Source organism: Flavobacterium sp. ACN6, assembly GCF_002304005.1.
Lineage (GTDB): Bacteria > Bacteroidota > Bacteroidia > Flavobacteriales > Flavobacteriaceae > Flavobacterium.
The window spans coordinates 57,672-165,653 of record NZ_MRCQ01000013.1; the positions used below are offsets into that span (position 1 = coordinate 57,672).

Below are 107,982 nucleotides of genomic sequence, written 5' to 3' on the forward strand. Positions count from 1 at the left end.
ATCAAAATCTTAACCTGAAAAATGCCATTGAGAATATTGTGCAGGCACGAGCTTCTTTACGTCAAAGTAAGTTAGCTTATTATCCAACATTACAATTGGATGCAAATGCAACACATACGAAGCAATCTGAAGCTGGACTTAACTTTCCTCCGGGAATTAATATCAATACTTTAACGACAACGTATAAGTTAGGTTTAAGTACTTCTTGGGAAGCTGATATTTGGGGAAAACTAAGCAGTTCTAAAAGAGCGGCTTTGGCATCTTATTTAGCAACAGATGCAGCAAAACAGGCAGTTCAAACACAATTAATTTCAGATATTGCTAACAATTATTTTTTATTGTTGTCATACGATGAATCATTAAAAATCACGAAAGAAACATTAGAAAGCCGTATCAAAAACGTGGAAACAATTAAAGCTTTAAAAGAAGGTGCAATTGTTACAGGTGCTGCGGTTGTTCAAAGTGAAGCAAACCAACATGCAGCTGAAGTTTTAATTCCAGATTTGAAGCAAAGCATTCGTGAAACGGAAAATGCCCTAAATATTTTATTAGGACAAGCTCCAGGACCAATTGACAGAGGTGAAATTGGAACACAGGTTATTCCAGAAACTCTTGCTGTTGGAGTACCTTCTCAACTGTTGGAAAATCGTCCAGATGTCCGTCAAGCGGAATTTAATTTCAGAGTGGCTTTTGAATCAACAAATTTGGCTAAAACTTATTTTTACCCAAGTTTAACTCTTACTGCAAGCAGCGGATTCTCGAATTTAGAGTTGAAAGACTTTTTTACCAATTCGATTTTTTACTCTATAATTGGAGGTTTAACGCAGCCCATTTTTAATCAGGGATTGAATAAAATGAGATTGACAACGGCACAGTCACAACAATTACAGGCTTACAATAATTTTCAGCAAAGTCTTTTAATCGCTGGTCAGGAAGTTTCAAACGCCTTGTATTCGTATCAAATGGCAGTTGAAAAAGAAGATTCAAGACAAAAACAAATTGATGCTTTAGAAAAAGCGGTTGATTTTACACAACAGCTTTTGGAATATAGCTCGGCTACGAATTATACAGATGTATTGACTTCAGAGCAAAATCTTTTGACAGCACAATTAAATGGAATCAATGATAATCTTCAAAAACTGCAAGCTTTAGTTAATTTATACAGAGCTTTAGGTGGAGGATGGAAATAAAATGATCTGATTTTTTGAAAAAAATGGCCGTTTGTCGTTATAATTCTGTCTTTGGTCTAAATAATATTTAGTATCCATAAATTATATATAATTTTGGACAATAAGATAAATAATTGAATTCACATTTATAGGCGATAAAGTTCCACAACATCATAATTAGATGATCGCTTGATTTTTAATAAAAACATGACTAAAAAAGCCTCAGAAATGAGGCTTTTTTTTATAGAATGTATATCGGTTGAAAAGTACTATTCGTCGATTAGTTTTACCGTTCTGTATAATGAATGCGCTAACCTTAAATATTGGCATTACTTTAGATTCATATCTACTAAATTAATATTTAAAATCTAAAAACATGAAAAAGTTAGTATTTGCCTCAGTGCTCTTTATGAGTGTATTTTTCGCCCATGCGCAAGTGTCCGTTAATGTAAATATTGGAACTCCGCCAAATTGGGGACCACAAGGTTACGATGACAGCAGATATTATTACCTGCCAGATATCGATGTTTATTATGACGTAAATCAAAGTTCCTTTATCTACGATAATGGAGGAAAATGGATCAGAGAAAAAAGACTTCCTTCAAAATACAGACAATATGATTTGTATTCAGGTTACAAAGTTGTTTTGACTGATTATAGAGGAGATTCTCCGTACTCATATCATACCAAACACAGAGCAAGTTATCCAAAAGGTTATCATGGAAAACCTCAAAAAAACAGAGGAGAAAAACCAGTAAAATATGCTAAACCAAAAGGACAGCAAAAGCAGGATAATAAAAATAATAACAAAGGAAATAAAAACTCCAAACAACAGTCAGACAAAAACCACGATCATTCTAATGGCAAACACCGTTAGTCCTTAAACATGACTAAAAAGAAACGCCTCCAATTTTTGGAGGCGTTTTTGATTTTATAAAGAAGTCCCAGAGGGACGTTATATTTATAGAAGCGCATTTTCTCACAACATAAAAGCCTGTGGAAGGCGAAATATATTAAGTGTATACAAATAATATATTCAAATATAGCCTGCGGTTTCAACCGCGGGAATCGTGTGGGGATAATGATTCATCTTATAAGAGTATTATATCGCTCCTCTGAAGCTTTATTTCGTAGTGTGTATATTGTTGGCTTTAAATATCACGCTCCTATGGAGCTTTATTTCATTGTGTCCTATTTTTAGCTATAAACATTACGCTCTGCTGGAGCTTTAAAATAAAGTCCCAGCGGGACGTTATATTTATAGAAGCGCATTTCTCGCAACATAAAAGCCTCAGAGAGGCGAAATATATTATGTGTATTTTGTTGGCTGCAAATATCACGCTCCTCTGGAGCTTTATTTCATTGTGTTCTATTTTTTTGGCTACAAACATTACGCTCTGCTGGAGCTTTAAAATAAAGTCCCAGCAGGACGTTATATTTATAGAAGCGCATTTTCTCACAACATAAAAGCCTCAGAGAGGCGAAATATATCAAGTGTATACAAAATAATATATTCAAATATAGCCCACGGTTTTAACCGTGGGAACGTAGCGAAATATTGATACAAACGCATTTTCTCCAACATAAAAGCCTGTGAAAGGCAAAATATATTAAGTGTATACAAAATAATATATTCAAATATAGCCCGTGGTTTCAACCGTAGGAAACGTAGCGAAATATTGACACAATCGCATTTTCTCCAAGATAAAAGCCTCAGCGAGGCGAAATATATCAAGTGTATACAAAATAATATATTCAAATATAGCCCGCGTTTTCAACCGTGGAAAACGTTTAGCGATACTATTTTTATGACATCAAATCCCAATAAAAAAAGGAGGTAATCTCATTTTGAGAAACCTCCTTTTAATTATAAAATTGAATTTCTTATTCAGACACTGCTTTTACTTTGTGACCAAAAGCCCCGAAAGAAAGAATAATCAAAAAGCAAACGAGCGGAATAATATATCCTGATTGAATATCATCATGATTCATATCGATTAAAGTTCCCATTCCATAAGGAATAATTGCTCCTCCAACAATCGACATTACCAGCCAAGAAGATCCTGTTTCCGTATTCGATTTTAAGCCTTTAATACCCAATGAAAAAATAGTTGGAAACATAATAGACATAAAAAATCCGATTCCTCCAAGCGCATAAATAACAACGATTCCAGAGCCATAAATAGCAACTAAACAAAGTGTAGCACTCATTACGCAATAGATAGAAAGCAATACATAATCTTTTACAAAACGTAAAAAGAATGTACCAATAAAACGTCCTGCCATAAAAAGGAAACCATAGATTCCTAAGTAGTATCCAGCCGTTTTTTCGTCTAATCCGGCACCTTGCTGTGCTATACGAATAAAGAAACTAGTAATACAAACCTGTGCACCAACATAGAAAAATTGAGCCACAACGCCCCAGCTTAAATGTCTGAATTTTAAAACAGAGAAAAAACCAGGTTTAATTTCGGCCTCAGTATGGGTTGTTTTCATGGAAGGCAATTGCACAAAGTAGAAAACAATAGCAACAAGAACCAATATACTACCTAATACGATGTAAGGCATTTTTACAGATGCTGCCTCACCTAATAAATAAGCTGCTTTTTCTGCCTCAGGCATTGCTGCCATTTGCTCTGGTGTATGATTTGTTCCAGAAAGAATAAAAAGCGAACCAACAATAGGAGCAACCATTGCAGCTAATCCGTTGAAAGATGCTGCTAAATTCAGTCGTTTTGAAGAAGATTCAGCTGGACCTAATATCGCTGCGTACGGATTCGCACTGGTTTCTAAAATAGTCAAACCACATCCAATTACAAAAAGTGCAAATAGAAATAATTCGTAAGTTCTGGTATTAGCCGCAGGCACAAATAAAAAGGCTCCAACAGCAAATACTAAAAGTCCCGTAATAATACTGTTTTTATAGCCAAATCTTTTAATCAGCATCCCCGCAGGAATTGCCATTATAAAATAAGCAAAGAAAACAGAGGTATCAATTAAAGTAGATTGGCGATTGTTTAATTCGCAAGCTTTTTTTAAGTGCGGAATCAACACAGAATCTAAATTGTGGGCCATTCCCCAAAGAAAAAATAGGCAGGTAACGAGAATAAAAGGCAAAAGATATTGATTTCCCTTTCCGCCTTCTGTCGGCACTTCGTGTTGATCACCGGCTTGGTTTGTAATTTGCATTGTTTAGATAGTTTTTTGTTAATTTTTTAGGTTCAGAGGTACAAAGGGACAAAGGCTCAAAGTGAAGAAACCTCTGTCCCTCTGCACCTTTGAACCTTTGTCCCTTGAAGAAAAATCATTTTTTCTTTACCAAAAGTAAATGGTCACAAACCAAAACGACTTCACCGCGTTGGTTAATGATTTCTACATGTTCAGTTACGGTTCCCATTTCAGGGTTTTTAGCTTCTCCTTTTTCGGAGATAGTTACTTCAGAGTGAATAGTATCGCCAATATGAACTGGTTTTACAAAACGCATTTTGTCGTATCCTCTAGAAAAAGCTTCAGGATTTATTTCTGATGCTGTCAAGCCGATTCCGATACTGAAAACCATAGTTCCGTGTGCAATTCTTTGTCCAAATGGCTGTGTTTTACACCATTCTTCATCCATGTGGTGCGGGAAGAAATCGCCAGTATGTCCTGCATGAACCACAAAATCAGTTTCAGTTATGGTTCTGCCTAATGTTACTCGTTTGTCGTCGATTTTATAATCTTCGAAAAAAGTCGATTTAAAATACATATTCTTGATATTTTTTTACCGGCCTTACTCTTAAATAAATGTCAAAATTACGTTTGTTTGAAGAAGGCTTAAATTTGTTTTTTTTGGTTTTGAAATATAGTGTTTTAATTACACTTCATCAAAAGAAATACCGCCATTTTTACTGCTGATGTAGCAGGCCTCTACAACTTTCATTGTTCCTAGAACATCTTGGACGCTGGCAGATAATGTTGAGTCAGAACCTTCCTTGTAGCGCATCAGATTTGACATTGCCCCAATAAATGCTTCTGGAAACCAAGAACCTTCCAGTTTAACTTCGGTCCATTCGTATTCCTTTTCGTTATCTTTTTTCGCCAAAGCATATTCAAAAATGTCCGGAAGACCGTCAGGATAGTTCATTAATAAGCCCATTTTTGCTCGAATTGCGCCTTTTGTTCCTTCCCATTTAATATAACTTTCTTCATGTTTTGGTCCAAAATGATGATCGTGATTCGTATTGATGACAACATGCAGATCTTCGGCATAATCTAGTATAATTGTCGATCTGCTTGAAGATAATTTTTTAAGCGGATGTTTAGCCGTCTTTGCCATTACACCTTTCGGATTCCCTAAGAAAGAACGAATACAATCGATATAATGTACACTATGAAAAAGAATTTCCAATCTTGGATGTTCTTTAATTAAAGGAAATAATTCCCAAGGTGTATTTACGGTAACTTTGAATTCTAAATCATATAGCTGACCAATAATTCCTTCGTTAATTAAATAACGGGCAGCACTTACAAATGAAGCAAATCGCAGTTGAAAGTTGATTGCAGCAACCAGATTTTTTCTTTCGCAAACTTCTACAATTTCTCGTGCCTGAGTCAAATCATTTCCCATTGGTTTCTGAATCAAAACCGCGGCACCGTCAGGCAATTGTTCTAAAATTTCAATGTATTGATCAGGTAAAACGGTAATATCGTAAACTGCATTCGAAGGAGCATTTTTAACGGCATCTGCAACACTTTCAAAAACATGATCAATTTTGAATTGTTTCTGTAAATCGTATGCTTTTGAGATCGTTCTGTTGGTAATACCAAAAACTTTAAAACCAGCCATTTCATAAGCAGGAAGGTGCGCATCTTTTACAATACCACTTGCTCCAATAATTACAATTGGCTGTTCTGTTTGGGGAAGTAAAGGTTTATATTGAATATTCATTTGTTCTATATTTATAAATTAAGCCTGCCAAGTTTAATTTTTGACAGAGCCATGTAATGTTGTTCCTTGACTTAATTTTCTTATTTTTTTCTGAGTTTCTTCTAAAAGTATTTCAGACGAAATATCAGTTTCAATGGCTTTTAAAACTACGCCGTCAATAAGTTCAGCTACTTTTGGCCAGATTGGGGTTTGGGGTAATGTGAATGCATTTTCATGAAGCATTTCCAGTTTATGATAAAATGGAATTAAAGTATTGATTTCTTCGTCTTTCCAAGTTGATTTCCTGCATCCAATACCGCCTTCCTTGGTTAATAATTTATCACTTTCGGGAGTAGTTGCAAAACGTAAAAAATCATAAGCCAGTTTTTTGTGTTTACTTCCTGAACCAATAGTATACAGCCAATATACATTCAAAGAAGCTGTTTTATGACCAGGATCAGATGGGAGGGAAGTGATGTCAATTTTTCCTTTTACTTTCGATTCTTCAATTACTTCTGCCATCGAAGCAAATCCAAACCAATTTATGGCCATTGCCGCTTGTCCTTCGGCGAAAGCCAGACCCGCTTCAACGGAACCAAATTCTCTCGATTTTGGATGAACAGCAGTTGCATCATTGACCATTTTTCTGTAAAAATCCAATGCTTTTATTGCTGCTTCATTATGAATGTCAATCTGATTTTTTTTGTTTAACAAAGAACCGCCTCTTGTCCATAATTGCAGACAAAAGTCAAAAACCATATTATGTCCGTCTGGATAATTGGCAAACACAGAACCGTATAAATTTTGTTCGGGACGATTAAAAAATGTGGCAATTTCTGCGAATTCCTGCCACGTTTTTGGTGTAGAAAGTTCGTAACCAAACTGTTTTTTAAAATTCTCTTTTTCCGTTTCGTTTTCGAATAAATCTTTTCGGTAGATCAGACATTCTGGGCCGTCATGAAAAGGAAGTCCGAAAATGCCATTACTTAGTTTTTGTAAATGCAAAAGCGATTTATGCCATCCAAAAGGATAATTTTCGGGTGGATTTTCTCCAATTAAGGAAAATAAATTAAGAACCGCATTTTCGTTTACAGCATCAAAAATCCAATCGGTGTTGATATGGGCAATGTCCCATTTTCCGTCTTTTAAACCTTTTTCGGAAATTGTAGTTTCGTATAAATCATGAAGTTCCAACGGAATCATTTCTGCTTCAATTTTTATATTGTTTTGAAGAGAAAATGCATCCCACAATTTTTGAAGTGTACTTTCGAACGGATCGAATTTTCGAACGGCGATTCTAATTTTTTCCATCAGTAGTTAATAAATTCTTTAATAATTTTTTCGTTGTCCTGACCTAATTTTGGCGAGCCTTTTTCAGAAGTCAGATATTCACCGTCAATTTTTATCGGACAGCGTGTTGTTTTATAGGTGTAACCGTCAAGCATTTCAACTTGCTGCGTAAAATTCAAAACCTTAAAACCATCTTCTTCAAATAATTGCTGATAGTTTAAAACTCCCGCACACCAAATATCTGCTGGTTCTAAAATATCCAGCCAGAATTGGGTTTCCTGCGTTTGTAAATGATCGGCAAGAATATTTTTTATTTCGTCTCTAAGTGTAAAATTATTTTCAGGAAATTGTAATAAAGCATCACATTTTAGTAGAGAAGCCAAAACAGGAATTGATCCCATTGCCAATGCTAAATAACCGTTTTTGGTTTTGTAAATTCCGTATGGTGCGCCCAGATAAGCGTGTGCATTATTGGTTTTGGTTCGAACAGGAAGTTCTCCGCCGTCATTAAAATAGGTTGTAATAGTCTCAAATTGAAAATCAAAAGCCGATTCGAGCATACTAACCTGAATTTGTGCGCCAATATTATGAGTTGCTTTTCTGTACAATGCAGCCAAAATTCCTTGCGCTAAATGTGCTCCGGCAAGCATGTCTACAATCGATAGTCCCATTGGTACGGGACCGTCTTCCTGATTACCGCTTAACCAAGTTAGTGCTGTTAAAGACTGCAAAAGCAAATCCTGCCCCGGCAAATCTTTTAAATCTGGATGTTCTCCAAAACCTGAAATAGAAGCGTAAATCACATTTGGATTTATACTTTTAACTTCATCATAACTCAAACCGATGCGTTCCATCACGCCGGGTCTGAAATTGTGCATGACAACATCAGCTTTGGCTAATAATTTTTTTAGTTTTTGAAGTTCTTCTGGCTGTTTAAAATCAATTGCAAAAGATTCTTTGTTTCTGTTGATGGTATGAAAAACTGACGATTCGCCGTTCATAATCAAATCAGAAGTATATAAAGTACGGCAGATATCTCCCGTTCCCGGTTTTTCAATTTTTATCACGCGAGCGCCCAGATCGGCCAGACGCAAACTCGCCGACGGACCCGAAAGAAACTGACTGAAATCTACAATTAAATAATCTTCTAATGGTTTCATGTTGTGTTTAACCGTTTTATCGTTTATTTGTTTAACCGTTAATTCGTCGATTTGTTTAATACGATTAAACGATTAAACAAATAAACGATTCAACAATCTAGCTAATAAACTCTTTATGTATATTCAAATTGTCTTGTCCAACTTTTGGCGCTGCTTTTTCACTTAACAGAATTTCTCCATCCAATTGAATCGGACTTCTTGTGGTAACCAAAGTTTCGCCTTCGCTATTTTTTACGGTTTGTTTCAGCTGTAATTCATTTACAAAAGGCTGATTATCTAAATCTTCGTAATTAAAAACTTTACCGCACCAAATGCTTTCTTTTTGCAATACTTCAATCCAATAATCAGAAGATTGTGTTTTTATTCTTTCGCTTAAAATCGTTCTGATTTCATCTCGTTTTTCAAACCAAAGATGTTTATCTGCATATTGATTTAAGTTTAAACCTAATGCTTTTCCGATAAAAATCAAATCGCCCATAGCAAGCGACAAATAGCCGTCTTGTGTTTGGTAAACGCCATAAGGAGCACTCAAAAAAGCATGTGCACTTCCTTTAATATCACCTCTTTCAGGAAGCTGTCCTCCGTCATTTAGGAAAGAAGTAATCGCTTCAAATTGTACATCTAAAATAGATTCCAGCAAGCTGACTTCTACCACAACTCCTTTTTTAGTTTTAGCTCTTTTTAAAAGTGCCGCTAAAATTCCCTGTACAAAATGATTCCCGCACATTAAATCGGCAACTGCTAAACCAAAAGGAACTGGACCTTGACTTTTGCGTCCGCTCAGCCAGCTTAATCCAGAAAGCGATTGTAATAATAAATCTTGTCCCGGTTTTTTGGCCCACGGACCTTTATTTCCGTAACCTGTTATGGTTCCGTATATAATTTTCGGATTAATAGAAAGTGAATTTTCAAAATCTAATCCGATTTTTTCCATCACTCCAGGTCTGAAATTATGGGTCATAATATCAGCCTTTTCGATTAGTTTTTTAATCAAAACTAAATCGTCAGGATTTTTTAAATCGGCTGCAAAAGATTCTTTATTTCGGTTTATCGTATGAAAAAGTAAACTGCTGTCATCGACAAATAAATCTTTAATACTCAATTGTCTGCAGGCTTCACCTTTAACTGGACGTTCGATTTTGATAACGCGCGCTCCCAAATCGGCTAGTTTTAAGCCAGCCGAAGGTCCTGCTAAAAACTGGCAGAATTCCAGAACTATTAGTCCTTCTAAAGGTCTCATATCGTTTGAATTTTTAGAGATTCCGCATAAAGCGAATTCATTTCTTCCAATACTTTTAATTCGTCTCCGCCTTTCATCAAATAATTACGAACCACATCACCTGCGTGATCTTGGAAATACATGTGACCGTAATATCTCGGACGAAGGAAAGCGCGTTCTAGAGCTGGCAAAGTATTTTTGAAATAATCGTGCGTCACGCCATTAATTCTTTCACTTTTCCAAGCTTGTAAATGTCCAGGCTGACCGCCATTATCGGTATAAATATTTTGCTGTGCTTGAGACGAACCTGTAAATTCGGCATATTTTATCGCTTCTTCAATATGTTCGCTGAATGAAGAAACAGCTAATCCAGTTCCTCCCAAAGAAGAAATCATTGGTTTATTATTCAATTTTACTAAATCATAAAAATGTAAAAGGTTCTGGCTGTAGCCAATGCGAGAATAATTAGAATAACCATAAGCAAAAGGGCAATAGGCAATTTCGTCTGAATTGACCATTGCTTCATAAACCTGAATAGGATTTCTGTTAAAGTTTGCAGGATCAATCAACTGCGCTAATTCTCTAAACATTTGAAGTGCTTTGATTCCTGTCGTTTCAGAAATCACTTTTTCTTCAGAAAGAAAAGGAGCTTCGCCTAAACTACAGCAAAACATATAAAAACTCATCAAAACATCCACCGGAATTCCAGCAAAAGCTACTAAGCCTTTTTTCGCTAAAGCCAATAAATCATCGTAAGTTTTAGGGACTTCTAAATTGTTTTTTTCTAAAAGATCCAAGCGTGCAGACGCAACCGGAGTTGCAGCATCGATAGGAAGCGCCCATAATTTGTCGTGAAAAACATAACTTCCGTACGATTTTCCAACAGTATTTATTTCTTGATCTTTAATATATTCGTTTGATAAATAATCAGATAACGGAAGAATCGCTTTAGTCTGCGCTCCAAATCCTGTCCAAGGATGATCAATTACTAACAAATCAAATCTTTTGGCTAAGTCTTCGATAGAAGCATCTGCAAATTCTTGTAAACTTCTTTTCTCCCAAGAAATTTCAACATCAGGATGTAATTCAGTAAAACGCTGCGATGTAGCAACCATAGGAAGCAAACCTCTTGTGTGGTTCCAAGTTATGCCTTTTAATTTTATCATTTTGTATAGGAATTTTGGGTAGTGAAATCGTTTGAAATAATAAATGTAAAATTTACAATTACAAAAGTAGAAATAAGATTTAAATGCACAAGAAATCCTTTCTTTTTAAGAAATCTTTTTTACATAAATCGATAATTAGTGATATAATTTTTACAAACCGTCTAAAAAATGTTATAAAAATTTAAAGTTTAGTCATTTTAAGAACCGGAAAACGAAATATATCTCGAATATTAATTTTTAAAAAGTATTTTTGTAATTGTGTTTTTTACATTTATTAATTTTGCTTTGGTTTTTTGATGAATTTCGAAATTAAAAAAAGCAGAATTGCAGCAATGATATACAGTTGATGAACTGATTTCATTATAAAAAATAAACTAACAACTAAAAATATACGATATGAAATTAATACGTTTTGGAGAAATCGGAAAAGAAAAACCTGGAGTTTTAATTGGAGAAAAGAGATTTGACGTTTCTTCGATTGTAACCGATTTTAACGAAAGTTTTTTTGAAGAAAACGGATTAGGGAAATTACAAAAAGCATTGGAAAGCAATCCAGTTTTACCAGAAGTAGATGCTTCTGTACGTTTAGGATCTCCAGTGGCAAGACCTTCAAAAATAATCTGCATTGGTTTAAATTACGTTGATCACTGTAAAGAAACAAATGCTCCGATTCCGACGGAACCTATAATTTTCTTTAAATCGACAACTTCTTTATGCGGGCCAGATGATGATTTGATTATTCCAAAAAATAGTGAAAAGACAGACTGGGAAGTGGAGTTGGCTTTTGTGGTTGGAAAAAAAGCAAGTTATGTAGAAGAAGCTGAAGCTTTGGATTATGTGGCGGGTTACGCTTTATTGAACGATTACAGCGAAAGAGCTTTTCAATTAGAGCGCGGCGGGCAATGGGCAAAAGGAAAAGGAAGTGATACGTTTGCACCTCTTGGACCATTTTTGGCTACAAAAGACGAAATAGAAGATGTTGATAATTTAAAGATGTGGCTGACTGTAAATGGTAAAAAATACCAAGACAGTAATACTTTAAATTTAGTTTTTAAAATTCCTTATTTGGTGCATTATTTAAGTCAGTTTATGACTTTGCTTCCTGGCGATATTATCAGTACGGGAACGCCTCCGGGAGTTGGATTAGGCATAAAACCAGATCCTATTTATATTAAAGCCGGCGATGTTGTGGAACTTGGAATCGAAGGTTTGGGAACAAGTAAACAAAAGGCTGTAACATATCAAAAAGTAATATAACGATCTGTTATTGTACTAACGAATGGTGTCGCGGATAAAACGGATTACTTCGTAAAAACGCGGATTAGAACAGATTTTATATTTAAGAAAATTAATGAAAAATCCGTTTAATCCGAGTCTTCGCGATAGCCAATCTTTATCATCCGCGTCTAATTAGAAATTTAAACGAAACGAAAAATGAAATATATTGTTTGCGAAAAGCCTCAGGAATTTCTATTGAAAGAAACTAGTATTCCAGAACCAAAAGAAGGCGAAGTTTTATTGAAAATTAAAAGAATCGGAATCTGCGGAACTGATATTCACGCTTTTGGCGGTACTCAGCCGTATTTTGAATATCCAAGAGTTTTGGGTCACGAATTGGCTGCCGAATATGTAAAAGGAAATGCTGCAGGTTTCAATCCGGGAGATAAAGTAACTTTTATTCCGTATTTTAACTGCGGAAAATGTGTTGCCTGCAGAAACGGATTGACAAACTGCTGTGTAAATATTAAAGTTTTTGGGGTGCATATTGATGGCGGAATGGCTGAATATGTTTCGATTCCAGAACAATATTTACTGCACGGTCAAGGTTTAGATTATGATGAATTGGCTTTGGTAGAGCCTTTGGCAATTGCAGCGCACGGAGTAAGAAGAGCAGCTGTAAAACCAACTGATACCGTTTTGGTAATGGGAGCGGGCCCAATCGGAATTGGTCTGATTCAGTTTGCTAAAATTGCTGGAGCAAAAGTAATTGTGATGGATATTAACGATTACAGATTGAATTTCTGTAAAACAGAATTAAAGGCGGACGAAACAATTAATCCGTTAAACGATGATGTTGCTCAAAAATTAGCCGAACTGACAAATGGCGATATGGCAAACGTGGTAATTGATGCGACTGGAAATCAGAAAGTAATGAACAGTGCTTTTAATTATATTTCGCATGGCGGAAGATTTGTTTTGGTTGGACTTCAAAAAGGGGAATTGAGTTTTAGTCATCCTGATTTCCATAAAAGAGAATCGACTTTAATGAGCAGCCGAAATGCGACAATAGAAGATTTCGAATATGTTATGAAATGTTTGAAAGAAGGTAAAATCGATCCGAAGAAGTATATCACACACAGAACAAGTTTTTCTGAAATGATAACTGATTTTGGAAAACTAATTGATCCTAAAAACAATGTGATTAAAGCGTTAATTGAAATAGACTAAAAGTATTATAATAAAGTTTGTCATCCTTGACAAAAATGCTGAATAAATATTAAACACATAGAAACATAGATTTTTATTATTTGTAAAAGAGAATAAAAAAGAAACTAGTTTCTTAACACATAGCTATGTGTGTTAATGCAAGTGAAACGCCTTTGAGCGGTTTTAAAAACTATGTTTCTATGTGTTTAAAATAAATCTTAATACCCACAAAAATGGATTTAAACTTAAAAAATAAAATAGTTGTTGTTTCTGGTTCGGCTGGAAAAGAAGGCAGTATTGGAGAAACAATCGTTAACAGATTGGCAGATGAAGGTGCCATTCCGGTTTTAGTTGACAGAAATGCAAGAGGTTTCGAATATGTGGAAAGACTTCAAAAAAGAGGCGTTAATTCCTTATTTGTACAGTCTGATGTAACCGATCCTACTGCAATAGAAAACGCTGTAAAAGTAATCGCAGCTAAATACGGAAGAATCGACGCTATAATTAATAATGTTGGCGTAAATGACGGCGCAGGTTTAGAATCAAGCTACGATGATTTTATGAATTCTTTGAAATTGAATGTAGTAAGTTACTTTTTAATGGCTAAGTATACACTGCCATATTTGAAAGAATCAAAAGGAAATATTTTAAATATCGGTTCGAAAGTGGCGTTAACAGGGCAGGGCGGAACTTCAGGTTACGCTGCTGCGAAAGGCGGCGTTTTGGGTTTAACTAGAGAATGGGCAGTAGATTTGATTCAGTACGGAATTCGTTCGAATGCGATTATTATTGCCGAAAGTTATACTCCCGCATACGAGGATTGGATTAAAACACTGCCAGACGGCGAAACAGTTTTACAGAAAATCAACAAAAGTATTCCGCTGGAAAGCCGAATGACTAAAACAGAAGAAATTGCAGATACAGCACTTTTTATTATTTCCGAAAAATCATCGCATACTACAGGACAATTTGTTTTTGTGGATGGAGGTTACGTACATTTAGACCGCGCTTTAATCAGCGATGTTAATTAAAAAGATATGAGTAAAAGAATTGATTCCCATCAGCATTTTTGGAAGTTTGATCCCATTCGAGACAGCTGGATTGACGAAACGATGCAGAGTATCCAAAGAGATTTTCTTCCAGAAGATTTACAACCTTTATTAAATGTCAATGGATTTGACGGATGTGTGGCAGTGCAGGCAAGCCAGACTGAAGAAGAAACGCATTTTTTATTGGATTTAGCTTCAAAAAATGATTTTATCAAAGGCGTTGTAGGCTGGGTAGATTTGAGAAGTGAAAATATTGAAGAACGTTTAAACTTCTTTTCAAATCAGAAAAAATTGAAAGGTTTTAGACATGTTGTTCAAGGTGAGCCAGATGATTTTATGTATGGTGAAGCATTCCGAAGAGGAATTAAAGCTTTAAAAGCATTTGATTATACTTATGATATATTGATTTTTGAACGTCAATTACCAGCAGCAATAAGTTTAGTTCAAGATTTTCCAGACCAAAAATTTGTGATTGATCATATCGCAAAACCAGACATCAAATCAGAAACTATTTTTTCTTGGAAAAGCGGCATTGAAGAAATTGCAAAATACGACAATGTTTGGTGTAAAATCTCAGGAATGGTTACAGAAGCCGATTGGAAAAACTGGAAGCCAGAAGATTTAAAACCGTACTTAGATGTCATTTTTGAAAATTTCTCTGTTGATAAATTAATGTACGGTTCAGATTGGCCAGTTCTTAATGTTGCTTCTGATTATGACGAGGTTGTAAAAACTTTAGAAGATTATATTTCGAAGTATTCTGTTGAAGATCAGAATAAAATTTGGTTTGAGAATGCGAATGCTTTCTATAAACTAAACAGTTAGTTTTTTTTCTTAACCATATAAGTTATATAAGTTTAATTTAGTTGGTTCTTAAATAGTTCTCGCAAAGACGCCAAGTCGCAAAGTTTTATTTTCTTAGCGACTTGGCGTCTTTGCGAGATTTTTTTATTCGCATTTTTTAAATGAACTTATATCACTTATACAGTTCAAAAAAAATTAAAATTTCACTGCTTTTTTAGGAACGTTTTTATCAATAGTAGTAGTCTTAGAAAAATTAGTAGAAGAACCACTTAAATCAATATTCTTACTTGCTTCACCATTAATAGTAATAGTATTTGAAGAAGCAGGATTAAACTCGATATTTTTCAGCGAGATGTTTTTAGTATTGTAAATTTCGAAGGCACTTTTTGATTCAATATCCAATTGAGCATTGCTGATTTTAATTCCGTTCGCATCAATTATAGAAAAACCTTTTTGAGCTTTAGCAATCAGGTTTGTGATTTCAATATTCTCTAAATTCATTTCAGGTAGACCTTGTAAGAACACTGCCTGTTGTGCGCCTTTAATCGTAATGTTTTTGATTGAAATGTTTTTAAATTGAGGTGTTTCTTCATTCACAGGAACCAATTTTGTGGTTACTGTATTACCGCCTTCAGCAAGAGTTTCAGCAATAGATTTTCCGCCATAATACAAATCAAAAGAAATAGCTTGCGACGGAATATCAGTCATAAAAATATCCGAGATAAAAATATTTTCTACAACACCACCGCGTCCGCGCGTGCTTTTAAAACGAAGTCCAACATCAGTTCCCATAAAAGTACAGTTGGAAACATGCAGGTTTTTTACACCGCCAGACATTTCGCTTCCCACCGTTACGCCACCATGACCGTGATACACGATATTGTTTTTTACAATGATATTTTCGCAGGGAACACCTCTGTCGCGACCGTCTTTGTCTTTTCCGGATTTAATACAAATTGCATCGTCACCCACATCAAAACTAGAATTTTCGATAATCACATTTTTACAGGATTCCACATCAAGACCATCGCCGTTTTGAGAAAACCACGGATTGCGAACCGTTATATTTCGAACAATTAAATCCTCAATCAGCAATGGATGAATATTCCAAGCAGGTGAATTTTGAAAAACAGGTCCGTCAAATAAAACCCTTTTACTATTTTGAATGCTCACCAAAACCGGACGAAGGAAATCATGAATAGCTTCAAAATCTTCTTTCGTTTTTAAATCAGGACGAACGTTTTGATCTGCACCTTTAGAGCCTTTTAAATATTGTTCAGAAGGATACCAACTGTCTTTTTTCTCATTTAAAACTCCACCAGAAGCTACAAATTTCTTCCATTGTTCATCGGTCAGTTTACTTTTTTTAACCTGTCTCCAAGCTTCACCTGAACCATCCCAAACACCATTTCCGGTAAAAGCTACATTCTCCAAATTTTTACCATAAATAGGAGAGATACAGCGCCAAGTATTCAAACCTTCAAAACTGGTTTCAATAATTGGGTATAAAGTTTTATCTGTAGAAAACTTAATTAACGCTCCAGTTTGAGCATGAAGTTCAATATTACTTTTTAGAATGATTGGTCCTGTTAACCATATTCCAGGAGGAATAATTAATTTTCCGCCTCCTTTTTTAGAAAGAGCATCTAGGGCATCTGCAAAAGCTTTTGTATTCAGAACATAACCGCCATTTACAGCGCCAAAGTCTTTTAAATTTACGCTGTTCTGTGGAATAGCAGGTTCTTTGACTTCAGCCATTTTAAATTCAATATTCTTGTACGTATCATTAGATTTTTGAGCAGAAGTTGTATGGGAAAAGCTAAACGCGAGACACGTAAGAGCAATACATAAAAGGTTAATTCGGTTAGTTTTCATTCTAATTGTATTATAGTTAAGTAATTTTTGGAATTCGCGTTTTGAATGCTAAGTCGATTTTTTAAATGTTAATTTTTTATTTGATGAGTAAAAAATATTCCTATTAAATTTTAATTTAATAATGTAATCGATTACACAAATCTATTAAAAAAATATTACTGAACATCAATTTTAATTGGTTTATCACAGATTTTTTATGAATTTAACTTTTTCAGCTTTTCAAAAAACACATTGTTATCAGGGAATTTTCGTTGCAAAAGGAATCTTTAGTAGCGATAGCAGGAGGGTACAGGATGCCTGAGATTTTATATTCTTTTAAATTGTCCCAATTATTTGGTAAAAGTGTTAAAAATACATTTATTTGTAAATTTAATACTGTTTTAAATTAATGCCTCGTAATTTTATCCTAAGAAAAAAATCAATACTATAAATAATGCGTTTAATTCCTTTCAACAAATTACTAGTTGTTTTTCTAATGGCATTCACAGTATTTTCAGCAGATGCTGCTGAAATTTGGGTGTCGCCGTCTGGAAACGATTCCAACCTCGGAACAAAAACAAATCCGCTGGCAACGGTTCAAATGGCAATGCGAAAAGCCAGAGAACTTCGCCGATTAAAAGATGCATCTATAAAAGACGGAATCCGAATTATGGTAATGAACGGAACGTATTATTTAAACGAACCTTTATTTGTTAGGCCAGAGGATTCTGGAACTGCCGACAGCCCGACAACAATTGAAGCCGATGTAAATGCAAAACCAATTATAAGCGGTGGAATTGAAATCAAAAACTGGAAAAAAGTTGGTGTTTTAAATGGCAAAAAAGGAACTTTCTGGGTTGCAGATGCTCCTCAAAAAGCAGGTTCGCTGATCAATTACAGACAATTGTGGGTAAACGGAAAGAAAGCCGTGAGAGCTAAAAATACAGCAGGAAATACAATGGACAGGATTCTGTCATGGGATCATCAATCGCAGACCTGCTGGATTCCGTTTAAAGATAAATCGGTTAAGTTTGAGCCTGGAATGGAAATGTTTATTGTACAATGGTGGTCGATTGCCAATCTTCGAATTAAAAATATTGAGGTACAAAAAGACAGCGCCCGACTTTCGTTTGAAGAACCAGAAAGCCGTATTCAAAGTGAACACCCGTGGCCTGCTCCGTGGATTTCTAAAAACAACGGAAATTCTGCTTTTCATTTAAACAATGCCATTTCATTATTGAACGAACCTGGAGAATGGTTTTTGGATAAAAAAAATGCTAAAATCTATTATATCCCAAGAGCTGGAGAAGATATTAATTCGGTAAAAATTACTGCTCCCGTTTTAGAAAATTTAGTTGAAGTAAAGGGAACGATTGATTCGCCTGTAAGTTATTTTAGATTTAAAGGAATTTCGTTTCAGTACAGCAACTGGCTTCGTCCGTCAGAGCAAGGGCATGTGCCTTTACAGTCAGGAATGTATTTGCTGGATGCTTATAAATTGAAAGTTCCCGGAACGCCAAATCAGGCGAGTTTAGAAAATCAGGCTTGGGTAGGAAGACCTCGTGCTGCGGTCGAAGTAAATTATTCTAATAATATTCAGTTTGAATCGTGTCGTTTTGAGCATTTGTCTTCGACAGGTTTAGATTTAAATAAAGGAACCAATCACAATACCATAAAAGGAAATTTATTTAAAGACATAGGCGGAAGTGCCATCAATGTCGGCATTTTCTCTGAAGAAGCTTTTGAAGCGCATTTGCCTTTGGTTATAAAAGACGAAAGAGAAATGTGCTCCGATGAAGTAATTGCGGATAATTTAATTACCAATGTAACCAATGAAGATTGGGGAACGCTTGGAATCAGTGCAGGCTTTGTTCGAAATATTACTATTGAACACAACGAAATTTCGGATGTATCGTATTCTGGAATGGCAATGGGATGGGGATGGACGCACACGCCAAACGTGATGCAGAACAATAAAATTCTAGCGAATAAAATTCATCATTATGCGAAACATTTACATGATGTTGCCGGAATTTATACACTTTCGGCACAACCCAACAGCCGAATCGAAGAAAATTACATTGACAAAGTTTACAATAGTCCGTATGCACATGATCCGTTTTTATGGTTGTATTTGTATACCGATGAAGGAAGTGAAGGTTTTACGATTAAAAACAACTGGATTGCAGAGAAGAAAATCTTAAAAAACCATAATGGTCCAAAAGGAAATATTTGGGAACACAACGATCCGTATGTAAGTACTAAAATTAAAGATGCTTCCGGAATCAGAGCACCTTATGCAGCTTTAGAAAAAGAAGTCGTAATTGATGAAGCTTGGGGATTGCAAGAAATGCCAAAACCGTATGCAATTGAATTAATAGGTTCTGATTTTGATCTCGAAAAAATCAAATCGACATTAGTTGGTTTTAGAATTGTAGGTCAGGAATTATACCAATGGAAAAATCATTTGGTGATTTACGGAAAAATGAATCAGCCGGAAAGAACAAAGCGAAAACTGGCTTTGGCTTTTCCTTCTTTAGAAATAAAAATTTACGATAATCTGGTTTACGATTTCCAAAACTTCGAAAGATGTAAAGATTCTAAACCAGCCTCAGATTGGGAAAATGTAGTTTTGACTGCCAATTTACCTGCTGATGAAAAACTGCAAAAAGAATATGTAGATTATCATACGACACAATTTGAAAAATGGCCTGAAGTAGCAAAAGGTTTCTGTAATGCCGATTTTCAACAATTGCAGGTTTTCAAAAAAGACAGACAATTAATCTTGGTTATCAGTATTCCGAAAGGAGAAAATCTGGATAAGCTAAATCCGAAAACAACACAAAACAATCCGCGTGTAGACGAATGGAACGCTTTAATGAAAAAATACCAAACCGGAATTGAAGGCGCAAAACCAGATGAAACCTGGATTTTCTTGAATAAAGTGAGTGTAGAGGAGAAAAAATAGAACAAAGAAAAAAGAGCAAAGAAAAAATCTAAATCTGCTCAATCTGCCTAATCTGCGTGAGAAAAAACAAAACTAATCTCAAAGAAGATTTCGGAATAATCTAAAATCTAAAATCAACAATCTAAAATAACCACACCAATGTTAAAAATAGCCATTCTAGGACTTGGAGAAGGACGAAGCACGATGTCGGCCGCTATAGAAAGTTCAAAATTAGAGCTTGTAAAAATATGCGACAGAAACGAAGATTTGTGTAAGCAAAGAGCAAAAGAGTTCGATTTTCATTCGTATACAACCAATTACGACGATATCTTAAAAGATGATTCAATTGATATCATTGCAATTTATACACCAGATCACCTGCACGCGCAGCATGTTAAACAAGCTTTACTGCACGGAAAACACGTTGTTTGTACAAAACCTTTTATAGACGATCTTTCTGATGTCAAAGAGCTGTTAGAATTGAGCAAAACATCTGGAAAGAAAGTTTTCATTGGTCAAAGTTCTCGTTTCTTCGAACCTGCAAAAAGACAAAGAGCTGATTTTGAAGCCGGTTTAATTGGAGATTTAATTACAATTGAAGCGCAATATCATGCCGATCACAGATGGTTTTTAAAGAAAGAATGGTCGCTTTTGCAATCATTTAAATGGCTGTACGGAGGTTTGAGTCATCCTGTGGATTTCATTAGATGGTATCTTCCAAATATTCAGGAAGTAATGGGGTACGGAATGATCAGCAGTAACGGACAAAATGCGGGCTTAAAGAATGAAGATACTATGCACTTTATCTTTAAAGCAACTGATGGAAGAATTGCCAGAGTAAGCGGTGTGTATACCTCGCCGACTCAGCCAGCCCAAAGAGACAGTGGCATGAGCACGATTTTAAGAGCAACAGAAGGGGCAAGTCAGGCAGATTATCACGAATTGCGTTACGCCGTTACAGATAAAACGGGTGAAGAAAAAGTGATTACTTGGGGCGATAGTACTTTAAAATATTATTTCCGTTTTGAAGGGCAAAGTCATCATGGCGGTGAATATCAGAATTACTTAGAATATTTTGCACATAGTATCGAGCAGAATTTTGAGGCTTATCCAAACATGGAAGAAGGAATTGGAACCGTGGCATTGCTTCAGGCAATGGATAAATCTTTGCAAACAGGAATGCCGGTTAAAATTGCCGATATTCTTAATGAATACGGACTATGAACAGTATCTACGATAAATTAACAACGCTAGATTTTATAATCGTTGCCGTGTATCTGGTGACTTTATTGGTCATTGGTTATGTGGTAAGCGTAAAACAGAGCAAGAAAAACGAAACATTATTTTTAGCTTCTAACTCCTTGAGCTGGTACAGTATCGGATTTAATATGTGGGGAACCAATGTTGGTCCTTCATCATTATTGGCCTTTGCAAGTATTGGTTATGCTACGGGAATTGTAGCCGGAAATTTTGAGTGGTATGCGTTTGTATTTTTACTGCTTTTGGCGATGGTTTTTGCACCCAAATATATTGCAAGTAAAGTAAGTACAATGCCCGAATATATGGGGAAACGCTACGGCGACAGTACGCAGAATATTTTGGCGTGGTATGCTATGGTAAAAATATTGGTAAGCTGGTTGTCTTTGGGATTATTCAGTGGGGGCGTTTTAGTGCGTCAGATTTTGGGAATTCCGATGTGGCAGAGCGTTACGGTTTTAGTAATTTTTTCAGGAATATTTACCTTTGCCGGAGGATTAAAAGCAATTGCAAAAGTCAATGTTTTTCAGATGATTCTGCTGATTGTAGTTTCGCTGACGCTTTCTTATTTAGGTTTGCAAAAACTGGGCGGAATAGATGTTTTAATTGCGAAAACACCTTCTAATTTTTGGAATTTAGTACGACCTTCAGATGATGCCCATTATCCTTGGCCTGCTATTTTATTAGGATATCCGGTTGCTGCAGTTGCATTTTTCTGTACCGATCAATCGATGGTGCAGAGTGTTTTAGGAGCAAAGAACTTAGAGCAGGGACAATTGGGTGTAAACTTTATTGGCTGGTTAAAAGTAATGGCTCTGCCGTTGTTTATTCTTCCTGGAATTTTATGTTATGCATTATATCCAGAATTAGGAAGCAACTCAGACTTAGCTTATATGACAATGGTTACCAACTTATTTCCAAGTGGAATGAATGGTTTGGTAATCTGTGTGATGATTGCAGTTTTGGTAGGTACAATTGGTTCTTCTTTAAACGCTTTAAGTACCGTTTTTACAAATGATATCTATGTAAAGAAAATCAACCCAAATGCGACTATTAAAGATCAAATTAAAATTGGGCGTTTAACAATTGCTGCTGGATGTGTTTTTGCGATTCTGATTGCTGTTGCAATTGACAATATTAAAGGGCAGAATCTGTTTAATATTTTTCAGGCGGTTTTAGGATTCTTAGCGCCGTCTTTATCGGTTGTGTTTTTGCTGAGTGTTTTTTGGAAACGCACTACAAAAAAAGCAGTAAATGCTACACTTTCTTGGGGTTCTGCTTTTAGTTTATTCGTTGGAGTTCTGTATTTATGGATTTTTCCTGCCGATAAATATCCGGTTTGGCCTCACTTTTTGTTAATCTCATTTTACATTTTTGCTGTGCTTTTAATTGCAGCAGTTATTATTTCTTTAACGGATAAAAATCCTGAGGTTAACTTTTCAGATGAAACGGATATTCCTAAAACTAGTAAAAAGGTAAAGCTTTTGTTTGGGTTACTGGGGTTGGTGATTTTGGTTTTGTATTTGGTTTTTAATGGGAATTAATAAATACTTATTTTTATATTGCATGTTTATTTTATAAAATGACGTAAGTGTAATAATAGGTATATTTATGGAAGTACTTTTGACTAATGAAGAGTTGTTTTTGATTGAAAAAGAGGCAAATGTTAATTTAGAATATTATTTTGATACTCATGTTATTGATGGATATGCTATGCATATTTCTATAAAAACTATTTCAAAAAATAATAAACTTATCTTTATTGTAGGGAATGATTTTACAGGTTTTAAACATTTAAATGAAAGACATAGTTTTCTATCATTTAAAAACTATTGGATGTCTTTTGAGGAACGCTTAAAATTAGATGATCCAAGTAAATTTAATCCAAAAATGATACCTATTGTAGATTATGTAAAAATTGCAGATCTCATATTTTGTGAAGAAAATAAGAATGTTTCAAAAAATAATAGACCAGAGACATTTGATAAATTTACTGGATTTTTAGATAATGAAAATAAAGAAAAGTATCATCTACTAACTTACAAGGACACTAAAATTGTTCATACCCTTTTTCCTGATAAAAAAAAATATAATAGTAAAAGAAAATGTAAATTTGGAAAAGGCACAGCTAAAATCTCGACAAAATTTCCCGAAGGATATAATGATTTATTGATGCCCTATGAAAATAGTGATGGTAAAATGGCATACTCAATTTTATTTAGAAAATACTATTTAGAAAAAATTGAAAAATTGTTTATTCAAAAGCATGATGAAGAAGAGAATGTAGTTGGACAATTTTTACTTGATTATCGGAGTTTTGAAGACTTTGAAAAATTTCAACATTCTGATATGTATGAACTCCAGAATTCTAATTTATTTGAATTTGAGAAATTAATTAATGAAATTGACTATAGATTAACTGAAAAAGTTATTTAGAATTAAAATATAGATAAAGGCGCTTTCCGAATAAGAAAGCGTTTTTTTATTATTTCTCAGAAGTTGAAACCAACAACTCCCGAATATCAACCTTCAAATATTTAGAAACCTCATAAAGCGTTTCAATAGAAGGCTGAGCTTCATTTGTACACCAACGCGAAACAGTCGATACAGTTTTACCTAAATGATTGGCTAATTCTTTACTGGTTCGATTGTTTTCAACCAAAACAACTTTTATTCTATTTAATTTAAGTTTCGACACAATGTTGATTTATTGACATTTCATGCAAATATCTTATAATTTAAATATAATAAAAAGAATACTTCAAATACTTAAAATTGCCCTAAAACCATAATTTATTGTCTTAAAAATATTATTTGTAGTATAATTTTTACTATTTTTGTTTCAATGAAATAAAAATATAATGAAACAATCAGCGAAAAGACGATTAAAAATCCAGCCAAAACATATTGCAAGATCATATCATCGATACGTTATATTTCCAGAAATACGTCTTTGCGGAAAATGGCTTCAGAAAATCGGTTTTAATTACGGGAATTTTGTAACGATTGAACATCAGCAAAATAAAATTATTATTACAACCAATAATGAAATTAAAACCCCATAAAAAGCATCTATCTCAAAAAGACCCCTTTTCAATTACGCAAAATCAGTTAGGTATAAATAGTTAAATATAATATTTTTCGTATATTTTAAATTTATTTGTAGTTTTTATATTACATTTGCATCGCTTTTTAAATAATGTTTAATGATAAAAATGTAATTATGTCAAAGAGTATATTAGCAGTTTTAATTTTGTCTCTTATTTCTATTAATAATATTTCTTCTCAAAATCAGAAGATTTTCATTACTAGTGTCAAAAAAGGAGATAATAGTGTAGAATACAATTATACAAAATCGGTATCTGGTAATTATTTTGTGGAATTTGAATTAGAAAGTGCGTCGAATGTTGAAGATATTTCGGCATTTAGAAAAACTTATAATTTAAATTTAAAAGACAATTCAGGAACGCTTTTTAAATTAGTTCCGATTGACAAAGAAAAACCAATTTATTGTTCTTATACATATAGTTATAAAAAAGGTTCTATAAAGCCTATATTAGATAACAGCGTTGTATACTTTCTTCCATTTAAAGAGAAAAAGGAAGTTACAATATATGAATCCTTTAAATATAATGTAAAACCTGAGATTTGGAAAAACTATACGGTATACTCTAAAAACAAGGACACTATATGTGCAATGAGAAAAGGTATAGTAAGTGAAATAAGAAAATTTACAGTCTCAGATAAAGGAAATACAGTCTTTAGAACAGAAATTATAATTGATCATGCTGATGGAACAAATGCATCTTATACAGGTGTTGATGACAATTTATTGGTTGTAAGGCTTAATGATCAAGTTTATCCTGGTTCGGTCCTTGGTGTGGTGGATGATATAGTTGATAGTGATAATTACCATGTTTTTAAATTTAATGTGTATTATTTTTCTAGTGAAGAAGTAGAAAGTATAGATGGTAAAAAGCTTAAAATAGTTGAAAAATCGGTTTTACCAATTTTTTATACTGCAGATGGATATCAGAACATATCTGGCGATAAAAAGTACATTGTAAAATATAACGATGAAGTTTTTTCTAAAGAAATGACTTCCAAAGAAAAAGAAAAGTACACTTTAAACAAGAAGTTAATATAAAAACAAAATGCTCTAAAAATATTTTAGAGCATTTTGTTTTTATACATCTTTATAGTTTAGTTTTTATTCTTTTTTTCAAGATTAGGTAAAAATCCGGTAATAATACCAATTAAAGGCAGGAACGCACAAATTCTAAATACATATTCTATACTTGTACTATCAGCAATTTTCCCTAAAATAGCAGAACCTAAACCACCCATTCCGAAAGCAAATCCGAAGAAAAGACCAGCAACAAGTCCAACTTTCCCAGGCATTAATTCAGTTGCGTAAACTAAAATTGCTGAGAATGCCGAAGAAAGAATCAACCCGATGATTACAGATAAAGTTCCAACCCAAAATAAAGAAACATAAGGAAGAAGCATAGTGAAAGGAGCAACCCCAAGAATCGAAACCCAGATTACATATTTTCTTCCGTATCGGTCTCCAATTGGTCCACCAATTAAAGTTCCTGCAGCAACAGCACCAGAGAATAAAAATAAATATACTTGTGATTGTTGAATCGTAATATGAAATTTATCAATCAAAAAGAAAGTATAATAACTGGTAATGCTACTCATATAGAAATACTTAGAGAAAATCAAAACTAATAAAATGATCAACGAAGCAATTACCCTGTTTTTAGATAGATGATGTGTCTCAACCTGATGAGAAACTTTATTGGCATTTCTTTCGGATAAATGTGCAGTGTACCAAATTGCAATTTTATACAAAGTAAAAACGCCAACTAATGCAATAATACAAAACCAAGCGATATAAGATTGTCCGTGCGGAATAACGATAAATGCCGCCAATAACGGACCAATAGCACTTCCTGCATTTCCTCCTAATTGGAAGATAGACTGCGCCAAACCTTTTTTTCCACCTGAGGCTAAATGTGCTACTCTAGATGATTCTGGATGAAAAATAGAAGATCCAATTCCGATTAAACTTACTGATAATAATAGATAAGTAAAGGTTGAAGCAATCGAAACCAAGAAAAGTCCAGTCATTGTAAAACACATACCGACAATCAGCGAATATGGTTTGGAATTTTTATCGGTATACATTCCCACAAACGGCTGTAAAATTGAAGCTACGATTTGGTACGTAAAAGTGATGATTCCGATTTGAGAAAAACTCAAGTTAAAATTTTCTTTTAACAGCGGATAAATTGATGGTACAACAGCTTGTAAAAGATCATTAATTAAATGAGAAAAACTTATGATAAATAAGATCGAATAAGTGGTTTTTTTAAGTATGTCAGGATTTGCTTTAATAGTGTCCATGAGATATTTTTTGATTTTAAAATTAGGTTTAAAAACAACAGCTGTATTATTTTTTGCAAAGATTAAAAGAATAGTAATGTCAGAATTGCTATATTTGGACAATGAATAACCAGATTCGGACATATCGAATAGCACAGGAGCATGGATACAAAATAGATCCATCAATACCTATTATTGGATATACCGAAATGGTAACCAACGAAATGTGCATCTCGCACTCGCATCCCAGAGGTCAGCTTATTTATGCTACGCGTGGTGTAATGAATGTCGTAGTAGGGAATCATATTTGGGTGGTAAATCCGTTACAGGGTTTGTGGCTTCCGGGCGGAGTAGAGCATCAGGTCACTTTTCAAAAAGACGTTAATTATTACAGCGTGTTTATCGATCCCTCTGCAATGGAAGGATTGCCGACAAACAGTTTTTCATTTGATATTCCGATGTTTTTAAAGCAGTTGGTTTTCAAAATCATTTCTTTTGGAATAGAAGGAAATCTCACTCCGCCACAAAAAAGAATCATTTCTGTTTTTTTGGATGAATTAGCTTTAATTGAGCCAAGTGCAACCTTTCTGCCAACAACCAATCACGAAAGATTACAAAAAGTAGTTGAACTTTTAATGGATGACGTTTCAAGCAAAAACACTATAGAATATTACGCCGAACTTTCTTTTATGAGCACCAGAACATTATCCCGATTGTTTATCAAAGAATTGGGAATGAATTTCAGCGATTGGCGCACCCGAATGAAATTACTGGAAGCTATTAAAAGATTAGGCGAAAAACAATCCATAAAAGAAATCGCTTTAGATTTAGGTTACGAAACAGCGAGTGCTTTTATTTATATGTTTAAAAAGCATTTGGGCAAAACACCTTCTAACTATATTTTAGAAGATGAAAATGAGGATAAAATTTCTGCTTAGAGTTAAAAATGGATGTTTATATTTTTGTTAAGTAATATGATCAAAAAAGTAATAAATTTTGGTTTTTAATCAAATCTATTTAATTTTAGTTTTTTTTACGTATTTAAGTTAAATTTATATTATTTTATATATTAAATGGAAGCAAAAGAGCAAGAGTCTTATTTAGAAAAACAAGTTGAAATTAGAATTTTACAAAAAGAGATTCAAGAGATAGAGGCTTCACATAAGAAAATTTTTAATATTAAAATTATAATAGTATTAGGATTAATAGGTATGCTTTTTGGCGGTGGCATATCATATTATACAAATTATACAAATTATGGGTTTGAAAGAGATATTAAAATAAGTTCTTTTTTAGACAAAAGTGAATATTCGAAATATATAATAAAAAAGTATAAAAAAGATCATGAAATTTTGGAATATTCCTATGATAGTTTTGGAGAAAAAACTTCAGAAAAAATTTCTCAAAAAGAAGTAAAAAATGCTTTTAACGAAATTGATAAAAAAGTTTCTTCAATTGAGGAAAGTATGAAAAATAAGAATATTAAAGATGTAATTATTGGCGCTTTAATTGGAGGTGCTGTACTACTCATTTATTATTTTTTATTTTATGGCTTGTCATTATTTATTGGTAAGGCTAAAATTTCAAAAAACAAGTTAAAACTTATTGAAATCGGTGCAACTGAGTTAAAACAAAATCTTAACTCTGAAGATGAGAAAGATTTTTTTACGCAATTGGTTCAAATAAATTTTAAATATTTAGATCAGTACTATCTTCAAACACAAGAGCAGGCTGATAAAAGTTTTTGGATATCTGCTATTGCTTCAATTGTTGGATTTTTAGTTATAATAACAGGTATTATTTTAATGTATAATAGAGAAAATAATGATTCAGGCTATGTTGCAACTGCTGCCGGTGTATTAAGTCAATTTATTGCAGCAATTTTTTTCTACTTATATAATAAAACAATACTTAAAATGTCACAGTATCATCAAAAGCTAGTAATTACTCAAAACATTAGCTTAGCTTTAAAGACTGCAGATTTATTAAAAGATTCAAAAGAAAAGGTATTAGAAACTTTAATAGATAGATTAACTATGGATGTTAACAAATATTTGTCAAATTCAATTGAAGACTAAAAGCTTTATTTTTTATTAATTTTATAGTTTTATATTCTATATTCTACATAGGATATTAAATTATTTACTATAAATTGGAATATTAAAATAAAATTTAGGCTAACATAATTTAGAGAATTCTATATTAAAAATCTAATTTGAAACTTATATGTTTTTTTTAAACATCACTTTTTTTTAATACTAAAAAAGTGATAAGCCATAATTTTTCCCTTAAAAAATTATCAAAAAGTATTATTTTTTATGAAATAGCAGGATAGTGCAGGTTGTGAAATGTAAAGATAACACTTATCTTTAGTCCCAAAATAAACTTACTATGCAAAACCGCTTTTCCATTTTTAAGACTTTACTTCTTTTTGTTGCCTTTTTTTATTGTTCGTTGTTATCAGCACAAGAAAAACCAAAAGAAGCGACATGGATCTGGTATCCAGGAGATTTTGAAGTTTGTTTAAGCAATAAAATGCAGGTAAGACGCACAGAACGCGAAGCAGTATTTCCACCGCTTTGGCAATATTACAGTCCGTATGCCTTGGTAACTTTTCAAACAGAAGTAGATATTCCGGAACCAGACGACGTAAAAATCTACTCAGAAGGACCTTTTCAATTACTTTTAGATGGTGTTCAAATTTACGGACAGCCTAAATCAATAAAAATTCCTTCTGGAAAACACAAAATTTCATTTAAAGTATACAATCAAGAAGTACTGCCTGCGATTTATATTAATGGAAAATATGTAAAATCTGATGCATACTGGAAAGTAACCAATGAAGATAAACTTTGGATCGATGAAACTGGAAAAGCACAACAATCTGGTACACCTTGGGTTCCCGTGGGTTCTTGGAATTTTAATTCACCAGAAAATAAACCTTCTGAGTTTAAACTGACAACCAAACCTTTGAGTGCCAAAAAAACAGAAAAAATAGGAAATGGAGAGCTGGTAGATTTTGGTAAAGAAACTTTTGGTTATATTAAAATTCACGGTTTAAAAGGAAAAGGTAAAGTAGCACTTTATTATGGCGAATCTCGTGAAGAAGCTTTGGATTCTGCCAGATGCGAAACTTTAGATCATTTATCTTTTGATGGAAACCAGTCTCAAACCTATACACACGACGGATCGAAAGCATTTCGCTATGTTCAGGTACAAACTGATGCAACAGTAAAATACGATTCGATTTCGATGCTTTATGAATATTTACCATTAGATTATCGTGGAGCTTTCAAATCTTCGGATGAACAATTGAATAAAATTTGGGATGTGTCGGCATATACGATGCATTTAACAACTCGCGAATTTTTTATAGACGGAATAAAACGCGACCGTTGGGTTTGGTCTGGCGATGCTTATCAAAGTTATTTAATGAATTATTATTTATTCTTTGATTCGGCTTCTGTAGAACGAACGCTTTTAGCGCTTCGCGGAAAAAATCCTGTAACGGCTCACGTAAATATTATAATGGATTATTCGCTCTATTGGTTTGTAGGAGTTTACGATTACTACTTACATACAGGCGATACCAAATTCATCAAAACTTTTTATCCAAGAATGAAATCACTTATGGATTTCTGTTTAGAAAGAAGAAATAAAAACGGATTCCTTGAACCATTAGAAGGCGATTGGGTTTTTATTGATTGGGCAGACGGATTACCAAAAACCGGCGAGGTTAGTTTTGAGCAAATGCTTTTAGCGAGAAGTTTAGAAGCTATGGCGGTTAGTGCTAAAATTGCAGGTGAAAGTGAAGATCAAAAACAATATCAAAAATTAGGGGATGATTTAAAAACGAAATTATTTGATGTGTTTTGGGATAAAAAAGAAAACGTCATGAAGCACCAGCGTATCGACGGTAAAATGCAAAATATTGTAACCAGATATGCTAATATGTTCGGTATTTTTTTCAATTATTTTACTGAAGAACAAAAACAAAGTGTAAAAAATAAAGTGTTACTGAATAAAGATGTTCTTCAAATCACAACACCTTACATGCGTTTTTACGAGTTGGAAGCCTTGTGTGCTATGGGCGAACAGAATTATGTTTTAAAAGAAATGAAAGATTATTGGGGCGGAATGCTGAATGAGGGCGCTACATCTTTCTGGGAAGAATACAATCCGAACAAAAAAGAAACAGAGCATTTAACTATGTACGGACGTCCTTACGGGAAAAGTCTCTGTCATGCTTGGGGAGCCAGTCCGATTTATTTATTAGGAAAATATTATTTGGGTGTAAAACCAACCGCACCAGGATATACTGAATATGAAATCAAACCGAATCTTGGAGGTTTAAAATGGATGGAAGGAAAAGTACCAACTCCAAACGGTGAAGTTTCATTGTATTGCAGTAGCAAAGAAATTAAGGTAAAAGCAAGTGAGGGACAAGGAAAATTAATTTTTGAAAGTGCAAGCAAACCAAAAACAAACTCAGGAATAATTACAGAATTATCGAAAAATAAATATCAGTTAACGGTTAAACCGAATGTGGAATATAAAGTGAGTTATAGGGCTTTTTAGTAATTAGTTCATAGTGATTAGTAATTAGTTCTTAGTGATTAGTGATTAGTCCTTAGTGATTAGTGATTAGTCCTTAGTGATTAGTTTAGTTCTTAGTGATTAGCAGTTAGTTTATAAACGTCTAGTTTGTCATTCCGAGTGAAAGGAGGAATCACACTCGTAACCACAAAGATTGTCACGTGAGTTTTGTCATTTCGACGAAGGAGAAATCTCCACAAGTAGCTCCACACAGAATGTCGCCAATCTTTGTAGAGTTTCTAATGAAGATTTCTCCTTCGTAGAAATGACAAGATTGAAGAAATTCTGAAGTCAATAAAAAATAAAAAAACAATGTTATCAAAAAATAAAAAATACAATTTTAAATTAAAAACTGCTTTCGTAATGCTGTTGATTTTCTGCATTCAAGTATCAGCACAAACTACCGCTTGGAAACCAGCATCTTTTGAAGTTGTAAAATCAAATTACAAAACATTCAAAACCACGCAATACGCTCATGTTTTTTCAGGAAGCAAACATAATATTGTTCGGTTAGCTCCCGAATTAGAAGGTTTACAAGGAATCGAACTTCCTTTGGATAAATATAAAAACGGAACAAATTCACCTTTACAGTTAAAGTTTAAAGATAATGTTCAGGTATTAATTGGCGTTTTTCAGGAAAAAGGAAATCCCGAATATCTTCAATTTAATAATTCGGCGAAAGCCAAATTAATATTAGAAAATGGAATAACAATTACAGGTTTGCCTCCCGTAAATGTGTATGCAATTTCCTATTCAAAAGGAACTCAAACTATAAATCCTGGAAAAGGTTTATTTACAGTTTTAGGAGTTGTAAAAGCTTCTCAGAAATTAGAAAAAAGAAACGCAGAACTTCCGGACGGAAAACTATGGAACCCAACTTTTATTGTTGAAGGATTTTCAGATGAAAAACCTCTTTTTGAAATTATTGGCGGCGAAAATAGACCGGTTATTGATGAAGGAATGTCTGGAACAGAAGGAATTCAGGGAGGATTTGAGGGTGGACGCGTGGTAAAAGTAGGTGATACGTATCATATGTTTCCAACGGAAAGAGCGGGCGAAATTGGTGTAGATTATTATTACGATCGTGTGAAGACAAAAATTGGACACTGGACAAGTAAAGATGCCATCACTTGGAAAAGAGAATCAACAATCTATCAGGCTAGTGGAACTTATGCCGTTACCGAAGATGATAACCCAATGAATGATCGCCGTGCCGCAATTTGGTCGTATATGCCGGTTTTTAACGAAAAGGCAAACAAATGGTACGGCTATTATTTGGCTTATACGGTGAGTAAAGAAATAGAACCAAATCATTCTTTTGGAAGAATCTGGAGATGTGAATCTACCGTAGAAGGAATTAACGGAATTGGTGGCCCTTATAAAGATATGGGAATCATTATGGAACCAGGATTGGATTCTCAGCCTTGGGAAGGGCGTCAGGGTGTAGCTTCATTTTTTCCATATAAAGTCGGCGATAAATATTTCGGATTCTACAGCGGAGCATATCCGTTTAATTCCTGGGCAGATTATCCGAAGAAATCAGGGAAAGGCTGGTTTGTGGCTTTGGCCGAATCAAAAAGTTTAGAAGGCCCTTGGCAGAGAATGAACAAAGGATTGGAACCCATTAAAACAATGCATCCGCAGTTTGTAGAAAATCCAATTGTAAGCCAATTGCCAAACGGTCTGTACATCGCTATTTTTGATGGAGGCCCAGATGGCTGGGGACATCATTTACCCAATATGATTGCGTATTCCTTATCTGCAGACGGTATTAAATGGTCAGAAGCAAGATATTTACCAATAGAAACCAAAGTTAATAAATGGTGGGATATTATGAGAACGCCATTGTGCTTAATCCCAGAAGGAAATGATGTTTACACAATTGTGTATAACGCAATCGACTTAAAAAGAAGATTTCATCCTACAGGAATGGTAAAAGTTAAATTGAACAAAGATGTAATGGAAACAAGATTATCAGAATTGAAAAAATAAATTAAAGTTTCCCGCAGATTTTGCAGATCAAGCAGATAAAGAAATCAGCAAAATCTGCGAGAGAAACAAAATAAAATAAAAATCCGTTTTTATCCGCGTCTTTACGAAGTAAATCCGCGTCATCAGCGTTCAAAACCACATTTTGTATAACAACACAAAAATGAAAAATAAAATTAAATACGTATTAATCGCCATTACAGTACTTGCCCTAACAAGCTGTGCAACCAAATATAAAAAACGAGACATTACCGAAAACGTAATGAAGGAGATCTACAACGAAATTAAAACACCTTATAAATACGGTTTAGTAATGGTTCCGACAGACAACTCCTATAAAATGGATTGTCCGAGTGTATTTAGAAAAGATGGTAAATGGTTTATGACCTATTTAATTTATGATGGAAGAGGTTATGAAACTTGGTTAGCAGAAAGTGACAACCTTTTAGATTGGAAATATTTAGGAAAAGTAATGTCTTTCTCAGAAAACGAAAAACATTGGGATGTTAATCAAAAAGCGGGATACATGTCGTTACAAGATCCAGCTTGGGGCGGAAGCTACGAATGGGAAAAATACGAAGGTAAATATTGGATGAGTTATTTTGGAGGAGACAGCAAAGGTTACGAAGCAGGCGTTTTATCAATAGGAATGGCTTATACCAAAGAAGCACCAACAAAACCACACGAATTTCAAAGATTAGAAAATCCGGTTTTAACGCCAAAAGACAAAGACGCCAGATGGTGGGATAATAGTACGATGTACAAAAACAGTGTGATTCGCGATAAGGACAAAGTTACAGGACACAATTTTATCATGTATTACAATGCGCGAGGTGATAGTTTAAATCCTGCTAAAGGTGCAGAGCGTATTGCTATGGCGGTATCGAATGATATGAAAAAATGGGAGCGTTATGGCGATAAACCTTTAATCAATCATCATAAAGGAATTTCTGGAGATGCCTATATTCAGCGTATAAATGATACCTGGGTGATGTTCTATTTTGGAGCTTTTTGGACAGGTTGGAATCAAGGTGCGTTTAACCGTTTTGCAGTTTCGAATGATTTAGTAAACTGGACAGATTGGAAAGGCGACGATTTGATTAAATCATCTGAACCTTATGATGATATGTTTGCTCATAAATCATTTGTTGTAAAACATGATGGCGTTGTCTATCATTTTTACTGCGCCGTAAACAAAGCAGAACAAAGAGGAATTGCCGTTGCAACTTCGAAAGACATAGGAACAAGTAAATTGAATTTTGTGGCACCGCCGGAGAAGGTTAAGAAGTAGTTATGAGTTATGAGATACACTTAAGACTCTTTATAAAAATGATAATATTTGACAAAAGAGACTCCGTTAGGAGGCACTGGTCGGTAGAAGAAGCGAAATTAATACGCATTTATGTTCCGTAGGAACATCTGAAACAACAACAATGAAATACAATATAAAATCAATGTTTAAGTCAAATCACATTCAGCAATTTTTCAACTTTCGACTTTCGACTTTCGACTTTTTGACTGTAATTTTACTATTTACAACTTACACGAACGCCCAATCCGTAACAGGAGAACCAGCTGGTATTCCAGAATTACACAAAAAATACCAATTTGCACCATGGGAAGACCCAACGGTTACAAGCATCAACAGACAGTCTTCAAGAGCGACCGCATATTCATATACAAGTATTGAAGACGCTTTAAAAGGCGACAGAACCAAAAGCCGAATCCAAATGCTCAACGGCGATTGGGATTTTAAATATGCCGTAAATCTAAAAGAAGCATCAAAAGATTTCTACAAAAACACAGTTTCAGGTTGGGATAAAATAGAAGTTCCGTCAAACTGGGAAATGAAAGGTTATGACAATCCAATTTACAAAAGTGCCGTTTATCCGTTTAGACCAATAAATCCGCCTTATATCCCAAAAGATTACAACGGAGTAGGTTCTTATCAGCGTAGTTTTACCGTTCCTGCAAACTGGAAAGATATGACCGTTACGCTTCATTTTGGAGCCGTAAGCTCAGGATTTCAGGTTTGGTTAAACGGAGAATTTTTAGGTTATGGCGAAGACAGTTTTCTGCCGTCAGAATTTGATATTACACCCTATTTAAAAGAAGGCGAAAATGTAGTTTCGGTTCAGGTAATCCGCTGGGCAGATGGCTCTTATTTAGAAGATCAGGATCACTGGCGTGTAAGCGGAATCCAACGTGAAGTTTTTATTATGGCAGAGCCAAAATTACGCATTCAGGATTTCTTTGTTCAAACCAAATTAGACAAACAATACACAGATGCGATTTTTAAACTACGTCCGAAAGTGGAGAATTTGACTGGAGAAAAAATCAAAGATTATACAATGAATGTTCAGTTGTACGATGCCAATAATACGGCAATGTTCAAAGAACCGCTTCAGAGACCAGTAATCGATTTAATCAACGAAAGTTATCCTCGTTTGGATAATGTACGTTTTGGGTTTTTTCAGGAAACTATTAAAAATCCGAAGAAATGGAGTTCAGAAGAGCCGAATTTATATACAATGGTTCTTTCCATAAAAGATAAAAATGGCAACGTTACCGATGCAAAAAGCTGTAAAGTAGGTTTCCGTTCAATTGAATTCTCAAAAGAAAACGGAAAAATGCTCATCAACGGAAAAGAAACTTATGTATATGGAGTCAATCGTCACGATCATCATCCAACTCGTGGAAAAGCCGTTACGAGAGAAGACATCAAACAAGATATAACAACGATTAAGAAGTTCAATTTCAACTTTATACGTACAAGCCACTATCCAAACGATCCTTACTTCTATGAATTATGCGATCAATACGGAATCATGGTTATGGACGAAGCCAATCAGGAAACACACGGAATTGGCGGTAAATTAAGCAACGATCCGCTTTGGACAAATGCTTACATGGAGCGCATGACCCGAATGGTCGAAAGAGATAAAAACCATCCGTCGGTCGTGATGTGGAGTTTAGGTAATGAAGGCGGCAAAGGACCAAATCACGCAGCAATGTCGGGCTGGGTTCACGATTTCGATATCACGCGTCCTGTGCATTATGAGCCCGCGCAAGGAAATGCAAAATTAGACGGCTATATCGATCCGCTTGATCCGGGATATCCAAAAACAATCGATCACGCTTATCGATTCGAAAATCCGCAGGATGATTCTTATGTTGATATGGTCAGCCGTTTTTATCCGGGCGTTTTTACACCTAAATTTTTAGTTGATCAAAAGAAAGATACACGACCAATTATTTTTGTGGAATATTCTCATGCGATGGGAAATTCAGTTGGAAATTTAAAAGAATTATGGGATGAATTCCGTTCGCTTCCAAGAGTTATCGGAGGCTGTATTTGGGAATTTAAAGATCAGGGATTAGTTAAATTTGACTCAAGATCAGGTCAGGAATATTTCGCACACGGAGGAGATTTTGGCGAAAAATACCATGATGGAAACTTCAATACAAAAGGAATTGTAGATTCTAACGGAAAACCAAAAGGATCAATTTTTGAGAATAAATGGGTGTATCAGCCCGCGATTTCGACTTTAAATGGAAATCAGTTAGAAATTAAAAATCGACAGTCGGTTAAATCATTAGAAGATTATATTCCAGTTTTAAAAGTTTTGGAAAACGGAAACGTGATTAAAACTCAGTTTTTAAAACCCTTAAAAGTAGAAGCGGGAGAATCTACAACATTGAATATAAGCCAGTATCTTCCAAAAATGAAAGCCGATGCTGAATATATTTTAAATATAGAATTCCAGCTTTCAAAAGAGGAACTTTGGGCTTCAAAAGGTTACGCTGTCGCGGAAGATCAATTTGTGCTGAAAAAGAAAGAAACGGTTTCTCCTGAATCCAAAAAAGAAATTTTAAACGTTTCAGAATCAGATTCAGATTTTAAAATCAAAGGAAAAACTTTCGATGTTACTATCAGCAAAACAAACGGAGCTTTGAGTTCTTATATTTTTAACGGAGAAGAACAAGTTTTTGCTCCGTTGCTTCCAAACTTCGTAAGACCGCTTACGGATAACGATAAAAGAGGTTGGAAATCACAAAAAGTGCTGAAACAATGGTACAAAGCAAAACCAAAATTGGTCAACATTAAAATAGACAAATCAGCTCCGGAAATTAAAATTACAAGCGATTACGAAATTATAAAAGACAGCGCGAGCGTAAATGTAGTGTACAACATTTTACCAAACGGATTGATAAAAGTAGATTATAGTTTAAAAGCTTCAAACAAACTGCCAAACATTCCAAAAATCGGAATGCAGATGGGCGTTCAAAGAAAATTCGACCAGATTTCGTGGTACGGAAAAGGAGAATTAGAAAATTACAGCGACAGAAGTTTCGGTTCGTTTGTGGGGAAATATTCGCTTCCAATTAATGATTTTATCGAGCATTATGTAAAACCGCAGGAAAATGGAAACCGCTGTGATGTAAGATGGATGGCACTAACAACGCCACAAAAAAATAAAGGATTCTTGGTGGTAAACGATTCAAAAGTTCTAAGCATGAGCGCATGGCCATACACACAGGAAAACCTAAGCGCAGCAACACATACCTACGAATTAAAAGATCCTGGATTTTTAACCGTAAATATTGATTTAGTTCAAATGGGAGTGGGAGGAAACGACAGTTGGACATCAGTCGCACAGCCATTAGAGCAATATCAAATTAAATCGGGAGATTATGAATATAGTTTTTATTTAGTGCCTTTCAGCGGTTCAAAAAATGAATTAGAAAATAACTTGAAGAAATTCAAATATTAAGTTACGATCTATCCTAACAGGTTTACAAAACCTGTTAGGTATTTTCGTTTAAGAGAATCAAAAATCAAAAATTAGAAATTAAAAATAAAAGAAACTCGACAAAATTAAGGATTCAATATCAAACATAGCCCGAGGTTTCAACCTCGGGAAACGTTTCGAATAATCACGTTACGTCCCAATGGTTTCAACCATTGGTTATGTTTTGGAATGAAAAATTAAACCCAACAGTCTCGAAGACTCGGGATTAAAACGTATTAGGTTTTTGTATTAAAAATAGAGTATAAGTATAGTTTGTCAATTTCGACAAAGGAAGAATCACCCACAAAACTCCGCACAGAGAATCGCCAATCTTTGTCGAGTTGCTAGTGTGATCCTTCCTTCGTCAGGATGACAGAAAGAAGAAAACAAACAAAAATAAAATGTTTAACAAACAACACCTTTTCCTTTTTAAAATGGACTTTCGACTTTTGTCTTTAAGACTTTCGACTGTCTTGTTTTTCCTCCTTGCAGGCATTGTCTCCGCACAGGAAATCCATAAAAATGAAAATACCTTTTTTCAGCCAACCAAAGAATCCTCAAAACCGTGGACATATTGGTATTGGATGAAAAGTGCCTATTCTAAAGAAGGCATTACCGCTGATTTAGAAGCGATGAAAAGAGTTGGGATTGAAGGTGCCTATTTAATGACGATAAAAGGACCGGAAAATCCGCCATTGATAAATCCGCCGGTTTTGCAGTTGAGCAAAGAATTTTGGGATTTGGTGCGTTGGGCTTTAATTGAAGCAGATCGTGTAGGTGTAAAAATTGGTTTTCATCCAGCCGATGGTTTTGCCGTTGCCGGAGGACCTTGGATTACCCCTGAAATGTCAATGCAAAAAGTAGTTTGGAAAGATACAATCGTAAGCGGAAATAGTTTTAAAAACTTAAAATTAGCCGTTCCAAATCATTATAAAGATTATTATAGAGACATTGCGACGTTTGCTGTTCCAGTAAAAGAAAGTTTTATAACTTCGGATAAAAAACGTCCAAAAATTACATCCACCAATCTGGAATCTGATGCGGCTATTTTAAGTTCATCAGAGAAAGATGGACAATTTAGAATGCCGAAAAAAGGCTGGATTCAATATGAATTTGATGAACCATTTTTGTGTAAATCTATTCAAATAGAAACCAAAGGAAATAACTATCAGGCGCATCGTTTACTAATTGAAGTGAGTGACGATGGAAAAAATTTCAAAAGTTTAGGACGATTAACAACGCCACGTCACGGCTGGCAGGATGTCGATGCTTTTTATACCCATAGCATTGTTCCCACAAAAGCGAAATATTTCAGGTTTGTTTACGATCCCGAAGGAACAGAACCAGGCGCAGAAGATCTTGATCCTGCAAAATGGAATCAGGGCTTAAAAGTAGCCAAAATCTATTTGTCAAACGAACCTTTGATCGACAATTATCAGGGGAAATCAGGAGCGATATGGCGTTTAAGTCCGCAAGTAACCGAAAAGGAAATCAGTTCTGCAGATTGTATCGATCCTTCAAAAATGGTTAATGTTTCAAAGTTTGTTGATGCAGACGGCGTTTTAAACTGGAAAGCCTCCGCGAAAGCGAATTGGAGAATTATCCGTTTCGGTCATACTTCTACAGGTCACGAAAATGCTACAGCAGGTGCGGGAAGAGGATTAGAAGTAGACAAATTTAATAAAGAGGCGATTCGTTTTCAACTCGATCATTGGTTTGGCGAAATGCTTCGTGCTGCTGGTCCGGAATTGGCTTCAAAAGTGGTTAAAATACTACATATGGACAGTTGGGAATGCGGAAGCCAAAACTGGTCGCCTGTTTTTAGAAATGAGTTTAAAACGAGAAGAGGTTATGATATTGTAGATTATCTGCCTGTTATGGCAGGAATTCCTGTAAAAGATATTCAGACTTCTGAGAAAGTTTTATACGATGTTAGAAAGACGATTTCAGAATTGGTGGCCGATAATTTCTTCGGAACGCTGAGACAAATTGCGGATGATGCAAATGTAAAATTCAGTTCAGAAAATGTGGCTCCAACGATGATGAGCGACGGACTTTTGCATTTTAAATATATTGATTATCCAAGCGGTGAATTTTGGCTGAAAAGCCCAACACACGACAAACCTAACGATATGTTAGACGCCATTTCGGGCGGACATATTTATGGAAAAGATATTATTCAGGCAGAAGCTTTTACGGCTTTAAAAATGGATTGGGACGAACATCCGGGAAATCTAAAAGTGATTGCCGATAGAAATTATGCTCTTGGAATTAACCGTTTTTTCTATCACGTTTTTGTACATAATCCGTGGCTGGACAGAAAACCCGGAATGACTTTAGACGGAATTGGAACGTATTTTCAAAGGGACCAGACTTGGTGGGATCCTGGAAAAGCGTGGTTTGAATATTGTCAAAGAGTGCAGTTTCAGTTACAAAAAGGGAAACCGGTTATAGATTTGGCGGTTTTTATTGGCGAAGATTTGCCTTCTCGCTCTGTACTGCCGGATCGTTTGGTGCCTTTTATTCCGAATATTTTTGGGGAAGCAAGAATTGAAAGCGAAGCGATTCGTTTAAAAAATGAAGGACAGCCAAGTGCTAAAATGCCAAAAGAAGTATCGTATTCTAAAAACTTAACTGATTTATCGGAATGGATTAATGCGATGAATGGTTATCAGTACGATTCCTTTAATTCAGATGTTTTGATTAACCGTGCGAAAATCGAAAACGGAAAAATATCTTTTGGAGGCGGAATCGAATACGGCGCTTTATTTTTTCCTGACAGTCATAAAATGGCACCAAATAAGTTGCTTTCTTTGGCTTCCGCCGAAAAAATACTGCAGCTAGTAAAAGACGGCGCAACCATTTTTGTAGATGAAAAGCCAAATTTACAGCCCGGTTTACAATCAAATGAAGATTTCAAAAAATGGCAGCATGTTGTCGATGAAATTTGGAACAATTCAAATGCATCAACTTGGAAAATAGGAAAAGGAACGGTTATTAAATTACCGTATTTAGAGAATGATTTTGCTTCAATTGGAATCACGCAGGATGTTTATTTTCCAAATCTAAACAGAGCAGATTCTGAAACAATTGCATGGACACACCGCAAATCGGAAACAGAAGATATTTACTTAATTTCGAATCAAAAAGGAGAAAAAAGATCGTTTGAAGCTTCGTTTAGAATTACTGGAAAAATTCCCGTTTGGTATAATCCCGTAACTGATAAAACTTCAGATTTGTCCAATTGGAAAATGCAAAATGGCAGGACAATTGTTTCGATTAATTTAGAGGAAAACGAATCTGGTTTTGTAATTTTTAAGGATAAAACTGAAATGATTACTGTGGAAGTAAATCTCAATAAAACGAAATTTGAAACCGTGCAGACTTTAGATGAAAATTGGGAAGTGCAATTTAATCCTGAATATAAAGGTCCAAAAGAAGTGGTGAAAATCAATAAATTGTTTGATTGGAGTACTTCTGAAAATGAACAAATTAAATACTATTCGGGAACTGCAGTTTATAAAAAAGAGTTTGTGTGGAAAGGAAAAAATAGCGATAAAATCTGGCTTGATTTAGGTGAAATCGCCAATATTGCAGAAATCAAAATCAACGGAAAAGATTGCGGTTCGCTCTGGACTTTCCCTTATAAAAGCGATATTTCTCAAGCCTTGAAAAAAGGAAAAAATATAATAGAAATCAAGATCACCAATACATGGAGAAACCGATTAACAGGCGATCAAAAACTGCCAAAAGAAGAAAGGTCAACCTGGACAAATGCGAGCTATAGATTAGAAGGAGAACCGTTGTTGACAGCGGGATTATTGGGGCCGGTTGTACTAGTGAAAGAAAAGAATAAATAATTTTTTGCCACAGATTATAGGATTACGAAGATTATTAATGATGTGACAAAATAAAGAAAACAATTGCCTCCACCTTCCGCTGGAGATTTCAAAAGAGAACAAGATATGGGCTTAAGTCTAAAAGTTAGTTTGGCTAAAGCCTAAGAGATTGAAGAATTATAACCTTCGGCTAAAGCTGGAGGCAATTAAAATAAAAATTGCCACAGATTAAAGGATTCTTGTGACAAAGTAGACAAATCAATTGCCTCCAGCTTTAGCTGGAGGTTTAGAAAGTAGATAAGTATTGGGCTTTAGCCAAACTATTTTTTTTTGCTAAAGTATTATGAGTTGAAAAATTTTATGAACTCCAGTTAAAACTGGAGGCAATTGAAAAAATATATCGCTCCGCTGGAGCTTTTGTATATTGTTATTGTTTTTCTATAAATATCTCGTCCCTCTGGGACTTGCATATAAGTTCTAGAAGAGCAGAATATTTATTAAAAAGAAATTTAAAAACATGTATTTGTTTCAAAGAATATATGTCATTAGACAAGATAAAAAAGCTCTGTAAGAGCGAAATGTTTATAGAAAATAATAGTACGAGAGCAGTTAAGCTCCAGAGGAGCGACACATCTATTGAGAAATTAAAGAATAAAAAATGAAGAATTTTAAACACATTTTAGTTATTGTAATTACATTTTTAGCAAGCCTTCAAATCAATGCCAAAATCAAACTGCCCGCATTGTTTACAGACAATATGATGTTACAGCAAAAGTCAAACGCACCAATTTGGGGCTGGGCAGAGAAGAACGCAAATATTGCCATAAAAACGTCTTGGGATGCTAAAACATATAAAGTAAAAGCAGATAATTTCGGTAAATGGAAAACAGAATTGCAGACCCCATCATTCAGCGGACCGTTTACAATTGAAGTTTCAGAAGGAAACGAAAAAGTTACTATTAAAAATGTTTTAATTGGCGAAGTTTGGCTTTGTTCCGGACAATCGAATATGGAAATGCCTTTAAAAGGATTTCAGGGTCAGCCCGTTAAAAACGGAAACGAAATCATTGTAAGATCAACCAATAAAAACATTCGATTAATTACAATTCCGCGTGCGACGGTTTTGGAACCTTTACAAGATTTTGAAGGAAAGTGGGAAATTGCTTCGCCAAAATCAACAGCTAATTTTAGCGCAACAGCATGGTATTTTGGTTCGCTTTTACAGGAAGTTTTAGATGTTCCGGTTGGTTTGATTCATGTTTCTTACGGTGGTTCAAGCATGGAAGCGTGGATGAATCAGGAAATGCTGCACGATTTTGCAAGCGCCAAAATTCCGACTACAAAAGAAGAATTAGCTAAAGATCCAAATCGTGTGCCAACGACTTTGTTTAACGGAATGCTTTCGCCTGTAATTGGTTACGGAATCAAAGGTTGTATTTGGTATCAGGGAGAATCCAATTATGAAAGGGCTTCTGAATATACCGCTTTGATGAAAAAAATGGTGTCAAGCTGGAGAGCTTTATGGAAACAAGGAGATTTTCCATTTTACTATGCGCAGATTGCACCGTTTAATTATGCTTCTTTTCATCCAAAAGACTATTTGGAGAAATACAATTCGGCTTATATTAGAGAGGCACAGTTGAAAGCCTCAAAGGAAATTCCGAATACAGGAATGGCAGTTTTGATGGATGTTGGAGAAGAAAATACTATTCATCCAATGGATAAAGAAAAAGGCGGAAATAGATTGGCATTTCAGGCTTTGGCCAAAACATACGGAATTGAAGGTTTTGAATTCGAAAGTCCGAAATACAAATCGATGGAAATAAAAGACGGTTCGGTTACAGTATCTTTTGATGATGTTGCCAACGGAATTACCTCTTATGATAAAGAAGTTTTAGGTTTTGAAATAGCGGGAGCAGATAAAGTTTTTTATCCGGCAAAAACGGTTGTAAGAAGAAAATCAGTGGTTTTGACTTCTGATAAAGTAAAGAATCCAGTTGCTATTCGTTATTTATGGAAAGATTTCGCAAAAGCGGAATTATTTAGTGCAGGAGGATTGCCAGTTTCTTCATTTAGAACGGATGAGTGGTAATACACGGTCGCTCCTGCAAGGTTTTCAGAACCTTGTAGGTGTTTGATTGATTTGAAACTTAAAAAAGATACCTACAAGGTTTTGAAAACCTTGCAGGAAAGAAAACGATGAAAAACAATATATTATTAATACTTCTCTTCACGACGCTTTGCCTCAAAGCGCAAATTCCTGCGCTTGATAGTTACAATCAGGTTTGGAAAACGCAAAGCCAAAATTCATCAGAATCTATGCCTTTGGGAGGCGGTGATATTGGTATGAATGTGTGGGTTGAAAAAGGCGATCTGTATTTCTATTTTTCGAGAAGCGGAACTTTCGATGAACATAATACTTTATTGAAATTAGGTCGGGTAAAAGTGACTTTGAGTCCGAATCCTTTTGCCAGAAAAGAAGGTTTTCATCAGGAATTAAAATTGAAAGACGGGTACGTTTTAGTTGGTCAGAATGATACTAAAATCAAACTTTGGGTTGATGTTTATAAACCGATAATCCACTTGGATTTAGAAAGTAAAAATGCATTGAAAATGACCGCTTCTTATGAAAGCTGGCGTTATAAAAACCGCGATTCAAAAGGAAAAGCCAATAATGCCAATTCATATAAATGGGCACCTCAAGGAGAGATTATTACGTATAAAGATTCGATTTCATTTGAAAACAACGGCATAAAATTCTATCACAGAAACAGAGAAAATACCGTTTTTGATGTTGCTGTGAAACAACAAAAAATGGAATTGGTTAAGGAGCAAATGCTGAACCCGATCGCGAATCTAACTTTCGGCGGATTTATGACGGGAGATAATCTAAAAGCAGACGGAACGTATTTAGGAAAATACCAGTCGACCGATTTTAAAGGCTTTAGTTTATCTAGTATAAAACCATCCAAAAAACATTCTTTACAGCTTTATTTAAATACCAGCCAATCAGATTTAAATTCTTGGAATTGTGACTTAAAAAAACAAATTTTATCTAATAAGAACACTTCAAAACAAGCAGAAAAAAACGCTATAAAGTGGTGGAATAATTTTTGGGAACGCAGTTTTATTTTTACGCATAAAAATCAATCGGCTGCCAAAGATTCAGTATATCAAATTGGGCAGAATTACCAGTTATTCCGTTATATGTTAGGTTGTAATGCGTATGGGAAATACCCAACAAAATTCAATGGCGGACTTTTTACAGTTGATCCCGTTTTTACCAATCCTGATTTAGATTTTACGCCTGATTTCAGAAATTGGGGCGGAGGGACCATGACGGCTCAAAACCAGCGATTGGTTTATTTTCCGATGGTAAAAAGCGGTGATTTTGATATGATGAAATCGCAGTTGGATTATTATTTGAGTTTACAGAAAAATGCTGAATTAAGAAGCAAAGTTTATTGGAATCATAACGGCGCGTCATTCACAGAACAATTAGAAAATTTCGGCTTACCAAATCCTGCAGAATACGAATGGAAACGTCCCGCCGATTACGACCCTGGAATGGAATATAATGCGTGGCTGGAATATGAATGGGACACGGTTTTAGAATTCTGTCAAATGATGTTGCAACAGAAAGAATATGCGGGAGAAGATATTCAGAAATACAATTCGTTTGTCGTTAGCTGCCTTCGTTTTTTTGATGAACATTATCAATATCTCGCAAAACAGCGAGGAAGAAAAGCTTTAGATGGAAATGGGAAATTAGTTTTATATCCGGGTTCAGGTGCTGAAACGTACAAAATGGCATACAATGCCAATAGTACAATTTCGGCATTACAAATAATTACAGCCAATCTTTTAAACCTTTCGGGAAAAGAGCTATCAAAAGAAGAACTGGAATATGTAAAGGGATTTCAAACCAGAATTCCGCCTTTAAACTTCGGACAAATCGAAAATCATAAAGTTTTGGTTCCAGCTAAAACTTGGGAAAGAGTTAATAATTCGGAAGTGCCGCAAATGTATCCCGTTTATCCATGGGGTATTTACGGCATTGGAAAACCAGATCTTGAAACGGCTTTAAATACTTGGAAATACGATCCAGATGCTTTAAAATTTAGAAGTCATATTGGATGGAAACAGGATAATATTTTCGCAGCTCGCTTGGGTTTAACAGAGGAAGCGGCGAAATACAATACATTAAAAATGGTGAATTCACAGCGTCGTTTCCCTGCATTTTGGGGACCGGGATTTGACTGGGTTCCAGATCACAATTGGGGCGGATCCGGAATGATTGGCATGCAGGAAATGCTTTTGCAGGAAAGTGATGGGAAAATTTATCTTTTTCCGGCTTGGCCAAAAGACTGGAACGTTCATTTTAAATTACACGTAAAACAAAATACGACCGTTGAAGGAGAATTGGTAAACGGCGAATTGAAAGTTTTAAAAGTAATTCCGGAAGAAAGAAAAAAAGACATTATAAATCTGTTAGGAAAATCTGAAACAGAAAAAACGAAATTAAATTAAACCAAAATGGTAAAGAAATTAATGGGTTCTTTGGCTCTTGCAATGCTTTTAACGGCAAACGCACAAGCTCAGAATACTGAAAAACAAGTTGTAAAAGTAGACTTTGACTTTTTTCAAAGAAGACTGGAAGAAGTTCATGATCCGAGTTATGATTCGTGGGTGATTAACGAAGGGAAGGAAGATTTTAAATCGTTCAATAACTTGTCGTTTACGCTAAAAGGAAACTTCACTTCAAAATGGTATAAAGTCGGAATGAGTGCACCGCATTATAACAGATTAGGAAGCGACGGTTTGGTTACGGCTGAAAATTTAGAATTGAAAATCAGCGGATTGAAAGCAGGAAAACATACGCTTTTGACTTTTCATAATGCTTTTGATGTGATTACGGGAAAAACCTATTCTCCAATCAAAATCTTTGTCAACGGAAAACTTCAGGAAACGGTAAATGCGAGTCAGAGAGCCAATGCTAAAATTGATGCAACAATGGCTTACATTACTTTTAATGCCGAAAAAGGCAAAGATGTAATCGTTCGTTTTGAGATTGACCCAACTTCAAATCCTGATGTAATTAAACAAATTGTGGTTAACGGTTTTGAAATCGATACACCAAATTTAATGAATCAGGCGCGTACTCCTGAACCAGGAAATCGTAATGAACATGTTGAAGTAAATAAAACTTTGACTTTAAAATGGGACGCTCCAAAGAGTGTAGCCGCACATAATTTATATTTTGGTGAAGACGCGGCTGCTGTAGAAAAGGCAACTGAATCTTCAAAAGAATTTAAAGGAAAACTAATTGATAAAAACTTCAATATTTCCGATTTATACAGTGGAACAACTTATTATTGGAGAGTAGATGAAGTTGATACTAAAGGCGATATAACTTCAGGAAATGTCTGGTCGTTTAAACCAGCGCAATTGGCTTTTCCGGGAGCAGAAGGTTACGGACGTTATGCTGTTGGAGGACGTGGTGGGAAGGTAATTGAAGTTACGAATTTGAATGATGACGGACCAGGAAGTCTACGAGATGCGATTAATCAGGAAATAGGGCCAAGAACGATTGTTTTTACTGTTTCGGGAAATATAAAACTGGCTTCGAGATTGGTAGCAAATCAGCCTTACATTACTATTGCGGGGCAAACGGCTCCGGGTGAAGGAATTACAATTACGAGAGCGCCAATTGGTTTGACTGGAAATGATGGAGTTGTTCGATTTTTAAAAGTTAGAATTGGCGGCGGAAGAACTTTTGACGGAATGGGATTAACCGGTGCAGATTACAGCATTATTGATCACTGCTCGATCAGTTGGACAATCGATGAATCGTTTAGTTCACGGGGTGCACATCATATTACATTACAGCGAACTTTAATTTCAGAAGCGTTAAATGTCGCTGGACACGGTAAATACGAAGCTGGAAAAATGCACGGTTATGCTGCGACAATTGGCGGCGATATCGGAAGTTTTCATCATAACTTATTGGCTCACAATTACGGACGTAATTGGAGTATTGGCGGTGGTTTAAGCGGTGATGGTTTCTATACTGGAAGATTGGATATCACTAATAATGTGGTATACAATTGGGGTAAAAGAACGACAGACGGTGGTGCAAACGAGGTGAATTTTGTAAATAATTTCTATAAACCGGGTGCTTCAACAGCGATTTTTGTAGCATTAAATGCACAGCACGAAGGTGTTGGAAAAGGAATGCAGCGCTATTATTTTGATGGAAATGTTATGCCGGGTTATTTTGATGAAAAATCTCAGGATAAAGGAAGAAAATTTACTACCACAAATAAAGAGAAAGTAGAGTATGAAACTTTTGTTGATAAACCATTTTTTCCATCATATATAGCAACGCAATCAGCGAAAGCGGCATATAAAAGTGTACTTTCAGATGTTGGGGCAAATCAGCCATTTTTTGATAAACACGATAACCGAATTATCGGTGAAACTTTAAAAGGAACTTTTACTTATAAAGGAAGCAAAAGCGGTTTGGGCGGTATGATTGATAATGAAGAAGATGCAGGAGGATGGCCGAACTTTGCTTCGGAAACTCGTCCAGCAGATTGGGATACAGATCATGACGGACTGCCTAACTGGTGGGAAAAAGCTTTTGGTTTAAACGAAAATTCAGCAGAAGGAGATTTTTCAGATGCGAATCAGGATATAGATAAAGACGGATTTACGCAGCTGGATAATTATTTAGACTGGCTGGCACAGCCTCATTATTTTGTGAATTCAGGAGATAAAAAAGTTTTAAATGTAGGAGATTTTTTCAAAGGATATGAAAACAAACCCGTTTATACTTTCTCTGATCTTAAAAATGGAAAAGCAGTTTTAAAAGGTAAAGAAATTCAGTTTACAACAGTTGAAAAAGGTTTCGCTTCTTTCATTCTAACAGTAAAAGATGCGGAAGGAGATTCAATGAGTAGAACCATTAATTTCTTTATTAAATAAAAAAAGGTTGCCACGAATTACACTAATCTCCACTAATTTTTTACGCAGTACGGTAAAAATAATTCGTGAAAATTAGTGTAATTAGTGGCAAAAGAAAAATCTGCCAAATCTGCCAAATCTGCCAAATCTGCGTGAAAAAATTAATCGCTCGCAGATTTTGCAGATAAAAGGTTGGTTTTAATTCGAGATTTAGTAAAGGAAAAAAATCTGCCAAATCTGCCAAATCTGCGTGAAAAATTAATCGCTCGCAGATTTTGCAGATTAAGCAGATAAAAGGTTCGTTTTAATTCGAGATTTAGTAAAAGAAAAAAATCTGCCAAATCTGCAAAATCTGCGGGAAAATTAATCGCTCGCAGATTCTGCAGATCAAGCAGATAGAAAATCCGTTTTAATCCGCGTTTTGCCTTGGCAATCCGTGACATCAGCGTTACAATCATTACAATATAAAATATTCAAAATGAAAAAGAACATCATCATAACCTCTTTATTTCTTTCAACTGTAATCTTTGCACAAAACAAAGGTTTAGTTGCCAATTCAGAAAGCCCGTATGCGAAATTGCAGAGCGTTGGACTGCAAGATGTAAAATGGACAAACGGTTTTTGGAAAGAACAATTTGATGTAGAAACCAAAAACACATTACCCTATATGTGGGATTTGTATCATAATGATTCTATTTCACATGCATATAAAAACTTCGAAATCGCTGCAGGTATAAGCAAAGGAACGTTTAAAGGACCGTCGTTTCATGATGGTGATTTCTACAAGATTTTTGAAGGAATGGCGGCAACTTATGCTGTTACGAAAGATAAAAAACTAGATCAGAAAATGGATAAAGCCATTGCGCTTTTTGCGAAAGTACAGCGTAAAGACGGTTATATTCATACTCCGGTTTTAATTGATGAACGCTGGGGAACTTTAGGTCCTGAAGAAGTAAAAAAACAATTAGGATTTGAAAAATACAATATGGGACATTTAATGACTGCTGCCTGTATTCATTATCGCGCCACAGGAAAAACGAATTTCCTAAATATAGCAAAAGGAGTTGCTGATTTCTTATATGATTTCTACAAAAAAGCCTCACCAGAATTGGCACGAAATGCCATTTGTCCGTCGCATTATATGGGAATTGTCGAAATGTACAGAACGACCAAAAATCCAAAATATCTGGAATTAGCCAATAATTTAATTGACATTCGCGGTACTACAAATGATGGAACTGATGACAATCAGGATCGAATTCCGTTTAGACAACAGACTACCGCGATGGGTCACGCCGTAAGAGCCAATTACCTCTATGCTGGAGTTGCCGATTTATACGCAGAAACGGGCGAGAAGAAATTATTAGACAATTTAGAATCGATTTGGGATGACGTAACATACCGTAAAATGTATATTACGGGAGCATGCGGTTCTTTATATGATGGAGTTTCACCAGACGGAACTTCTTATGATCCAACAGTTGTGCAGAAAATTCATCAGGCATACGGAAGACCATTTCAATTGCCAAATGCAACGGCGCACACAGAAACCTGTGCAAATATTGGAAACGTTTTATGGAATTGGAGAATGCTTCAAATTACAGGCGACGCCAAATATGCTGATATTGTGGAGCTGGCACTTTACAATAGTGTGCTTTCGGGAATGGATTTAGAAGGAGAAAAATTCCTTTATAACAATCCGCTGAATGTTTCTAACGATCTGCCGTTTCACCAACGTTGGGGCAATGAGCGTGAAGGCTACATTGCGTTATCAAACTGCTGTGCACCAAACGTAACCAGAACTGTTGCCGAAGTTGGAAATTATGCTTACAATCTTTCAAAGGAAGGTTTGTATGTGAATTTATACGGAAGCAATCAATTGAAAACAAAATCTTTAAACGGAGAAGAAATCGAAATCGAACAGCAGACGAACTATCCTTGGGATGGAAAAATAACGTTGAAAATTGTAAAAGCACCAAAAGATTTACAGAATTTCTTTTTAAGAATTCCGGGCTGGAGTCAGAATGCTTCGGTTTCGATTAATAATACCAGTATTAATGATAAGATCGTTTCTGGTTCTTATTTAACAGTAAATCGTAAATGGAAAAAAGGAGATGTAATTGAATTGAATCTTCCAATGCCGGTTGAGTTGATGCAGGCAAATCCATTGGTTGAAGAAGTTAAAAATCAGGTTGCTGTAAAAAGAGGACCGTTGGTTTATTGCTTAGAATCAGATCAGCTTCCTGCAAATACAAGTGTAAACGATGTAATTTTAAATCTGAATTCAAATTTTAAAACGGATTTCACGGAATTAAAAAACAGAAAATTTATAACTATCGAAGCGAGTTCAACAATTGCAGGTGATAATTCTTGGAAGAAAACACTTTATAAACCAATTTCTGTAAAAGATGGAAAATCGATAAACGTAAAATTGATTCCGTATTTTGCTTGGGGAAATAAAGGAAAAGGCGAGATGACAGTTTGGATGTCGCATTAAATTTTGCACGCTGATGAAACGGATTGCCCTTGGCAAAACGCGGATTAAAGCGGATTTTTAAATTTTGAAAAAGCGACCAACCAGCTAGTTTGTCATTCTGGAACGAAGAATCGCACACGTAACTCGACAAAGATTGGCGATTTAGATTGCGGAGTTTCTAGTGTGATCTTTCCTTCGTCAAGATGACAAAACAAGATGAACAAATAAATTGAAAAACACATGAAATATATCCTAACCTTATTTTTAATAACAACAATTTCCCTTTCAGCCCAAACGCTCGATAACAAATTAGCTTTAACCGTTGCACAAGATGGTTCGGGAGATTTTAAAACCATTCAGGAAGCGCTAAACAACGTGAAAGACAATTCAGAAAAACGAGTTGTAATTACTATAAAACCAGGAAAATATGTGGAGAAATTGGAGATTCCAGCTTCTAAAACATTCATTACTTTAAAAGGATTAGACAGAAATAAAACCATTATTTCGTTTGATGATTATTCTGGGAAACCGCTTCGTGAAATTGATGCATCCGGAAAAAAAGCATTCGGAACTGGAACTTCTTATTCTTTTTTAATTAAAGGAAATGACTGTACGCTCGAAAATCTTACTGTAGAAAATACAGCAGGAAGAGTAGGACAGGCCGTTGCTCTGCATATTAAGAGTGATAGAGTTGTAGTTAGAAATTGCAATATTTTAGGGAATCAGGATACGCTTTATTTATCTGAAGGAAATACACGCACTTACTTTGAAAACTGTTTCATCAACGGTACAACCGATTTTATATTTGGTGCGGCGACTGCTTATTTTTATGAATGTACTATTGAGAGTTTAAGCAATTCTTATATTACAGCTGCTTCAACGCCGCAAGGTCAGGCTTATGGTTTTGTTTTTACAGATTGTAAACTTACTGCAAAAGATAAAACGGTTGACAAAGTATTTTTTGGAAGACCTTGGCGACCTTATGCGCAAACTGTTTTTATCAATACAGATATGGGTTTGCATATTATTCCGGAAGGCTGGAACGCATGGATCGATACCAGATTTCCTGATAAATATAAAACTGCATATTACGCAGAATTTGACAGCAAAGGTTTAAGTTCGAAAGATCTATCTCAACGAGTTTCATGGTCGCATCAATTAAAAAAAGATGATATTAAAAAATACGATAGAGATTTAGTTTTGAACGGATGGAATCCAAATAAATAAAATCAAAGGCTATGAATAAGTTTAGAATTTTCGGAATCGGATTATGTTCAATTTTAGTATTGGGCGCCTTTAGTTTTAAATCAAAAGTGACAACTATTTATTTAATTGGAGACTCAACGGTTGCCGATTATTCGTTAGAAGAAAATTATCAAACTAAAAAATTTCCACAAGTGGGCTGGGGACAGGTTTTTCAGCCTTTCTTTCAAAAGGATAGTTTGAAGCTGGTTAAGAATATTTTGGGTAATGCTAAAGAAGTCAAAATCGATGACCGCGCAAAAGGCGGTAGAAGTACCAGAACTTTTTTTCAAGAAGGGCGATGGTCTTCTGTTTACAACTCTCTTCAAAAAGGTGATGTTGTTATGATGCAGTTTGGGCACAATGATGCTTCTGCGGAAAAAACAGAGCGTTATGTAAATATTGAAGGTTACAAAGAGTTCCTGCGTCTTTTTATAAATCAAACTAAAGAAAAAGGTGCGGTGCCAATTGTCTTAACACCAGTTGCAAGGAATTATCCATGGAAAGACGGAAAACTTACGAACGTACATGGCGACTATCCTCAGGCAGCAATTGCTGTTGCAAAGGAATTGCATGTAAAGTATATTGATTTGAATGAACTCTCGATGAGCTTCTTTTCTTCCAAAGGACAAGATTATGTAACTACGAACTATTTTATGAATTTTGAACCCGGAAAATTTCCTGCATTTCCTGACGGGCAAAAAGATAATACTCATTTTCAAAAAGAAGGTGGAGTTGAAGTGGCAAGATTTGTTTTTGATGCAATGAAAAAATTGTAAACTTAAACAAAACCATATATAAATTAACAAAAAGTCCGCTTAGTAGTCCATTTGTCTAAGATTAGCGGGCTTTTTTTAGTGTTTGATATTTCTTGAATTGACGTTAAAAATGAATTTTGCATTTTTGTTAATCAGAATTTACTTTTAAAAATATTTTTTTTGAATAAAAATATTCAGCATCTTTTAAAATCTATCCTGCTTTTATTTTGTAGGTTTTTTAGTTGAGAAATCACGCTCTTTTTGCTGTTTTACTCTAACGTTTTCGTTAAATTTCAAATTTTATAATAACTTCTTTATCAGATAATATAGTTATTAGTTTTGAAGAATAAATAACAGATTTTTATTTTTGATAAATATCTTATAGTTTTTTTGTAAAAATGTGATTGTAAATTCTGTATTAAGCAAACAATTCTCTAAAATATTTGGTTACTTATATTTTTTCCATTCATTTTTTATTAATATTGTTTTTTTAGTGTCTTTTTTTTTAAGAATATACGATTAAAACAGGATAGAGCAGGACGGTTGTAATGCAGCATCGTTATATTTTTGGAATACAAAAAATAAATGTGTTTTAAACATTTAATAAAATAGTTTAAGAATATTTAAATAAAATTTTATTATAATTAAGACATGTTTAAAACATGACTAACTAACATTAATAACCTAACCAAAAAAACATTTATGAAACAAGCACTTATAAAAAGATGTAGTTTTCTTTTGTTTACATTGATGAGTGTTCTGAGTTATGCTCAAAACTCAAGTAATCAAGTTACTGTAACGGGAACAGTTACCGATAATGTATCAGGTCTTCTTCCTGGTGTTAATGTAACTGAGAAATCTACAAAGAATACAGTTACAACAGATTTTAATGGTAAGTATCAAATTACGGTAAAACCAGGTGCAACTTTGGTGTTTTCATTTATCGGAATGAAAAAATCAGAGATTCCTGTAAATGGCCGTACTACAGTTGATGCTAAATTAGCTGAAGATTCTAATGTATTAGATGACATTGTAGTTGTTGCATACGGTACTCAGAAAAAAAATAATGTTACAGGAGCGATTGTTACTTTAAAACCAGAAGAGTTTCAAGATTTACCAGTATCAAATTTATCTGAAGCATTGAGAGGATTAACTCCTGGCGTAAGTGTATCAGGAGGTGCAGGTCGTCCAGGTGAGGCTGCAACTCTTCAAATACGTCAAACATTCGGATTTTCAAAGGATGGAAATTCAAATATTCCTTTAGTGGTTATTGATGATATGGTTCAAATTGATCCTCAAAACGGAAAGCCTACATTGGAGACATTTAACCAATTGGATCCTTCAGAAATTGAAAGCATGACAATTTTAAAAGATGGTTCTGCTGCAATTTATGGATCAAGAGCTTCGCAAGGTGCCATTATAGTAAAAACTAAAAGAGGAAAATCTGGGAAACCAAAGTTTACCTACTATAGTCAATTTTCTATTAACGATGCAGTAAGCCATAGTAAAACAATGAATGCTTATGAGCATGGAATTTGGAAAAATAGATTTTTGAATTCAAACTTAGAAGCTGATCAATCTAAATATTTTTCTGCTGCAGAGCTTGAACAAATGAAAGGTTTGAATTATGATTGGCTAAAAGAAGCTTGGAAACCTGCTACGCAGCAAAGACAGTCTCTTTCTGCAAGTGGAGGAACTGAAAAAGCAACTTATTTTGCAGGTATTACGTACTTTGATCAAGGACCTAACTTAGGAGAACAAGATTATAAAAAATGGAATTTCAGAACAGGAACAAATATCAAGATCTCTCAGGATTTAGAATTTTCTGCTTCCGTTTCGGCTATTACAACTGATGTAAATAAATCATTTTCAAAGGCTTCGGCAAACTTAAACGATAGTAGTTTTGGTTCATTAGCAGGTGGAGAGCAAGCAGATTATGCTTATTTATTGCACATGCCAAAATACATTCCATGGCAAACTACTGTAAATGGAAAAGACTATTGGATGTCTCCTTTTCCGCGTACAGATCGTAACTTAGGAAGTGCAAACTCTAACACGACTATTGCAGGATGGAACTATTTTGCAGGTTTAGATGCTGGAAAACAAATAGAAGAGCAGTTTTCATATAATGTGAATTTGTCTTTGGAATATAAGTTACCATTTGTAAAAGGTTTAAGTGTAAAAGGAAGTTTTGCCAGAAGCCAATCTAGCAGTTATACAGAGCAGTATCAATTGCCTTATGATTTAGCTAGAATTACAAATCACCATTTAGCTGATAATCACTTAGAGAATCCAAATTCAATATATGCTATCGATACCAATATCCGTGGTTCTAGAGTTTACTACACGACAGATATGGATAAATTGATTCAGGCTAACTTTTTTGCAACATACGCTAGAACTTTTGGAAATCATAATGTATCTGCTATGTTTGGTTATGAGCAATCAGAAGCATGGAACAAAAATGTGCGTTTAGCTTACGAAGGGACTTCAAAAGATTATTTAGGGAATAGTACTACTGCTGGACCAATAAGTACAAATTCGCAAGCTGTAAAAGTTGAGTCGGGAACACAGTCTTATTTAGGACGTGTAAACTATAGCTTCAAAGACAAATATCTTGTTGAGTTTATATTTAGAAGTGATGCTTCTACTAAATTTGCACCAAACAATTACTGGGGCTTTTTCCCAGGAGCTCAATTGGGCTGGGTAGTTACAAAAGAAGATTGGTTTACTGAAAATGTTTCTTGGATCAGTAATTTGAAATTACGTTATTCAATTGGAAAAACAGGTAAAGATAATATTGATTATTGGAGATGGCTTCAGTTTTATGAGCCATTGCCAGACAAGGGAGCTCAATTTGGATCGAATGGAGGTCTTCTAGGAGGTGGAATTACACCACGTCCAAATCCAAATGAAAATGTACACTGGGATACTACTATCAAAAATAACGTTGGTATAGATATTGGGGTTCTAAAAAATAGATTACAGCTTACTGCTGATTTTTATTACGATAAATCTACAGAGATGTTGATAGGATTGGCTGGTGAAGCAGGTACCCCAATTACAGTTGGAGGTGGTTTTGCAGAGGTGAACTATGCAGCTATTGATGCGTGGGGAACTGAATTTAGTTTAAATTGGAATGATAAAATAAAAGATAATTTTAGCTACAATGTAGGTGTCAATTTTGGATTCTCAAATAATGAAGTTAAAAAATACCCTGATCTTGCAAGAACTGATGCAAATACTAATATTACAACGGTTGGTGCCTCTACATTTTTTCCAGTATGGGGATTCAATACATGGAAACAAACTTCAACAGGTGACGGTATCTTAAGAACAGATGAGGATGTAGCGAATTACTGGAATTATTTAACAGAAAGAGCTACGGCTGCGGGAGGTGTTCCTTCTTATATGGGTATTAATAACGTAACGGCTATGCGTAAAGGTATGCTGGCTTATGAAGATACAGCGGGTGTTTATAATGCGTCAACAGGAACTCAAGCAGGAGCTGATGGTAGAATTATGAGAAATGAAGATTATGTTAAAATGGCGAACAATAATAGAACTTATGGTTTTACAACTAACATGGGTTTCAAATATAAATCAGTTTATTTCAAAACACAGATTCAAACTTCATGGGGAGGTTACAATGCTCTTGATTTAGTAAAACAAGGTACTTCGTCTGCTCATAATGACTGGGCTCATGAGTCTTTCTGGACAGATATGTATGATGCTACTGATAATCCTAACGGTAAATATCCTAATATGGCCCAACAAGATTATATTTTTGCTCCATCTGATTTCTGGCAAATGAATACTTTTAGATGTGTAATTAGAAATATGACTTTCGGATTTGAACTTCCAAAAGAGGCAATGAAACAACTAAATATTCAAAAGGCTACTTTAGGAATAACAGGTAATAACCTTTGGGATTTGTATAATCCTTATCCAGATCATTATAGAAATATGTATGATGATTCAGCTTCTAGATATCCAACTCTTAGAACTTGGTCAATTAATTTGAATGTATCATTCTAATTTTAATTAAAAACAATTATGAAAGCAAAATTTTGTACATATATAACAATGATTCTTTTAATGGTATTAGGAGTTTCATGCAGTGATGACTTTTTAGAAGACAAAAAACAGTATAAATATTACGATGAAGAATTCTTTAAAAGTGAAGAACGAGTTAATTGGTATGTAAACAATTTATATTACGATTTTTTTGATGCCTATAAAACACCAACTGCAATAGTTGTAGGCTCTTATACAACTACTCAGACTTCTTACACAGAAGAAATAGGAGGTATTTCTACCATGATTAATCCAAATATAACTTTGGAAAATGCGGTGGATGGATCAGGTTATTTCGGAAAAACATTAGTAGAAAACCCTTCTAATGATCCTTATAACAGAATTAGAGATATTAATGTGATGTTGGAAAGAATTGATGTAGATGGAGCTAATTTGAGTCAGACATTTCGTGATCAGATTAAAGGGCAGATGTATTATTTACGCGCTCTTCAATATTTCGATTTAATGCGTACTTATGGAGGTGTTCCAATCATTACAACTGTTCAGACTCCTTCTAAAGATGATCCAGCAATTAAAATACCAAGAGCAACAGTAACGGAACTAGTTACTCAAATTACAGCTGATTTTGATTTAGCGGCGAGTTTATTACCGAGTAGATGGCCGGCAACAGATTATGGTCGTTTTACGAAAGGCGCAGCTTTAGCTCAAAAATCACGTGTTTTATTAACCTATGCAAGTCCATTATTTAATAAAGGCTGGGATTCATCAACTGCGCGTTGGGATGCAGCTTTAGCAGCGGGATTAGCAGCTGAAGCAGAATTAACTTCAGCAGGACATGGTTTATACGGAGCTAATGCAAGAGATTGGGAAAGAATGTTTTATATTAATGACAACTCATTCAATTCAGAAGCTATTGCGATTAAACTTTTAGCAAGCAGCACTACTGTAGCAACTTCTTTACAGTCAAATAGCTCTTGGGAGAGATCAATGCGTTTGGCAAGCCAAGGCGGACAAGGAAGTGGTGGAGTTAAAGCTCCTAAAAGTATGATTGACTTATTTCCTATGGCGAATGGAAAAAGACCAACAGCTGCAAATAATTATGATTCATTCTTATTTTTTAGAGACCGTGATCCACGTTTTTATAGAACTTTTGGTTTTTCAGGAAGCTACTGGCCTTACAATAATAGTTTAACTTCGGCGGCAGCACCTACTGTTTGGGCATATCGCTGGTCAACGAATGCTACTACTGGTGTAGCTTTTAGTACAGGTAATGATGTATCGAGCCCTGCCTTTATTCGTAAAATGTCAAGTCCTACAGTTAGTAACGCATCGAATTTTCAAATTTCAGGAACAGATATTATGGAATATCGTTTTGCTGAGTTATTATTGAACATTGCGGAATGTTATGCTGCAAAAGGAGATATTGGTAATACGATTAATTATTTAGGACAAATTCGTAGACGTGTCGGAATTCCAGCAGCAGATAATTACGGAATAGGTTTATTGGCAGACAAGTATGCAGCTCTAGAAGCATGTTTATACGAGCGTAGAGTTGAGTTAGCTTATGAAGGAAAACGTTTTTGGGATGTTCAAAGATGGATGCTTTACAGTGACGATTCTTCACTTAATGATGCAACAAATACTAAACTTGGCATTCCGCAATTAAACGGAACACAGCGTATTGGGAATTATTTGCATTATAAGAATGGAACTAGTCCTGCAGGTACAGATCCTTTAGCAGCAGATCGTGCTTCTATATCTGTAGATCCAGATGCAGCAAACTTTCAGTCTCAAATTACTGCTTTAGCAACTTTTTACACTAATAATTTTGAATTGCGTTCTCCTCCAACACCTATGGATAATGTTAGCAATGTAGCTACTCCAATTTCATGGAGATCAAATTATTACATTATGGGACTTAATCAGACTGCTTTGGTTAACAATCCTTGGTTAACACAAACTATCGGTTGGAAAGATGGGAATGGAGCAGCAGGAAGTTACATTTACCAAGAATAGAATAAAATCATATAAGAAGAATAATTATAGAACTTTTCACCTGTATTCGTCAAAAGATACAGGTGATTTGTTTAAACAGAATTACCAAAATCAAGAATTAACATGAAAAATTCCGCATTATTTATCACAGCTCTGGTTTTTTTAGGAAGTGCAAAATGTTTTGCCCAATATCCAAAGATAAGTCCAGAAGTTCAAGCGCAGGAAAAAGCAATTAAAGAAGAAGCCCAAAAACTTTCTGATGAAGCTTGGGAAAAAGCTTTAGTAATTATTGAAGAAGAAGCAAAACATGGTAAGCCTTACATCCCTTGGGCATCAAGGCCAAATGATTTACCACAGGCAGATATTCCTGCTTTTCCAGGAGCTGAAGGAGGAGGAATGTTTACTTATGGAGGTCGTGGCGGAAATGTCTACACTGTAACAAGCTTAGAAGACCGCGGGCCTGGAACTTTACGTGAAGCATGCGAAAAAGGAGGAGCAAGAATTGTTGTGTTTAATATTGCTGGAATTATCAGACTTAAAAGTCCGTTAATTATTCGTGCACCATATATTACAATAGCTGGACAAACTGCTCCTGGAGATGGTATTTGTATCGCAGGAGAATCAACTTGGATAGATACGCATGATGTAATTATCAGACATGTACGTTTCCGCCGTGGAGAAACTTTCGTAGGCCGTCGTGATGATGCCATTGGAGGAAATCCTGTTGGAAACATTATGATTGACCACGTTTCTGCAACTTGGGGATTAGACGAAAACATGTCAATTTACAGACATATGTACAGCCCGGGTGCTGGATATCCAGACGAAAAGAAACCAACCGTAAATATTACAATCCAAAATAGTTTATTTGGAGAAGCTTTAGATACTTACAACCACGCTTTCGGAAGTACTTTAGGAGGGGAAAATTGTGCTTTTGTTAGAAATATGTGGGCAAATAATGCTGGTAGAAACCCTTCTATTGGATGGAACGGAATTTTCAATTTTGTGAATAATGTTGTTTTCAACTGGTATAACAGATCTACAGATGGAGGCGATTATACTGCAAACTACAACATCATCAATAACTTTTACAAACCAGGTCCTGTGACCGATTTAACACAGCCAATCAGCTACAGAATCTTAAAACCAGAATCAGGAAGAAGTAAATTATCTTATATGGTTTTTGGTAGAGCTTATGTAAACGGAAACGTGGTAAACAATAACGAAAAAGTTACAAAAGACAACTGGGACGGTGGTATTCAAATCGAAAACAAAAAAGGCGAGTTAATGACTTATGACGAAGCCAGTACTTATTTCGCTAAAATGAAAGCCGACAGACCTTTCCCAATGCCTTGGTTTAATAAAATTATGACAGCAGAGGATTCTTACGAATTCGTACTTAAAAATGTTGGAGCAACATTACCAATTAGAGATAAAGTTGACGAAAGAATCGTAAGAACAGTAAAAACTGGAGTTCCAGAATATGCAAAAGGATTGGAGAAAAAACAATTCTATCAATTCGAGCACAGACGTTTACCGATGGATTCTTATAAAAAAGGAATTATTACCGATATTTCTCAAGTGGGAGGATATCCAGAATACAAAGGAAAGCCTTATGTAGATACAGATAAAGATGGTATGCCAGATGCATGGGAGAAAAAATACGGGTTAAACCCGAACGATCCATCAGATGCAAAAGGAGATTTGAACGGAGACGGATATACGAATATTGAAGATTACATCAACGGTTTAAATCCTGCAATAAAAGTAAACTGGAAAGATTTAGCTAATAACAAAGAAACTTTAGTTAGACCTTTATTAGATTTAAAATAAGAAACATCAGAATAAAAATCTGCAAATCTGCTAAATCTGCGAGAAAAAATTAGCCCGCAGATTTAGCAGATCAAGCTGATTAGTTAGCAAGATTAAAAAAATAAGCCTTTGAGAGAAATCTCCAAGATTTTTTCAATTAATTAAAAATAAAAATCATGGCACTAAATAAAATAAATGCGGGTTTACTATCGCTGGTTTTTGCATTTTCAACTTTAAATGCCCAACAGCATTTAGATCCAGAATACATCAAAGTTACCAACGAAAGAGCAGCAAAAATCGTTGTAAAATTAGATTTGAAAAATGAAGCAAAAGAAAAAGCTGTTTCAAATGTTATTGCACAACAATTTAGAGATTTAAGCGAAATTCAGGATGGAAGAGACGCTGAAATCAAAAAAGTAAAAGAAGATACTAGTTTAGCAAAAGAAAAGCAAAACGAAAAAATTGATAAACTTAAATCAAAAGCAGACGAATCAATTGCAAAATTGCATAAATCTTACCTAAAAAAATTAGGTAAAGAATTATCAGAAGACAAAATTACTGAAGTTAAAGACGGAATGACGTATGGCGTATTGCCAATAACTGTTGCAGGTTATAACGATATGCTTCCAAACTTAACTGCTGAACAAAAAGATTACATCTACAAAGCGTTAGTAGAAGCGAGAGAACATGCAATGGACGGAGGTTCTTCTAAAGAAAAACACAGCTGGTTTGGTAAATATAAAGGAAGAATCAATAACTACTTATCAAAGCAAGGTTACGATCTAAACAAAGAAAGTAAAGATTGGCACGAACGTGTTGAGCAAAGAGAGAAAGCCAAAGCAGCTAATAAATAGTTCTTAGTTTATTAGTCCTTAGTTATTAGTTCTTAGTCCTTAGTGATTAGTTCTTAGTCAATAGTAAATTGAAGAGAAAAGACCTAGTGCTATCTAGTAATAGCTAATAACTAACGACTAAAAACTAAAAACTAAAAACTAATAAACTAATCACTAAGGACTAAGAACTAATAACTAACGACTAAGTACTAAGAACTAACCACTAAGAACTAACCACTAAGAACTAACACTAAGAACTAAACTAAAAAATGCAAAATATTTTCCCAAACCGTACTTTAAAAAGAACATTTTTGGCATTGTCATTTTGTTCACTTGTATCCTCGGCATATGCGCAATATCCAGTAATTCCAAAACCTGTTCAGGAAAAAGCTGATGCTCTTTTAGCTGATGAAGAAAAAAGACTAAACGAAATTTGGACGAGTAATTATCATATTATTCAGGAAGAAGCAAAACAAGGAAAACCTTATTTACCTTGGGCTTCTTATCCAAAAGATTTTGTTTTGGCAGATATTCCTGCTTTTCCGGGAGCTGAAGGCGGAGGTGCATATACTCAAGGAGGACGTGGCGGAAAAATATACGTAGTAACAAGTTTAGAAGACAGCGGAAAAGGAACTTTTCGTGAAGCCTGTGAAGCTGTTGGAGCCAGAACAATTGTTTTCAATGTTTCTGGAATAATCCAATTGAAAAAGAGAATCAGCATGCGCGCGCCTTACGTGACAATCGCCGGACAAACCGCTCCAGGTGACGGAATTTGTATTGCTGGAGAAACGCTGGAAATCGATACACATGACGTAATTATCAGACATATGCGTTTTAGAAGAGGCGCAACTGAAGTTACAAGAAGAGATGACGCATTGGGCGGAAATCCGATGGGAAATATTATCGTAGATCACTGTTCTGTAAGCTGGGGATTAGACGAAAATATTTCTTTATATAGACATCAATTTGCAGCTAACGCTAAATCAAAACTGGAAAAATTGCCAGCTTGTAATATTACCATTCAAAATACCATTTCATCAGAAGGTTTAGATACGTACAATCACGCTTTTGGTAGTACAATTGGCGGATTAAACAGCACATTTATGCGCAATTTATGGGCAGATAATATCGCAAGAAACGCTTCTATCGGAATGTATGGTGATTTTAATTTTGTAAATAACGTAATCTTCAATTGGTGGAATCGTACGCTGGACGGCGGTGATTATCGTTCGATGTTAAACATCATCAATAATTACTTCAAGCCAGGACCAATTACCCCTGCAGATCAACCAATTCGGTACAGAATTGTTAAACCAGAATCAGGTTATATTGAACCAAAACAATACGGAAGAGCTTATGTTTCAGGGAATTTCATTGTTGGTTCTCCAGAAGTTACAGCAGATAACTGGAACGGTGGTGTACAATTAGAAGATCTTCCGGAAGCAGAAAAGAAATCATTTTTAGAAGCGATCAAACAGCCAAAACCATTCTCAATGCCAAAATTCAATATTATGTCGGCAGAAGATGCGTATGATTTTGTTCTGACGAATGTTGGAGCGACAATTCCAAAAAGAGATGCAGTCGACGAAAGAATCATCAAACAAGTTCGCACCGGAAAAATTGAAACTAAAGATGGTTTAGAAAACAATATTGGAAAAGAATTTATTAAAAGAAGATTACCTGCAGATTCTTATAAAAAAGGAATTATAACACATCCTGACCAAGTTGGAGGTTATCCTGCATATAAAGGAAAAGCCTATAAAGATTCTGACAATGACGGAATTCCAGATGCATGGGAGAAAAAATTTGGATTAAATCCGAATGATGCTTCAGATGCTAACAAAGACTCAAACGGAGACGGTTATACCAATATTGAAAAATATATCAACGGAATTGATCCAAACAGTAAAACAGACTGGACTAAAACCGAAAATAATACGGATACATTGGCGAAATTAAAGGGATTGTTGCAATAAAGTTTTATATTTAGTCACCAGAATATTTTCAACGTATCCTAACAGGTTTCCAAAACCTGTTAGGTATTTCAAGAATCAAGATATAGATTAGAATTAATTTCGAAACAATACCGCACAATTAATACCTAACAGGTTTTCAAAACCTGTTAGGATAAATCACAACAAAAAATATTTTTAAAGTGAATTTTAATCAACTAAAAAATATAATTTCTACTCAAAAAGATAAAATCATTTTATCAGCTTTCGTGATGCTTTTCAGCATTAGCATTACAACAGCACAAACCAATTTCCCAGACATTATCAAAACCAAAGAAGGAAAACTTTCTTTCACAACAGATAATAAAGGAAACCAAATTCCTGATTTTTCTTATGCCGGATACATGGCTTCTGAAAAAGCAATTCCGAATGTGGAGAATAAAATTTTTGTTCCAAAACAAGAAGAAGATGCAACCCAGAGAATTCAGGCAGCGATTGATTATGTAAGTAATCTGAAGCCAAACAAATCAGGTTTTCGCGGAGCAGTACTTTTAGACAAAGGAACTTTTAAAATCAGCGGAACTTTATCTATTAAAAAATCAGGAGTTATTTTACGCGGAAGCGGAAATAATGAAAACGGAACTATTCTTTTAGGAACCGGATTAAACAGAGAAGCCGTAATTAGAGTTTTAGGCGTTGATGATAAAGAACTCGGAGAAACTTTCCAATTCAATACAACTTATACACCACTCGGAACAAAAACAATTCAGTTAAAAAACATCTCAAAACTAAAAGTATCTGACGAAATCATCATCACAAAACCTTTAACCGATAATTGGATTAAAGAATTAAAAATGGATGATTTTGGTGCAGAAACTGGCTGGGTGGGGTGGAAAAAAAACGATTGGGATATTACGTGGAACAGAGTTGTAACCAAAATCAATGGCAATGAAGTAACCTTAAACGCTCCATTGACAATGACCTTAGATGATGTTTACGGAACTGCAAAAGTTACTGCATATACTTGGCCGGGACGAATTGAGCAAATCGGAATTGAAAATATTTTATTGAAATCAGCTTACGATACTTCAAAACCAAAAGACGAAGAACACAGATGGTTAGGAATCAGTATTGAAAACACAAAAAATGCGTGGGTAAAACAAGTTGGTTTCAAGCATTTTGCGGGTGGTGCCGTTTCGGTATTAAAATCAGCACAGCAAATTACAGTTGAAGATTGTATCGCAACAGAACCAGTTTCAGAAATCGCAGGTTTTAGACGCCATACTTTTTATACAGAAGGCCAGCAGACTTTATTTCAGCGTTGTTATTCTGAATACGGTTACCACGATTTTGCGGTAGGCGGTTTCGGAACAACGGGGCCAAATGTGTTTATTCAATGCGAATCATTTTTACCTTTTAATAATAGCGGTGCCATCGGAAGCTGGGCTACAGGGATATTATTTGAAATTTCTTATGTTGACGGTCACGCTTTAAGCTACAACAACAGAGAACAAAACGGAAGAGGAGCAGGATGGACGGCTGCAAATAGTGTAATTTGGGAAACAGCAGCATCTAAAATAGAATGCTACAATCCGCCAACGGCGCAAAACTGGGCTTTTGGAACTTGGGGTGGCATCATGGCCGGCGACGGACATTGGAAAGACGTAAACAATCACATTTCTCCAAGAAGTTTATTTTATGCACAATTGGAAAGCAGATTAGAAAAACTTCCTGTAAACGCATATATCTACGATTTAGGTTCAGAACCTTCTTCAAGTCCAACAATGGAAGTGGCGGAAGAATTAACTAAAAATTCTCTTGCTCCAAAGCAAAGTTTAGTAGAATGGATTGCAGAAGTTTCTAAATCAAATCCAATTGACACGAAGAATTCAGGTTTAAAAAATGCGAATGATTTAAAAATAAATTCGTTACAAAATACAATTTCAGATAAAAAAGTAAGCACAAAAAACGGCTGGCTTACTTATGACAATAAAGTAATTGCAGGAAACAGATTAAGCGTGCCGTGGTGGCGCGGAAGCCTTAGAGACAGTGATATTTCTAAATCAGTTCCCGATGTTACCAGATTCGTTCCTGGAAGAACTGGAACAGGATTTACAGATAATATCAATGAAGTATCAGATTATTTGAGCACCAATAATATGGTCGCTTTAGAGCACAATTACGGTTTGTGGTACGAAAGAAGAATGGACGATCACGAACGCGTTCGCCGTTTTGATGCCGATGTCTGGCCTCCATTTTACGAACAGCCATTTGCCAGAAGCGGTCAGGATTTAGCTTGGGATCAATTGAGCAAATACGATTTAACTAAATTCAATGATTGGTATTGGGATCGTCTAGCGCTTTTTGCGAATGTTGCCGAAACTAAAGGACAAATATTAGTCAATCAACAATATTTTCAACACAATATTATAGAAGCCGGAGCACATTGGTCAAGTTCGCCTTGGCGTTCCGCAAACAATATAAACAGTACAGGTTTTCCGGAACCTCCGCCGTATGCTGGAGACAAGCGTATTTTTATGGCAGAACAATTTTATGATGTTACTAATCCTGCAAGAAGAAAATTGCACGAAGGATTCATCAGAAAATCATTGGAGAATTTTCAAGAAAACAGCAACGTAATTCAGTTAACAAGTGCCGAATATACAGGTCCACTTCACTTTATGGAATTCTGGCTGGACGAAGTTCAAAAATGGAAAGACAAAACAGGTAAAAAAGCCATCATAGGTTTAAGTGCCACAAAAGATGTTCAGGATGCCATATTAAATGATGCCAAAAGAGCCAAAACAGTAGATGCAATTGATATTCGTTATTGGTATTACAAAGATGACGGATCAGCTTATGCGCCAGAAGGCGGAAAAAATCTAGCACCAAGACAACACGCCAGAAAATTAAAAACCGGAAAAGAAACAGACAATCAGGTTTACAGAGCCGTTCGAGAATACAGAGAAAAATATCCTGAAAAAGTAATTTTATACTCAACAGATGGTTCACCAAGATTTGGATGGCCAGCGTTAATGGCGGGAGCTTCAATGCCAAACATTCCAAAAATCGAATTGCCTGAGTTTTATACCGCTTTAAGCGAAATGAAATTAGTCGAGGGAAATACGTTCTCAGACAATCTTTGGAAACGAGAAAATAAAGGAATAAGTTATCTTTTCTATCTAAAAACCGACCAAGATATTTCGGTTGATTTATCAAATACAAAAGGAACTTTCGAAGTGTACAACATAAACGCAGCAACAGGAACAATCACAAAAAAAGCAAATATAAGCGGAGGAAAAACAGTAGTAATTCCCCAATCAGAAATCAAAGAAAAAGTGCTTTTTGTAGTGAAGAAATAAAAGAAAAGGTTTGCCGCAAATTACACGAATTAGCACGAATTTAATTTAGATTTTAAAAAATTAAATCTGCTCGATCTGCCAAATCTGCGAGAGTAAAAAAATTTCATGCTCCCGATAGTTATAGGGATAAAAAGATAAAAGCAGATTCAGCAGATTTTAAAATTGAATCTGCACAAATCAGCAAAATCTGCATGAAAAAACCAAGACAAAGCAGAGAAAAAATTAGTGGAAATTAGTGCAATTGCTTCGCCTGTTCACTATCGTTCGAGTTGTGGCAAAAAAATAAAAATATAATTTAAAAATAAAACCAAAATGAATCTGAAAATTAAATATTTATACGCCCTAAGTATAAGCCTTTTGTTGACAGCACAAAGCGGATTTTCCCAAGCTGGAAAACAACTGCCTCAAATCAAAGTCTCTAAAAATCAGCATTATTTTGTAACCGAAAATGAAAAACCATTTTTCTGGTTAGGTGATACAGGCTGGCTGACATTCGGAAAACTGGACAGAGCAGGAGTTGATAAATACTTTAAAGACAGAAAAGAAAAAGGATTCAACGTAGTTCAGGTAATGGTTTTGCACAACATAAATGCTGTAAATGTGTATGGAAGTGCCGCTTTGATTAACGAGGATGTTTCAAAACCTTTAATCACGGCCGGTAATAATTTCAACAGCAAACAAGAATACGATTATTGGGATCATGTAGATTACACTTTAGAAGTAGCGCGCAAAAACGGAATCTACCTTGCAATGGTTCCGGTTTGGGGAACAAATGTTTCTAAAGGAAATAAAGTCAGCAAAGAGCAGGCAATAGAATATGCAACCTTTTTGGCAAACCGTTACAAAAGCAAAACCAATGTCATTTGGTTAAACGGAGGCGATACACACGGAAACGAGTTTATGGATATCTGGAACGCCATCGGAAATACTTTGAAAACTAATAATCCAGAACAATTAGTTACGTTTCACCCGTTTGGAAGAACAGATTCTTCAGAGAATTATCATAATGCAAAATGGTTAGATTTCAATATGTTCCAATCCGGACACAGAAGATACGATCAGGATTCAATACAAACGAATTTCAAAGAAGACAATTACAAATTCGTCCTAAGAGATTTCGAATTAAAACCAACAAAACCTACCCTTGACGGAGAGCCATCTTACGAAGCAATTCCGCATGGTTTACACGATACCTTACAACCAAAATGGACAGACAATGATGTTCGCCGTTACGGATATTGGTCAGTTTTATCAGGCGCTGCAGGGTACACATACGGACATAACGCAGTAATGCAAATGTTCAGAAAAGGCGATAAACCAGCCTACGGAAACAAAGAATTATGGACAAGCGCCATCAATGCTCCCGGAGCAAAACAAATGGTTTATATTAAAAAGCTGATGTTGCAATTTCCGTTTTTAGAAGGAGTTCCAGATGAAACTTTAATCGCAAACCAAGGATCCAGATACGATTATTTACCTGCAATAAAAGGACAAAATTACGCTTTGATTTATACCTATAACGGCAAAAAAATAGAAGTGAACATGGCAAAAATTTCTGGAGATAAAGTAAAAGCAAGCTGGTACAACCCAAGAAACGGAAAAGAAACCAAAATTGGAACTATAGACAATGCAGGAACTAAAGAATTTCAGCCTTTAGGAATTAAAAAAGATGGAAACGACTGGGTTTTGATTTTACGCTCTAATTAGGTAATAATAGACCTGATAAGTTTTTAAAACCTGTTAGGTCTAATCACAGTAATCCCAATCTTTGTCATCCTTACGAAGGAAGGATCGCACTAGAAATTCCGTAAAGTAAGTCCGCAATCTTTGTCGAGTTACTAGTGCGATCCTTCGTTCCTCAGGATGACATAAATGAGAAAAAAAATAACAACTATGAAAATCAAAAACATTTTAATAATTCTCTGCTTCATCACCAGTTTAAACACCGCTTTCGCAAACGACGGCTGGCTGAATATCCTAAATGAAGGAGGAAACAACAAAGGAATAAAATGCACCCAAGCCATTCAAAATGCAATTGAAAAAGCATCTAAAAACGGCGGAGGAACTATTTTTTTTCCTGCAGGAGAATATCTTACAGGAGCATTAACACTAAAAAGCAACATTACGATTCATCTAGATTCAGGAGCACTTTTAAAATTTTCAGAAAACTTCGATGATTTTCTTCCGCATGTTGAAATGCGTTACGAAGGAATTGTAATGAAAAGTTTTCAGCCCTTATTTTATGCGAAAGACGTTGAAAATATTACCATTAAAGGAAGAGGCGTAATCGACGGACAAGGAAAAGCATGGTGGAATGAAGTGTACAGAATTGAAACTGCCAAAGAACCACTTCCTCCAACCAAATACCAAACTATGTGGGAAGAACAAAACAAAGGACTTTATACAGAACCATATTACAAAAGAACGGTTGATAAAAAGTTTTTCAGACCTTCTTTTTTTCAGGCTTATAATTGCAAAAATATTCTAATTGAAGGAGTTACATTTCAAAATTCGCCTTTCTGGACGATTAACCCGGAATTTTGTGATAATGTAACCGTTACGGGAATTTCAATTTTTAATCCGCATTCGCCAAATACAGACGGAATTAACCCTTCTTCTTGCACCAATGTGCATATTTCAAACTGTCATATCAGCGTTGGAGACGATTGTATTACGATTAAATCAGGACGAGACGGTGACGGGCGTAAATACGGAAAAGCGACAGAAAATGTTACGATTACCAATTGTACTATGTTGAGCGGTCACGGTGGCGTTGTAATAGGAAGCGAGATGTCGGGCGGAATCAAGAAAATCACGATTTCAAATTGTGTTTTTGACGGAACAGATCGCGGAATCCGTATCAAATCGGCTCGCGGTCGTGGAGGTGTTGTAGAAGACATTCGAGTAGACAATATCGTAATGAAAAACATCAAAGAAGAAGCCATTATTTTGGATTTATTCTATGATAAAGAAAATAAGGCAGAGCCTGTTACAGAACGTACGCCTATTTTTAGAAACATTCATATCAGTAACGTTACGGGTGGAAATGTAAACAAAGCGGGTTTTATTCGCGGAATTTCCGAAATGCCAATTCAAAACATATCATTCTCTAATATTAACATGGACGGAAAAGAAGGCTTTACCGTTAATACAGCCACAGATATTGAGTTCCATGATGTAAAAGTAAACGCAACCGTTGGTTCTTCTTTCAAAATATTAGATTCTAAAAATCTTATTTTAGATAATGTCGGTTCATCAACGCCAATAAAAGGAATTCCCGTTATCAAAATAGACAATGCATCAAACATTATGATTAATAATAATTTTCCATTTAATGCAACCGATGTTTTCATCGAGGCAAACGGAAAAGAAACAAAGAATATTTTCCTGAAAAACAATGTTTTTAACAACGTAACAACAGCAGTTAAAAAAGGAAAAGATCTGGATAAAAAAGCGATTACAGAATAAGCGATATCGTTTCCTGCAATCCCGAAGCTTCGGGACAAAACCTTGTAGGTATTTAGATTAGTAAATTTAGAAGCAGAAAAAATAGGCATTTCAGGAAACATCGTCCCGCTTTCCGTTACAATCTTGTAAACCGAACCCCGGTTTACAAGGATTTCCACTGCAATCGGGGCTAAAGAGAAAAAATTGGCTTTTTTGGAATTAATAGGTTTTTGGATTGAACATAAAATATACCTACAAGGTTTTGAAAACCTTGCAGGAAAGAAAAAACAAGACATGAAAAAAATATTCATTATACTAGCTTTTTGTCTTTTTGCGATAAGTTATTCGCAGAAAAAGAAAGACTTATATCTTTTTACGTCGTTTAGAGAACCCGCAACCGAAGGTTTGTATCTGGCTTACAGCGAAGACGGTTACAACTGGAAAGGATTGGAAGGATCATTTTTAAAACCGGAAATTGGCGCAAGCAAAATCATGCGTGATCCATCCATCACAAAAGGAGCAGACGGAACCTATCACATGGTTTGGACAACCGATTGGAAAGGTGGAAACGGTTTTGGATACGCCAGTTCTAAAGATTTAATGCATTGGTCAGAACAGCAATATATTCCGGTAATGAAAAACGAACCGGAAGTGGTAAACGTTTGGGCACCGGAAATTTTTTATGATGATGTTAAAAAAGAATACATTATTATCTGGGCATCGACAATTCCATTCCGATTTGAAAAAGGAGTGGAAGAAGAGAAAAACAACCACAGAATGTATTATGTAAAGACCAAAGATTTTAAAACATTCTCCGATACAAAATTATATTACGATCCAGGTTTCAGCGTAATCGACTGCGTGATTGTAAAGAAAAGCAAGAAAGATTATGTTTTGGTTTTGAAAGACAATACAAGACCAATGCGTAATATAAAAGTTGCTTTCGGAAAATCGCCTTTAGGACCATTCAAGAAAAGTTCAGAGCCCTTGACGGAATATTTATCAGAAGGACCAACGGTAGTGAAAGTCGGTAAAAAATGGCTGTTGTATTATGACAATTACGGCTCAAAAAATTATAAAGCTTTGAGCACTTCAGATTTTGTTCATTTTGAAGATGTTTCCTCAAAAATAAGCCTTCCCGAAGGACACAAACACGGAACGATTACAACAATTTCCGAAGAGGTTTTAAAAGGATTAATTGATAAAAAATAAACACAAATTTTCAGAGATTAAATTAATTAAAAATTGAGAATTAAAAATTAAAAATCTACTAAATCTGCCAAATCTGCGAGAGTAAAATTTTTCCCGCAGATTTAGCAAATCAAGCAGATAAAAAGAAATAGTTAGAAAAATTTCACGCAGATTTAAAAATGATTTAACAGATTTTATTTTAAATAGTAGCAGAAAAAAATCTGCGCTAATCAGCTAAAATCTGCCAAATCTGCGTGAAACAAAAAACATAAAAAATGATTGCTTTCCAAAAAATAAAAACCAATATCCTGACCACAGCCACAATTCTGTTGATTGGTACAGCTGTAAATGCCCAAAACGACACCGTGCGTTATGTTGGTAAAACACTATCAAATGTCGATTATCATCACGGACAGTTAAGTCCGGCAGTTGGAGTTCACGCTACGCAGATTATGCGTGCCAGCCGTGAACATCCGGAAAAAGCAGATGGTTTTGGATGGACATACAATCACCAGCCAACCATGGCATATTGGAATGATACTTTTTATTTGCAATACCTGAGTGATCCTGCAGGAGAACATATTCCGCCAAGCCAGACTTTGATTATGACTTCAAAAGATGGTGTAAGCTGGAAAATGCCAAAAGTAATTTTTCCTATTTATCATATTCCAGACGGATGGAAAAAAGAAGGAGTAGAAGGCGTTGCCAAAAATCTGGATGCAATTATGCACCAGAGAATGGGATTTTATACCTCAAAAGATAAACGCCTTTTTGCTTTGGCGTATTATGGAATTGCAATGGATGAAAAAGACGATCCAAACGATGGAAAAGGAATTGGACGTGTGATTCGTGAAATTAAAAAGGACGGAAGTTTTGGCGAAATCTATTTTATCAGATACAATAAATCTTGGGATAAATCGAAATCGGCTTTTCCATTTTATACGCAGGCAAAAGACAAAGGTTTGAAAAAAGCCTGCGAAGAAATTCTTTCAGATCCTTTGGTTTTACAGCAATGGGTTGAAGAAGCCGATCGTGACGATGAACTAATTCCATTGAAAAAGCCTTATAAAGCGCTTAGTTCGTATCATTTGCCAAACGGAGATGTTGTGGGTTTATGGAAACACGCTTTAACTTCAATCAGTAAAGACGGCGGAAAATCTTGGGAATATATGCCGCTTCGTGCACCAGGTTTTGTAAACAGCAATGCCAAAATCTGGGGACAAAAAACATCTGATAATCGTTATGCAACCGTTTATAACCCGTCAGAATATCGTTGGCCATTGGCGATTTCAACAAGTGATGACGGATTAAATTACAAAGATTTATTGTTGGTTCACGGAGAAATTAGTCCGATGCGTTATGGCGGAAACTATAAATCTGCAGGACCGCAATATGTTCGCGGAATTTCAGAAGGGGACGGTATTCCGCCTGACGGAAAACTTTGGGTAAGCTACAGCGTAAACAAAGAAGATATTTGGGTTGCGTCGATTCCTGTTCCGGTTACAAGTGTTGTTACAGAAAATGCAAATGACATTTTCAACGAACTTCCAGACGGACAAGAATTAAAGCTTTGGAATACCTACGATTTATCTTGGGCTTCCACTAAAATCGAAAAGAAAGACGGCAAAAAATGGCTGACTTTAAGAGATCAGGATAATTTTGATTACGCCCGTGCTGAACGTGTTATTCCGTTTGCAGAGAAAATGGAAGTCACTTTTACCGTTAAACCAGAACAAAATAATCACGGTTTATTGCAGGTTGAGTTTCAAAATAAACAAGGGCTTCCTGCAATAAGATTGACATTTGATTCAGACGGACAATTAAAAACAAAAACCGGAGCGCGTTTCAATACGATTGCCAAATACGAAGCTGGAAAAGAATATAAAGTAAATGTAAAACTGAACGTTAAAACACGTTCATATACCATAAAAGTAAACGACGAAAAAGAATCAACAAGAATATTTTATACTCCGGTTGATGGTTTTGAGCGAATTATGTTCCGCACAGGCGAACAAAGGTATTCTCCAAATCCAGATACAGAACCGGACACAGACGATTACGACGATCTGCCTCAAACCGGAAAATTAATCCCGGAAGCTGTATTTAATATTCAGTCGTTGATAACAAAGAGCAATTAAAAATTGAGAATTAAAAATTAAAAATCTGTAGAAATGTTTGACTCTGTGGAAAAAATAGAACGCGGATGACACTGATTCGCTATCCCGAAGACGCAGATTTACACGGATTTTTTATTCTAAATAGTACAATGAAAAATCCGTTTTTATCCGCGTTTTTACGAAGTAAATCAGTTTCATCCGCGTTCAAAAATCTCAACAATAAGAAATGATGAATTTCAAAAATATAGTATTAGCAATTTGTCTTTTAGTAACGTTAGTTTCTAAAGGACAAATTTTGCCCGTACATCTAACCACAGAAATGGCCGAAAATCCATTAGCAGTGGTTCAGAATCAGCCGAGATTAAGCTGGCAGTTGGTTTCAAAAGAATCGAATGCGTCACAGATTGCCTACATTATTTTGGTTGCTTCTTCGGAAGAAAAATTAAAAAATGATGAAGGTGATATTTGGAACAGCGGAAGAGTAAATTCTAATAAAAATCTGCACATTTTATATGGCGGAAATCCGTTAAAAAATGAAACCAAATATTTCTGGAAAGTTAAAGTATGGAATCAAACAGGCAAAATTTCCAAATGGAGTAAAACGGCTTCGTTCAGAACGGCTTCTTTAGAATCAGATTTAAATCCGGTTTGGATTGGTGCGATTACAAAAGCCGACAGTCATCTGCCGGAAGGCCGAAATTATCACACAGCCACTTTCAACAGAGAAAAAAAGAATTCATTTATCAATGCTTCCGATTCTTTGTCACGAAGAAGTATTATGCTTCGTAAACCTTTCGAAGTAAAAAAAGAAATCAAAGAAGCCGTTGTTTACATTTCAGGTTTAGGACATTACGAATTAACGATTAACAGTAAGAAGGTTGGAAACAGTCAATTTGCACCTTTGTGGACTGATTACGACAAAACGGTTAATTATAATATTTATGAGTTAAGCGCAAAAGAATTACAGAAAGGCGAAAATGTAATTGGCGTGCTTTTAGGAAACGGAATGTACAATACGCTGGCTGAAAGATATACCAAATTCTTCGTGAGTTTTGGTCCGCCAACGTTGTTCTTCAAAATGAAAATTACCTATAAAGACGGCTCAGAAGAAATCATAAAATCAGATGAAACCTGGAAATACAGTAAAAGTCCGATTACCTATAACAGCATTTTTGGAGGCGAAGATTACAATGCCAATTTAGTTCAAAAAGGATGGAATAAAAAAGGTTTCAAAGATTCAGATTGGAAAAAAGTTGTCATTCAGGAAGCACCAAAGGGAGTTTTAAGACCGCAAACCGCACCGCCAGTTACAATTCAGAAACAATTTGAAATTAAAACGGTTAAAGAGCTAAAACCGAATTTCTATGTTTTTGATATGGGGCAGAATCTTTCGGGATTTCCGACCATTAAAGTAAAAGGAAAAAAAGGGCAGACTGTTCGTGTTTGGGTGGCCGAAGGTTTAAATGAAGACGGAACCATTGCGCAGGGAAGATCTGGAAAACCTTATTATTACGATTACACTTTAAAAGGAGACGGAACAGAAGAATGGACGCCAAAATTCAGCTTTTACGGATTTCAATACATTCAAATTGAGAATGTAAATTACAAAGATGCTAAAAACAAAGAACTTCCAACGGTTGTAGATTTACAATCGAATTTCATTTACAACTCGGCGGGAGAAGCAGGGAGTTTTGCCTGTTCGAACGAGATTTTCAATAAAACACACCAACTGATTAACAATTCTATAAAAAGTAATTTCCAAAGCGTTTTTACCGATTGTCCGCAACGTGAAAAATTAGGCTGGTTAGAAGAAATTCATTTGAACGGTCCGGGTTTAATGTTCAATTATAATCTTGAAACTTTTATTCCTGCAACGATGCAGAATATTTCTGATTCGCAACGCGATAACGGCTTAATCCCGACCATCGTTCCTGAATATGTAGTTTTCGGTGGCGATTTTACCGATTCACCAGAATGGGGCGTAACAGGCGTGATTCTACCTTGGATGTATTATGAATATTACGGCGATGCTTCTTTATTGGAAAAATATTTTCCTGTAATGAAAAAGTATGTGGATTATTTAGGAACAAAAGCTGAAAACCACATTGTTTCTCACGGATTGGGCGATTGGTACGATTATGGAACGCACGCAGCAGGATATTCAAAAAACAGTCCGATTGCACTTGCGGCCACTTCGCACTATTATTACGGAGCTTATTTGGTGGCAAAAGCAGCGAAATTATTAGGTAAAACAGAAGATGTAGAGAAATACGAAACTTTGGCTTCTGAGATTAAAACTGCTTTTAACAAAGAATTTTTCAATGCTGAAACCAAACAATATGGTACGAGTAGTCAGTTTAGTAATGCTGTTTCGGTTTTTATGGATATTGTAGAACCGCAATATAAAGACGCCGTAATGCAGAATTTAATAGCCGATATTAAAGCAAAAGGCGACCGTTTGACAACGGGTGATGTTGGAAACCGTTATTTGTTTCAGGCTTTGGCACAAAATGGCGAAAACGAAACGATGTACAAAATGCACAATCATTATGATGCGCCGGGTTATGGTTTTCAGATTAAATTTGGCTTGACCACTTTAACAGAACAATGGGATCCAAGAAAAGGAAATTCGTGGAATCACTTTATGCTGGGGCAGATTGAAGAATGGTTTTATCAAAGTCTGGCCGGGATTAAATCCGATCCGAAAAACCCAGGTTTCAAACATTTCTTTATTCAGCCAGAAGTGGTGGGCGATATGACTTTCGCGAAAGCGGATTATCAATCAGTTTACGGAAAAATAGTTTCTTCTTGGGAAAAGAAAGATGGGAAGTTTATTTTGAATATTGAAATTCCGGTGAATACAACAGCGACGATAAAATTGCCTGTTACTAAAAATTCGGAAATTAAGATTGATAATAAGAAAGTTAGGGCAGGTTTTGATGAAAAGTCGCAAAAGCCATTTTTAGAATTAGGATCTGGAGTTTACAATATAGAATGCGAAATATAGAACACGGATGACGCAGATTCGCTATCGCGAAGACGCAGATTTGCGAGGATTTTTTATTGAGCTAGTGATGAATAGCCTCCAGTTTTAACTGGAGGTTTAAAAATAGTTAGTTACAGGGCTTTAGCCAAATGAATAAGTTAGGCTAAAGCCTATTTAAAATCAAATTATTTACCTCCAGTTAAAACTGGAGGCAATTCAAAAAATAAAAAACAAAGATAAAAAATCTGTTGTAATCCGAGTCTTTACGAAGTAAATCCGTTTCATCAGCGTTCAAAAATCTCAACAATATAAAATGAAGAATATCAAAAAAATAATATTTACAATTGCAGTTTCCATTTTTGCTTTGACATTTACCAATGCGCAAAGCACATCTGATACTAATTTTAGAAAACCCGTTTCAGAAACTTTAAAGAAAATTGAAACGGCTTTTAATGTTACGATAAACGACGACAGAGGTTTATTAAAAGGAAAAGAACTCGATTATGCCGATTGGAGAATTGAACCCGGAAATCTCGCTATTTCGTTAACTAACATTCTGGCTCCGTTTGAATTGATGTATTTCAAACAGCCGGACGGAACTTACATTATAAGAAAATATGAAAACCATAAAGTTTCAGTTGATAAAGGAAAAGAGCGTTTGTTCTATTTAGAAAGCCTTTATTCGACTAAAGAAGAATGGGAAAAACGTAAAACGGAGTTAAAAGCTTGTATGATTACATCATTTGGTTTAGACAAGGCGCCCCCAACACCAAAATCTAAACCACTTTTAACTCCAAAGAGAATTTATAAAGATTACAGTGTTGAGAATATTGCGTTGGAAATTCTGCCAGGCGTTTATGTAACGGGATCGATTTACAAACCGTATCCATTAAACAAAAAAGCGGCGATTATTTTAACACCAGACGGACATTTCGGTGACGGAAGATATAGAAAAGACGAGCAGTACCGCTGTGCTATGATGGCAAAAATGGGCGCAATTGTAGTGGGCTATGATTTATTTGCGTGGGGAGAATCATTATTGCAGTTTCCAGAAGAAACGCACAGAAACAGTATCGCATCGACGGTTCAGGTTTTGAGCGGGATTCGATTATTGGATTATTTAGCAACAACAAAAAATGCCGATGTTACAAGAGTCGGGGTTACAGGAGGTTCTGGCGGAGGTTCGCATACGATGTTTTTAGCGGCTTTAGATGACAGAATCAAAGTTTCTGCTCCCGTTGTGATGGTTTCATCTCACTTTTCAGGCGGATGTCCGTGCGAAAGCGGGCGCGGAATTCACCTTTGCGGCAACGGAACAAACAATGCTGAAATCTCGGCAATGATGGCACCAAAACCACAATTAATTGTTTCTGACGGAAAAGACTGGACATTGGCAGTTCCTGAACTAGAATTTCCTTTTATCCAAAGAACGTATGAATTATACGGAAAGAAAGATTTAGTCGAAAATGCTCATTTTGCAAAAGAAGGACATGATTTTGGAGTTTCAAAACGTATGGTTTTGTATCCGTTTATGGCGAAATATTTAAATTTAGATTTGAATAAAATTAAGAATGATAAAGGCGAAATCGACGAATCGACTTGTGTGATTGAACCTTATGATAAATTGTATGTTTTTGGTAATAAAGCTGAAAATTTACCAAAAAATGCATTGAAAGACATTAACAAATTATATGAAATGTTCGGAGAAAAAAACCTGAAGATTTACGAGGTTAAGAAATAAAACAAGTTGCCACGAATTTCACTAATTGGCACGAATTTTTTTGCCACAGATTAATAGGATTTTCACAGATTACAAATCTGCCCGATCTGCTAAATCTGCGGGAAAAAAATTACTCTCGCAGATTTGGCAGATTATGCAGATAAAAAATCATTTTAATCGTTTTGATCTGTGGCAAAAAATACTCTCGCAGATTTAGCAGATTATGCAGATAAAAAAATCATTTTAACTTTTTAATCTGTGGCAAAAAAAAAATGAAATAAAAATTTAAAAAAGAAATTAGTGCCAATTCGTGTAATTCGTGGCAAAAAATATATCAATATGAAGTTAAGAAATAAAATTACAGCAATCTGTCTCGGAATTTTTTCGCTTACAGCAACAGCACAAAGCGATCTGAAATTATGGTATGATAAACCAGCAGCAATCTGGAACGAAGCACTGCCTTTGGGTAACGGACGTTTGGGTGCAATGATTTTTGGAGACCCTGCTGTGGAACGTTTGCAATTGAATGAAGAAACCATTTGGGCAGGTTCTCCAAACAGCAATGCACATTCAAAATCTATAAAAGCACTGCCAATTGTTCGCCAGTTAATTTTTGATGGAAAATTTGATGAAGCACAGGATTTGGCAACGCAGGATATTATGTCTCAAACCAATGACGGAATGCCGTATCAAACTTTTGGAAGCGTTTATATTTCTTTTGCCGGACATCAAAAATATACCGATTATTACAGAGACTTAGATATTAGCAACGCGACAGCAAAAGTAAAATACAAAGTTAAGGGCGTCGAATTTACAAGAGAAATTCTAACGGCATTTTCAGATCAGGTTATTGTGGTAAAACTTTCGGCAAGTCAGCCGGGGCAGATTACCTGTAATGTTTTCATGAATAGTCCAATTGATAAAACGGTTGCTTCGACAGAAGGAAACCAAATCATACTTTCGGGTTTAGGAACCAATTTTGAAGGCGTAAAAGGAAAAGTAAAATTTCAGGGAAGACTTACTGCTAAAAATAAAGGCGGCGAAATAAATGCCAGCAACGGAATTTTAAGCATTAACAAAGCCGATGAAGTTACTTTATACATTTCGATTGCCACTAATTTTAAAGATTACAAAGATATTTCGGGCGATGAAATTGCCAAAAGCAAAGACTATTTAGCTAAAGCCGAAGTAAAAGATTTTGAAACGATTAAAAAAGCCCATGTTGATAATTATCAAAAGTTTTTCAATAGAGTTGCTTTAAATTTAGGTTCAAATGATTTGGTGAAGCAGCCAACAAACGAAAGAATCAGGAATTTCTCTAAACAATTTGATCCGCAATTGGCGTCTTTATATTTCCAATTTGGACGTTATCTTTTAATTTCAAGTTCACAGCCAGGCGGTCAGCCAGCGAATTTACAGGGAATTTGGAACGACATGGTAACACCGCCTTGGGATAGTAAATACACGACAAACATTAATGCCGAAATGAATTATTGGCCTGCACAGGTTACGAATCTTCAGGAAATGCACGAACCATTTGTTCAAATGGCAAAAGAATTGAGTGTTACGGGTGCAGAAACAGCCAGAATGATGTACAATGCCAGCGGTTGGGTTTTACACCACAATACTGATATTTGGCGCGTTACCGCTCCGGTAGATTCTGCTGCCTCGGGAATGTGGCCGACAGGCGGTGCTTGGGTTTGTCAGGATTTATGGGAAAGATATTTATATACGGGAGATAAAAAATATTTAGAAGAAATTTATCCGATTATGAAAGGAGCAGCAGATTTCTTCCTTGACTTTATGGTTATCGATCCAAATACAAAATATTTAGTGGTTGTTCCGTCAAGTTCGCCTGAAAACACACACGCAGGAGGAAGTGGGAAATCGACAATTGCTTCTGGAACGACAATGGATAATCAGTTGGTTTTTGATTTGTTTACACATGTTATTGAAGCTTCCAAATTGGTTGCACCAGATGCTGCTTATGTGAAAAAGGTAAGCGATGCTTTAGCAAAAATGCCTCCAATGAAAGTGGGAAAACATAATCAGTTACAGGAATGGCAGGACGATTGGGACAATCCGAAAGACAATCACCGACATGTTTCGCATTTATACGGATTGTATCCAAGTAATCAGATTTCGCCAATAAAAACACCTGAATTATTTGAAGCTGCCAAACAATCTTTGATTTACAGAACAGACGAATCTACAGGCTGGTCAATGGGCTGGAAAGTGAATTTATGGGCTAGATTATTAGACGGAAATCACGCGTATAAACTGATTCAGGATCAATTGCATTTGGTAACGGCCGACCAAAGAAAAGGCGGTGGAACGTACCCAAATATGTTAGATGCGCATCAACCCTTTCAAATTGATGGTAACTTTGGGTGCACAGCCGGTTTTGCTGAAATGTTAATGCAGAGTCAGGAAGATGCAATTCATTTATTACCCGCTTTACCAACTGTTTGGAAAGATGGAAGCATAAAAGGTTTGGTTGCAAGGGGCGGTTTTGTAATTGATATGACATGGAAAAACAATAAAGTTTCGGAATTGAAAATCTATTCTAAAATAGGAGGAAACTGTAGATTAAAAGTAGAGAATACTTTAAAAGGATCTTCGCTTAAAAAAGCAAAAGGGAAAAATCCGAATACGTTGTTTTATGATGTTGAAGTGAAGAAACCGATTATTTCTGATCAGGCGAATTTGAAAAAAGTACAATTGCCAGCTTATACTATTTACGATGTGAATATGAAAGCAGGGCAGACGTATACTTTTAAAGGGAATTAATATTGACATGGTTAGTTAGACCTGACAGGTTTTAAAAACCTGTCAGGTCTGGTTACGTTTCCTGCAAGGTTTTCAAAACCTTGCAGGAGAGGGAAACCGAAAAGTTCTCTCGCGTGAGTGATGGAAGTGGAGCTCTTTTTTTGTGAGGCTTTTTCTGCCGAACAAAAAAAAGCGGGAACGGACAGCACGACCCGGAGGGACACGCCCAAAAAATTTTAAAAATAATAATTTGAATATGTTACATCATTTTAAATACAAAATAGTCGTTTTAGTAATTTTGGTTGCAACTTTAAATGGCTGTAAACCTAGCGCAGACTATTCTCAAAAAGGAAAAGCAATTATTTTAAAAGAAAAAAACTTCAAACATTATGTTGATTATTTCAACACGATGGAAGATGAAAACTTAAAATTTGCTATTCCGAATGACTCGGCTTGGACTTGGATGGAAAAAAATATTCCGTTGTTTGAATGCCCGCAACAGAATTTTGAGGAGATTTACTATTTCCGATGGTGGAGTGCGAGAAAGCACATAAAGAAAACACCGCAGGGATTTGCGATTACAGAGTTTTTGGTAGATCGTTCGTATGCCGATAAATACAATATGATTAGTTGTGCGTTGGGACATCATATTAATGAATTTCGATGGGTTCATGATTCACAATATTTGGAGCAGGATGTTAAAATTTGGTATCGAGGAAACGATGGAAAACCGATGAACAAATTGTATAAATTTAGCAGTTGGACAGCAGATGCTTTGTACAATCGCTATTTAGTGAATAAGGATAAAAAATTCTTATTGGATTTGTATCCAGACATGGTTACTGATTATGCGGTTTGGGAAAAAGACCGTCAGCGCAAGGATGGTTTGTTTTGGCAGCATGATGTAAAAGATGGAATGGAAGAATCATTAAGCGGCGGGCGTAAAGTACAAAACGCAAGACCAACGATAAATAGTTATATGTATGGGAACGCTGTAGCGATTTCTAAAATGGCGGCCATGAAAGGCGATAAGGAAACAGAAGCAAAATTCAAAACTAAAGCTGCTAGTTTGCAAAAATTGGTTGAAACCAAATTATGGAATGCTAAAAGCGAGTTTTTTGAGACCTTTACAGAGAAAGATACATTAGCGCAAGTTAGAGAAGCGATCGGATTTATTCCGTGGTATTTTAATCTTCCGGAAAAAGGAAAAGGTTTTGAAAAAGCGTGGGAACAGATTAAAGATGAAAAAGGATTTTCGGCACCATTTGGTTTGACAACAGCAGAAAGAAGAAGTCCGCGTTTTAGAACACACGGAACCGGAACCTGCGAGTGGGACGGCGCAATCTGGCCATTTGCAAGTTCGCAGACGTTAACGGCTTTAGCGAATGTTTTGAATAATTACGATCAGAATTTTGTTGCTAAAAACGATTATTTCAAACAAATGGATTTGTATGTGCAATCGCAATATTACAGAGGGAAACCGTATGTTGGGGAATATTTAGATGAAACAACAGGATATTGGCTGATGGGCGACAGAGAAAGAAGCCGTTACTATAATCATTCGACTTTTAATGATTTGATGATTACAGGTTTGGTTGGTTTACGCCCAAGAGCAGATGAAAAAATTGAAGTAAATCCGTTGATTCCGCAGGAAAAATGGGATTGGTTTTGTCTGGATAACATTTTGTATCACGGCAATATTATTACGATTCTTTGGGATAAAACAGGAGAAAAATATAAAAAAGGAAAAGGTTTCAGGATCTTTAAAAACGGGAAAGAAATTGCTTTTTCAGAGAGATTGGGGAAATTGGTTTCAAATTAGCTGTTAAAAATCTGTTGGCTTTAATAAATTTACAAGCGAATTTAAATAAAAATATAAATTGGAGAAAACAGTATTAAATTATTCAGTTAAAGGAGCAATATTAAATATTTTATGGAACCTTGTGTTTGTGGGATTAGGTTTTTACCTTTTATCATTAATAAATTTCGAAAAATTCACGTTTAAATTTGCTGATTTGGTGTTACCTGTTATTGCGTTAATCTTTATTATTGGTTATGGCAAAAAAGCGGTAGTTATACTTTTTAGTCTGAATAAAAAAATAATATTCTCACCACAAGGAATAGAACTTAATACTACATTTTACGATTGGAAAAATATTAAATATCAAAAAGTTATCGCTAAAAAAGAATATACGCCAAAGTATAAAATGGAATATCAGGAATTTTATCTGAACTTTATTTATAAACAGGAAACGATTGAAATTAAAATAGATGATTATAAGGTATCTGAGGATGAAGTAAAAGAACTATTGAAAAAATATACAATTCCTGCAATTCGAAATGAAGCAGTTTATAACTCTGTAGATGATTTAGACCAGATCATAACGCTCGACAAGTATTATGAACTTGAATATGATGAATCAGAAGAAGCGATAAAAAATCTTCAGAAATTAGCAGAAAAAGATCTTAATACAGTAAAAAGTTTTTGTGAAAGTCAACTTTTTACACAGTCTGATAAAGTTAGTTTTATTTATTATTCACTAAGTGAAGATGAAGATATTGATAAATGGGCAGATTTTCTTTCTGCCGAATTTAGCCGAGTTTATCAAATAGCATTAGCCCAAAATAAAACCAAAGAACTTTCTCCCATTTTAACCGAGATTTTAGTCGAGGATATTAGTTCGGCAAGTGCTGATCAAGTAAGGGAAACATTGGTAAAAGGATTAGATCACAAGAAAGCAGCAACTCGTTTAAATGCTTTGGAATTCCTTCAAGATTGGATGGATGAAGAGGTTTTGAAAAGTAATATGACTATAGTGTCAAAGCTGAGACAAAAACTGAAAGATCCGGAATGGAAAATACGCTGGGAGGCAAGTAAATTATTAAAACAAAATAATATTGCTTTTGAAGGTTTAAGTTCAATTGATAAATTACGAAGGTTTATTAATGCTTAATGTTTTTTAGGATTAATTAGATATGAAGCTTCGGAGAAGCATAATATTTATAACAAAATACGCACCCAAATGATAAAAAGCTCCAGCGGAGCGAAACATATAAGAAATTATGTCGCCCCGCTGAGGCTTAATGAACTTACAATTATACAATCTATAAATATATCGTCCCTTTGGGACTTTACATTGGTTAAAATAAAATTATGAAAAAGTTTTTTTTACATCTTACCATAATCATCTCACTTTTTACACTTTCGGCGAAAGCCCAAATCAAAATCTTTGTGAGTGATTTAAAATGCGAAATGCTGACCAATCCAGAAGGAATTGATGTTTTACAGCCAAGATTGAGCTGGAAAATAAAAGCAAACGTAAATGATGTAAAACAAACCCATTATCAAATTTTAGCGGCTTCAACTTTAGAAAAGCTAAACGCAGGAAACGCTGATTTATGGGATAGCGGAAAAGTACAAAGCGAAGAATCTGTAAACTTAATTTACAACGGAAAAAAGCTAAAAGACCGACAAGATGTTTACTGGAAAGTAATTGTTTCTACAAATAAAGGCGAAGTAAAATCTACAGAAAATGCACATTTCAGTATTGGTATTTTAACCTATGCCGATTGGAAATCGACTCGTTGGATTGGCTATGAAAAAGCTTCTCCGGGTGATAGTATTTCACAGTATTCGAGATTGTCAGCCCGATATGTAAGAAAAGAAATTGATCTTAAGAAAAAAGTTAAAAGTGCCAAAGTTTATATTATTGGTATGGGCTTGTACGAGTTATATATTAACGGAAATAAAATTGGCGATCAGGTTTTGGCGCCCGTTCCTACGGATTATACAAAGAATATAAAATACAATGTTTTTGATGTGACTTTGCAATTGAAAGAAGGTAAAAATACATTGGGGACTATTTTAGGAAACGGACGTTTTTTTACCATGCGTCAGGATTATAAACCCTATAAAATCAAAACATTTGGTTATCCGAAAATGGCTTTACAATTATTTGTAGAATATACAGACGGAAGCAAAGAGGTAATTCGCACAGACGATACTTGGAAAATTACAACCGACGGACCAATCTTATCGAACAACGAATACGACGGAGAAGAATACGACGCCCGCAAAGAAATGAAAGGTTGGAATACCACAAATTTTGATGATAAAAAATGGCTTTCGGCAGAATATGTTCAGGAACCAGGCGGATTCTACGAAGGACAGATGTCGGCGAATATGAAAGTAAAAGGCGAAGTAAAACCTATTTCGATCAAACAGACTCCAAAAGGAACTTATATCTTAGATATGGGACAAAATATGGTAGGCTGGTTACAATTGAAAGTGAAAGGAAATGCGGGCGATAAAATCACGATGAAATTTGCAGAATCATTACGGACAGATGGTTCATTGTACATTGCCAATTTGCGTGATGCCAAAACAACAGATATTTATACTTTAAAAGGCGAAGGAGAAGAAGTTTGGGAACCCCGATTTATTTTTCACGGTTTCAGATTTGTTGAAATTTCAGGTTTTAAAACAAAACCAAGTTTAGAAAATTTTATTGGAAAAATCGTTTATGATGACATTGCCACAACGGGAACTTTTGATTCTTCGAACCCAATTATGAATCAGATTTTTAAGAATGCGTGGTGGGGAATCAGCGGGAATTATAAAGGAATGCCGATTGATTGTCCGCAGCGAAACGAGCGCCAGCCTTGGTTGGGAGACAGAACAACCGGTGCTTATGGCGAAAGTTTTTTATTTGACAATCAGACTTTGTATGCAAAATGGCTGGATGATATTAAAAACGCACAAACTATAGATGGCGGAATTCCAGATGTGGCACCAGCTTTCTGGCGTTATTACGGCGATAATGTAACCTGGCCGGGTACTTATATTACGGTTGCGGATATGTTGTACCAACAATTTGGTGATAAAAAAGTAGTCGAAAAACAATATCCGTCTATGAAAAAATGGATGGATTATATGGAAGAAAATTATTTGGTTGATGATATTATGACCAAAGATAAATACGGTGATTGGTGCGTTCCGCCTGAATCGTTAGAGTTAATTCGTTCGAAAGATCCATCTCGTTTAACAGACGGCGAATTGATTTCGAGTGCTTTTTTCTATCAGCTTTTAAATACCATGAAAAAGTTTGCGGTAATTGCCAATGCGGAGAAAGATATTGCCCATTATGACGAATTGGCCCTAAGAATTAAAAAAGCATTCAATGCTAAATATTTCAATACATCAAAAAACAATTACGCGAATAATACCGTAACAGCTAATTTACTGCCTTTGACTTTCGGAATGGTTCCTGAAGCATTACAGCAAAAAGTGTTTGAAAATTTAGTGCATGAAGTAGAAGTGACCAAAAACGGTCATGTAAGTACAGGCGTTATCGGAACTCAGTTTTTAATGCGAACGTTAACCAACTTTGGCCGTGGCGATTTAGCTTTCAAACTGGCATCCAACAAAACCTATCCAAGCTGGGGTTATATGGTCGAAAACGGCGCAACTACGATTTGGGAATTATGGAATGGAAACACAGCAGATCCTGCAATGAATTCGCAAAACCATGTGATGCTTTTAGGCGATTTATTGATTTGGTATTATGAAAATATGGCCGGAATAAAAAGCAATCCAGAAACTCCGGGTTTCAAACAAATCACTATGAAACCAGATTTTAATGCGGGCTTAACGTATGTAAACGCTTCTTACGAATCGGTTTACGGCTTGATTAAAAGTGACTGGAAAAAAGATAAAAAAGCTTTGGTTTGGAAGATTACCATCCCTGCAAATAGTTCAGCAGTGGTTTATCTTCCTACAACAGATGTTTCGGCTGTTTCGATCAACAAACAGAAATTAGATAAAACGTCACATTCTTATAAAAGTGAAAAAAGTAATTTTGCTATTACACTTCCTTCAGGAACCTATATTCTAAACGTTAAATAAGTTGCATTTTTAATAATTCGGGACAGTACAGGATACATTTTTAATTTTTTAGTGTTATTTTTACACTTAATAAATATTTTTACCTAAAAAAATAGTAGGAATGTATTTATAGTTGAAAATTTTAATTCATAATTAAATTAAGAATGAAGATAACAAAATTAGCATTTGTCTTGTTTGGACTATTCCTTTTAGGAAGTTGTAAATCGGCTTTAGAAAAAAAGACTTGGAAAGAAGGTATTCTGGTTGATGAATTTATTTATGATAAAGCGCCTTATCCGTCTTGCCACGCAGTTACAATTGTCGAAGCCACAAATGGTGATTTAGTTTCATCTTGGTTTGGCGGAACACACGAAAGACATCCAGATGTTTGTATTTATGTAAGCATCAAACCGAAAGGAAGTGATAAATGGGGCGAAGGCGTTAAAGTTGCCGATGGCGTGATGAAAGAAGGTCCGAGATTACCAACATGGAATCCGGTTTTGTATCAAATTCCGGGCGGCGATTTAATGCTTTTCTACAAAATAGGACCAAAACCATCAGAATGGTGGGGCGTAATCAGAACTTCATCTGATGGCGGAAAAACGTGGTCTGATGCTAAAAAAATGCCAGATGGATTTTTAGGGCCAATTAAAAATAAACCAGTTTTATTAAGCAACGGAACTTTATTATGTCCGTCAAGTATTGAAGGCGACGGCTGGAGACTTCGTATGGAATCTACTCCTGATTTCGGAAAAACATGGATAATGGGCGACACGCTTGCAAGAGGAAAACAAAAAATAAATGCGATTCAGCCAAGTATATTATTCCACAAAGACGGCAGTATTCAAGCCATTGGAAGAACCAGAAACAGAGCTATTTTCAGCACATTCTCTAAAGATAACGGAAAAACATGGTCAGATGTAGAATTAATCGGACTTCCAAATAACAACTCCGGAACAGATGCCGTAACGCTTAAAAATGGAAAACATCTATTAGTTTACAATCACGTTTTACCTCCCGGAAAAGAAGCAAAAGGCCCAAGAACGCCTTTGAATGTTTCTGTTTCAGATGACGGAATTAATTGGAAAGCAGCTTTGGTTTTAGAAGATTCAAAAATCAGTCAGTATTCGTATCCGTCTATGATTCAGAGTTCAGACGGAATGGTGCATATCGTTTACACTTGGAGAAGAGAAAAGCTGAAGTATGTAAAAGTAGATCCAAGTAAATTAAAAGCACTTCCAATCAAAAACGGAATATGGCCGGGCGAAGAAGGAAAAGTAGTAACGGCTGTTAAAGCTGAAGAAGAGTAAAGAAAAAGTTCGCCACGAATTTCACGAATTTTCACGAATTATATTTTAAAAATTAGTGAAAATTGCTGGAATTCGTGGCAAAAAAAATAATAATTATGAAGTCAATTTCTATTCAAAAAAACTTAATTATTGCATTATTTGTTGCTTTATCCACAACATTCAACAGTTGTGCAACAGCGCAGTCTTCTAATAAAAAACAGCAATACAGAGTAGCGGTTTGCGACTGGATGATTTTAAAAAGACAAAAGTTAGGTTCTTTTGGCTTAGCCGCAGAAATAAAAGCTGACGGAATCGAACTAGACATGGGAGGTTTAGGAACCCGCCCCACTTTTGACAGTAAATTGGGCGATCCCGTAGAAAGACAAAAGTTTTTAGATAAATCAAAAGAAACCGGAGTTGGAATCAGTTCTATTGCCATGTCTGGGTTCTATGCGCAGTCTTTTGCGACCAGAGAAATTACGCCAATGATCGACGACTGCATCAAAACGATGAAAGATATGAACGTAAAAGTGGCTTATCTTCCCTTGGGAACGCAAAGTGATTTGGTGAAGAATCCAGAATTACGTCCAGAAGTGATCAAGAGATTACAATGGGCAGGAAAACAAGTGGGCAAAATAGGCGGTGTTATTGCTATTGAAACTTCGTTGAGCGCCACAGAAGAGAAAAAACTTTTAGAAGAAGTGGGTTCAAAATATATTAAGAGTTCTTTCAACTTCGCCAACGCAGTTGATAACGGCAGAGATATTTCATCTGAATTAAAAATCTTAGGAAAGAAATATATAGCTCAGATTCACGCTTCAAATACAGATCAATTTTGGTTAGAAAATGACAAAGCGATCGATATGCCAAAAATTAAACAAACGCTTGATGAAATGAAATGGAGCGGCTGGCTTATTGTAGAGCGTTCTCGTGACGTAACGCAGGTACACAATGTAAAAGCCAATTACGGCGCAAATGTGGCCTATTTGAAAAAGATTTTTCAAAATTAAAAATATTCAGCCACAGATTAAAAGGATTAAAAGGATTTTTTTAATCTGTGGAAATCTTTTAATGAGTGGCAAAAATATCAAAAGAAATATCTGCTAGATCTGCCAAATCTGCGAGAGTAAATTTTTTCACGCAGATTTTGCAGATTGAGCAGATTTATTCTCTCAGTTTTGTCATCACGCGGAACGAGAGATCACACGCGTAACTCGACAAAGATTAGTGATTATCTATAAGGAATTTCTAGTGTGATTTCTCTCCCGATGCCTCGGGATCGAAATAACAAACAGAATACGATTTCAAGAATAAAATCATAATACAATGAAATATTTAAGCTTACTTTTTTTAGGTTTCTACGTCTCTTTCGCGACAGCGCAAAATGTAACTATCGTTAGCGATGCCAATTCGCCGAGAGCAAAATTCGGAGCCGAAAAACTATCCGAAACATTAGCTGCTAAAGGTTTCAAAACTACTTCTTCCAATAAAATTACAAAGTCAAAAGATCAGGTAATTGTTATTGGAGAAAAGGGAACCGATTTTTGGAAACAAAACGCAAAAAGTGCTAAAATAGATGATAGCAAACTGACTAAAAAAGAAGGCTTTCAAATTCGCACTCAAAAAAATATTATTTACATCGAAGGAACAGATGCTTCTGGAGCTTTATATGGCGCATTAGAAGTAGCAGACCATATTAAAGATTCAGGAAAACTTCCATCAGAAATTAATATTGACGACAGTCCGGAAATGGTTTTAAGAGGAGCTTGTATCGGAATGCAGAAACCCGTTTACCTTCCGGGTCGTGATGTTTACGAGTATCCGTACACGCCTGAAACTTTTCCTTGGTTTTACGATAAAAAACTATGGGTAAAGTATTTGGACATGCTGGTAGAAAACAGAATGAATTCCTTGTATTTATGGAACGGACATCCGTTTGCCTCTTTAGTGAAATTGAAAGAATATCCGTTTGCGGTAGAAGTAAGTGATGAAGATTTCAAAAAGAACGAAGAAATCTATAAATTCTTAACGGTAGAAGCTAATAAAAGAGGAATCTGGGTAATTCAGATGTTTTACAATATCATTGTTTCTAAGCCTTTTGCAGAGCACTACAACATTAAAACTCAGGATCGTTCGCGTCCAATTACGCCTTTACTTTCAGATTATACCAGAAAATCTATTGCCGCTTTTATCGAAAAATATCCAAATGTTGGATTAATGGTTTGTTTGGGAGAAGCAATCAATACCGTTGATGACGATGTAGAATGGTTTACCAAAACCATTATTCCAGGCGTTCGTGATGGTTTACAAGCATTAGGAAAAACAGAAGAACCGCCAATTATCCTTCGTTCTCACGATACAGATGGGCCTTTGGTAATGGAAAAATCACTTCCGTTATACAAAAATTTATATACAGAAAGTAAATATACCGGAGAGTCTCTAACGACTTATACGCCAGGCGGACCTTGGGGAGAAACACACAAACAATTAAGTGCTTTACAATCAATTCATATTGAGAATGTTCATATTTTGGCAAATTTGGAACCATTTAGATACGGTTCGCCAGACTTTATCCAGAAAACCGTAAAAGCAATGCACAGCGTTCACGGGGCAAATGCACTGCATTTATATCCGCAAGCTTCGTATTGGGATTGGCCTTATTCGGCAGATAAAACCAAAACAGGCGAACGTTTATTAGAAATGGATCGTGACTGGATTTGGTACAAGGCCTGGGCAAGATATGCATGGGATAGTAAAAGAGACCGAAAAGAAGAAGTTAACTATTGGAATAATGACCTAGCAGCTAAATACGGAACCGATTTAGAAGCGGCAAATAACATCCAAAAAGCGTATGATGAAACAGGAGAAATTGCGCCAAAAACGTTAAGACGTTTCGGAATTACAGAGGGGAACCGTCAGACTTTATTATTAGGAATGTTTGAAAGTCAATTGGTTAATCCATCAAAATGGCGTGTTTATCCAGGTTTCCATGAATCATGCGGGCCAGCTGGAGAATTGCTTTTAGAATATGCTAAAAAAGAATGGAATAAAGAACCGCATTCGGGCGAACTTCCAACGCAGATTATTGCAGAAATTACAGAGCACGGAAGATTAGCAGTTGAAGCGATTGACAAAGCCGAAAAAAGCGTAACCAAAGACAAAGAAGAATTTCTACGTCTTAAAAACGATATGCATGCTTATAAAGCCTTCGCCGATTTCTTTTCAGAAAAAGTAAAAGCAGCTTTATTGGTGTTGAGATACAGTTATTCCAACGATATTACCGATTTAGATAAAGCAATGCCTCACTTAGAAAAAAGCTTGGAGCATTACGAATTATTGGTCAATCTCACAAAAGATACGTATTATTATGCCAACAGTATGCAGACCGCGCAGCGTAGAATTCCAATTGGGGGCGATGACGGAAACAACAAAACGTGGGCAGAATTATTACCGCATTACGAACGAGAATTGGCAAATTTTAAAAGAAATCTGGACAAGTTAAAATCTTCAAAAGATGGTAAAATTGAAACCAAAGAAGGAAAGCCTTGGAAAACGGCAGAAGTAACTTTTATTGATGAAAAACCGGCAACTTATTTAGTTAAAACGGGAACAAAAGTTTATGGAACAGACATTTCTGAATTGACGAAGATAGCTCCGGAACTTCAAAATCTAAAAGGTTTTACGTATGTAGAAAACGATCAAAACGAAAAAGGAACACATTTGAAGTTTAAAAACACAAAAGCAGTTAAATTAGTAGTGGGTTATTTCAATTCAGATCAGAAAAGATTTTTATTGCCGCCAAGTTTAGAAACAGATGCTGCAGGAAACGCCCACGGTCAAGCCGAAGTTATTCTGGCAAGTGCCATGAATTTAAAAGAGCTTCCGCGCGTAAACATTCACACATATACGTTTCAGCCTGGCGAGAATAAGTTAGATTTAGGAAAAGGAAAAGTATTAATTTTAGGTTTTATCGATGCAGATCAAACCATAACACCGCGCGATGTTGGGTATATCGATGCAGGAGAAAAAGCGGCTATAGACTGGTTGTTTTATTAATAAGAATAAGTTGGGCGTGTCCCTCCGGGTCGGGCTTTCGGCTATATCTTTTATTCCGCTGAAGCTTCATAAAAGGATACCGCCTCAATCCCTCACGCAAATTCGCAGTTAATTTAGACCTGACATTCCCGAAGCCTCGGGATAAAATCTGTCAGGTCCGTTAAGAAATATAAACACAATTTTGTCATCCTGAGGAACGAAGGATCACACTAGAAACTCCGCATAGTACATTAACAATCTTTGTAGAATTGCAAGTGTGACTTCTCCTCTGTCGAATTGACAAAACAAATGAGATCAGCTTATGAATTTCCTGCAAGGTTTACAAAACCTTGTAGGTATTCTAGTCATCGTTAAAAAAATCAAGACTGCAAGGTTTTTAAAACCTTGCAGGAACGTAGAAAATATGAAGAAAATAGTTTTTTTTATTTTTTGTTTTTTTTCAAGTCTTTGCTTTGTTTGGAGTCAGAGCAAAGATTCGGGGAAATTTCGTAAAGAAATTTCACTGAATTCGTCTTGGGAAACCGTAATCTTGGAAAATCTTCCTGCACAAGAAGAGAGGTTTGTAGACCATCCAGAAACTGATTCCAATTGGCAGCAGGTTAGTGTGCCTCACAATTGGGATCAGTATTATGGTTTCAGAAGAACAAAACACGGAAATTTACATGGTACTGCCTGGTACAAAAGATCTTTAAAACTCGATAAAAAAGACGTTTCAAAAAAACTTTTTTTATACTTCGAAGGTGTAAGTTCGTACGCAGATGTTTGGGTAAACGGCAAAAAGGTCGGACAGCATAAAGGAGGCAGAACTACTTTTACTTTAGACATTACAACAGCAGTTCATTTCGACAAAGAAAATACAATTTTAGTTAAAGCTTCGCATCCTTCCTTGATAGCAGATCTTCCTTGGGTTTGCGGAGGATGTTCCGGCGAATGGGGATTTTCAGAAGGTTCTCAGCCAATGGGGATTTTCAGACCAGTTTCTTTAGTTGTAACAAATGATGTTCGAATTGAACCTTTTGGCGTTCATATCTGGAATGACAAATCGGTTTCCAAACAAAGAGCCATTCTTCATACTACTACAGAAATCAAGAATTACGGTACTTCAGAACGAAATTTAACGGTTGAAAATGTTCTTTATGATGGTTCGGGAAAGAAAACTGTTAGTACAAAAAATGATATCAAATACGCTTCTGGAGAAACAAAAGAAATAGCACAGACACTTCCAGAGATTTTAAATCCGCAATTATGGTCACCGTCAAATCCTTATTTATATAAACTGGTCACTTCTGTTTATGAAAACGGAAAAATTATCGATCAGTTAACAACTCCTTACGGAATCCGGTGGGTGAGCTGGCCGGTTAGTCGAGACGGAAAAGACAATCGTTTTTTTATTAACGACGAACCTTTATTTATTAACGGAACCTGCGAATACGAGCATTTAATTGGAAACAGCCATTCGTTTTCAGACGAAATGATTCATTCCAGAATCGAGCAGATAAAAGCGGGAGGATTTAACGCTTTTAGAGAAGCACACCAACCTCATAATTTATTGTATCAAAAAGAATTAGACAAAAACGGAATCCTGTTTTGGAGTCAGTTTTCGGCACATATTTGGTACGATACGCCAGAATTCAAGGAAAATTTCAAAACACTTTTACGCGAATGGATTAAAGAACGTAGAAACAGCCCGTCGGTTGTCATGTGGGGATTGCAGAATGAAAGTACAATTCCGAAGGAATTTGCCGAAGAATGCACGCAGATCATCCGGGAAATGGATCCGTTATCTGCTTCACAAAGAATCGTAACAACTTGTAACGGCGGAGAAGGAACAGATTGGAATGTAGTTCAAAATTGGTCAGGAACCTATGGCGGTGATCCTCTAAAGTATCATGTCGAAATGAGCACACAATTGCTAAACGGCGAATACGGCGCATGGCGTTCTGCCGATTTACATACCGAAGGTGAATTTGACCAAAAGGGAACTTTGAGCGAAAACAGATTCTCTCAATTAATGGAAATTAAAGTCCGTGAAGCAGAATCGGTTAAAGATAAAATTGCAGGGCAGTTCAACTGGCTTTTTGCTTCGCACGAAAATCCGGGAAGAGTTCAAAACGGCGAAGGATTTAGGGATATCGACAAAGTTGGCCCTGTAAATTACAAAGGACTTTTTACGATTTGGGGCGAACCTTTGGATGCATTTTATATGTACCGCGCCAATTACGTTTCGAACAAAACCAATCCGATGGTTTACATTGTTTCGCACACTTGGCCAAGCCGTTGGGATTCGGCAGGAATTAAAAACGGAATCGATGTTTACTCGAATTGTGATGAAGTAGAATTGTTCAACGACGTCAATGCATCATCATTAGGAAAACTAAAAAATCCGGGAATCGGGAAGCATTTTCAATTCAATAATGTCAATATTCAGTACAATGTTTTATATGCCGTTGGTTATGTAAATGGTGTGGCAGTTGCTAAAGATTATATTGTTTTAAATACACTTCCGAAAGCGCCAAATTTAAATGCTTTGACTGCTGATAAAGCCAATATTACACAAGCGAAAAAAGGGTACAATTATATATATAGAGTAAATTGTGGTGGTTCTGAAATGACCGACAGTTCTGGAAAAACCTGGTTTACCGATACACACAAAAACGGACAATATACGTATGGATCTTTGTCTTGGACGGATAATTTTGAAAAACTTCCCGATTTCTTCGCGAGTCAAAGAACGACTTTCGATCCAATAAACGGAACAAAAGATCCAGAATTATTTCAAAGTTTTAGATACGGAGTAGATAAATTGCGTTATGAATTTCCTGTAAGCGACGGAGAATATTTAGTAGAATTATATTTTACAGAACCGTGGTACGGAACCGGAGGCGGAATGGATTGTAAAGGCTGGCGTTTGTTTGATGTTGCCATAAACGATAATATTGTTTTAAAAGATCTTGATATTTGGGCAGAAGCCGGACATGATCAGGCATTAAAGAAAACATTTGTTGTAAAAAGCAAAAATGGAAAAATTGTAATTTCGTTTCCAAACGTAAAAGCGGGACAGGCCATTATTTCGGCAATTGCCATTGGAACCAAAAAGAGGTTTGAAAAACCTGCAGATCAGTCTCCAAAGAACATTGAGAATCTGGTTTTAGATTCGTATGATAAAACAAACAGAATAGCTTCGTGGCTGGATATTAATTCAAAACAATTTTCAGATTCTGATGTTGTTTTTACTGAATTGCCTTCAGAAGTTTTTGGAGCAGATTATTTACAGTTTTCAGATCATTCAAAAATTAAAGGCTCATTTACTGTAAAAGAAGAATCTACCATTTTTGTTTTCGTTGACAGTAAAATCAAAGAATTCGCTTCGTTATCAGATTATAAAAAAATAGAAGAAAAAGCTAAAAATAGTAATCGTACTGAATTCACCGTTTTCAGTAAAAAAGTAAAAAAAGGAGAGAAAGTTCTTTTTGATAACTCCCAATCTATAAGTTCTATCGCCGTTGTGCCAACTTATGATATGGGCGAAAAAGACGATTCAAGACCTGTTGTAATTATCGAGGCCGAAAAAGCAAAAAGCACCGGAAGCGGCATCGAAAAAGGAAATTTCAAAAAAGCAGATTATATTGAGTTTACCAAAAAGACAGCAAACAGTATTCAGTTTGAGGTAAAACCCGGCGTGGCTGGAATATATTTAATGCGTTTTAAATTTATGAACCGAAATAAAACGCCGTTAAAAGTCAAATTCAAAATGGAAGATGCCTACGGAATTTTAATGCGAAACGATACCATTGAATTTTTTCCTTCGCCAGAAAAATGGAAGATTTTAAATACCACTTCTGGTGGTTATATTAATGCGGGAACGTATAAAATTACTTTGGAAGGAGATGATTTGAAAGGATTGATGCTGGATAATTTTGAGTTTCAATAGGTTTTTTTGTAGGTTCAAAGGTTCAGAGAGGCAAAGGGGCAAAGGTTTTTTTCTGTTGAGACGCATAGCAGTGCGTCTACGTTCCAATTGTCGTAGAGATTTTGCCACGAAGACACAAAGACGCGAAGAAGTAAAGAAATAAAGAAGTAAAGGAACAAAGGTTTATTCGGTTTGTCAGGTTGACCGATCCCGAGGCTTCGGGAGAAGTCCGCGCAAAGTGAAGAAAACCAGTATTACGTTCAGTTTGTCATCCTGAGGAACGAAGGATCACACACGAAACTCGACAAAGATTGGCGACAATTAGGAGCGGATTATCTAGTGTGATCCTTCGTTCCTCAGGATGACAAAACGATGTTAAAAAGAATACTAGAATAAAAAACATATTTATGATTAAACATAAAAACATATTTCAAAAAATTACAATAGCCTTATTGTTTTCGGTTTCGATTTTTGCACAAAAACAAGCTAGAATTGTCGAAGATTTCAATAAAAACTGGAATTTCAAATTAGGAGATCATCCAACTGCAATTCAGTCAAATTTTGATGCGAAAGATTGGAGAACATTGCAATTACCTCATGATTGGAGTATTGAAGGCGCTTTTGACAAAGAAAGTAAAACCAAACAGGCGCAGGGATTTTTACCGGCTGGAAAAGGCTGGTATCGCAAAGTGTTTACTGTTCCTGCAAATTGGAAAAACAAAACAGTTTCAATAGAATTTGATGGTGTTTTTAAGAATAGTGAAGTTTTCATAAATGGGAAATCACTAGGAATTCGTCCGAATGGTTATATTTCGTTTGGTTATGAATTGTCGCAATATTTGAATTTCGGAAAAGAGAATATCATTGCGGTTAAAGTCGATAATGACGCTCAGCCAAATTCAAGATGGTATACAGGTTCCGGGATTTATAGAAATGTACGTTTGGTTGCGACTGAAAAATTACACGTAGGAAAGTGGGGAACTTTTGTAACAACTCCTGAAGTTTCTGCTGAAAAATCGAAGATACATGTAGAAGTTACGATTGATAATGATAATTCTGTTTCTAAAAAATTTAAATTGGTTACTTCTGTTTTAAATGCTGAGAATAAAGAAGTCGCAAATTTTACTTCAACAGAAAAAATTGGTGCCAAAACATCAGAAAAAAAGATTCATGATTTAGTTCTGAATAACCCGAAATTATGGAGTACAGAAAATCCATATTTGTATAAAGTGGTGACTAAAATTTATGAGAAATCAAAATTGGTTGACAATTATGAGACACTGCTTGGATTTCGATTTTTTAGTTTTGATTCGGAGAAAGGATTCTCTTTAAATGGAAAACCAACCAAAATATTAGGAGTCTGTCTGCATCACGATAACGGTGCTTTGGGTGCGGTTGAAAACATTCATGCTGTCCGAAGAAAACTGACATTGTTGAAAGAAATGGGAGCAAACGCTATTAGAATGTCACATAATCCGCATTCTTTAGAAATGATGCAATTGTGCGACGAAATGGGATTTATTGTTCAGGACGAAGCTTTTGACGTTTGGAAAAAGAAAAAAGTAACCAACGATTACCACAAAGACTGGGACGCGTGGCACAAACAGGATTTAGAAGATTTTATTAAAAGAGACCGCAATCATCCATCGGTTATGATGTGGAGTATTGGTAACGAAATCAGGGAACAATTTGACAGTACGGGAATTGCGATTACGAGAGAACTGGCTAAAATTGTAAAATCTTTAGACACAACTCGTCCCGTAACTTCGGCTTTGACCGAAAATATAATTGAGAAGAATTTCATTTACCAATCGGGTGCTTTAGATCTTTTGGGATTCAATTACAAACACGAAGATTATAAAGATTTTCCAGTCCGTTTTAAAGGACAAAAAATAGTAGCATCTGAAAGTGTTTCGGCATTGGAAACACGCGGGCATTATGATTTTCCTGACGGAATTAAAGCATGGCCGACAAAACACGGTGCTCCGTTTGACGGAAATGCAGATTGGACTGTTTCGGCTTACGATCAGGTAAAATCGTATTGGGGCGCAACGCACGAAGAGAACTGGAAAACGATCAAGAAACAAGATTTCATGGCAGGAACTTTTATCTGGACAGGTTTCGATTATATAGGAGAACCAGATCCGTATCCTTATCCGGCAAGAAGTTCATATTTCGGAATTATCGATTTGGCGGGACTTCCAAAAGATGTGTATTATATGTACCAAAGTGAATGGTCGAACAAACCTGTTCTGCATATTTTTCCGCATTGGAACTGGAAAAAAGATCAGGAAGTTGAAGTTTGGGCGTATTACAATAATGCCGATGAAGTAGAATTATTTTTAAACGGAAAATCGCTCGGAAAAAAAGAAAAACAAAATGATGATCTGCATATTTCATGGCGTGTTAAGTTTGAGCCGGGAACGATTAAAGCGGTTTCTAGAAACAATGGAAAAGTGGTTTTAGAAAAAGAAATTCACACCGCTGGCGAAGCTTTTAAAATTGATTTAAAAGCTGATAAAACGACCATCAAAAATGATTCGTATGATTTGGTTTATGTAACGGTTTCACTAACTGATAAAGACGGAAACTTGTTGCCAAATGCCACAGATTTAATCAATTTTGAAGTTTCCGGAGGAGGAAAATTGGTTGGAGTTGATAATGGCTATCAGGCCAATTTAGATTCTTTTAAAGCGAATTCATGCAAGCTTTTCAGCGGAAAATGTATTGCGATTATCCAGTCGAATGGAAAGAAAGAAAATATTCATTTGAAGGCGACTACAGGAAATCGAATTCCGGTTTCTTCTCTTGATATAAAGGTTAATTGATAATTTGAATTTATATGTCGCCCCGCTGGGGCTTTAGTTCGAATCCGTAATATTTTCTACAAATATTACGCTCCTATGGAGCTCTTTCTATGGAATTAAATATTTTCAGCTCTGGAAGAGCGAAATATTTATAGATAAAAATTTACCCAGTTCACACAAGCTCCATCGGAGCGGTATATTAAAATATTAAAATAAAATTCAAAAACTCCATTAGTAATAATGGAGTTTTTTTGTAAATAATAAAGTTGATTTTGTACTAAAATTAATTTTATATTAGCCATTTTTGATACAAAATGAAACACTATGATATTAGCCTTTGATACTTATTATTACGACGGAAAAGCCAAAACTGTTTGTCTGGAATTTGAAGATTGGACGGAAAGTAAAAACTTCAAAATTCACACCGAAATAATAGAAAACGTAGAAGAATATATTCCAGGCGAATTTTATAGAAGAGAATTACCTTGTATTTTAAGTTTATTAAATCAGATTGATTTGAAAACAGTTGACGTCGTAATAGTAGACAGTTTTGTTTATTTAGATGATGATAAGAAATACGGTTTAGGCGGTCATTTGTATGAAAAGCTAAATAAAGAAATTCCGATTATTGGCGTTGCAAAAACAAATTTTGCATCGATTGAAAAAGATAAAGTCGGCATAGTAAGAGGTGATAGTATCAAACCATTATATGTTACGGCAATTGGTATTGAATTGGAAGATGCTGTTCAAAAAGTAAAAAGCATGGCAGGCGAATTTAGAATTCCGACATTATTGAAGGAATTGGATCGATTGACAAAAGAGAATGTATAATGTAAACTCCGTTAGAAATAATGGAGTTTTTTTCTATCCGTCATTTTGGCTAACATATCCTCCAAAACGACTAATTCTAACCTTAAACTTCGGCTGATCTTTGCATTATAATTTTAAACAATTCAAAATGCAAAAGACAATTTTTATTACAGGAGCTTCATCAGGATTAGGAAAATCTACGGCAAAATTATTTCAAAGCAAAGGATGGCAGGTAATCGCGACTATGCGTAATCCGGAAAAGGAAACAGAATTAAATCATTTGAAAAATGTGATTGTACTTCCGTTAGATGTTACGAATTCGGGACAAATTGATGCTGTGATCAAAAATATTACAGAACAATATTCTGTTGATGTTGTTTTAAATAATGCCGGTTATGGCTTAATTGGCGCTTTAGAATCTTTAGAAAATCATCAAATCGAACGCCAGATTGTTACTAATTTATTTGGAGTTATTCGAGTTTCAAAGGCATTTGTTCCTCACTTTCGTGAAAAGAAAAGAGGTACTTTTATCAATATTACTTCGACTTTTGGATTAATGGGTTTTCCAACTTGTTCGATTTATAGTGCTACAAAATTTGCTGTTGACGGATTTTCTGAAAGTCTGGCATCAGAATTAATCCAATTTGGAATACAGGTAAAAGTGGTCGCTCCTGGCGGAATGCAGACTGATTTTACGGCAAGATCTATGGACATTGGACAGCACGAGGCATATGAAAAACTAACTCAGGAAGTTAGTAAAGGGTATAGCGAGGAGCAAATTAGCAATTATACAAAAGCAGAAGATGTTGCAAAAATTATTTATGAAGCCGCAACAGATAATAAAAGTCAGTTGAGATATGTTGCCGGAAATGATGCCAATTCATTGTACGAGGAACGTTTGAAATTGGGTGCAGAAACTCAGGTGCAAAATTTTAAAACAATGTTTACTTTTTAATTTTAAATCAAATGAAAAATCAAGCTATAGAATTGACTACTTTTAAACTAAAAGGTTTGACAATACAACAATTTATTGAGGCCAATACAGCAATCGATGCTTTTTTGAAACGCCAAAAGGGATTTCGTTCCCGAACTATTTTTGAACTGAAAAAAGATGTTGTTTATGATCTTTTGGTTTGGGACAGCGTTGCAGAAGGTACAGACGCAATGCATAAATTAATGACTGAATTGAGCGAATCGCCTGTACATGATATGATTGATCAAAGTACGGTAAGCTGGAACATTACGCCAGTAGAACATTTCGTAAATTTGTAAAAATGCAGCATGTTTTAAGTGCGGCTCTAATCCACTAAAATGAAAAATCAACCCAAAATATTTAATTCTATTTCAGAATTGCACAAAGCAATGGGACAACCAAAACCCATGCATCCGCTAATCAGTATTCTGAATTACGGTGAAGCAATATTTGATCCGAAAGATTTTGAAAACGGAATTGTTTTGGATTTTTATAAAATATCTTTCAAAACAAATTTCACAGGAAAACTGAAATACGGACACGGTTTCTATGATTTTGAAGAGGGCGGCATGTCATTTGTTTCTCCTGGACAAATTTTGAAAATGCAGGAAGAAGAAGCAGATTACAGCGGCATGTCGCTTAATATTCATCCTGATTTTTTTCGTCCTTATTCTTTAAACGAGAACATCAAAAAGTATGGATTTTTCTCGTATTCCGCCGCTGAAGCTTTGTATTTATCTGAGAAAGAAAAAGAAACTATTTTGGGCGTTTTCAGTAATATTCAAAATGAACTTAACGAACGTATTGATCATTTTAGTCAGGACGTAATTATTTCGCAAATAGAGCTTTTACTCAATTATAGTAATAGGTTTTATAATCGCCAGTTTATAACACGGAAAGCCGTTAATAATGATGTGCTTTCTAAACTGGAAAATGTGATAAACGATTATTTTAATAGCGAAAAACCACTAGAAAACGGCTTGCCAACCGTGCAATATGTTGCTGACGAATTGCAGTTGTCATCCAGATATTTAAGTGATTTACTGCGAAGTACTTCTGGACAAAATACACAGCAGTTTATTCATGATAAATTAATCGAAAAAGCCAAAGAATATATTGCTAAAGGAATTTTATCGGTTTCTGAAATTGCTTATAAATTAGGTTTTGAGCATCCGCAGTCTTTCAATAAACTTTTCAAGAAGAAAACAAACAGCAGTCCGATTGCTTTTAAAAAATCATTTACTAAAAATTAAAATATGGCATCATTAAATTTTGAAGAGTTAAAAAAACGTTCCGTTGAAATTAGAAAGCGTTATCACGAATTAGAATTGGCACATCATGGAAGTGAATGGACTATTGAAGAAGATGCGCTGGCCTTTTTAACAGATGCTGGTTTGGTAGCTAGAAACGTAATGTCGCAGCAAGGCAGATGGCCAAAAGCAAATACTGAAGAAGAATTAAATCACAAAATTGGTGAATCGATTTGGTGGCTTACCGTTTTGGCGGAAAGAATGAATATCAATATCGAATCGGCTGCGGAAGATTTCTTAGCCAAAACAGAAAAGTTATTGTAATAGTAATTTATGAATTCAATTTATTTCAATTTATAAAATAATAAGAATAAAAATGGAACCAACTTTTTTTGCAGTATCGGCTGAATTTAGAAAATGGCTGGAGAAAAACCATAAAAATCAAAACGAACTTTTGGTTGGTTTTTACAAAGTTAACAGCGGGAAAGCTTCTATGAGCTGGTCAGAATCTGTAGATCAGGCACTTTGTTTTGGCTGGATTGATGGCGTGAGGAAATCGATTGATAAGGATAGTTATACTATTCGATTTACTCCTCGAAAAACTTCGAGTATTTGGAGCGCGATTAATATTCAAAAGATGGAGGATTTAACCAAAGCAGGACTAATGACTAACGCAGGATTAAAAGCGTTTAGTTTTAGAACTGAGAATAAATCTAAAATTTATTCGCACGAAAAAGAACCAGTTCCGCTTGATACAGCTTACGAAAATGAGTTTAAGGCTAATAAAACGGCATGGGAATTTTTTGAAAAGCAGGCACCGTCTTATAAAAAAGTAATGATTCACTGGATTATGAGTGCCAAGCAAGAAAAAACAAGGCAGTCGCGACTTGAAAAGACTATTTCAGAAAGCGAAAAGCAAAAGAGAATGACCTAAATTTTAATTATATCTCTTTGGTTAGTTTGCTGCCATTTATGTTTTAATCTGATATTCTCATTTTTATTTTTGGATTGAAAAGAAAAATCCCTTTATCCAAAACCAAAACGCTGTCAAACCTGCTGTTGGTCGAAATTCTGTATGTCAGAAAATCAATTTATAGTACATTTATGCTTTATAGACTATTTTAAAGCAAATCAGCAATGAAAAAAATATTCCTTTCTTTATGTCTTTTTGGTGTAATTTCTAATGTTTCGAGTCAGGAATTGGCGAATGCTCCAAAGCCTTTTGGACCGCTTCCAACTCAGAAACAAATTGATTGGCAGGAAATGGAGTTTTACGCTTTTGTGCATTTTTCATTAAACACTTTTACCAATAAAGAATGGGGATTTGGAGACGAATCTCCAGAACTTTTTAATCCGTCGCAATTAGATGTTCGTCAATGGGCGCGCGTGGTGAAAGAGGCGGGAATGAAAGGGATTATTCTGGTTGCAAAACATCACGACGGCTTTTGTTTGTGGCCATCGGCATATACAGAACGCTCTGTTAAGAATTCTCCTTGGGAAAATGGAAAAGGTGATTTGGTTAAAGAATTGGCGGCAGCCTGCAAAGAATATGATTTAAAGTTAGGATTATATCTTTCGCCTTGGGACAGAAACCATCCGCAATATGGTAAACCAGAATATGTTACATATTTCAGAAATCAGTTAAAAGAATTATTGACCAATTACGGAGATGTTTTCGAAATGTGGTTTGACGGTGCAAATGGCGGCGACGGATATTATGGAGGGGCAAACGAAACCCGTAAAATCAATTCGCTTACGTATTATAATTGGGATGAAACGTATAAATTGATTTATGATATCGCGCCAAAAACATTAGTTTGGGGCGTTGGACCATCTGAAGCAAGGTGGATAGGAAATGAAGAAGGACGTGCAGGAAAAACCAATTGGTCATTACTTCGTCAGAAAGATGAATTGGCTGGGAAAGTACATTACAGCGAATTTATGTCTGGACATGAAGACGGCGAAAAATGGGTTCCGGGAGAAGCTGATGTTTCCATAAGACCAGGGTGGTTTTATCATGCGGCTGAAGATGATAAAGTGCGTTCGCTTGACGAAATGGTTGATATTTATTATGAATCAATTGGAAGAAATGCAACTTTGTTATTGAATCTTCCAGTAGACAGACGCGGATTGGTTCATGAAAATGACGAAGCGAGATTGAAGGAATTAGTGGCTACTATTAAAGCAGATTTCAAAAAAGAATTACTAGCTGGATCTACAGTTCAAGCATCAAATACAAGAGGAACAGATTCTAATTTTGGTCCTCAAAATGTTATAGACGGAAATAAAAATACCTATTGGGCAACCGATGATAAAGTTAAACAAGCTTCAGTCGAATTTACTTTTAAAAAACCTACTGCAATAAATAGAATTTTACTTCAGGAATATATAAAGCTTGGGCAGCGTGTAAAAGCATTTTCTGTTGAAGCCAATGTAAACGGACAATGGAAAACAATTGCTAATGAAACTACTATTGGTTACAAAAGAATTCTGCGTTTAGACCGCGTGACGGCTTCAGCAATTAGAATTAATATTTTAGATGCAAAAGCTGGTTTTGTAATTAGTACAATTGAGGCTTACAATGCACCAACTTTTGTAAAAGAGCCACACATTGTTCGTGATAAAAATGGTTTGGTTACGATTAAATCGGAAGAAGGCAATGCTGTTTATTATACTTTGGATGGAAAAACACCTTCTGAAAAAAGCACTTTATACAAAACTCCTTTTACTTATAATAAAGCGGTAGAAATTAAAGCAATTTCTAGAAACACAAAAGAGAAAATCAATAGTGCAGTTAAAATGGCTAAATATGGTGTTTCTAAAGAAAAATGGAAAGTACTTTCTGTTTCAAGCGGTGACATTAAAACGGTTGAAAAAATTATTGACGGCGATGCTAATACGGATTGGGGATTTGGAAATGATGAAAATAAATTACCGCAAGCTGTCATTATCGATATGGGAGAATTGATAGATGTAAAAGGTTTTACTTATATACCACAGCAGGTTGGAAATAACTTGAATTTGATTTCGAATTATGAATTCTACACTAGCGAAGACAATATTACGTGGACGAAACAATCTGAAGGAGAATTTTCCAATATCAAACATAACCCGATTGAACAATTTAAGAGTTTTGCTGCAGTAAAAGCAAGATTTTTAAGATTTGTTGCAACAGCTGCCGTAGGAAAAGGGCAAAGTGTTTCGATTGCTGAAATTAATGTTATCGAATAAATGCTTTTTTTGAAAGTTTAAAATTGCTTTAAGTTTCCTATTTTGTTTTCTGACGAACGGTAGTCGTTATTAGTCGAAATTTTAGTTACAGCAGATTATTAAATTCTACTTTTATCTTACATTAATTAAATGAGCGACAGCGATATGATTAAAGAAGATATAGGTTTTACAGAAGCAGGAAAGTTTGAAGAAACTCGTTTCGAGAAAATTCATAATGTTATTTTCGAATCGTCGCAGGAGGCTTCTTTATTAGTCGCGCAGGAAATTGCCAATTTGATTCAGAGAAAAAATGAGCTGAATGAACCTTGTGTTTTAGGTTTGGCAACAGGATCTTCTCCAATCAAAGTTTATGAAGAACTTGTAAGAAAACATAAAGAAGAAGGGCTGAGTTTTGCAAACGTAGTGACCTTCAATTTAGATGAATATTATCCGATGGATAAAAATGATATTCAGAGTTATTATCATTTTATGCACGAGCATTTGTTCAATCACGTTAATATTCTTTCAGAAAATATCAATATTCCAGACGGGCAGGTGAGTGCCGAGGAATTACAACAATACTGCATTGATTACGAGATGAAGATCAAATCTTATGGAGGATTGGATTTTCAGCTTTTAGGAATCGGCAGAACAGGACATATTGGTTTTAATGAGCCAGGTTCGCACGTGAACTCAGGAACCAGAAGTATTACTTTGGATCATTTGACACGTGTCGATGCGGCTTCTTCTTTTTTAGGAATTGACAATGTTCCGAGAAAAGCCATTACAATGGGAATTGGAACCGTTAGAAATGCAAAAAGAATTGTTTTACTAGGATGGGGAATCAGTAAAGCGGGAATTATAAGAGATACAATCGAGGGCGAGGTTTCTTCGCAAGTGCCGGCTACGTATTTACAAGAGCATAACAACACAACATTTGTTCTAGATACAGAAGCTTCATCTGAACTGACAAGAGTAAAAACGCCTTGGCTTGTAAAGTCTTGCGTTTGGACAGATGAATTAAAATTGAAAGCGGTGGCTTGGCTAAGTGAGTTAACGAAGAAACCTTTCCTTAAACTTACCGATAAAGATTATAACGACAACGGAATGTCGAGTCTTTTAACAGAAGAAGGAACTGCATACGATTTAAACATTAAGATGTTTAATAAAATGCAGCAAACCATTACGGGATGGCCGGGAGGAAAACCAAATGCAGATGATACGTACAGACCAGAGCGTTCGACTCCAGAGAAGAAAAGGATAATTATTTTCAGTCCGCATCCAGATGATGATGTAATTTCGATGGGAGGAACATTTGATCGTTTGGTAGAGCAGGGGCATGAAGTTCATATCGCGTATCAGACTTCAGGAAATATTGCTGTTTCTAACGAAGAGGCTTTAAAATTTGCTGAAATTTCAAAAGCGTTGAATCTGAATTCTTCTGTTTCAGATGAAATTATCGATTTCTTACAAAACAGAACAGGAAATGAAATTGATTCGCCAGAAGTAAGAAAACTAAAAGGATTAATTAGAAGAAGTGAATCTTTCGGGGCAACTCGTTACATTGGTTTGCCAGATTCAAATGTAAATTTCTTAGATCTTCCTTTTTATGAAACAGGTACAGTTAAGAAAAATAATCTTTCGGATGCAGATATCGAGATTATGTGCGATATCATTGAAAGAATAAAACCGCATCAAATTTATGCCGCTGGAGATTTAGCAGATCCGCACGGAACTCATAAAGTTTGTTTAGACAGTTTGTTTGAAGCTTTGAAAAGATTAAAACATAAAAGCTTTATGGACGAATGCTGGGTTTGGCTTTACAGAGGAGCGTGGCATGAATGGGAATCGTACCAAATTGACATGGCAGTACCAATGAGTCCTGACCAAGTTTTGAAGAAACGACATGCAATTTTTTATCACCAGTCTCAAAAAGACGGCGTAATGTTTCAAGGTGATGACAGCAGGGAGTTTTGGGTGCGAGTTGAAGACAGAAATAGATTGACTGCAGAAAAATATCACAACTTAGGATTAGCAGATTATTCGGCTATCGAAGCGTTTAAACGTTATCATTTCTAAGTAATTTTTGCAGCAATAAAGATAATAGACTATTTCATGGTTTATTTTGGTTAGTTACCTATAATTGAGAGAAAATGCGGTCGTGGTTGGCCGCATTTTCGTTTTTTATGCGTTTTGTGTTTTTACCGTAAAGTTTTTTTTAACCGCGAAGTTTTTTTTTAACCGCAAAGAGCGCAAAGATTTACGCAAAGTTC

64 protein-coding genes (1 of these 64 cut by a window edge) are annotated in these 107,982 nt (G+C 35.4%); 54 read left to right on the forward strand and 10 right to left on the reverse strand.

Translation table 11 applies throughout. The annotated features are described in order from the left end of the window. Positions 1-1,190, forward strand: the 3' portion of a protein-coding gene (locus BSF42_RS17925; RefSeq protein ID WP_095954469.1) for an efflux transporter outer membrane subunit. It extends 217 nt beyond the left edge of the window; 1,190 of the gene's 1,407 nt are visible here — the last part of the coding sequence; its start codon lies beyond the left edge, outside the window; its stop codon occupies positions 1,188-1,190. 355 nt (positions 1,191-1,545) lie between these two features. Continuing rightward, positions 1,546-2,046 carry a hypothetical protein gene (locus BSF42_RS17930; RefSeq protein WP_095954470.1) on the forward strand — a complete coding sequence of 167 codons (501 nt, stop codon included), beginning with the start codon at positions 1,546-1,548 and terminating at the stop codon, positions 2,044-2,046. 1,007 nt (positions 2,047-3,053) lie between these two features. Here BSF42_RS17930 and fucP read toward each other — a convergent pair. The 7 genes from fucP to BSF42_RS17965 form a co-directional block, all read right to left on the reverse strand. Then, the gene (gene fucP / locus BSF42_RS17935; protein ID WP_095954471.1) at positions 3,054-4,358 is read right to left on the reverse strand and encodes an L-fucose:H+ symporter permease; all 1,305 of its coding nucleotides are present in this window, start codon (positions 4,356-4,358) and stop codon (positions 3,054-3,056) included. A gap of 115 nt (positions 4,359-4,473) precedes the next feature. Continuing rightward, positions 4,474-4,914 (reverse strand): MaoC/PaaZ C-terminal domain-containing protein, encoded by a 441-nt coding sequence (locus BSF42_RS17940; RefSeq protein ID WP_095954472.1) that lies wholly within the window; start codon positions 4,912-4,914, stop codon positions 4,474-4,476. 108 nt (positions 4,915-5,022) lie between these two features. After that, the gene (locus tag BSF42_RS17945; RefSeq protein ID WP_095954473.1) at positions 5,023-6,096 is read right to left on the reverse strand and encodes a Gfo/Idh/MocA family protein; all 1,074 of its coding nucleotides are present in this window, start codon (positions 6,094-6,096) and stop codon (positions 5,023-5,025) included. 33 nt (positions 6,097-6,129) lie between these two features. Next, entirely contained in the window at positions 6,130-7,386 is a 1,257-nt protein-coding gene (locus tag BSF42_RS17950; RefSeq protein ID WP_095954474.1) for an extracellular solute-binding protein, read from the reverse strand. Beyond that, on the reverse strand, positions 7,386-8,525 hold the full coding sequence (locus BSF42_RS17955) for a CaiB/BaiF CoA-transferase family protein (RefSeq protein ID WP_095954475.1): 1,140 nt from the start codon (positions 8,523-8,525) through the stop codon (positions 7,386-7,388). The genes BSF42_RS17950 and BSF42_RS17955 overlap by 1 nt, the downstream gene beginning before the upstream one ends. Before the next feature lie 97 nt (positions 8,526-8,622). Then, on the reverse strand, positions 8,623-9,765 hold the full coding sequence (locus BSF42_RS17960) for a CaiB/BaiF CoA-transferase family protein (RefSeq protein WP_095954476.1): 1,143 nt from the start codon (positions 9,763-9,765) through the stop codon (positions 8,623-8,625). Next, on the reverse strand, positions 9,762-10,910 hold the full coding sequence (locus BSF42_RS17965; RefSeq protein WP_095954477.1) for an ABC transporter substrate-binding protein: 1,149 nt from the start codon (positions 10,908-10,910) through the stop codon (positions 9,762-9,764). The genes BSF42_RS17960 and BSF42_RS17965 overlap by 4 nt, the downstream gene beginning before the upstream one ends. A gap of 396 nt (positions 10,911-11,306) precedes the next feature. Between BSF42_RS17965 and BSF42_RS17970 the strand changes: the two genes are divergently transcribed. The 4 genes from BSF42_RS17970 to BSF42_RS17985 all read left to right on the forward strand — a co-directional run bounded on the left by BSF42_RS17970 (position 11,307) and on the right by BSF42_RS17985 (position 15,211). Beyond that, complete coding sequence (locus tag BSF42_RS17970; protein WP_095954478.1) at positions 11,307-12,167, forward strand: fumarylacetoacetate hydrolase family protein; 861 nt, start codon at positions 11,307-11,309, stop codon at positions 12,165-12,167. A gap of 177 nt (positions 12,168-12,344) precedes the next feature. Next, positions 12,345-13,358 (forward strand): zinc-binding alcohol dehydrogenase family protein, encoded by a 1,014-nt coding sequence (locus tag BSF42_RS17975; protein ID WP_095954479.1) that lies wholly within the window; start codon positions 12,345-12,347, stop codon positions 13,356-13,358. Between the two features lie 212 nt (positions 13,359-13,570). Further along, positions 13,571-14,368 carry an SDR family oxidoreductase gene (locus BSF42_RS17980; protein ID WP_095954480.1) on the forward strand — a complete coding sequence of 266 codons (798 nt, stop codon included), beginning with the start codon at positions 13,571-13,573 and terminating at the stop codon, positions 14,366-14,368. A 6-nt stretch (positions 14,369-14,374) separates the two neighbouring features. After that, positions 14,375-15,211 carry an amidohydrolase gene (locus BSF42_RS17985; protein ID WP_095954481.1) on the forward strand — a complete coding sequence of 279 codons (837 nt, stop codon included), beginning with the start codon at positions 14,375-14,377 and terminating at the stop codon, positions 15,209-15,211. A gap of 174 nt (positions 15,212-15,385) precedes the next feature. Here BSF42_RS17985 and BSF42_RS17990 read toward each other — a convergent pair whose 3' ends face one another. Beyond that, positions 15,386-17,065 (reverse strand): glycoside hydrolase family 28 protein, encoded by a 1,680-nt coding sequence (locus tag BSF42_RS17990; RefSeq protein WP_095954482.1) that lies wholly within the window; start codon positions 17,063-17,065, stop codon positions 15,386-15,388. Positions 17,066-17,540: 475 nt separating this feature from the next. Here BSF42_RS17990 and BSF42_RS17995 point away from each other — a divergent pair, with 475 nt between their 5' ends. The 4 genes from BSF42_RS17995 (at position 17,541) to BSF42_RS18010 (ending at position 23,684) form a co-directional block, all read left to right on the forward strand. Beyond that, positions 17,541-20,012 carry an L-rhamnose mutarotase gene (locus BSF42_RS17995; RefSeq protein ID WP_253251106.1) on the forward strand — a complete coding sequence of 824 codons (2,472 nt, stop codon included), beginning with the start codon at positions 17,541-17,543 and terminating at the stop codon, positions 20,010-20,012. A 138-nt stretch (positions 20,013-20,150) separates the two neighbouring features. Next, positions 20,151-21,215, forward strand: a complete 1,065-nt coding sequence (locus tag BSF42_RS18000) for a Gfo/Idh/MocA family protein (RefSeq protein WP_095954484.1) — start codon at positions 20,151-20,153, stop codon at positions 21,213-21,215. Beyond that, the gene (locus BSF42_RS18005) at positions 21,212-22,792 is read left to right on the forward strand and encodes a sodium:solute symporter (RefSeq protein WP_095954485.1); all 1,581 of its coding nucleotides are present in this window, start codon (positions 21,212-21,214) and stop codon (positions 22,790-22,792) included. Before BSF42_RS18000 ends, BSF42_RS18005 begins: the two co-directional genes overlap by 4 nt. A 67-nt stretch (positions 22,793-22,859) precedes the next feature. Continuing rightward, on the forward strand, positions 22,860-23,684 hold the full coding sequence (locus BSF42_RS18010) for a hypothetical protein (protein ID WP_095954486.1): 825 nt from the start codon (positions 22,860-22,862) through the stop codon (positions 23,682-23,684). A 49-nt stretch (positions 23,685-23,733) separates the two neighbouring features. Here the strand turns inward: BSF42_RS18010 and BSF42_RS18015 are convergent, their stop codons facing one another. Beyond that, a complete protein-coding gene (locus BSF42_RS18015; RefSeq protein ID WP_095954487.1) occupies positions 23,734-23,946 on the reverse strand; it encodes a helix-turn-helix transcriptional regulator in 213 nt (70 codons plus the stop codon). A 163-nt stretch (positions 23,947-24,109) separates the two neighbouring features. On the opposite strand from BSF42_RS18015, the gene BSF42_RS18020 reads away from it, so the two are divergent. Further along, positions 24,110-24,313 carry a SymE family type I addiction module toxin gene (locus BSF42_RS18020; RefSeq protein ID WP_095954488.1) on the forward strand — a complete coding sequence of 68 codons (204 nt, stop codon included), beginning with the start codon at positions 24,110-24,112 and terminating at the stop codon, positions 24,311-24,313. A 158-nt stretch (positions 24,314-24,471) separates the two neighbouring features. After that, positions 24,472-25,395, forward strand: coding sequence for a hypothetical protein (locus BSF42_RS18025; protein WP_141248477.1), 924 nt, complete (start codon positions 24,472-24,474; stop codon positions 25,393-25,395). 56 nt (positions 25,396-25,451) lie between these two features. Here BSF42_RS18025 and BSF42_RS18030 read toward each other — a convergent pair whose 3' ends face one another. After that, positions 25,452-26,660, reverse strand: coding sequence for an MFS transporter (locus tag BSF42_RS18030; protein ID WP_095954490.1), 1,209 nt, complete (start codon positions 26,658-26,660; stop codon positions 25,452-25,454). 101 nt (positions 26,661-26,761) lie between these two features. Between BSF42_RS18030 and BSF42_RS18035 the strand changes: the two genes are divergently transcribed. The 42 genes from BSF42_RS18035 to nagB all read left to right on the forward strand — a co-directional run bounded on the left by BSF42_RS18035 (position 26,762) and on the right by nagB (position 107,788). Further along, positions 26,762-27,577 (forward strand): helix-turn-helix transcriptional regulator, encoded by an 816-nt coding sequence (locus tag BSF42_RS18035; protein WP_095954491.1) that lies wholly within the window; start codon positions 26,762-26,764, stop codon positions 27,575-27,577. 135 nt (positions 27,578-27,712) lie between these two features. After that, on the forward strand, positions 27,713-28,717 hold the full coding sequence (locus BSF42_RS18040) for a hypothetical protein (protein WP_095954492.1): 1,005 nt from the start codon (positions 27,713-27,715) through the stop codon (positions 28,715-28,717). A 313-nt stretch (positions 28,718-29,030) separates the two neighbouring features. Next, positions 29,031-31,217 (forward strand): family 78 glycoside hydrolase catalytic domain, encoded by a 2,187-nt coding sequence (locus tag BSF42_RS18045; protein WP_095954493.1) that lies wholly within the window; start codon positions 29,031-29,033, stop codon positions 31,215-31,217. 330 nt (positions 31,218-31,547) lie between these two features. Then, positions 31,548-33,227 carry a hypothetical protein gene (locus BSF42_RS18050; RefSeq protein WP_095954494.1) on the forward strand — a complete coding sequence of 560 codons (1,680 nt, stop codon included), beginning with the start codon at positions 31,548-31,550 and terminating at the stop codon, positions 33,225-33,227. A 160-nt stretch (positions 33,228-33,387) separates the two neighbouring features. Further along, positions 33,388-34,515: a glycosylase gene (locus BSF42_RS18055; RefSeq protein WP_095954495.1), complete on the forward strand. Its 1,128-nt coding sequence runs from the start codon at positions 33,388-33,390 to the stop codon at positions 34,513-34,515. Positions 34,516-34,657: 142 nt separating this feature from the next. Beyond that, positions 34,658-37,999: a glycoside hydrolase family 2 TIM barrel-domain containing protein gene (locus tag BSF42_RS18060; protein WP_253251107.1), complete on the forward strand. Its 3,342-nt coding sequence runs from the start codon at positions 34,658-34,660 to the stop codon at positions 37,997-37,999. A gap of 452 nt (positions 38,000-38,451) precedes the next feature. Further along, positions 38,452-41,877, forward strand: a complete 3,426-nt coding sequence (locus tag BSF42_RS18065; RefSeq protein ID WP_095954496.1) for a glycosyl hydrolase — start codon at positions 38,452-38,454, stop codon at positions 41,875-41,877. Positions 41,878-42,514: 637 nt separating this feature from the next. Further along, positions 42,515-43,948 (forward strand): sialate O-acetylesterase, encoded by a 1,434-nt coding sequence (locus BSF42_RS18070; RefSeq protein ID WP_095954497.1) that lies wholly within the window; start codon positions 42,515-42,517, stop codon positions 43,946-43,948. Positions 43,949-44,055: 107 nt separating this feature from the next. After that, the gene (locus BSF42_RS18075; RefSeq protein ID WP_095954498.1) at positions 44,056-46,386 is read left to right on the forward strand and encodes a DUF5703 domain-containing protein; all 2,331 of its coding nucleotides are present in this window, start codon (positions 44,056-44,058) and stop codon (positions 46,384-46,386) included. A 6-nt stretch (positions 46,387-46,392) separates the two neighbouring features. Next, a complete protein-coding gene (locus BSF42_RS18080) occupies positions 46,393-48,843 on the forward strand; it encodes a polysaccharide lyase family 1 protein (protein WP_095954499.1) in 2,451 nt (816 codons plus the stop codon). Positions 48,844-49,300: 457 nt separating this feature from the next. Continuing rightward, complete coding sequence (locus tag BSF42_RS18090; RefSeq protein ID WP_095954501.1) at positions 49,301-51,319, forward strand: glycoside hydrolase family 127 protein; 2,019 nt, start codon at positions 49,301-49,303, stop codon at positions 51,317-51,319. A gap of 219 nt (positions 51,320-51,538) precedes the next feature. Next, on the forward strand, positions 51,539-52,525 hold the full coding sequence (locus BSF42_RS18095) for a pectinesterase family protein (protein WP_095954502.1): 987 nt from the start codon (positions 51,539-51,541) through the stop codon (positions 52,523-52,525). An 11-nt stretch (positions 52,526-52,536) separates the two neighbouring features. Beyond that, complete coding sequence (locus BSF42_RS18100; protein WP_095954503.1) at positions 52,537-53,319, forward strand: rhamnogalacturonan acetylesterase; 783 nt, start codon at positions 52,537-52,539, stop codon at positions 53,317-53,319. A gap of 681 nt (positions 53,320-54,000) precedes the next feature. Beyond that, on the forward strand, positions 54,001-57,336 hold the full coding sequence (locus BSF42_RS18105; RefSeq protein ID WP_095954504.1) for a SusC/RagA family TonB-linked outer membrane protein: 3,336 nt from the start codon (positions 54,001-54,003) through the stop codon (positions 57,334-57,336). A gap of 18 nt (positions 57,337-57,354) precedes the next feature. Continuing rightward, entirely contained in the window at positions 57,355-59,352 is a 1,998-nt protein-coding gene (locus BSF42_RS18110) for a RagB/SusD family nutrient uptake outer membrane protein (RefSeq protein ID WP_095954505.1), read from the forward strand. Between the two features lie 102 nt (positions 59,353-59,454). After that, on the forward strand, positions 59,455-61,164 hold the full coding sequence (locus BSF42_RS18115) for a polysaccharide lyase (protein WP_095954506.1): 1,710 nt from the start codon (positions 59,455-59,457) through the stop codon (positions 61,162-61,164). A 155-nt stretch (positions 61,165-61,319) separates the two neighbouring features. Then, positions 61,320-61,997 carry a DUF3826 domain-containing protein gene (locus BSF42_RS18120; protein ID WP_095954507.1) on the forward strand — a complete coding sequence of 226 codons (678 nt, stop codon included), beginning with the start codon at positions 61,320-61,322 and terminating at the stop codon, positions 61,995-61,997. A 248-nt stretch (positions 61,998-62,245) separates the two neighbouring features. Continuing rightward, complete coding sequence (locus BSF42_RS18125; protein ID WP_095954508.1) at positions 62,246-63,952, forward strand: polysaccharide lyase; 1,707 nt, start codon at positions 62,246-62,248, stop codon at positions 63,950-63,952. Positions 63,953-64,131: 179 nt separating this feature from the next. Next, positions 64,132-67,290 (forward strand): DUF6298 domain-containing protein, encoded by a 3,159-nt coding sequence (locus tag BSF42_RS18130; protein ID WP_095954509.1) that lies wholly within the window; start codon positions 64,132-64,134, stop codon positions 67,288-67,290. Positions 67,291-67,602: 312 nt separating this feature from the next. Continuing rightward, entirely contained in the window at positions 67,603-68,997 is a 1,395-nt protein-coding gene (locus tag BSF42_RS18135) for a glycoside hydrolase family 140 protein (protein ID WP_095954510.1), read from the forward strand. Between the two features lie 186 nt (positions 68,998-69,183). Next, the gene (locus tag BSF42_RS18140; protein WP_095954535.1) at positions 69,184-70,758 is read left to right on the forward strand and encodes a glycoside hydrolase family 28 protein; all 1,575 of its coding nucleotides are present in this window, start codon (positions 69,184-69,186) and stop codon (positions 70,756-70,758) included. Between the two features lie 273 nt (positions 70,759-71,031). Next, positions 71,032-71,949, forward strand: coding sequence for a glycoside hydrolase family 43 protein (locus BSF42_RS18145; RefSeq protein ID WP_095954536.1), 918 nt, complete (start codon positions 71,032-71,034; stop codon positions 71,947-71,949). A 254-nt stretch (positions 71,950-72,203) separates the two neighbouring features. Beyond that, positions 72,204-74,066: a six-hairpin glycosidase gene (locus BSF42_RS18150; RefSeq protein WP_095954511.1), complete on the forward strand. Its 1,863-nt coding sequence runs from the start codon at positions 72,204-72,206 to the stop codon at positions 74,064-74,066. A gap of 205 nt (positions 74,067-74,271) precedes the next feature. Further along, complete coding sequence (locus tag BSF42_RS18155) at positions 74,272-77,052, forward strand: glycoside hydrolase family 78 protein (protein WP_095954512.1); 2,781 nt, start codon at positions 74,272-74,274, stop codon at positions 77,050-77,052. 292 nt (positions 77,053-77,344) lie between these two features. Next, positions 77,345-78,772 (forward strand): acetylxylan esterase, encoded by a 1,428-nt coding sequence (locus BSF42_RS18160; protein ID WP_253251110.1) that lies wholly within the window; start codon positions 77,345-77,347, stop codon positions 78,770-78,772. Positions 78,773-79,090: 318 nt separating this feature from the next. Next, a complete protein-coding gene (locus BSF42_RS18165; protein WP_095954538.1) occupies positions 79,091-81,541 on the forward strand; it encodes a glycoside hydrolase N-terminal domain-containing protein in 2,451 nt (816 codons plus the stop codon). Positions 81,542-81,776: 235 nt separating this feature from the next. Further along, positions 81,777-83,342: a glycosyl hydrolase family 65 protein gene (locus BSF42_RS18170; RefSeq protein ID WP_095954513.1), complete on the forward strand. Its 1,566-nt coding sequence runs from the start codon at positions 81,777-81,779 to the stop codon at positions 83,340-83,342. Between the two features lie 58 nt (positions 83,343-83,400). Next, positions 83,401-84,474 (forward strand): HEAT repeat domain-containing protein, encoded by a 1,074-nt coding sequence (locus BSF42_RS18175; RefSeq protein WP_095954514.1) that lies wholly within the window; start codon positions 83,401-83,403, stop codon positions 84,472-84,474. Between the two features lie 200 nt (positions 84,475-84,674). Further along, positions 84,675-87,425 (forward strand): glycoside hydrolase family 78 protein, encoded by a 2,751-nt coding sequence (locus BSF42_RS18180; RefSeq protein WP_095954515.1) that lies wholly within the window; start codon positions 84,675-84,677, stop codon positions 87,423-87,425. A 143-nt stretch (positions 87,426-87,568) separates the two neighbouring features. After that, a complete protein-coding gene (locus tag BSF42_RS18185) occupies positions 87,569-88,714 on the forward strand; it encodes an exo-alpha-sialidase (protein WP_095954516.1) in 1,146 nt (381 codons plus the stop codon). A gap of 95 nt (positions 88,715-88,809) precedes the next feature. Further along, entirely contained in the window at positions 88,810-89,703 is an 894-nt protein-coding gene (locus BSF42_RS18190; protein WP_095954517.1) for a sugar phosphate isomerase/epimerase, read from the forward strand. Between the two features lie 316 nt (positions 89,704-90,019). After that, positions 90,020-92,749: a glycoside hydrolase family 20 zincin-like fold domain-containing protein gene (locus BSF42_RS18195; protein ID WP_095954518.1), complete on the forward strand. Its 2,730-nt coding sequence runs from the start codon at positions 90,020-90,022 to the stop codon at positions 92,747-92,749. A 403-nt stretch (positions 92,750-93,152) separates the two neighbouring features. Further along, on the forward strand, positions 93,153-96,680 hold the full coding sequence (locus BSF42_RS18200; RefSeq protein WP_095954519.1) for a malectin domain-containing carbohydrate-binding protein: 3,528 nt from the start codon (positions 93,153-93,155) through the stop codon (positions 96,678-96,680). 386 nt (positions 96,681-97,066) lie between these two features. Next, on the forward strand, positions 97,067-99,487 hold the full coding sequence (locus tag BSF42_RS18205) for a sugar-binding domain-containing protein (protein WP_095954520.1): 2,421 nt from the start codon (positions 97,067-97,069) through the stop codon (positions 99,485-99,487). 303 nt (positions 99,488-99,790) lie between these two features. Beyond that, positions 99,791-100,297, forward strand: coding sequence for an endonuclease V (locus BSF42_RS18210; RefSeq protein WP_095954521.1), 507 nt, complete (start codon positions 99,791-99,793; stop codon positions 100,295-100,297). Between the two features lie 127 nt (positions 100,298-100,424). After that, complete coding sequence (locus BSF42_RS18215) at positions 100,425-101,231, forward strand: SDR family oxidoreductase (RefSeq protein WP_095954522.1); 807 nt, start codon at positions 100,425-100,427, stop codon at positions 101,229-101,231. Positions 101,232-101,242: 11 nt separating this feature from the next. Beyond that, the gene (locus tag BSF42_RS18220) at positions 101,243-101,548 is read left to right on the forward strand and encodes a hypothetical protein (protein WP_095954523.1); all 306 of its coding nucleotides are present in this window, start codon (positions 101,243-101,245) and stop codon (positions 101,546-101,548) included. Between the two features lie 39 nt (positions 101,549-101,587). Further along, positions 101,588-102,502, forward strand: a complete 915-nt coding sequence (locus tag BSF42_RS18225) for an AraC family transcriptional regulator (RefSeq protein WP_095954524.1) — start codon at positions 101,588-101,590, stop codon at positions 102,500-102,502. Between the two features lie 3 nt (positions 102,503-102,505). Then, positions 102,506-102,823, forward strand: coding sequence for a MazG-like protein (locus BSF42_RS18230; protein WP_095954525.1), 318 nt, complete (start codon positions 102,506-102,508; stop codon positions 102,821-102,823). A gap of 52 nt (positions 102,824-102,875) precedes the next feature. Further along, the gene (locus BSF42_RS18235; protein ID WP_095954526.1) at positions 102,876-103,433 is read left to right on the forward strand and encodes a YdeI family protein; all 558 of its coding nucleotides are present in this window, start codon (positions 102,876-102,878) and stop codon (positions 103,431-103,433) included. A 203-nt stretch (positions 103,434-103,636) separates the two neighbouring features. Beyond that, positions 103,637-105,730 (forward strand): alpha-L-fucosidase, encoded by a 2,094-nt coding sequence (locus BSF42_RS18240; protein WP_095954527.1) that lies wholly within the window; start codon positions 103,637-103,639, stop codon positions 105,728-105,730. Between the two features lie 129 nt (positions 105,731-105,859). Next, a complete protein-coding gene (gene nagB / locus BSF42_RS18245) occupies positions 105,860-107,788 on the forward strand; it encodes a glucosamine-6-phosphate deaminase (protein ID WP_253251112.1) in 1,929 nt (642 codons plus the stop codon). The last annotated feature ends 194 nt before the right edge of the window (positions 107,789-107,982 follow it).

What these genes read in the sequence shown, in the direction of transcription:
- BSF42_RS18120 (WP_095954507.1), top strand. Translation starts at nt 61,320, where the DNA reads ATGGCACTAAATAAAATAAATGCGGGTTTACTATCGCTGGTTTTTGCA.
- BSF42_RS18000 (WP_095954484.1), top strand. Translation starts at nt 20,151, where the DNA reads ATGTTAAAAATAGCCATTCTAGGACTTGGAGAAGGACGAAGCACGATG.
- BSF42_RS18190 (WP_095954517.1), top strand. Translation starts at nt 88,810, where the DNA reads ATGAAGTCAATTTCTATTCAAAAAAACTTAATTATTGCATTATTTGTT.
- BSF42_RS17945 (WP_095954473.1), bottom strand. Translation starts at nt 6,096, where the DNA reads ATGAATATTCAATATAAACCTTTACTTCCCCAAACAGAACAGCCAATT.
- BSF42_RS17950 (WP_095954474.1), bottom strand. Translation starts at nt 7,386, where the DNA reads ATGGAAAAAATTAGAATCGCCGTTCGAAAATTCGATCCGTTCGAAAGT.
- BSF42_RS18230 (WP_095954525.1), top strand. Translation starts at nt 102,506, where the DNA reads ATGGCATCATTAAATTTTGAAGAGTTAAAAAAACGTTCCGTTGAAATT.
- BSF42_RS18060 (WP_253251107.1), top strand. Translation starts at nt 34,658, where the DNA reads ATGAAATACAATATAAAATCAATGTTTAAGTCAAATCACATTCAGCAA.
- BSF42_RS18110 (WP_095954505.1), top strand. Translation starts at nt 57,355, where the DNA reads ATGAAAGCAAAATTTTGTACATATATAACAATGATTCTTTTAATGGTA.
- BSF42_RS18240 (WP_095954527.1), top strand. Translation starts at nt 103,637, where the DNA reads ATGAAAAAAATATTCCTTTCTTTATGTCTTTTTGGTGTAATTTCTAAT.
- BSF42_RS17975 (WP_095954479.1), top strand. Translation starts at nt 12,345, where the DNA reads ATGAAATATATTGTTTGCGAAAAGCCTCAGGAATTTCTATTGAAAGAA.
- BSF42_RS18195 (WP_095954518.1), top strand. Translation starts at nt 90,020, where the DNA reads ATGAAATATTTAAGCTTACTTTTTTTAGGTTTCTACGTCTCTTTCGCG.
- BSF42_RS17960 (WP_095954476.1), bottom strand. Translation starts at nt 9,765, where the DNA reads ATGAGACCTTTAGAAGGACTAATAGTTCTGGAATTCTGCCAGTTTTTA.
- BSF42_RS18135 (WP_095954510.1), top strand. Translation starts at nt 67,603, where the DNA reads ATGAATCTGAAAATTAAATATTTATACGCCCTAAGTATAAGCCTTTTG.
- BSF42_RS18070 (WP_095954497.1), top strand. Translation starts at nt 42,515, where the DNA reads ATGAAGAATTTTAAACACATTTTAGTTATTGTAATTACATTTTTAGCA.
- BSF42_RS18165 (WP_095954538.1), top strand. Translation starts at nt 79,091, where the DNA reads ATGAAGTTAAGAAATAAAATTACAGCAATCTGTCTCGGAATTTTTTCG.
- BSF42_RS18180 (WP_095954515.1), top strand. Translation starts at nt 84,675, where the DNA reads ATGAAAAAGTTTTTTTTACATCTTACCATAATCATCTCACTTTTTACA.
- BSF42_RS18065 (WP_095954496.1), top strand. Translation starts at nt 38,452, where the DNA reads ATGGACTTTCGACTTTTGTCTTTAAGACTTTCGACTGTCTTGTTTTTC.
- BSF42_RS18080 (WP_095954499.1), top strand. Translation starts at nt 46,393, where the DNA reads ATGGTAAAGAAATTAATGGGTTCTTTGGCTCTTGCAATGCTTTTAACG.
- BSF42_RS18035 (WP_095954491.1), top strand. Translation starts at nt 26,762, where the DNA reads ATGAATAACCAGATTCGGACATATCGAATAGCACAGGAGCATGGATAC.
- BSF42_RS18170 (WP_095954513.1), top strand. Translation starts at nt 81,777, where the DNA reads ATGTTACATCATTTTAAATACAAAATAGTCGTTTTAGTAATTTTGGTT.
- BSF42_RS18050 (WP_095954494.1), top strand. Translation starts at nt 31,548, where the DNA reads ATGTTATCAAAAAATAAAAAATACAATTTTAAATTAAAAACTGCTTTC.
- BSF42_RS18055 (WP_095954495.1), top strand. Translation starts at nt 33,388, where the DNA reads ATGAAAAATAAAATTAAATACGTATTAATCGCCATTACAGTACTTGCC.
- BSF42_RS18005 (WP_095954485.1), top strand. Translation starts at nt 21,212, where the DNA reads ATGAACAGTATCTACGATAAATTAACAACGCTAGATTTTATAATCGTT.
- BSF42_RS17990 (WP_095954482.1), bottom strand. Translation starts at nt 17,065, where the DNA reads ATGAAAACTAACCGAATTAACCTTTTATGTATTGCTCTTACGTGTCTC.
- BSF42_RS18150 (WP_095954511.1), top strand. Translation starts at nt 72,204, where the DNA reads ATGATTGCTTTCCAAAAAATAAAAACCAATATCCTGACCACAGCCACA.
- BSF42_RS18010 (WP_095954486.1), top strand. Translation starts at nt 22,860, where the DNA reads ATGGAAGTACTTTTGACTAATGAAGAGTTGTTTTTGATTGAAAAAGAG.
- BSF42_RS17965 (WP_095954477.1), bottom strand. Translation starts at nt 10,910, where the DNA reads ATGATAAAATTAAAAGGCATAACTTGGAACCACACAAGAGGTTTGCTT.
- BSF42_RS18200 (WP_095954519.1), top strand. Translation starts at nt 93,153, where the DNA reads ATGAAGAAAATAGTTTTTTTTATTTTTTGTTTTTTTTCAAGTCTTTGC.
- BSF42_RS18155 (WP_095954512.1), top strand. Translation starts at nt 74,272, where the DNA reads ATGATGAATTTCAAAAATATAGTATTAGCAATTTGTCTTTTAGTAACG.
- BSF42_RS18220 (WP_095954523.1), top strand. Translation starts at nt 101,243, where the DNA reads ATGAAAAATCAAGCTATAGAATTGACTACTTTTAAACTAAAAGGTTTG.
- BSF42_RS18105 (WP_095954504.1), top strand. Translation starts at nt 54,001, where the DNA reads ATGAAACAAGCACTTATAAAAAGATGTAGTTTTCTTTTGTTTACATTG.
- BSF42_RS18030 (WP_095954490.1), bottom strand. Translation starts at nt 26,660, where the DNA reads ATGGACACTATTAAAGCAAATCCTGACATACTTAAAAAAACCACTTAT.
- BSF42_RS18215 (WP_095954522.1), top strand. Translation starts at nt 100,425, where the DNA reads ATGCAAAAGACAATTTTTATTACAGGAGCTTCATCAGGATTAGGAAAA.
- BSF42_RS17955 (WP_095954475.1), bottom strand. Translation starts at nt 8,525, where the DNA reads ATGAAACCATTAGAAGATTATTTAATTGTAGATTTCAGTCAGTTTCTT.
- BSF42_RS18075 (WP_095954498.1), top strand. Translation starts at nt 44,056, where the DNA reads ATGAAAAACAATATATTATTAATACTTCTCTTCACGACGCTTTGCCTC.
- BSF42_RS18210 (WP_095954521.1), top strand. Translation starts at nt 99,791, where the DNA reads ATGATATTAGCCTTTGATACTTATTATTACGACGGAAAAGCCAAAACT.
- BSF42_RS17995 (WP_253251106.1), top strand. Translation starts at nt 17,541, where the DNA reads ATGGCATTCACAGTATTTTCAGCAGATGCTGCTGAAATTTGGGTGTCG.
- BSF42_RS18185 (WP_095954516.1), top strand. Translation starts at nt 87,569, where the DNA reads ATGAAGATAACAAAATTAGCATTTGTCTTGTTTGGACTATTCCTTTTA.
- BSF42_RS17985 (WP_095954481.1), top strand. Translation starts at nt 14,375, where the DNA reads ATGAGTAAAAGAATTGATTCCCATCAGCATTTTTGGAAGTTTGATCCC.
- fucP (WP_095954471.1), bottom strand. Translation starts at nt 4,358, where the DNA reads ATGCAAATTACAAACCAAGCCGGTGATCAACACGAAGTGCCGACAGAA.
- BSF42_RS18100 (WP_095954503.1), top strand. Translation starts at nt 52,537, where the DNA reads ATGAATAAGTTTAGAATTTTCGGAATCGGATTATGTTCAATTTTAGTA.
- BSF42_RS18145 (WP_095954536.1), top strand. Translation starts at nt 71,032, where the DNA reads ATGAAAAAAATATTCATTATACTAGCTTTTTGTCTTTTTGCGATAAGT.
- BSF42_RS18225 (WP_095954524.1), top strand. Translation starts at nt 101,588, where the DNA reads ATGAAAAATCAACCCAAAATATTTAATTCTATTTCAGAATTGCACAAA.
- BSF42_RS17940 (WP_095954472.1), bottom strand. Translation starts at nt 4,914, where the DNA reads ATGTATTTTAAATCGACTTTTTTCGAAGATTATAAAATCGACGACAAA.
- BSF42_RS18160 (WP_253251110.1), top strand. Translation starts at nt 77,345, where the DNA reads ATGAAGAATATCAAAAAAATAATATTTACAATTGCAGTTTCCATTTTT.
- BSF42_RS18090 (WP_095954501.1), top strand. Translation starts at nt 49,301, where the DNA reads ATGAAAAAGAACATCATCATAACCTCTTTATTTCTTTCAACTGTAATC.
- BSF42_RS17930 (WP_095954470.1), top strand. Translation starts at nt 1,546, where the DNA reads ATGAAAAAGTTAGTATTTGCCTCAGTGCTCTTTATGAGTGTATTTTTC.
- BSF42_RS17980 (WP_095954480.1), top strand. Translation starts at nt 13,571, where the DNA reads ATGGATTTAAACTTAAAAAATAAAATAGTTGTTGTTTCTGGTTCGGCT.
- BSF42_RS18040 (WP_095954492.1), top strand. Translation starts at nt 27,713, where the DNA reads ATGGAAGCAAAAGAGCAAGAGTCTTATTTAGAAAAACAAGTTGAAATT.
- BSF42_RS18095 (WP_095954502.1), top strand. Translation starts at nt 51,539, where the DNA reads ATGAAATATATCCTAACCTTATTTTTAATAACAACAATTTCCCTTTCA.
- BSF42_RS18025 (WP_141248477.1), top strand. Translation starts at nt 24,472, where the DNA reads ATGTCAAAGAGTATATTAGCAGTTTTAATTTTGTCTCTTATTTCTATT.
- nagB (WP_253251112.1), top strand. Translation starts at nt 105,860, where the DNA reads ATGAGCGACAGCGATATGATTAAAGAAGATATAGGTTTTACAGAAGCA.
- BSF42_RS18235 (WP_095954526.1), top strand. Translation starts at nt 102,876, where the DNA reads ATGGAACCAACTTTTTTTGCAGTATCGGCTGAATTTAGAAAATGGCTG.
- BSF42_RS17970 (WP_095954478.1), top strand. Translation starts at nt 11,307, where the DNA reads ATGAAATTAATACGTTTTGGAGAAATCGGAAAAGAAAAACCTGGAGTT.
- BSF42_RS18125 (WP_095954508.1), top strand. Translation starts at nt 62,246, where the DNA reads ATGCAAAATATTTTCCCAAACCGTACTTTAAAAAGAACATTTTTGGCA.
- BSF42_RS18205 (WP_095954520.1), top strand. Translation starts at nt 97,067, where the DNA reads ATGATTAAACATAAAAACATATTTCAAAAAATTACAATAGCCTTATTG.
- BSF42_RS18140 (WP_095954535.1), top strand. Translation starts at nt 69,184, where the DNA reads ATGAAAATCAAAAACATTTTAATAATTCTCTGCTTCATCACCAGTTTA.
- BSF42_RS18045 (WP_095954493.1), top strand. Translation starts at nt 29,031, where the DNA reads ATGCAAAACCGCTTTTCCATTTTTAAGACTTTACTTCTTTTTGTTGCC.
- BSF42_RS18115 (WP_095954506.1), top strand. Translation starts at nt 59,455, where the DNA reads ATGAAAAATTCCGCATTATTTATCACAGCTCTGGTTTTTTTAGGAAGT.
- BSF42_RS18020 (WP_095954488.1), top strand. Translation starts at nt 24,110, where the DNA reads ATGAAACAATCAGCGAAAAGACGATTAAAAATCCAGCCAAAACATATT.